Source organism: Lentzea cavernae (genome assembly GCF_014653695.1).
GTDB lineage: Bacteria > Actinomycetota > Actinomycetes > Mycobacteriales > Pseudonocardiaceae > Lentzea > Lentzea cavernae.
Genome location: NZ_BNAR01000002.1, coordinates 57,672 through 172,119, shown reverse-complemented (window position 1 = coordinate 172,119; position 114,448 = coordinate 57,672). Strand labels below are relative to the sequence as shown.

At 66.2% G+C, this 114,448-nt stretch carries 112 protein-coding genes and 3 pseudogenes (2 of these 115 only partly in view); 59 read left to right on the top strand and 56 right to left on the bottom strand.

All coding sequences use genetic code 11. The features are described from left to right. From kdpB to IE307_RS06750, 7 genes are all read left to right on the top strand, one after another. Nucleotides 1-1,390 carry the 3' portion of a potassium-transporting ATPase subunit KdpB gene (kdpB, locus tag IE307_RS06780; protein WP_191296754.1) on the top strand. It extends 668 nt beyond the left edge of the window, so only the last 1,390 of its 2,058 coding nucleotides appear in the window; its start codon lies off the left edge, out of view; it ends in the stop codon at nucleotides 1,388-1,390. A 4-nt stretch (nucleotides 1,391-1,394) separates the two neighbouring features. Next, entirely contained in the window at nucleotides 1,395-1,919 is a 525-nt protein-coding gene (locus IE307_RS06775) for a potassium-transporting ATPase subunit C (RefSeq protein WP_191296752.1), read from the top strand. Continuing rightward, nucleotides 1,900-4,470 carry a DUF4118 domain-containing protein gene (locus IE307_RS06770; protein ID WP_191296750.1) on the top strand — a complete coding sequence of 857 codons (2,571 nt, stop codon included), beginning with the start codon at nucleotides 1,900-1,902 and terminating at the stop codon, nucleotides 4,468-4,470. The genes IE307_RS06775 and IE307_RS06770 overlap by 20 nt, the downstream gene beginning before the upstream one ends. Then, on the top strand, nucleotides 4,467-5,150 hold the full coding sequence (locus tag IE307_RS06765; protein WP_191296748.1) for a response regulator: 684 nt from the start codon (nucleotides 4,467-4,469) through the stop codon (nucleotides 5,148-5,150). Before IE307_RS06770 ends, IE307_RS06765 begins: the two co-directional genes overlap by 4 nt. A 73-nt stretch (nucleotides 5,151-5,223) precedes the next feature. After that, nucleotides 5,224-5,640: a hypothetical protein gene (locus IE307_RS06760; protein WP_191296746.1), complete on the top strand. Its 417-nt coding sequence runs from the start codon at nucleotides 5,224-5,226 to the stop codon at nucleotides 5,638-5,640. 361 nt (nucleotides 5,641-6,001) lie between these two features. Next, entirely contained in the window at nucleotides 6,002-6,238 is a 237-nt protein-coding gene (locus IE307_RS06755; RefSeq protein WP_191296744.1) for a hypothetical protein, read from the top strand. A gap of 11 nt (nucleotides 6,239-6,249) precedes the next feature. Next, the gene (locus IE307_RS06750; RefSeq protein WP_191296742.1) at nucleotides 6,250-6,573 is read left to right on the top strand and encodes a hypothetical protein; all 324 of its coding nucleotides are present in this window, start codon (nucleotides 6,250-6,252) and stop codon (nucleotides 6,571-6,573) included. Nucleotides 6,574-7,002: 429 nt separating this feature from the next. Here IE307_RS06750 and IE307_RS06745 read toward each other — a convergent pair whose 3' ends face one another. From IE307_RS06745 to istA, 4 genes are all read right to left on the bottom strand, one after another. Next, nucleotides 7,003-7,473, bottom strand: a complete 471-nt coding sequence (locus IE307_RS06745) for a hypothetical protein (RefSeq protein WP_191296740.1) — start codon at nucleotides 7,471-7,473, stop codon at nucleotides 7,003-7,005. After that, nucleotides 7,464-8,531 carry a hypothetical protein gene (locus IE307_RS06740; protein ID WP_191296738.1) on the bottom strand — a complete coding sequence of 356 codons (1,068 nt, stop codon included), beginning with the start codon at nucleotides 8,529-8,531 and terminating at the stop codon, nucleotides 7,464-7,466. The genes IE307_RS06745 and IE307_RS06740 overlap by 10 nt, the downstream gene beginning before the upstream one ends. Before the next feature lie 329 nt (nucleotides 8,532-8,860). Next, nucleotides 8,861-9,652 (bottom strand): IS21-like element helper ATPase IstB, encoded by a 792-nt coding sequence (istB, locus tag IE307_RS06735; protein WP_191296736.1) that lies wholly within the window; start codon nucleotides 9,650-9,652, stop codon nucleotides 8,861-8,863. Next, nucleotides 9,649-11,280, bottom strand: a complete 1,632-nt coding sequence (istA, locus tag IE307_RS06730) for an IS21 family transposase (protein WP_191297566.1) — start codon at nucleotides 11,278-11,280, stop codon at nucleotides 9,649-9,651. The genes istB and istA overlap by 4 nt, the downstream gene beginning before the upstream one ends. Nucleotides 11,281-11,803: 523 nt before the next feature. Between istA and IE307_RS06725 the strand changes: the two genes are divergently transcribed. Beyond that, a complete protein-coding gene (locus tag IE307_RS06725) occupies nucleotides 11,804-12,217 on the top strand; it encodes an ATP-binding protein (RefSeq protein ID WP_191296734.1) in 414 nt (137 codons plus the stop codon). A gap of 177 nt (nucleotides 12,218-12,394) precedes the next feature. Here IE307_RS06725 and IE307_RS06720 read toward each other — a convergent pair whose 3' ends face one another. The 4 genes from IE307_RS06720 to IE307_RS06705 all read right to left on the bottom strand — a co-directional run bounded on the left by IE307_RS06720 (nucleotide 12,395) and on the right by IE307_RS06705 (nucleotide 13,534). Beyond that, nucleotides 12,395-12,541 (bottom strand): hypothetical protein, encoded by a 147-nt coding sequence (locus IE307_RS06720; protein WP_191296732.1) that lies wholly within the window; start codon nucleotides 12,539-12,541, stop codon nucleotides 12,395-12,397. 103 nt (nucleotides 12,542-12,644) lie between these two features. Beyond that, on the bottom strand, nucleotides 12,645-12,788 hold the full coding sequence (locus IE307_RS06715; RefSeq protein ID WP_191296730.1) for a hypothetical protein: 144 nt from the start codon (nucleotides 12,786-12,788) through the stop codon (nucleotides 12,645-12,647). Between the two features lie 47 nt (nucleotides 12,789-12,835). After that, nucleotides 12,836-12,988, bottom strand: a complete 153-nt coding sequence (locus IE307_RS06710; protein WP_191296728.1) for a hypothetical protein — start codon at nucleotides 12,986-12,988, stop codon at nucleotides 12,836-12,838. 216 nt (nucleotides 12,989-13,204) lie between these two features. After that, on the bottom strand, nucleotides 13,205-13,534 hold the full coding sequence (locus IE307_RS06705) for an ANTAR domain-containing protein (protein ID WP_229904475.1): 330 nt from the start codon (nucleotides 13,532-13,534) through the stop codon (nucleotides 13,205-13,207). A gap of 258 nt (nucleotides 13,535-13,792) precedes the next feature. Between IE307_RS06705 and IE307_RS06700 the strand changes: the two genes are divergently transcribed. From IE307_RS06700 to IE307_RS06685, 4 genes are all read left to right on the top strand, one after another. Then, on the top strand, nucleotides 13,793-15,280 hold the full coding sequence (locus tag IE307_RS06700; RefSeq protein ID WP_229904474.1) for a CHASE3 domain-containing sensor histidine kinase: 1,488 nt from the start codon (nucleotides 13,793-13,795) through the stop codon (nucleotides 15,278-15,280). Nucleotides 15,281-15,488: 208 nt separating this feature from the next. Next, nucleotides 15,489-15,872: an STAS domain-containing protein gene (locus IE307_RS06695; protein ID WP_191296721.1), complete on the top strand. Its 384-nt coding sequence runs from the start codon at nucleotides 15,489-15,491 to the stop codon at nucleotides 15,870-15,872. A gap of 211 nt (nucleotides 15,873-16,083) precedes the next feature. Then, nucleotides 16,084-16,392, top strand: a complete 309-nt coding sequence (locus IE307_RS06690) for a hypothetical protein (RefSeq protein WP_191296719.1) — start codon at nucleotides 16,084-16,086, stop codon at nucleotides 16,390-16,392. Nucleotides 16,393-16,755: 363 nt separating this feature from the next. After that, nucleotides 16,756-17,535, top strand: coding sequence for a GAF and ANTAR domain-containing protein (locus IE307_RS06685; RefSeq protein WP_191296717.1), 780 nt, complete (start codon nucleotides 16,756-16,758; stop codon nucleotides 17,533-17,535). A gap of 489 nt (nucleotides 17,536-18,024) precedes the next feature. On the opposite strand, the gene IE307_RS06680 is transcribed toward IE307_RS06685, so the two are convergent. Continuing rightward, the gene (locus tag IE307_RS06680; protein WP_191296716.1) at nucleotides 18,025-19,644 is read right to left on the bottom strand and encodes an endonuclease NucS domain-containing protein; all 1,620 of its coding nucleotides are present in this window, start codon (nucleotides 19,642-19,644) and stop codon (nucleotides 18,025-18,027) included. Between the two features lie 236 nt (nucleotides 19,645-19,880). Between IE307_RS06680 and IE307_RS06675 the strand changes: the two genes are divergently transcribed. The 10 genes from IE307_RS06675 (at nucleotide 19,881) to IE307_RS06625 (ending at nucleotide 30,073) form a co-directional block, all read left to right on the top strand. Further along, nucleotides 19,881-20,453 (top strand): hypothetical protein, encoded by a 573-nt coding sequence (locus IE307_RS06675; protein ID WP_191296714.1) that lies wholly within the window; start codon nucleotides 19,881-19,883, stop codon nucleotides 20,451-20,453. Between the two features lie 694 nt (nucleotides 20,454-21,147). After that, the gene (locus IE307_RS06670) at nucleotides 21,148-22,125 is read left to right on the top strand and encodes an FG-GAP-like repeat-containing protein (RefSeq protein ID WP_191296712.1); all 978 of its coding nucleotides are present in this window, start codon (nucleotides 21,148-21,150) and stop codon (nucleotides 22,123-22,125) included. A 32-nt stretch (nucleotides 22,126-22,157) separates the two neighbouring features. After that, the gene (locus tag IE307_RS06665) at nucleotides 22,158-23,495 is read left to right on the top strand and encodes a NucA/NucB deoxyribonuclease domain-containing protein (protein WP_191296710.1); all 1,338 of its coding nucleotides are present in this window, start codon (nucleotides 22,158-22,160) and stop codon (nucleotides 23,493-23,495) included. A gap of 110 nt (nucleotides 23,496-23,605) precedes the next feature. Then, entirely contained in the window at nucleotides 23,606-24,103 is a 498-nt protein-coding gene (locus IE307_RS06660; protein ID WP_191296708.1) for a hypothetical protein, read from the top strand. A gap of 239 nt (nucleotides 24,104-24,342) precedes the next feature. Continuing rightward, nucleotides 24,343-24,549 (top strand): hypothetical protein, encoded by a 207-nt coding sequence (locus IE307_RS06655; RefSeq protein WP_191296707.1) that lies wholly within the window; start codon nucleotides 24,343-24,345, stop codon nucleotides 24,547-24,549. A 1,280-nt stretch (nucleotides 24,550-25,829) separates the two neighbouring features. Then, nucleotides 25,830-26,150, top strand: coding sequence for a PadR family transcriptional regulator (locus IE307_RS06645; RefSeq protein WP_191296706.1), 321 nt, complete (start codon nucleotides 25,830-25,832; stop codon nucleotides 26,148-26,150). Next, nucleotides 26,147-26,728 carry an AIR synthase family protein gene (locus tag IE307_RS06640; RefSeq protein ID WP_191296705.1) on the top strand — a complete coding sequence of 194 codons (582 nt, stop codon included), beginning with the start codon at nucleotides 26,147-26,149 and terminating at the stop codon, nucleotides 26,726-26,728. Before IE307_RS06645 ends, IE307_RS06640 begins: the two co-directional genes overlap by 4 nt. Before the next feature lie 56 nt (nucleotides 26,729-26,784). Next, nucleotides 26,785-26,982 carry a hypothetical protein gene (locus IE307_RS06635; protein WP_229904473.1) on the top strand — a complete coding sequence of 66 codons (198 nt, stop codon included), beginning with the start codon at nucleotides 26,785-26,787 and terminating at the stop codon, nucleotides 26,980-26,982. A gap of 678 nt (nucleotides 26,983-27,660) precedes the next feature. Beyond that, nucleotides 27,661-29,877, top strand: a complete 2,217-nt coding sequence (locus tag IE307_RS06630) for an RHS repeat-associated core domain-containing protein (protein ID WP_191296701.1) — start codon at nucleotides 27,661-27,663, stop codon at nucleotides 29,875-29,877. A 25-nt stretch (nucleotides 29,878-29,902) separates the two neighbouring features. Then, on the top strand, nucleotides 29,903-30,073 hold the full coding sequence (locus IE307_RS06625) for a hypothetical protein (protein WP_191296700.1): 171 nt from the start codon (nucleotides 29,903-29,905) through the stop codon (nucleotides 30,071-30,073). A gap of 110 nt (nucleotides 30,074-30,183) precedes the next feature. Here IE307_RS06625 and IE307_RS06620 read toward each other — a convergent pair whose 3' ends face one another. Next, nucleotides 30,184-30,495 carry a site-specific integrase gene (locus IE307_RS06620; protein WP_191296697.1) on the bottom strand — a complete coding sequence of 104 codons (312 nt, stop codon included), beginning with the start codon at nucleotides 30,493-30,495 and terminating at the stop codon, nucleotides 30,184-30,186. Nucleotides 30,496-31,601: 1,106 nt separating this feature from the next. Between IE307_RS06620 and IE307_RS06615 the strand changes: the two genes are divergently transcribed. The 3 genes from IE307_RS06615 (at nucleotide 31,602) to IE307_RS06605 (ending at nucleotide 35,454) form a co-directional block, all read left to right on the top strand. Next, nucleotides 31,602-34,745, top strand: a complete 3,144-nt coding sequence (locus IE307_RS06615) for an RHS repeat-associated core domain-containing protein (RefSeq protein ID WP_191296695.1) — start codon at nucleotides 31,602-31,604, stop codon at nucleotides 34,743-34,745. An 18-nt stretch (nucleotides 34,746-34,763) separates the two neighbouring features. After that, entirely contained in the window at nucleotides 34,764-34,928 is a 165-nt protein-coding gene (locus tag IE307_RS06610; RefSeq protein ID WP_191296693.1) for a hypothetical protein, read from the top strand. Nucleotides 34,929-35,145: 217 nt separating this feature from the next. Beyond that, nucleotides 35,146-35,454 carry an RHS repeat-associated core domain-containing protein gene (locus IE307_RS06605; protein ID WP_191296692.1) on the top strand — a complete coding sequence of 103 codons (309 nt, stop codon included), beginning with the start codon at nucleotides 35,146-35,148 and terminating at the stop codon, nucleotides 35,452-35,454. A 68-nt stretch (nucleotides 35,455-35,522) separates the two neighbouring features. Here IE307_RS06605 and IE307_RS06600 read toward each other — a convergent pair whose 3' ends face one another. Next, a complete protein-coding gene (locus tag IE307_RS06600; RefSeq protein WP_229904565.1) occupies nucleotides 35,523-36,287 on the bottom strand; it encodes a cation diffusion facilitator family transporter in 765 nt (254 codons plus the stop codon). Continuing rightward, nucleotides 36,173-36,475 carry a hypothetical protein gene (locus tag IE307_RS46625; protein ID WP_229904582.1) on the bottom strand — a complete coding sequence of 101 codons (303 nt, stop codon included), beginning with the start codon at nucleotides 36,473-36,475 and terminating at the stop codon, nucleotides 36,173-36,175. Before IE307_RS46625 ends, IE307_RS06600 begins: the two co-directional genes overlap by 115 nt. Nucleotides 36,476-36,603: 128 nt before the next feature. On the opposite strand from IE307_RS46625, the gene IE307_RS06595 reads away from it, so the two are divergent. After that, on the top strand, nucleotides 36,604-36,864 hold the full coding sequence (locus tag IE307_RS06595) for a hypothetical protein (protein ID WP_191296690.1): 261 nt from the start codon (nucleotides 36,604-36,606) through the stop codon (nucleotides 36,862-36,864). Nucleotides 36,865-36,914: 50 nt separating this feature from the next. Then, entirely contained in the window at nucleotides 36,915-37,274 is a 360-nt protein-coding gene (locus tag IE307_RS06590) for a site-specific integrase (RefSeq protein ID WP_191296688.1), read from the top strand. 250 nt (nucleotides 37,275-37,524) lie between these two features. Here IE307_RS06590 and IE307_RS06585 read toward each other — a convergent pair whose 3' ends face one another. From IE307_RS06585 to IE307_RS06570, 4 genes are all read right to left on the bottom strand, one after another. After that, nucleotides 37,525-39,465, bottom strand: coding sequence for a carbamoyltransferase C-terminal domain-containing protein (locus IE307_RS06585; protein WP_191296686.1), 1,941 nt, complete (start codon nucleotides 39,463-39,465; stop codon nucleotides 37,525-37,527). A 29-nt stretch (nucleotides 39,466-39,494) separates the two neighbouring features. Next, nucleotides 39,495-40,541, bottom strand: coding sequence for a peptidase M16 family protein (locus tag IE307_RS06580; RefSeq protein WP_191296684.1), 1,047 nt, complete (start codon nucleotides 40,539-40,541; stop codon nucleotides 39,495-39,497). Between the two features lie 104 nt (nucleotides 40,542-40,645). Next, a complete protein-coding gene (locus tag IE307_RS06575) occupies nucleotides 40,646-41,821 on the bottom strand; it encodes a M16 family metallopeptidase (protein ID WP_191296682.1) in 1,176 nt (391 codons plus the stop codon). After that, nucleotides 41,818-43,065, bottom strand: a complete 1,248-nt coding sequence (locus tag IE307_RS06570; protein ID WP_191296680.1) for an MFS transporter — start codon at nucleotides 43,063-43,065, stop codon at nucleotides 41,818-41,820. The genes IE307_RS06575 and IE307_RS06570 overlap by 4 nt, the downstream gene beginning before the upstream one ends. A 506-nt stretch (nucleotides 43,066-43,571) precedes the next feature. On the opposite strand from IE307_RS06570, the gene IE307_RS06565 reads away from it, so the two are divergent. The 9 genes and pseudogenes from IE307_RS06565 to IE307_RS06535 all read left to right on the top strand — a co-directional run bounded on the left by IE307_RS06565 (nucleotide 43,572) and on the right by IE307_RS06535 (nucleotide 52,518). Further along, on the top strand, nucleotides 43,572-44,582 hold the full coding sequence (locus tag IE307_RS06565) for a hypothetical protein (RefSeq protein WP_191296678.1): 1,011 nt from the start codon (nucleotides 43,572-43,574) through the stop codon (nucleotides 44,580-44,582). A gap of 202 nt (nucleotides 44,583-44,784) precedes the next feature. Continuing rightward, nucleotides 44,785-46,365, top strand: coding sequence for a YcaO-like family protein (locus tag IE307_RS06560; RefSeq protein WP_191296676.1), 1,581 nt, complete (start codon nucleotides 44,785-44,787; stop codon nucleotides 46,363-46,365). A gap of 56 nt (nucleotides 46,366-46,421) precedes the next feature. After that, complete coding sequence (locus tag IE307_RS47235; RefSeq protein ID WP_268250342.1) at nucleotides 46,422-46,544, top strand: hypothetical protein; 123 nt, start codon at nucleotides 46,422-46,424, stop codon at nucleotides 46,542-46,544. An 81-nt stretch (nucleotides 46,545-46,625) separates the two neighbouring features. Then, nucleotides 46,626-47,669: a hypothetical protein gene (locus IE307_RS06555; RefSeq protein WP_191296674.1), complete on the top strand. Its 1,044-nt coding sequence runs from the start codon at nucleotides 46,626-46,628 to the stop codon at nucleotides 47,667-47,669. After that, the gene (locus IE307_RS06550; RefSeq protein WP_191296672.1) at nucleotides 47,666-48,940 is read left to right on the top strand and encodes a JmjC domain-containing protein; all 1,275 of its coding nucleotides are present in this window, start codon (nucleotides 47,666-47,668) and stop codon (nucleotides 48,938-48,940) included. Before IE307_RS06555 ends, IE307_RS06550 begins: the two co-directional genes overlap by 4 nt. A 5-nt stretch (nucleotides 48,941-48,945) precedes the next feature. Next, nucleotides 48,946-49,917 carry a TylF/MycF/NovP-related O-methyltransferase gene (locus tag IE307_RS06545; RefSeq protein ID WP_229904564.1) on the top strand — a complete coding sequence of 324 codons (972 nt, stop codon included), beginning with the start codon at nucleotides 48,946-48,948 and terminating at the stop codon, nucleotides 49,915-49,917. Nucleotides 49,918-50,038: 121 nt separating this feature from the next. Beyond that, on the top strand, nucleotides 50,039-50,857 hold the full coding sequence (locus tag IE307_RS06540; RefSeq protein WP_229904472.1) for an aldo/keto reductase: 819 nt from the start codon (nucleotides 50,039-50,041) through the stop codon (nucleotides 50,855-50,857). 141 nt (nucleotides 50,858-50,998) lie between these two features. Continuing rightward, nucleotides 50,999-51,499: pseudogene (locus IE307_RS46620) on the top strand (transposase family protein); the annotation flags it as partial. A 161-nt stretch (nucleotides 51,500-51,660) separates the two neighbouring features. After that, nucleotides 51,661-52,518 carry a phosphatidylinositol-specific phospholipase C/glycerophosphodiester phosphodiesterase family protein gene (locus tag IE307_RS06535; protein ID WP_191296666.1) on the top strand — a complete coding sequence of 286 codons (858 nt, stop codon included), beginning with the start codon at nucleotides 51,661-51,663 and terminating at the stop codon, nucleotides 52,516-52,518. Between the two features lie 210 nt (nucleotides 52,519-52,728). Here IE307_RS06535 and IE307_RS06530 read toward each other — a convergent pair whose 3' ends face one another. From IE307_RS06530 to IE307_RS06520, 3 genes are all read right to left on the bottom strand, one after another. Beyond that, nucleotides 52,729-55,005 carry a SpoIIE family protein phosphatase gene (locus IE307_RS06530; RefSeq protein ID WP_229904471.1) on the bottom strand — a complete coding sequence of 759 codons (2,277 nt, stop codon included), beginning with the start codon at nucleotides 55,003-55,005 and terminating at the stop codon, nucleotides 52,729-52,731. Next, the gene (locus tag IE307_RS06525; protein ID WP_191296664.1) at nucleotides 55,002-59,507 is read right to left on the bottom strand and encodes a hybrid sensor histidine kinase/response regulator; all 4,506 of its coding nucleotides are present in this window, start codon (nucleotides 59,505-59,507) and stop codon (nucleotides 55,002-55,004) included. Before IE307_RS06525 ends, IE307_RS06530 begins: the two co-directional genes overlap by 4 nt. A gap of 102 nt (nucleotides 59,508-59,609) precedes the next feature. Then, entirely contained in the window at nucleotides 59,610-60,389 is a 780-nt protein-coding gene (locus IE307_RS06520; RefSeq protein WP_229904470.1) for an ANTAR domain-containing response regulator, read from the bottom strand. Between the two features lie 381 nt (nucleotides 60,390-60,770). On the opposite strand from IE307_RS06520, the gene IE307_RS06515 reads away from it, so the two are divergent. Then, on the top strand, nucleotides 60,771-61,199 hold the full coding sequence (locus IE307_RS06515) for an ATP-binding protein (protein ID WP_191296662.1): 429 nt from the start codon (nucleotides 60,771-60,773) through the stop codon (nucleotides 61,197-61,199). A gap of 159 nt (nucleotides 61,200-61,358) precedes the next feature. On the opposite strand, the gene IE307_RS06510 is transcribed toward IE307_RS06515, so the two are convergent. The 3 genes from IE307_RS06510 to IE307_RS06500 form a co-directional block, all read right to left on the bottom strand. Next, a complete protein-coding gene (locus tag IE307_RS06510; RefSeq protein ID WP_191296660.1) occupies nucleotides 61,359-62,063 on the bottom strand; it encodes an ATP-binding protein in 705 nt (234 codons plus the stop codon). Nucleotides 62,064-62,098: 35 nt separating this feature from the next. Further along, nucleotides 62,099-62,794 carry a chemotaxis protein CheB gene (locus IE307_RS06505; RefSeq protein WP_268250341.1) on the bottom strand — a complete coding sequence of 232 codons (696 nt, stop codon included), beginning with the start codon at nucleotides 62,792-62,794 and terminating at the stop codon, nucleotides 62,099-62,101. A 364-nt stretch (nucleotides 62,795-63,158) separates the two neighbouring features. Beyond that, nucleotides 63,159-63,431, bottom strand: coding sequence for a hypothetical protein (locus IE307_RS06500; protein ID WP_191296656.1), 273 nt, complete (start codon nucleotides 63,429-63,431; stop codon nucleotides 63,159-63,161). A 196-nt stretch (nucleotides 63,432-63,627) separates the two neighbouring features. Here IE307_RS06500 and IE307_RS06495 point away from each other — a divergent pair, with 196 nt between their 5' ends. Both IE307_RS06495 and IE307_RS06490 read left to right on the top strand, forming a co-directional pair. Beyond that, nucleotides 63,628-63,771 (top strand): hypothetical protein, encoded by a 144-nt coding sequence (locus IE307_RS06495; RefSeq protein WP_191296654.1) that lies wholly within the window; start codon nucleotides 63,628-63,630, stop codon nucleotides 63,769-63,771. Between the two features lie 746 nt (nucleotides 63,772-64,517). After that, entirely contained in the window at nucleotides 64,518-65,027 is a 510-nt protein-coding gene (locus tag IE307_RS06490; protein WP_229904468.1) for a winged helix-turn-helix transcriptional regulator, read from the top strand. A 9-nt stretch (nucleotides 65,028-65,036) separates the two neighbouring features. Here the strand turns inward: IE307_RS06490 and IE307_RS06485 are convergent, their stop codons facing one another. The 5 genes from IE307_RS06485 to IE307_RS06465 all read right to left on the bottom strand — a co-directional run bounded on the left by IE307_RS06485 (nucleotide 65,037) and on the right by IE307_RS06465 (nucleotide 70,023). Further along, nucleotides 65,037-66,209 carry an acetyl-CoA C-acyltransferase gene (locus IE307_RS06485; RefSeq protein WP_191296652.1) on the bottom strand — a complete coding sequence of 391 codons (1,173 nt, stop codon included), beginning with the start codon at nucleotides 66,207-66,209 and terminating at the stop codon, nucleotides 65,037-65,039. Between the two features lie 388 nt (nucleotides 66,210-66,597). After that, on the bottom strand, nucleotides 66,598-67,029 hold the full coding sequence (locus IE307_RS06480; RefSeq protein WP_191296650.1) for an OsmC family peroxiredoxin: 432 nt from the start codon (nucleotides 67,027-67,029) through the stop codon (nucleotides 66,598-66,600). A 103-nt stretch (nucleotides 67,030-67,132) separates the two neighbouring features. After that, complete coding sequence (locus IE307_RS06475) at nucleotides 67,133-67,918, bottom strand: isocitrate lyase/PEP mutase family protein (protein WP_191296648.1); 786 nt, start codon at nucleotides 67,916-67,918, stop codon at nucleotides 67,133-67,135. A 117-nt stretch (nucleotides 67,919-68,035) separates the two neighbouring features. Next, a complete protein-coding gene (locus IE307_RS06470) occupies nucleotides 68,036-68,887 on the bottom strand; it encodes an enoyl-CoA hydratase/isomerase family protein (protein WP_191296646.1) in 852 nt (283 codons plus the stop codon). Between the two features lie 119 nt (nucleotides 68,888-69,006). Then, nucleotides 69,007-70,023, bottom strand: coding sequence for an NADPH:quinone reductase (locus IE307_RS06465; RefSeq protein WP_191296644.1), 1,017 nt, complete (start codon nucleotides 70,021-70,023; stop codon nucleotides 69,007-69,009). A 221-nt stretch (nucleotides 70,024-70,244) separates the two neighbouring features. Here IE307_RS06465 and IE307_RS06460 point away from each other — a divergent pair, with 221 nt between their 5' ends. Then, nucleotides 70,245-70,670 (top strand): winged helix-turn-helix transcriptional regulator, encoded by a 426-nt coding sequence (locus tag IE307_RS06460; protein WP_229904467.1) that lies wholly within the window; start codon nucleotides 70,245-70,247, stop codon nucleotides 70,668-70,670. Between the two features lie 78 nt (nucleotides 70,671-70,748). On the opposite strand, the gene IE307_RS06455 is transcribed toward IE307_RS06460, so the two are convergent. From IE307_RS06455 to IE307_RS06435, 5 genes are read right to left on the bottom strand one after another with little or no spacing between them, the layout of a single operon-like run. Next, complete coding sequence (locus tag IE307_RS06455) at nucleotides 70,749-71,186, bottom strand: TIGR03618 family F420-dependent PPOX class oxidoreductase (protein ID WP_191296641.1); 438 nt, start codon at nucleotides 71,184-71,186, stop codon at nucleotides 70,749-70,751. A gap of 16 nt (nucleotides 71,187-71,202) precedes the next feature. Continuing rightward, the gene (locus IE307_RS06450; protein WP_191296639.1) at nucleotides 71,203-71,634 is read right to left on the bottom strand and encodes an OsmC family peroxiredoxin; all 432 of its coding nucleotides are present in this window, start codon (nucleotides 71,632-71,634) and stop codon (nucleotides 71,203-71,205) included. Nucleotides 71,635-71,643: 9 nt separating this feature from the next. Next, the gene (locus tag IE307_RS06445) at nucleotides 71,644-72,138 is read right to left on the bottom strand and encodes a YbhB/YbcL family Raf kinase inhibitor-like protein (RefSeq protein WP_191296637.1); all 495 of its coding nucleotides are present in this window, start codon (nucleotides 72,136-72,138) and stop codon (nucleotides 71,644-71,646) included. Further along, the gene (locus tag IE307_RS06440; RefSeq protein WP_191296635.1) at nucleotides 72,135-73,613 is read right to left on the bottom strand and encodes an MFS transporter; all 1,479 of its coding nucleotides are present in this window, start codon (nucleotides 73,611-73,613) and stop codon (nucleotides 72,135-72,137) included. The genes IE307_RS06445 and IE307_RS06440 overlap by 4 nt, the downstream gene beginning before the upstream one ends. Next, a complete protein-coding gene (locus IE307_RS06435; RefSeq protein ID WP_229904466.1) occupies nucleotides 73,610-74,734 on the bottom strand; it encodes an MFS transporter in 1,125 nt (374 codons plus the stop codon). Before IE307_RS06435 ends, IE307_RS06440 begins: the two co-directional genes overlap by 4 nt. A 312-nt stretch (nucleotides 74,735-75,046) precedes the next feature. On the opposite strand from IE307_RS06435, the gene IE307_RS06430 reads away from it, so the two are divergent. The 6 genes from IE307_RS06430 (at nucleotide 75,047) to IE307_RS46615 (ending at nucleotide 79,554) form a co-directional block, all read left to right on the top strand. Further along, nucleotides 75,047-75,754: an alpha/beta fold hydrolase gene (locus tag IE307_RS06430; protein WP_191296631.1), complete on the top strand. Its 708-nt coding sequence runs from the start codon at nucleotides 75,047-75,049 to the stop codon at nucleotides 75,752-75,754. Then, complete coding sequence (locus IE307_RS06425) at nucleotides 75,751-76,572, top strand: oxygenase MpaB family protein (protein WP_191296629.1); 822 nt, start codon at nucleotides 75,751-75,753, stop codon at nucleotides 76,570-76,572. Before IE307_RS06430 ends, IE307_RS06425 begins: the two co-directional genes overlap by 4 nt. After that, nucleotides 76,569-77,780: a cytochrome P450 gene (locus IE307_RS06420; protein WP_191296627.1), complete on the top strand. Its 1,212-nt coding sequence runs from the start codon at nucleotides 76,569-76,571 to the stop codon at nucleotides 77,778-77,780. The genes IE307_RS06425 and IE307_RS06420 overlap by 4 nt, the downstream gene beginning before the upstream one ends. Continuing rightward, nucleotides 77,773-78,132, top strand: a complete 360-nt coding sequence (locus IE307_RS06415; RefSeq protein WP_191296625.1) for a hypothetical protein — start codon at nucleotides 77,773-77,775, stop codon at nucleotides 78,130-78,132. Before IE307_RS06420 ends, IE307_RS06415 begins: the two co-directional genes overlap by 8 nt. Continuing rightward, complete coding sequence (locus IE307_RS06410; RefSeq protein ID WP_191296623.1) at nucleotides 78,129-79,010, top strand: polyprenyl synthetase family protein; 882 nt, start codon at nucleotides 78,129-78,131, stop codon at nucleotides 79,008-79,010. The genes IE307_RS06415 and IE307_RS06410 overlap by 4 nt, the downstream gene beginning before the upstream one ends. A 298-nt stretch (nucleotides 79,011-79,308) precedes the next feature. After that, nucleotides 79,309-79,554 carry a hypothetical protein gene (locus IE307_RS46615; protein WP_229904465.1) on the top strand — a complete coding sequence of 82 codons (246 nt, stop codon included), beginning with the start codon at nucleotides 79,309-79,311 and terminating at the stop codon, nucleotides 79,552-79,554. Nucleotides 79,555-79,591: 37 nt separating this feature from the next. Here the strand turns inward: IE307_RS46615 and IE307_RS06400 are convergent, their stop codons facing one another. Genes IE307_RS06400 through IE307_RS06390 form a run of 3 tightly spaced genes read right to left on the bottom strand, consistent with a single transcriptional unit; the run spans nucleotide 79,592 to nucleotide 82,867 of the window. Next, nucleotides 79,592-81,259 carry an FAD-dependent oxidoreductase gene (locus IE307_RS06400; RefSeq protein ID WP_191296622.1) on the bottom strand — a complete coding sequence of 556 codons (1,668 nt, stop codon included), beginning with the start codon at nucleotides 81,257-81,259 and terminating at the stop codon, nucleotides 79,592-79,594. A 31-nt stretch (nucleotides 81,260-81,290) separates the two neighbouring features. Then, a complete protein-coding gene (locus IE307_RS06395; RefSeq protein ID WP_191296620.1) occupies nucleotides 81,291-81,908 on the bottom strand; it encodes a cysteine hydrolase family protein in 618 nt (205 codons plus the stop codon). Between the two features lie 17 nt (nucleotides 81,909-81,925). Beyond that, nucleotides 81,926-82,867, bottom strand: coding sequence for an alpha/beta fold hydrolase (locus IE307_RS06390; protein ID WP_191296618.1), 942 nt, complete (start codon nucleotides 82,865-82,867; stop codon nucleotides 81,926-81,928). A gap of 26 nt (nucleotides 82,868-82,893) precedes the next feature. Between IE307_RS06390 and IE307_RS06385 the strand changes: the two genes are divergently transcribed. Next, nucleotides 82,894-83,268, top strand: a complete 375-nt coding sequence (locus tag IE307_RS06385; RefSeq protein WP_308436338.1) for a UBP-type zinc finger domain-containing protein — start codon at nucleotides 82,894-82,896, stop codon at nucleotides 83,266-83,268. 4 nt (nucleotides 83,269-83,272) lie between these two features. Here IE307_RS06385 and IE307_RS06380 read toward each other — a convergent pair whose 3' ends face one another. Beyond that, the gene (locus IE307_RS06380) at nucleotides 83,273-83,734 is read right to left on the bottom strand and encodes a winged helix-turn-helix transcriptional regulator (protein WP_191296617.1); all 462 of its coding nucleotides are present in this window, start codon (nucleotides 83,732-83,734) and stop codon (nucleotides 83,273-83,275) included. Between the two features lie 280 nt (nucleotides 83,735-84,014). On the opposite strand from IE307_RS06380, the gene IE307_RS06375 reads away from it, so the two are divergent. Both IE307_RS06375 and IE307_RS06370 read left to right on the top strand, forming a co-directional pair. Then, on the top strand, nucleotides 84,015-84,452 hold the full coding sequence (locus IE307_RS06375; protein WP_191296615.1) for a winged helix-turn-helix transcriptional regulator: 438 nt from the start codon (nucleotides 84,015-84,017) through the stop codon (nucleotides 84,450-84,452). A gap of 24 nt (nucleotides 84,453-84,476) precedes the next feature. Then, nucleotides 84,477-85,310, top strand: a complete 834-nt coding sequence (locus IE307_RS06370; RefSeq protein WP_191296613.1) for an enoyl-CoA hydratase/isomerase family protein — start codon at nucleotides 84,477-84,479, stop codon at nucleotides 85,308-85,310. Between the two features lie 103 nt (nucleotides 85,311-85,413). Here IE307_RS06370 and def read toward each other — a convergent pair. Beyond that, nucleotides 85,414-85,913, bottom strand: a pseudogene (gene def, locus IE307_RS06365) (peptide deformylase). 304 nt (nucleotides 85,914-86,217) lie between these two features. Between def and IE307_RS06360 the strand changes: the two are divergent. Continuing rightward, the gene (locus tag IE307_RS06360) at nucleotides 86,218-87,132 is read left to right on the top strand and encodes an EamA family transporter (RefSeq protein ID WP_191296611.1); all 915 of its coding nucleotides are present in this window, start codon (nucleotides 86,218-86,220) and stop codon (nucleotides 87,130-87,132) included. Here the strand turns inward: IE307_RS06360 and IE307_RS06355 are convergent. From IE307_RS06355 to IE307_RS06335, 6 genes and pseudogenes are all read right to left on the bottom strand, one after another. After that, nucleotides 87,108-87,869: a class I SAM-dependent methyltransferase gene (locus IE307_RS06355; protein ID WP_191296610.1), complete on the bottom strand. Its 762-nt coding sequence runs from the start codon at nucleotides 87,867-87,869 to the stop codon at nucleotides 87,108-87,110. The genes IE307_RS06360 and IE307_RS06355 overlap by 25 nt on opposite strands. Next, nucleotides 87,862-88,071 carry a hypothetical protein gene (locus tag IE307_RS06350; RefSeq protein ID WP_191296609.1) on the bottom strand — a complete coding sequence of 70 codons (210 nt, stop codon included), beginning with the start codon at nucleotides 88,069-88,071 and terminating at the stop codon, nucleotides 87,862-87,864. The genes IE307_RS06355 and IE307_RS06350 overlap by 8 nt, the downstream gene beginning before the upstream one ends. Nucleotides 88,072-88,457: 386 nt before the next feature. Further along, nucleotides 88,458-89,312, bottom strand: a complete 855-nt coding sequence (locus IE307_RS06345) for a hypothetical protein (RefSeq protein WP_191296608.1) — start codon at nucleotides 89,310-89,312, stop codon at nucleotides 88,458-88,460. Between the two features lie 76 nt (nucleotides 89,313-89,388). Then, a complete protein-coding gene (locus tag IE307_RS46610) occupies nucleotides 89,389-89,706 on the bottom strand; it encodes a hypothetical protein (RefSeq protein WP_229904581.1) in 318 nt (105 codons plus the stop codon). A gap of 570 nt (nucleotides 89,707-90,276) precedes the next feature. After that, nucleotides 90,277-90,717: pseudogene (locus tag IE307_RS46605) on the bottom strand (DNA cytosine methyltransferase); the annotation flags it as partial. Next, the gene (locus IE307_RS06335) at nucleotides 90,714-91,757 is read right to left on the bottom strand and encodes a TRM11 family SAM-dependent methyltransferase (protein ID WP_373305975.1); all 1,044 of its coding nucleotides are present in this window, start codon (nucleotides 91,755-91,757) and stop codon (nucleotides 90,714-90,716) included. The pseudogene IE307_RS46605 and the gene IE307_RS06335, both read right to left, overlap by 4 nt. 1,001 nt (nucleotides 91,758-92,758) lie before the next feature. Here IE307_RS06335 and IE307_RS06325 point away from each other — a divergent pair. The 9 genes from IE307_RS06325 to IE307_RS06285 all read left to right on the top strand — a co-directional run bounded on the left by IE307_RS06325 (nucleotide 92,759) and on the right by IE307_RS06285 (nucleotide 103,743). Then, the gene (locus IE307_RS06325) at nucleotides 92,759-93,625 is read left to right on the top strand and encodes a hypothetical protein (protein WP_229904463.1); all 867 of its coding nucleotides are present in this window, start codon (nucleotides 92,759-92,761) and stop codon (nucleotides 93,623-93,625) included. Then, complete coding sequence (locus IE307_RS06320) at nucleotides 93,616-93,975, top strand: pilin (RefSeq protein WP_191296604.1); 360 nt, start codon at nucleotides 93,616-93,618, stop codon at nucleotides 93,973-93,975. Before IE307_RS06325 ends, IE307_RS06320 begins: the two co-directional genes overlap by 10 nt. After that, nucleotides 93,975-95,768, top strand: coding sequence for a TrbL/VirB6 family protein (locus IE307_RS06315; RefSeq protein WP_191296602.1), 1,794 nt, complete (start codon nucleotides 93,975-93,977; stop codon nucleotides 95,766-95,768). The genes IE307_RS06320 and IE307_RS06315 overlap by 1 nt, the downstream gene beginning before the upstream one ends. Next, nucleotides 95,765-96,793, top strand: coding sequence for a PrgI family protein (locus IE307_RS06310; RefSeq protein ID WP_191296600.1), 1,029 nt, complete (start codon nucleotides 95,765-95,767; stop codon nucleotides 96,791-96,793). Before IE307_RS06315 ends, IE307_RS06310 begins: the two co-directional genes overlap by 4 nt. Next, complete coding sequence (locus IE307_RS06305; protein ID WP_191296599.1) at nucleotides 96,790-98,580, top strand: VirB4 family type IV secretion system protein; 1,791 nt, start codon at nucleotides 96,790-96,792, stop codon at nucleotides 98,578-98,580. The genes IE307_RS06310 and IE307_RS06305 overlap by 4 nt, the downstream gene beginning before the upstream one ends. Further along, nucleotides 98,580-101,054: a type IV secretory system conjugative DNA transfer family protein gene (locus IE307_RS06300; protein ID WP_191296597.1), complete on the top strand. Its 2,475-nt coding sequence runs from the start codon at nucleotides 98,580-98,582 to the stop codon at nucleotides 101,052-101,054. The genes IE307_RS06305 and IE307_RS06300 overlap by 1 nt, the downstream gene beginning before the upstream one ends. A gap of 15 nt (nucleotides 101,055-101,069) precedes the next feature. Next, a complete protein-coding gene (locus IE307_RS06295; protein ID WP_191296595.1) occupies nucleotides 101,070-102,074 on the top strand; it encodes a replication-relaxation family protein in 1,005 nt (334 codons plus the stop codon). Continuing rightward, nucleotides 102,074-103,033: a C40 family peptidase gene (locus IE307_RS06290; RefSeq protein WP_191296593.1), complete on the top strand. Its 960-nt coding sequence runs from the start codon at nucleotides 102,074-102,076 to the stop codon at nucleotides 103,031-103,033. Before IE307_RS06295 ends, IE307_RS06290 begins: the two co-directional genes overlap by 1 nt. A gap of 152 nt (nucleotides 103,034-103,185) precedes the next feature. Next, nucleotides 103,186-103,743 (top strand): MarR family transcriptional regulator, encoded by a 558-nt coding sequence (locus IE307_RS06285; protein WP_191296591.1) that lies wholly within the window; start codon nucleotides 103,186-103,188, stop codon nucleotides 103,741-103,743. Between the two features lie 148 nt (nucleotides 103,744-103,891). On the opposite strand, the gene IE307_RS06280 is transcribed toward IE307_RS06285, so the two are convergent. From IE307_RS06280 to IE307_RS06220, 13 genes are all read right to left on the bottom strand, one after another. Further along, on the bottom strand, nucleotides 103,892-104,479 hold the full coding sequence (locus IE307_RS06280) for a hypothetical protein (protein WP_191296589.1): 588 nt from the start codon (nucleotides 104,477-104,479) through the stop codon (nucleotides 103,892-103,894). A 65-nt stretch (nucleotides 104,480-104,544) separates the two neighbouring features. Further along, nucleotides 104,545-104,946, bottom strand: coding sequence for a hypothetical protein (locus tag IE307_RS06275; protein WP_229904462.1), 402 nt, complete (start codon nucleotides 104,944-104,946; stop codon nucleotides 104,545-104,547). Nucleotides 104,947-105,070: 124 nt separating this feature from the next. Continuing rightward, nucleotides 105,071-105,364 carry a hypothetical protein gene (locus IE307_RS06270; RefSeq protein WP_191296587.1) on the bottom strand — a complete coding sequence of 98 codons (294 nt, stop codon included), beginning with the start codon at nucleotides 105,362-105,364 and terminating at the stop codon, nucleotides 105,071-105,073. A gap of 67 nt (nucleotides 105,365-105,431) precedes the next feature. Further along, nucleotides 105,432-106,205 carry a hypothetical protein gene (locus IE307_RS06265; protein ID WP_191296586.1) on the bottom strand — a complete coding sequence of 258 codons (774 nt, stop codon included), beginning with the start codon at nucleotides 106,203-106,205 and terminating at the stop codon, nucleotides 105,432-105,434. 48 nt (nucleotides 106,206-106,253) lie between these two features. After that, nucleotides 106,254-107,981, bottom strand: coding sequence for a vWA domain-containing protein (locus IE307_RS06260; RefSeq protein WP_191296585.1), 1,728 nt, complete (start codon nucleotides 107,979-107,981; stop codon nucleotides 106,254-106,256). A 26-nt stretch (nucleotides 107,982-108,007) separates the two neighbouring features. Continuing rightward, entirely contained in the window at nucleotides 108,008-109,177 is a 1,170-nt protein-coding gene (locus IE307_RS06255; RefSeq protein WP_191296584.1) for an AAA family ATPase, read from the bottom strand. A gap of 822 nt (nucleotides 109,178-109,999) precedes the next feature. Next, complete coding sequence (locus IE307_RS06250; RefSeq protein WP_191296583.1) at nucleotides 110,000-112,288, bottom strand: AfsR/SARP family transcriptional regulator; 2,289 nt, start codon at nucleotides 112,286-112,288, stop codon at nucleotides 110,000-110,002. Next, nucleotides 112,285-112,683, bottom strand: coding sequence for a hypothetical protein (locus IE307_RS06245; protein WP_191296582.1), 399 nt, complete (start codon nucleotides 112,681-112,683; stop codon nucleotides 112,285-112,287). The genes IE307_RS06250 and IE307_RS06245 overlap by 4 nt, the downstream gene beginning before the upstream one ends. A 20-nt stretch (nucleotides 112,684-112,703) precedes the next feature. Further along, entirely contained in the window at nucleotides 112,704-113,090 is a 387-nt protein-coding gene (locus IE307_RS06240) for a pilus assembly protein TadG-related protein (protein WP_191296581.1), read from the bottom strand. Next, entirely contained in the window at nucleotides 113,087-113,509 is a 423-nt protein-coding gene (locus tag IE307_RS06235; RefSeq protein ID WP_191296580.1) for a TadE/TadG family type IV pilus assembly protein, read from the bottom strand. Before IE307_RS06235 ends, IE307_RS06240 begins: the two co-directional genes overlap by 4 nt. 5 nt (nucleotides 113,510-113,514) lie before the next feature. Then, a complete protein-coding gene (locus IE307_RS06230) occupies nucleotides 113,515-113,907 on the bottom strand; it encodes a TadE family protein (protein WP_191296579.1) in 393 nt (130 codons plus the stop codon). 13 nt (nucleotides 113,908-113,920) lie between these two features. Continuing rightward, complete coding sequence (locus IE307_RS06225) at nucleotides 113,921-114,097, bottom strand: hypothetical protein (RefSeq protein WP_191296578.1); 177 nt, start codon at nucleotides 114,095-114,097, stop codon at nucleotides 113,921-113,923. A gap of 8 nt (nucleotides 114,098-114,105) precedes the next feature. Further along, nucleotides 114,106-114,448 carry the end of a type II secretion system F family protein gene (locus IE307_RS06220; RefSeq protein WP_191296577.1) on the bottom strand. It continues 536 nt past the right edge of the window, so the window shows 343 of its 879 coding nt (coding positions 537-879); its start codon lies off the right edge, out of view; it ends in the stop codon at nucleotides 114,106-114,108.

The window sequence follows — 114,448 nt, the reverse complement described above, 5'->3', positions numbered from 1 at the left end:
GAAGACGCCGAACGAGATCGCGCTGACGATCCTGCTGGCCACGTTGACGATCATCTTCGTGCTCGCGGTCGTGGCACTGCAGCCGTTCGCGATCTACTCCGGCGGCGAGCAGTCCGTGATCGTGCTGACCGCCCTGCTCGTCTGCCTCATCCCCACGACGATCGGCGCGCTGCTGAGCGCGATCGGCATCGCCGGCATGGACCGGCTGGTGCAGCGCAACGTGCTGGCGACGTCAGGCAAGGCCGTGGAAGCGGCGGGCGACATCGACACGTTGCTGCTGGACAAGACCGGCACGATCACGTGGGGCAACCGGCGCGCCACCGAGTTCATCGCGGCGAGCGGTGTCGACGAGCGCAGGCTGGCTGAGGTCGTGCGGCTGTCGAGCCTCGCGGACGGCACGCCCGAGGGCCGCAGCGTCGTCGAGCTGTGCGTGGAGAAGTACGGCCTGCCGCCCGAGCCGTCGGACACGGAGAAGGCGGGCGAGTTCGTGCCGTTCACCGCTCAGACCAGGATGTCCGGCATCGACCTCGGCGACCGCCGCATCCGCAAGGGCGCGGCCAGCGGGTTCAGCACCTCCGACGAGGTGCGCGGCGTCGTCGACAGGATCAGCGCTGACGGTGGCACGCCGCTCGTCGTCGCGGAGAACGACGAGGTGCTGGGAGTTATCCGGCTCTCGGACGTCGTGAAGCCGGGCATGAAGGCGCGGTTCGCCGAGCTGCGGGCGATGGGCATCCGGACGGTCATGGTCACGGGCGACAACCCGTTGACCGCCAAGGCCATCGCGGCGGAAGCAGGCGTGGACGACTTCCTCGCCGAGGCCAAGCCCGAGGACAAGATGGCCCTCATCCGCAAGGAACAGGAGGGTGGCCGCCTGGTCGCGATGACCGGTGACGGCACGAACGATGCCCCGGCGCTCGCGCAGTCCGACGTCGGTGTTGCCATGAACACGGGTACGTCCGCGGCGAAGGAAGCCGGGAACATGGTGGATCTGGACTCGGATCCCACCAAGCTCATCGAGATCGTGGAGATCGGCAAGCAGCTGCTGATCACCCGCGGTGCGCTCACGACGTTCTCCGTGGCGAACGACCTCGCCAAGTACTTCGCGATCCTGCCCGCGATGTTCGCGGCGATCTATCCCGCGCTCGACAAGCTGAACATCATGCGCCTCGCGACTCCGCAGTCGGCGATCCTGTCCGCGGTGATCTTCAACGCGCTGGTGATCGTGGCGTTGATCCCGCTGGCGCTCAAAGGTGTGCGGTACCGGCCGTCCAGCGCCAGCGCGCTGCTGCGGCGCAACCTGCTGATCTACGGCCTCGGCGGCATCGTGACACCGTTCGCCGGGATCTGGTTGATCGACCTGCTCGTACGACTCGTTCCCGGGATCGGCTGAACCAATGGACAACTTCTTCAAGCAGGCGTGGGCAGGGCTTCGCATCCTGCTGGCGCTCACCGTGATCCTCGGCGTGGCCTACCCGGCCGTGGTGTGGGGCGTGTCCCGCGTTCCTGGGCTCCACGGCAACGCGGAAGCCACCGGCACCACGCTCGTGGCGGTGGCACGCGAGGGAGACCAGTACTTCGTGCCGCGCCCGTCCGCCGCGACGCTCCCCGCGTCCGGTGGCTCCAACAAGAGCGAGATCAACGAGGACTACACGAAGGTCGTCGCCGAACGCCGCACAGAGATCGCCCAGCGCGAAGGCGTGTCGGAGGACCAGGTCCCGCAGGACGCCGTCACCGCCTCGGCCTCGGGCATGGACCCGCACATCAGCCCGGCCTACGCGGAGATCCAGATCCCTCGCGTCGTCAAGGGCAGCGGCCTGTCGGCGGAGAGGGTGAAGGAACTGGTGGCTGCCGCGACCGAGGGAACGTTCACCACGACCGTCAACGTGACGGCGCTCAACCGTGCCATCGACGCCGCCTGAGCGTCGTCGCGGCGAGCTGAGGATCTACCTCGGTGCGGCTCCCGGTGTCGGCAAGACCTTCGCCATGCTCGGCGAAGCTCACCGACGCCGGGAGCGCGGCACCGACGTGGTCGTCGGCCTCGTCGAGACGCACGGCAGGGAGAAGACCCAGAACCTGCTCGACGGCCTCGAGATCCTGCCACGCAGGGAGTTCCAGCACCGCGGCGTCGACTTCAGCGAGATGGACGTCGACGCCCTGCTCGCCCGAGCCCCTGAGGTCGCGGTCGTCGACGAGCTGGCCCACACCAACGTGCCCGGCTCGCGCAACGACAAGCGCTGGCAGGACGTCGAAGAGCTGCTCGACGCGGGCATCGACGTCCTGTCCACCGTGAACGTCCAGCACCTCGAGTCGCTCAACGACGTCGTCCAGCGCATCACCGGAGTCCAGCAACGCGAGACCGTGCCGGACGAGGTGGTGCGCCGGGCCGACCAACTCGAACTGGTCGACATCACACCGGAGGCACTGCGGCGCCGACTCGCACACGGCAACATCTACGCCGCACACAAGATCGACGCCGCGCTGGGCAACTACTTCCGGGTCGGCAACCTCACCGCACTGCGGGAGCTCGCTCTGCTGTGGGTGGCCGACCAGGTCGACGTTGCCCTGCAGCGGTACCGCACCGAGCAACGCATCACCGAGACCTGGGAGACCCGCGAACGGGTCGTCGTGTCGGTGACCGGAGGGCCGGAGAGCGAGACGCTCATCCGCCGCGCACGGCGGATCGCGTTGCGCGCGGGCGCGGAACTGCTCGTCGTGCACGTGATGCGCGGCGACGGCTTGACCGGCGCCACGCCCGAGTTGATCGCCAGGTGCCGCAAGATGGCCGAGGACCTGGGGGCGACGTTCCACCAAGTCGTCGGGGACGACGTGCCCACGGCACTGCTGGAGTTCGCGCGCGGGGTGAACGCCACCCAGCTGGTTCTCGGCACATCGAGGCGTTCCCGTCTGGCACGGGCGTTCGACGAGGGCATCGGCGCATCGGTCGTGCAGGAATCCGGCGCGATCGACGTCCACATGGTCACGCACGACGAGTCGCACCGCGGTCTGCGCTGGAAGATCGGCCGCAACGCGCTGAGCCCGTCCCGGCAGCTCACCGGGTGGGCGGCGTCCGTCCTGCTGCCGGGGCTGACCACCGTGCTCGGCCTGTACTGGCGCGACGACATCACCTACTCCACCGACCTGGTCGGGTTCCTGCTCGCCACCTGCGTGGTCGCGCTGATCGGCGGACTGGGACCGGCGCTGGTCAGTGCTTTCCTGGGCGCCGGCCTGCTCAACTACTTCTTCACCGAGCCCTACTACAGCCTCGCGGTCAACTCGCCGGAGAACGTGATCACGCTGGTGGCCATGGTGACCGTGGCCATGATCGTCGCTCTGGTGGTCGACCGCGCGGCTCGCCTGGGCGAGCAGGGCGCCCGCGCTCGCACCGAGGCTGCCCTGCTCGCCTCCTACTCCCGCACCGTGCTCACCAGCCCGTACCCGCTGGCGCGGCTGCTGGAGAAGATCAGGGAGAACTTCGGCCTGGAGTCGGTGGCGCTGTTGGAGAAGCGGGGTGGCGACTGGGAACGCGTCGCGTGCGTCGGCGCACGGCCCTGCGACGATCCGGACGAGGCCGACGCCGACATCGCGGTCACCGGTGACATCCACCTCGCGCTGAGGGGCCGGGCACTGCCGGCGAGCGACCAGCGCGTGCTGGAGGCCGCCGCAGGGCAGGCGCTGATGGCTTTGCGCCAGCAGCGCATGGCCGAGGAGACCAGGAACGCCCAGCGCAAGGTCGAGACCACAGAGCTGCGTACCGCCCTGCTCTCCGGTGTCGGGCACGACCTGCGCACTCCACTGACGTCGATCAAAGCCGCGATCGGCAGCCTGCGCGACCGCGACCTGACGTTGTCTGAAGAGGACACGAGCGAGCTTCTGGAGACGGTGGAGGAGTCCGCGGACCGCCTCAACGGCCTGGTGGACAACCTGCTCGACTCCTCGCGCCTCGCCACCGGCTCCGTCGCGCCGATCATGCGACCGGTCGGCTACTACGAGGTCGTCGCCAGAGCGATGTCCGCAGTGGACGAACGCCGTGCGGTCACAGTCGACGTCGACGAGGACCTGCCTCCTGTGGAGGCCGACATCGGCCTGCTGGAACGGGTGGTGGCCAACGTCATCGACAACGCACTGCGGCACGGCCGGATGTCGCCCCGCCGCAGCGTCGACGTGGACGGGGACGGACACATCACCCAGGACGAGCCGGAGGTCGCCGTCCGCGCCAGCACCCACGGCGACCACGTCGAACTGCGCGTCGTCGACCACGGCCCAGGCCTGCACAAGAAGGCGATCACCGGCGTCTTCACCCCGTTCCAGCGCCTCGGCGACCGCGACGCCACCCCCGGCGTCGGCCTGGGGCTGAGCGTGGCCAAGGGGTTCACCGACGCGATGGGCGGCGAGATCACCGCCGAGGACACCCCGGGCGGCGGACTGACGATCGTCATCTCGCTACCCGTGTACGAGGAGAGCAGGGCATGACATCGGTTCTGGTGGTCGACGACGAACCACAGATCGTGCGCGCGTTGAGAATCAACCTCAGCGCTCACGGCTACAACGTCATGACGGCCTACGACGGAAGAACCGCGCTGAGCATCGCGGTGGAAGGCAAGCCGGACGTCGTCGTGCTCGACCTCGGCCTGCCCGATGTAGATGGCGTGGACGTCATAGCGGGCCTGCGTGGCTGGTCGACGATGCCGATCATCGTGCTGTCGGCGCGCACCGACTCAGCGGCCAAGGTCGAGGCGCTCGACGCGGGTGCCGACGACTACGTCACCAAACCGTTCGGCATGGACGAACTCCTCGCCCGGCTGCGCGCCGCGGTCCGCAGGAAGACCACCTCGGCGCACGTGCCGGACGAACCACTTGTGACGACCTCGACCTTCACCGTCGACTTCACCGTCAAGCGCGTCCACCGCGGCGACCGCGAGGTGCACCTGACCCCCACGGAGTGGGGAATCCTCGAGGTCCTCGCCCGCAACCCCGACCGGCTGGTGACGCAGAAGCAGCTCCTGCAGGAGGTGTGGGGACCCAAGCACCTCAACGAGACCCAGTACCTGCGCGTGTACATGGCGCAGCTCCGGCGCAAGCTGGAGAAGACCCCTTCACACCCGAAGCACCTGATCACCGAACCCGGTATGGGCTACCGCTTCCAATCCTAAGGTCGCGTAAGGCACGTGTTCGAACTGCATAAGGGCCCTCGAAGTACCAGGATTTCAGGGGTGGACTGGAGTCATGCGCACACCGGTTCCTGGGGGCTTCGCGTTCTTCTTCGGGTCGGCACTCGCGGCCGTCATGACGTTGTTGCTGGTCGCGGTCGGTGTCCGGAGCGAGCCGGTGTTGTCGGTCGTCACGTTGATCGCCGTGGTCAACCTGGTAGCCGTGACCAGCAGGGCCTGGGCCGCGCTTGCCACCGCGATCGTCGCGTGGTGCCTGCACTCCGGGTTCGTGCTCGGCAGCCTCGGTGAGCTGACGTTCACCGCCAGGTCCGGTCACGACGCACTGGTGATCGTCGGCTGTGCGCTCGGCGCGATCCTATTGGTCTCGACCTTGCGGGCCGCGTCCGCGCCGGTGCACGAGCGCGAGTACGACGAGAACGTCCCGGTCATCCCGGAACAGCGGGCGCCGCGCGCACTCACCCCGGCGAGCTGACCCGGGAGGTCCACTGCGGATGGGGGAGTTTCTGTGAAGACGAAGGTTCTGGCAGAACTGGCAGCGGGCGCCGCGCTGGTTTCGGTGGCATCACCTGCTCAGGCCGGCACTCTCGGCGCGAACAGTGGTGGCACCTTCACCGTCGCGACGGGCGACGACGATGCCGTTGTCGTGCAGCGCGTTGCTCAGCATGCCGAGCAGGTTCACGCCATGACACCGGCCAACAACCTGTGCACCGGCAAGTGGAATCATGCGGTGTCCACCGTGACGTTCCAACGCGCACCCGGCGGCGCCCTCGCGTGGGGTTTTCCAACTGACCAACACGGCGAAGGCCAACCTCGGTCCTATCGCGACAGTCTCGATGCCCTACGCCTACGTGAACGGCAAGACGATCAACCCGCCGTACTCGCCGCACACGCAGGGCAGCGGCTACAACTTCTACGGCAGCGTGAACAGGTACCAGTTCATCGATGACAGCGCCGGTGCGATCGCGACCGGCAACAAGCTCACCTTCGACTGGTTCATCAAGGGCTCCAAGCCGAACACGGCAGCCGACCGCTACATCACCTGCCAGGTCCCGACGCCCGGCAGCGCCTGAGGAGATCGCGAGTGATCCAGGTCGACAAGTCCCTGTTCGTGCTGGACGGCCGGCATCGGCTCGACGTCCTGAGCCTCACCTGCGGCGAGGACGCGTTCACGCTGGAGTACACGATCACGCCATTCCTGCCCGGTGACCAGCGGGGCGGGGAGGTGGTGTACCTGTGGATCGAGGCAGCCGACGACCGGCTCCACGACTACACCGACTCCCGGGGGCGCCCGTGGCCTGAGCGAGGATGGGCTGCACACTCGGGGCACCACCTCCGCGCAGCCGGCCATCCACACGTCCGCGAAGGTGCTTTCGGTCCGTTTCGTGTTCCTGCACGGTCGGTCTGAGCGGGGTTACGGCTTGATCATCAGCCTGTGACAACCAGCGATCCTGCGAGTGTCAGGACGGCGGTAACAGGTGTCCAAGCGTTGCTTCTTCCAGCCGCACGAACCGATGAGGGAGTCACGTTCAAGTTCGATCTCTCTCAGGTTTCTCCACTTGGCCACTCGGTGTACCGTCACCAGGTCGCCGCGGACGCCGCTTCCAGGGTGCACTGCGAGGGTTGATCGGCCAATCGACGATTACAGTGACGACTTGTTCAGGAACGCCGAAGCGGTGCGTCGTGGGCGTGAAGACGCAACGGCTCGAGGCGCAGCACCATCGCGAGAGGGCAGAACCTTTCCCCGCAGGTTCGCCTGCGATAGGTACGCCGTCGCTCGGCGCAGACCATCGCTCTCCTGCATCAGCAGCTTGACTTGCTTGCACGCCCGTGGTTGTTATGAGCTCTGCGGGGTGGTGAGGTGCGTGATGCAGTCGGTGGTCCATTTCATCATCACGTCGATGGGGCGGAGATCGGTCTGACCCGCTGCGGCTTGTTCGCGAGCAGTGTGCATCTGTTCCCACAGCGTGTCCGCGCTAGTGCCAGAAGGTGCGGGAAGGGAAGAGTTCCGACAGGTCACCCGCATGCGCTCTCCCGCTGCGACGCCCTCATCCCAGTCGGCCAAGCGTTCACCGCGGGCGCCCTTGTCCACCGCGTAGCCGCCGCGGATCTGCTGTGCTGACTTGCGCATGTCGACTACAGCATCGATGCAAGAGCGGGTTCGTTCGCGTTGCTGTGCGTCCTTATCGAGTGTGACGGGCACGATGAAGCTGATCGCGAGCGCAACGAGCGCAACGAGCGCGACGAGGAGGCTGATCACCGCGACGACGACGTCATACCAAGGCGAATGTGCACGCTTCATCGGCACGGTCGCTCGACCTCAACGGTCAGATCATGAGACTTGCTGCCGTTTTGAGTCTCCACAACGGCCCGGCTCACGATCGCGTTGGTACCACAGCTCAACTCTGCATGATCGACTATGCGGATCGACGTGCGGACGTAGGATACGCCGTTGACAGCATAAGATCCGAGGTTCACACCTCGCCTTGTGACCTCGTCACCATCAATTCGCGTCCACTTGCCTTCGGTTGACGAGTTCGCCACGTGCGTGGTTCCGGTGATCGGCTCGAACCGACTCGGCAACTCAATCCTGATCACTACGTCATCCTGTTGGATTGTGCCCGTGTTCTCGTACTTGACCTTGATGTCGAGCTCATCTGCCGGCGTCACGCGCGGCGTGTACTCGTAGTTCCCGCTGCCGCGTTTCGCCACGCGCTGGGTGATGGTGAAGTTCGGGTGGTCCGCGACGAACCGGAAGCGGACTTCGGCACGACAGTCGTCTTCTCCGGTGATGTTTCCCGTCAGACCATCGCAGCCAATCAGCACTCCTCGTTTGCTGAACAGGTCTTCCGCCGACAGTGCAAGGCCCTGTGGCAGGCGACCGGTGCGCAGCACAGCGGAGTCCGGGACGATTCTGATCAGCACCGGGTGTTCGGAACTGGCCAGCACAAGCGACCGCCACACCGACGGAGGCTCCGCGCTCCCCGAGGTCAGCACGGCGCTGATCCGCTCGCGGCCGTCCACCGTCGCGGGCAATTGCGCCTGTACCCGCGTCTCAGTGCTCGCAGCTCCTGTGCCAGGTCGTGCGTCGTTATGAACACTGATCGACGCCTCGTACTGCCCACCAGGCTCCAGGACCAGCGACCCGCTTGTGGTCCAATCCTCGGCATCCTTGGTGCGCACGGAGAGGAAGCTGCGCTCATCGCCGGCTGCAGGGTCGTCGCTCACCGAGTTCAACACGGCTCCCGCAGGCCGATCGGATGCGGTGAACATCGGCCGCGGCGGACCCCAACCCTGCTCGGGCACGCTGAGATCAACGGTTGTTGGCTCAGTCGTTGAGCAACCGCAGAGCCACAGCACGGCCACGAGCGCAACGATTCGACCAAACCCCCGGCATGCAGACAGGCCCATTCCACCTCCCGTCCTGCGAGTCGGACAGAGAGGCCCGCGCGTTACCTGCTCGAGGACGGTCGCACAGCCGCTGAGCTACCGGTACTTGGCGGACTTGGACTCCGAGCCGCCGCACGCGTTAACGCGTGCGCACCGCTGACGGCGTCGCGCAGCTGATTCACCAGCGTTCTGTTGGGCCGTGACTCGCGCCACTGGTTTCGGCCGTGAAAGCTGACGTCAGTTGTCCGCGAACTCTGACGTCAGTCGGCGGCCGGAACCATGATCGTTGTTCGTGAATGTTGACGTCACTTGCCGGTGTCGTGGGTGCGGGCGCGGGTCTGGGCGAGGCGGTAGGAGTCGGTGCCGGTCTCGATGATGTTGCCGCCGAAGGTGAGCCGGTCGACGATGGCGGCGCAGAGCCTGGGGTCGGTGAAGGTCTTGGTCCAGCCGGCGAACGACTCGTTGGACGCGATCGCGACGGACGCCTTCTCCTCCCGCTCGGTCAGAACTTGGAACAACAGCTCGGCTCCGCGGCGATCCAGCTCCATATAGCCGAGTTCGTCGATGCAGAGAAGATCGACTCGGCCGTAGCGGGCGATGGTCTTGGTGAGGACCTTGTCGTCGGCGGCTTCGACGAGTTCGTTGACCAGCTTCGTGGCCAGTGTGTAGCGGACCCGGAACCCGGCCATCGCCGCCTCGGTGCCCAGCGCGATGAGCAGGTGCGACTTGCCGGTGCCGGAGTCGCCGATCAGGCAGAGCGGCAGGCCTTTCTTGACCCACTCGCAGCTGGCCAGCGTGTGGATCACCGCTGGATCGACGGTGGAATTGGCATCGAAGTCGAAGGCGCGCAACGACTTCTCGCGCGGGAACTGGGCGGCCTTGATCCGGCGTTCCGAGCGCCGCCGGGCGCGGTCATCACACTCGGCCATCAGCAACTCGGCCAGGAATCCCTTGTAGGACATCTGCTCACGGGCCGCGGCCTCGGCCAGGTCGGGAAACTCCGCGCGGATCGTAGGCAAGCGCAGCATCCGGCAGGCCTGGTCGATGGCAGCGTCAGCGGCCTGTTCGGTCAGGCCCCGATGACGTTTCGCGGTCACGGTCCGATCCCTCCTCCGCGTCGAGCGCGACGGCTGGGCAGAAGATCGTCATAGGCGGCAATACTGGGCAGCGGTCTGCTGTCGGCAGGAAGGTGGGTCAGTCGCCGTTCCGTCAGCGACGTGAACCTGCCCAGCCGATGGGAATCGCCAAGCATGGCAAGGGGTTCGGGATGGTCGGTCTCCGCGGACTTGCGGGCCTCCAACGCGACCGCGTCGGCGGTGAGCGCGCCGGCATGCAGCGCCGCGGCCATCCCAGCGACGACGTGGTCGTGGCTGAGATGCCTGTGCAGCAACAACACCTCGATCAGCGCGCGAGTGCCGTCGCGGTCGCCGTGTGCCTTGCGGGCCGCCGACCACCAGGCGTCGTGGACCGGCGTGAACTTGCCCGCCGCCCGCGCCTGCTCCAGCGCCGTCGCGCCCGGCAACGCCCCAGGCTTGCGCAGCAGACCCTCGAGGTAGTGGTCCAGGTCCAAGCGGACGGCGCCTTTGGCCAGCAGCCGTTCGTGCCGGGCGACCACGGTGCGGCCGTCGAAGACCACCAGCTCCGAGGCGTGCAGCTGGACCCGCAACCGCCGTCCGATCAACCGGACCGGAACCGAGTAACGGTTGGTGCGCACCGAGATCTGGGAGTAGCGGTCGACGCGGGGCGTGAACCAGCGGCCGGTCTCGAACGGCTCGACCGGCAACGCCTGCAGCAACGGCTTCTCCGCGGCGAACATCTCGCCGAACGTGCGCGGACGCGACCCGATCCGGCGGTCCATGTCCTGCAGATCCCAGTGGTCGATCGACTCATTGAGCTCGGCCAGCGACTCGACCTCCGGGACAGGGACCAGGTGGTTGCGGCGGAACCAGCCGATCTCGCCCTCGACTCCGCCCTTCTCATGGGCGCCGATCTCACCCGGCCGGCAGTACCACGGTTCGATGCCCCAGTGCGACCGGAACGCCGTCCATCGCTCGGTCTCCACCCGCTGCCGGGTGAACCCCAGCACCTGGGCGACCGCCGCCCGAAGATTGTCGTAACGGATCTTGCCCGCGGGCACCCCGCCCAGCACCCGGAACGCGTGCTCGTGCCCCTCGAAGAACGCCTCCTGCCCACCCGAGGCGAACACCCGGTGCACCGCCCGCCCGGAGAACGACAACCGCAGGCAGAACAAGAACAACACCACCTGCTCACCACGCAGCCGCACCGACACCTCACCGAAGTCGACCTCGGCCTCCATCCCCGGACGATGCGTCTGCGGCACGAACACGTCCTCGAACACCCTGCCTGTGCCCGCGCTGATCTGCGGTTTCCGCTCGGCCACGTAAGCACGCACGCGCCCGTAGGACACGTCGGTCATGCCGTGCTCGTCGATCAGCCGGTCGAAGATCCGCTTCACCGTGTGCCGCTGTTTGCGCGGCGCCCGCAGGTCCTCGCGCAGCATCGCGTCGATCGCTGGCTTGAACGGATCGAGCTTCGACCCACGCGGCGGATAGATCTTGCGTTCCTGCGGCCACGCCGAGGACAACGCCTGCTTCACCGTCCGCCAGCCCACCTTGTACCGGCGCTCGATCTCACGCCCCGACACCCCGGCACGAGAGTCCCGGCGGATCGCGGCGTACAGCTCCACCCTCGACGTCGACGGCACGAGCAGCTCCTCGGCACAGCGAAGCAACCATGCTCCCACCGCACGCAACCCTGCCGTCAAAATTCGTGAACATCGATCTGGACGATCAAGACCTGCCGTCCAGGTTCATGAACAACCGCCGCCACAGAAGGCGAACAAACTCAGGCAGTCCCTTCGTGAGGATGCTGGACCGATCCATGGTTACCCACCGAACCGTCGCCGCTACGGAAAGTCATTCCATCCGGGCACGGGGAACTGACCGCCAACGCGACCGATGGGCCGCCGGGGCATTCAACACACTCGCGTCGACAGCGCGACTCACCTCCGAGCCCCTGTCGGGGTCTACTGACTGATCATCACCACTACTTCGGCGCTACGACGCTCAGGAGCGTCCCTCGACCGCGAACCGGCACGCCACGATCGGTGCCCGTTGCGGTGACGCACTGGTGAGATCCAGATGAATCGATCACTCTTTGTGGGTACTCCGGGGAAAGGCGGTCGCATCCGCCGAACACGAGCCGCCGAGAACGAGGATGTGGGGCCTGTGTCGTCCGCCAGCCGTGTTGGTGACAAACCGCGCTCGCGCAGCGTTGACCTCGACGACTACGAGCACAACGTCGCCGGAATCCGCGCCCTGGCGCGTCTGGCGCTGGCAGGGCTGTCCGACGACGACCTCGACGACGTCTTGCTGGTGATCACCGAACTGGTCAGCAACGCGTTCGACCATGGCCGCAGCACACGGTGGATGCGGTTGCTCGTCACGCCAGCGCCGTGCGTGGTGCGGTGCGAGGTCGACGACACCGCACCGCAGCTGCCGGTACTGGGCAAGTCCCGCCTCGGAGAGTTCCGAGGCCGGGGAATGCTGCTGGTCGACGAGCTGGCCACTACCTGGGGCATCGCACCCGGCGACGGATTCAAGACGGTGTGGGCCGAGTTCCGCTTCTCCCAGTCCTGCTGAACACCGCTACCTGCCTCGGTCGTGTCGTTCGGTTAGGGCCGGTCACGCCCGGCAGACGCAGCGGTAGTGCCGAGCGGCTCCGAGCCGGTCGATCAAGTCATCGGCGTACAACTGCTCGGCGCCGGAGGGTGGTTCATGCGCGAAGCAGTAGTCGCCGCCGAGCACAGCGCCCTACCTCTACACGATCAGCTCGATCTCGCATCCTGGGTACTCGGCGCGCAGCCGCGCGGCGACCTCGTCGCTCACGTCGGTGGTGTGGACGCCGCCTTCGGGCGATTCGGCCGCGACGACGGCGACGAGATGAGTGTCGTCCTCACACCACACCTGCAGAGCCGTGACCCGTAATCCAGACGATCGGAGAACGTCCACTGTGGCTAGTCGCGGATCAGTGCCGCTGGCCGCCTGCCCGGTAGGACGTGGGTTCCGCTCAAGCCCGCGCGCAGCGCAACCGCGCAAGCTGCTGCAGCAGCGCCTGGCGGACGGGTTCCACCTCCGCCACGAGCGCGGCGAGCTCGACCAAGCCCGTGGCGTCGGGGTGGTTCAGGCGCCACCGTGCCAGCTGCCGCGCCATTACCACGTGCCCGGCACGAGGACGTACTCGTCTTCGAGCTGATCGCATCACGAGCTGTCAGCCTCTTCAGAAGTCAGCCCGGCCAGCTCACGGGCCAGGTGGCGAGCTTCGGCGAGCTCGGCGCGCAAGCTCGCCACCGCGACGGGCAGTACCTCGATGCCCAGCTGTGACGGCTCGCCGTCGCCTTGTCCACGTCCCACGTCTCGCACCCTACGAACCTGTCCCCGTCACCGCGTACGAAACACACCCGCCCGGCCATACAAGGTCGCGAGTCCGCGCGATTCCAGGCCGCGGTGGTGCGCTGAGCGCGACAATGGCGCGTGACCCCGGCAGGTCACGCGCATCGTGCCGCCCTCACGGGCGTCAGAACGCTGGACGATCCGCTCGCAGGTCAAGGACCGGGGCGCGACGGTCGGCTAGGACTGGTCGGACTCGAAGTTCTCAAGTTCGGCGAACGGTCCGCCGAGCCCGGCCTCTCGCGCCTGAGTCAGTACAGCCGCGGCCGCCTCGTCGTCGAGGTCGGCGGTGGTGTTGCTGCCGGTGGCCACGATCACCGCGGCGACGTCGTACAGCTTGGTGTTGGTCCGCTGAGAGATCTCGCGGAGCACGGTGAACGCCGCGTGCTCGTCGACGACGTTGCTCAGCATCACCATGCCCTTGGCCTGCTCGATCACGGGCCGGTGCACGGCGATGTCGCGCAGGGTCTGCAGCTCGGACTCCGGGGCGAGGTCGTCATGCGGCTTCACACCATCGATCTTCGCCTGTTGCACCTGCCGGACACCACTGCGGTTCCCGAAGGGGCGAACGCCTGATCGCGAAGAGACGTGTGGCGTGCATCAGAGTCGGTGCGGGCCTGCCGGGAGGGTGACCCTACGATTGCGCGGCTCATCACGTGATGGGCGCGTTGCGGGCCAGGTGCTCCCGCCTGGCCGAGGGAGGTTGCCGTGCGGGCAGGTCGCACTACCGGGGCCGGAGCGGGTATGCCGTCGTTGAGGCGGTGGGCCGTGTGGATCTCAGTGGCCCTGGTCGCGGTGCTGCTGGCGGCGACCGCGGCGGTACTGCTCGCGATCAGCGACCTCAGCCAGTCGCGCTCGCGGCTGCTCGACCAGGTCGGCCCGGCGGTGGTCAGCGCCCAGCAGCTCGGCGCCGCCCTGATCGACCAGGAAAACGGGGTGCGCGGCTACGTGCTCAGCGGCAGCGCCGACTTCCTCGAGCCCTACAACAGCGGGCGCGACCGGCAAGCCGCCGCACAGGCGAGTGTCGCCGTGCTGGACACCCCGAAGATCGCCGAGAGCATGGCCGCGCTGGACGGCGCGCTGTCGGCGTGGCGCACCCAGTACGCCGACCCCGCGATCGCCGCAGTCCGCACCGGCAGCCCGGTTCCGGACGACGCGATCGGCAAGCAGCGGTTCGACGGGGTCCGCACGGCGCTGTCGACGGTGCAGGACGAACTCGCGATCCAGCGCGCCGCCGGCCGCGACGCACTCAACAACTCGGCGACCAGGATGGCACTCACCTGCATCATCGCCTTGGCGGTGCTGTTGATCGCCGTACTGAGCTGCGTCGCCGCGGTGCGCAGGTTCGTCGTAAGCCCACTGACGGGACTAAGCGAGAACGTCGGCCTGGTCGCTAGCGGTGACTTCACGCACACGATCACCGCCACCGGTCCAGCGGAACTACGAGATCTCGGCCGCGACGTCAACACCATGCGCATCCGCATCGTCAACGAGCTCGGCCAAGCCCAGGAACACAACGCCGCCATGGCCGTCGCGACCGAGGACCTGCGCCGCTCCAACTCTGAACTCGAGCAGTTCGCCTACGTCGCCTCACACGACCTGCAGGAACCGCTACGCAAGATCGCCAGCTTCTGCCAGCTGCTGCAGCGCCGCTACGGCGGGCAGCTCGACGAGCGCGCCGACCAGTACATCGAGTTCGCCGTGGACGGCGCGAAACGCATGCAGCAACTGATCAACGACCTGCTCGCCTTCAGCCGCGTCGGCCGCCACCGCGACAAGCAGGTGATCGTCCCCGCCAGCGACCTCGTCGTCCAAGCACGACGCGATCTCGCCGAGACGCTGGAGGAGACCGGCGCCCAGATCGAAGTGGGATCGCTGCCCGAGGTCCGGGGCGAGACGCGACTGCTCACCACCGTGTTCCAGAACCTGATCGGCAACGCGGTGAAGTTTCGCACCGAACAGCCACCGCACGTGTGCATCGACGCCGAACCTGGCGAGGACGACATGTGGGTGTTCTCCGTGCGCGACAACGGAATCGGCATCGAGCCGCAGTACGCCGAGCAGATCTTCGTCATCTTCAAACGCTTGCACGGCAAAGACCAGTACGTCGGCACCGGCATCGGCCTCGCGATGTGCCGCAAGATCGTCGAATACCACGGTGGACGCATCTGGCTCGACACCGGCACCACCGGCGGCACGACCATCCGCTTCACGCTGCCTCAAGTCGGCGCCGCCGAGCCCGCACCCACCATGTGATCCTCCGCTGGAAATCACGCCGTGCACTACCGTGAGCGGCGCGTAGCATCGCAGACGCGCGCAGCAGCGCGAGGACACACCATCAGCGTCCGAGGTCGAACAGCCTGCCGCCGACGCATGGCGAAAGGCCACCACGGCGATGCACGGCGAACGCGATCACCCCGCCGACATACGACCCGCACACGCGCCAGGTGCGGCAGAGGTGGTCGTGACCCGGCAGCAGGGAACACCGATCGCGGTGGTCTCCGGCGAGATCGACCTCGACACCGTGCACGACGTGCGCGCGCACCTCCTGCGCTACCTCGACCCGCAGCCCGGCACGCTGCTCATCGACCTCAGCGCGGTGACGTTCCTCGCCGCTGCGGGAATCTCGATGCTGCTCGACGTGCACCATGCCGCCGCCGACCGCGCCATCCGCGTCGCCGTCGTCGCCGGTGGCCGGGCCACGGCACGACCCCTGTCGATCACCGGCGTCGACCAGGTGATCTCGATCCACCCGAGCAGGCCGGCGGCGATCCTGCACCTGCTGCGGCCACGATCACCACACAGCGACAGCACCGGGCACGCTTCCGCCACACCTCCGAGCCGGTGATACACACGGTTGGAGCGCGCGGCGTTCGCGATCGTGGCCGTTGCGCCTGCGGAGTCAGGAAGTAACACCATCGCGGGCCACGCGATACTCGGGGCAGGCCCGGCCCGCACCCCAGGCGCGCCGGGCCTCTTCACACGCTGGCCGTGCCCCGGCCGAAGGGCTCGATCGCCCAGCCAGGTGACACAATCCGGACAAAGGCCTTCGCTGCCGGATGCTCGTCGATGTGCAGCCCGAACAGTCCGACCACGTCTGTGACCTGTGTGCCGACACCGGCACCATCACCTGGCAGCAACCGGTGCCCGGTGAGAACGGTGCGCTCGTGCTGACCGAGATGAACCACCCGTGCACTAACGGCTGTTCAGGTTGGTACCGGCTCCCCGCCGCTGAAAGCGGCACTGTCCTCGACCCGGACGGCGACCGGCCAGCCGCCGGAAACGTCGCCGACGCCAACCACAACCACCGCACCGAGCGGTTCCGGCCCGGCTCTCCGCCCGATGATCACTCCGCTACACCACCCTGACCTCGTGATCAACACGACCGGCTCAACCCCGTGATCCGCTGACTCACGGACGACGCGCTGCGAAGGACGCTCGGGCGCACAACGTGTTACGTGTCAATCTGGTCCACACAGGATTGGATCACCGCCAGGCGGGTATCGAAGGGGCGCCGTACACGCATGCGTGCACACGGCAGGACCGCTTTCGAGCGGACCGGCCGGCCCCGGCGCGGGGAAAGTTGAAACTCTGCAGCTCCTCGCGCCGGGGCCGGCTCGTGTCAGCGGCTGGACGGCTGCTGCCGTGTCTTGATCACTGCGTACCATGCCCTGACGACGTCAAGAAAGCGGCGCCGTGGACAGTTCCTCTGACCCACGAGGTGCCGCGGCATGGCCGATGAAACGCACGAGTCCGAGACGCCTCCCGACGATGGCGACCGTCCCGACGCACTGACCAGACTCGACGACACCGCCGAGGCGCTGACAGTGCTGCGCGACTCCTTCACCGGCCAAGAGCCCCTCGACACCGCGCTGCAGAGGCTGGCCGATACCGCGAGCAGAGCAATCCCGGATGCCGACGCGGTCACGGTGTCGCTGATAGACCTGGCACAACCGCGCACCGCCGCCACCACGGACCCACGGCTGATCGACGTCGACGAGAAGCAGTACAGTGCCAACCGCGGCCCATGCCTCGAGTCCGCGCATACCCTGCGCGCGGTGCGGGCGGTGGTCGGCGAGCACCTCGACCAATGGCCGGAGTTCGAAGCGGCCGCTGCGGAGCACGGCATCCGCGCCTACCTGTCCGTGCCGGTGCTGCTGCCTTCCTCTACGTCCGCCGAGGAGGAACATCTCGGCTCGCTCAACATCTACAGCTACACCGCCTCGGCGTTCGACCCGTTCGACGAAGGGCTCATGCGGCTGTTCACCACGGCGGCGTCGGCCACTATCGCCAGCGCCCACCGATGGCAGCGCGCGGTTGAGCACATCAGCGGGCTGGAACACGCCCTCGTGTCGAGGGCCGTGATCGATCAGGCGAAGGGCATCCTGATGGCCGTGCACTCCTGCACTGCGGATGAGGCATTCGCGATGCTCGTGCAGCGATCACAGCACGAGAACATCAAACTCCGCGACGTCGCCAAGAACCTTCTCGACTCGGTGACCCGCTCCTAAGCACGTCTTGTACGCCGGGGGCGGTTCGTAAGTCTGGCTACGCCTTCAATGGCTAACAAGCGCATCCTCGCAGTGACTCTGATGATCTTGGAATGATGCTGATCATCAGCGAGTTGATCATGGTGTGTGGTTGCCCTGGTGGTGTCACGTCGTGGACACCATCCAGGAAGCAACGATCCGGCAGGGTTGTCACGAGTACGGTGTTCATGCGGATGCCGGATTTGTTGATAACCCGCCATTTCACCGGCAGCAGTTCGAGGCCGGACCTTGGGGAGGGCACCACCCTGCGCGTGATCGTTGTGCGGAGGGCCGGACCTCGGGCGGGAGTACCAAAGGATGGGAACAGGGCTGACCAGCGGTTTTATGCTGGCAGCCTGGTGGTGGAGTCATCGTTCGGCCTATCTGCACCCGAGTAGCGGCTTGGGGACGGGTTGCTCGACCCGTCCCCAAGCCCGATGGGTTTCTCCTGCCGAGCGATCCGTCGGGGCGCTAGACGACATGAGCGAAAGCGCGGTACTCCCGAGCCACTAGCTCCACCTCATGAGAATGCCTGTTGAGGTACTGCCCGATCGAGACGATCTCGCCATCAGCCGCAATGCGTGCGTACGCCTGTGCATACCCGCGTGGGTCCGTGTCCGAGGAGTAAACGCGAGCACTCTGATCTCGATGTATCCAGACGCGGTGCTCGTCGGCCACCGTTGTCTCGGACCCAACGGGCCCGATCTTCTCCAGGAGCACGTAGTGCAGTCCCAGGAGATCCAAGAGCTCTCGGTCTCGTTCCCACACAGTCCCCGCGTGCATGTTGCTCAACAGGAACAGCGGATCGCGGTACACGAGCCGCACCGCATCGGGCAATGGCATGCCTCGGCCGTTCCAGCACAGGGCGCCACGCACCGAGTGCCGTAGCCCGTGCTGAGGTGCGGCCTCACCGATAACCATGGGCAGGAGGTTATCCAGGCCGTCCGGCCACCCATGGATGATTGTCTGCAAGAGGTCGCACGGGTTGTAGACGTGCAGTGCGACGTCTCCCTCACCGACCTTCTGACCCATCTCGTCGAGCCAGCCGGCCACCAGCGACTCCCACTCGTCGTTGCCGGCCAGGCTCCGCCGAGCCTCTTGCCGGAACGCCTTCCAACGGCTGGCTACCTTCGGGCTGGCGGTGCCCGTGTACAGGATCTGGCTGTCTCCTCGTTCGTCTCCGGTAAGAAAGCGGAACAGGTCCTGCTCTTCGAAGGCGGCTGTGACGTCGTAGGCGCCGGTGCCTCGGAAGCCTTGGATGGCCCAGTTGGGGTCGTCTTGAAGATTCTTCAAGAGCCCCGGCAGTGCGGACTCCATGTTCATTCCGCGCAGCTCGCTGCGCGCGAGACGGTTGCAGATCTCGCAGAGGGCCAAGTACTCCGCTGGGTACTCATCAGCGAACGGCTCAGGCCCCTCGTAACCACTTAGCAGATCCGCCGCGGCGAGTTCCTCGTTCACCCGCCCGACCGCCAGGTACAGGCCGAAATGCGCAGGGATGTAGTGCTCCTCCGCTACCCGATCCAGATCCGCCGCTAACAGGTCAAGCGCCCCCAACTCGTCCGCGACCTTGCTGATGATCCTCCAGCCTCGCTCACGCTGGTCCTCCGTGGCAAAGAAGAACAGGTTGTGGATGGGGGTGATGCGGGGTTCGAACGCCCGAGGCAGGAGCTCCACCCGCTCGGTTCCGATGGGGATGCCGTTGCTGTCCAAGAGCAGTCGGTATCCACGAAGATCATGACTCCAGTCACGCGCGGCGTGACTGACGGCGATCAGGAGTTCCTCCCAGTCATCGGGCATGGCAACGATCACCGCGCGGATGCGGTCTGGCGAGAGGTTCTTCTCCCGGCAGAGAAGCTCGGTGTACTTGTTCACCTCGTGCAGAGCTTGCCGCGCGCTGGACCGGGACCGCTTCAGCTCGACGACTACCCACATCTGATGGCGATCACGGGCCAGGATGTCGATGCTGCCCCTGGTGCCGTGTGCGTTGGGCAGCGGGTACTCCTCGAACTGAACCGGCCGGAGCCCTGGCTCGATCAGCTCCAGGTTCTGTACGAGCGCATTGCGGAGAAGATTTTCGAAAGGCGGTCGCATGGCCAAAGGCTAGAGCGGAGCACCGACAATGACCCTGGGGTTGAGCACAGTTGGCAAGTTCCCCCGCAGCTCCGGGCGAGAAGCGCAACTCGTCAGATGGAGAAGCCGCGTCATCCGTCGGAGGCCAGTGGCGGCGGCATTCCCTGCTGTCGGTTGGTGATCTCGGCATGTGCCGCCGCCCTGGCCGGACCTCGGGGAGGGCACCAGCCTGCGCGAGATCGGTTGTGCGGAGGGCTGTGGACAACCCGACAATCGCGACGCCCAGTGAGATTGATGCCGAACTTGCACACCTGCACGCCGAGCGAGCCAAGGCTGAGGCGACGGTTCGAAACTCTGACGAAGCGCCATACGAGGTGGATGAGAGAAACGCAGTTGATCTCGCGGCAGATCTGGAGCCTCGGATCGAGCAAGCTCGTCGGAGTGCTTCCGAGTTTGAGGTGTCGATGCAGCCGTTCGAAGAGGAGTTCGACCGCCGGGGTGGATGGACGCGTGCCTGGCTTGTGCAGAACACCGGCGGTCACGTTCACCGCACGATGCTCTGCCGGACCTGCTTCCCGAGCACGAAGTTCGCCTGGTTGATCCATCTCTCCGGCCACGACGAAGCTGAGATCGTCGATCTCGCCGGCGAGGCCGCCTGCACCGAGTGCTACCCAAGTGCACCGGTCGAGGTTCGTAACCGGCCCAGCAGGATCAAGACCCCCGAGCAGCTAGCGCGAAACGAGCAGAAAGCCGAACGGGCAACGCAAAGGCCGCGAAGGCGATCACCGCGCCTGGTGGGCTTCCCTTGTGCACCAAGCACAACGGAGTGATCACGACCGAGTTCATGGCGCGACGCGAGTACTGCGAGCTGCTGAGCTACGCCCGATACCTGACCAAGCGGAACGTGGCGCACTACCGCGACTCCATCGCAGAGCATCACGAGGACGCGAACCTCATCCTGGCGGCTCGCGGCCAAACACGATCGCACCGAAGATGACCAGCGGGATGAGTTGGCGCCCAAGTCGAGGCAAGGTGGAAACGGGAGCACACTAACTGGGGATGACCTGCTGCTTGTCGGAGGGCGAGAGGTTTGGACACATCCATCCTTCTTGTCCATCCGTCTCGCTGAAGTAAGTCTCTGTCTCAGGTCTCGCATCCAGTTTATAACCGATTGTTGGAACAGTAGCACGCTTAGTCGGCCGCGCATGATATTTCAGAAGGACGGCGTTGGCGATCAGCCCTCCGGTATTAACTATTGACAAGCGCGACTTGGTTTCGGCTGCCGGGCTTCACTCTGGGTTGACTTATATCGCGTGAATGCGTCGTGCGGGTGAAGTCGATAGGAAAAGCTGATCCGGCCTGTAGGTTCGAGTTGCTTGACTTCCTGGGGGGAGGGTGCTGGCGGTCTACGCATGCGTGCTGAGTCTGCCGTGGGAGCATCGGAAACTTCGTCGAAGAATCGTTTGCTTCGCATCCTTTCCGCCACCTTGCTTGCAATCGGAAGTGGTAGATATGAGAAGAAATATGGCCGCTGCCAGGCTGCTGAAAACGTTACTGCTGGTGGCGTTGCTTGTTAGTGGTTCGGCAGGGACGGCGATCGCAGATCCGTACGAGCCTGGCTTTGACGGTAGCTTCTCCGGTGAAGTGGGTGTCCAGGCGAACGAGTACGTGCAGCTGTCGTCGGCGTACTCGAATGATCTGAACGGCGATGGTTGGCCGGATCTTCTATCAAGAAATTCTGCTACAGGAGATCTCCTGGTCTATCCGCACACTCGAACAGGAACGGGAACGGGCACCTTCTCCGGGCCGTTCCTGGTCGGCGTCGGGTGGAACATGATGAACTGGATTGGAGTCGCCGAGTTTTCAGGTGACGACTACCCGGACTTGCTGGCGCGGCGTGCATCTGACGGCGCGCTGCTCGTCTACGTGCATTCGGGTGCGCTTAATGGAATGTCGACGTTTCAAGGTCCCTTTCAGATCGGGAGCGGGTGGAACCTATTCAGGAAGATCCTGCTCTCGGACGTCAGTAATGATGGGTTCGAGGATCTCGTGGGAATCGACTCTGACGGCTATTCGTGGATCTATCCGCATTCCGGGTTTCTTAATGGTCATTCAACCGCGGGTGGGCCGGTGAAAGCTGGTCAATATCAGTTCGACGACTACATCCTCACTCCGGAGTGGACGGGCGACATCTCATCGGACCTCGTGCGCCATTCGTTTGGTAGAGGAAATTTGGTTCGTCAGGATGCGCGGGGTGATCTGAGTGGCGACAGTACTTGGACCCGCGCGGGATCTGGTGTGGTGGTGAGCGGGACTCAGTTCGCCTTCCAGTCGGTCAATCTTCTTTCCGTCTGTGACGTCAATGGCGACGGATGGGATGACGTCATCGCGCGGGATCTTGATGGAACCCTGCGATTCTATGCCTCGAATCGCGCTGGTGCAGTAGAAGGTGGATCTACGGTGATCGGCTCCGGCTGGCAAATCATGGACATCATCACGTGAGGCTGAGAAGAGCCGCGGGAGGAAAGGCGAAAATGAAGCAACGACTTATGGCGGCTGCTTCCGTCCTGGTTTTTCTGGTCTCTGCAACTGGAGGTGTGGTCCCGGCGTCGGCGCAGCCTGATGTCACACCTGAGGTAACGCAGCAGGGTCAGCCGCAGTACGGGGCGCCGGGTGCTAAAAATCAACGAATTACGTCACCTGAACAGCTCGCGCAGCTGAGGAGTGCCGACAAGTTGGCGGCCCTCACGCCGGAGCAGCGAAAGAGCAAAGCCTTGGAGAAGAGATACATATACAGGGCGGATGGTGCGAAGTACGGAGGCGAGGCGCTCGCTGCAGCTTCCATGGATGTGGTCACTTTTGATGAATGCAAAGCCAAGTATTTCTCGGGCTACAGGGAAGAGTACTGGCACAAGAATCGCTACTCACTGTGCCGAGTAGAGTCGCTTTCGGTGGTCTACTATCAGCCGCTGGGCAACCGTGTCGGGCAGACGAACTTCACCATCGTAATGATTGGGAACTCGCGCCCAGGGCAGCGTGGGATAGATTTCAAGGTCCACATGATCTACGAAGGATTTTCGGGTACGACGTTCCCGAATGAGGTTTTCCTCTCCTTCAGTGCGTACTGCTACTTCACCGAGCCTGATCGCAGGAGTACGTGTACGCAGGGTGCTGTGCGCAAAACGGTTGCTCAGTGGATGACGCCAGGGGTGAATGAAGGGACTGTCGCCCTGGACACCACAACGACAGGAGTTCCCGCCACGGACAAGTATCGATCCGAGAACCGCGGGCAGTTTGAATACGGTCCGGAGTACGTCGTGGACGGTCCATATGGCGGCAATCGTCTGGACCTGCCGCCGAACTTCTTTCGCTGCGATGAGGCAACGTACGTTTTTGGCAGCAAATGTGTTTTTGACCATGTGACCTCCAACTTGCACCTTGATAATAGTGATAACGAGATCAACCAATCGACTCAGTTGATTCGCGATGCCCAGACTGATATCAACGGAAAGACCTATCCCGGAAACTCGCCGCGAAATGCTCCTGGAACCGTGACGAACGGTCCGCTATACCGGCTTTTCAAGGATTACGACACCAATAACAAGATTGTAGGTAGCCGCAAGAAGGTTGGTCGCGCATGTAAACGCTATACCACTCGGGCGCAGTACCCTATTTCGGGTAAGCAGTGTGACGAGTATCCCTACGCGACGACCTATCAGAACTCGTCCTTCTGGCCGACCGGGCAAGGGCCGTGGGCTGTCCGGGTGATTGACGCCACGCACAACGGAAAGGCTGGGAACAAATACGGCGCTTGGTTGGGTGATGACCACATACTCGATGGTGATCCGTTCTTCGTGACGATCGTGAATTAGGGCGGGCTTCAAGTGTGGGGCGCGGCTGGGGGCGGGCAGTCTCCCAGTCGCACCCGTCGATACGATGCTTATGCTTGTTGAATGAGCTGGCGATACCAAGTGGAGCCCTGATGTCACGTTTGCTTGAGAGACTCGAAAGTCTGGTTCTTGTCGAGTACTCACAGTTCACAGTGCAGGACTACGACGGCGCTCACCGCGCGTTGACGCTGGGCTCTGACCAGGACCCGAACGTACGTCTGGCAGGGGGCCGAGGTGGCCTGTGGATCAGGAGCTTTGCCACCGATCACTACTCAAGAGTCGTCCTCGAATTGTGGGACGTGCCGCAGGCAGTCGCACCTCAGGGCTGGGAAAGCATCGGCAAGGCGGATTTTCTCACTGACGGCTCCAGACTGCGGCTGGCCTCCACCACCTCGGAGTACGGCCCCGGTGAACTCGCACTCGGGGAGCGCGGAAGTTTTGGGGCGGACGTGTCTGTCGCCGGCCGCGATCGTGTGGAAGCGTTGGACGTCGCGTCATTCGCCGAAGGGGTTGAACAGTGGCTCATCAGGATCTGGCGCAACCAGGGCGTTTCGATCCCCGCCGTGCCAGAGCTGTACTTGAGGCCGTGAGGCCAGCGAGCAGCAGGATCCTGGCGACGAGCGTCCTCCTGCTCAGCCTAGGAGTAGTCAGCTGTGGCAAGCCGCTGAACGAGAACAGCGGCGGCGCCCCAACGCTGTCGACGTCGTTGCCTCCACCTGTCTCAACTGCGTTGTCATCGTTCAGCCAATCCATGATCACGAACTGCGATCGCCCGCCAGCGGACCTTTGTGCTGAGCAGCTACGCGTTCTCACAGTTCGTGCAGAGGCCGTGGTGAAGGAGCTGCGCTCGCGGTCTGATCTGGCGAACCCGGCCGAAGGTGTGAGCCTGGGCGAGGCAGTGGTAGCGCTGCGACAGCAGGATCTCACGAACGGCAGTAACCAGATCAGTCTCAAGGAGTCAGCGCAGAAGTTGGATACTTGGCTGAAGGGGGCAGTTCCCGGCTATCCGCCCCCCGTCGCGCCGACCGGCCGTTGAACAGGACGCAGTGGCGTCATACGACCGAGGAACATCAGGTGACGATTAGCGCGCATATCGCTGGCGATGCATCTAGAACCGCATGAGTACGAGCGCGCGGTTATCCGACGACCGCACTTGCGCTACCGAGACTGCAACGTCCCTAGGTTCCGCGCGAACATGACCGATCTCGACGGTGCGAGCTGGAGTTTCCACGTGAAGTGACCGTGCGGTGAACGGCTGGTGTCCGCGCTAGCTAGCCGCTTACCTGCTGCTCGGCGCCTGTGCACCCTGCTGGAACTGGATCGCAACAGCAGCAGTTTCGACTGCTAGCGGTGATGCGCCGATCTGCCGCAACAGTCGTGATCGGTGTGGATCGTGCTGAGTCGTGCCTTCTTGGAGCAGCCGCGGTGAGAGCAGGTCGTATAGCCGGGCGCTGCACCAGTCTCCATGCCGGTAGCCGTCAACCATTGTGGGCGGCCTCGTCCTGCTCGGCCCCATACCGGATCCACTCGTCGACGGTCGGGCCGGGGGCCTCGGTCGAGGACTTGATGCTGTCTGGGCGACGTTTGGGGAATCCCAGTGCGTTCATGATCGACGTCGTGCGGCCCTCTCAGGTTAGTTGGTTCAACGACAAGGGGACACCGGAGCAGAGTTCTGAGCCTCCTTATCATTGAGATCCCCCTAGCGGTCGCGGGCCGCCACCAGGCGGTCATGCCGGAGCTGAAACCGAGCTCCCGGGGTAGGAACCCCCGCAGGATCCCGGTGTAGAGCACGAACAGGATGCCGCACAAGATTTGCGGTCATCTAGCGCTTGCGTTCCGGATGAATCCGCGCGTCGCGGCGCAACCTGGGAGCAGCGGCTCGATCCGCGCCCACTATCCGTCGGACACGATCCAGGGAAGTTGCTCACACTTTCTCACCATGATCAACGAGCCGATGATCATCAGCACGCCAAGATCATTCTGTCCTGAGCTCTTAGTTCGCGGAGTAGGCGGTGAGATGCTTGATGCAGTCAATCGTCCAGTCCAGAGTGTCGGTCGCCGAACTGAGGCCGCGAGAGTCGTGACCTGGTTCGACGTCATCGTGCCCGGTGTGAACGCAGGGGTGTTCGCGCTCAAATGCGGGGCAGGTCGGCGGAGACTTCGGCGATGGCGTCGAGGGTGTCGCGATCGATCTGGCTGGAGACGAGTTCGGTCTCGGCGATGGCGACGTTCTTGCCGTCGCGGTCGCTGCCGATTGTTCTCTACCTAGCCCCTAGGTAGAGTTAGACCATGCCTAACTCCAGACCAACGCCACGCATGACCATGCCGACCCAAGCGGTGCTGCGCGCACTGCTCGACGATCCGTCTGCGGAGCGGTACGGACTCGAGTTGTGCGCCGCCGCCCAGCTTCCCAGCGGGACCGTTCATCCGATCCTCGCGCGGCTCGAGTCGATCGGGTGGGTGGAATCACGTTGGGAGACGGTACAGCCGGAGGCTGCGGGCCGGCCGCGGCGGCGCTACTACCGGCTCAACGCGGACGGCGTCGCCCACGCGCGGGCCGCGTTGGCCCGCAGCGAGGCGAAGGCCACCAAGCTCGCCACGCGACTGCGCTTGGGCTTTGCCGGCGGTGAGGCGTGAACGGCCGTACGCTTTTCGGTCCCCTGTCGGATCTGGCTCGCCGCGCGGCCGTCGCGATGGGCATGACGGTCACACTGTTGTTGCCGCCTGAGCAACGATCCCGCTACCAGGAGGAGTTCCGGGCCGAGTTCGAGGACCTGGGCACGACTGCCGCCGTGGTGCACGCCGCCGGGCTGCTCACAGCCTCCTGGTCTCTGCGAACGGCCCTGCGCACACCCGGACGCCAGCAATGGCTCATTCCGTTCGCGGCGGTCGCGGCGGTGTTGGCGATCGGGTTCACCGGGATCTCGATCGCCGCGCGCGAGGCACAGCCCGGCGACGTGCTCTGGGGGCTGACCCGCGTCCTGTACCGCGACTACGCGTTCTCCGTCGAAGCGGCGGCGATCATCCACACCGATCTGGAATCCGCGCGACTGGCGCTGCGTGAAGGCAAGGTCGATGAGGCGCGCACCAAACTAGGGACCGCTTCCGGCGCCCTTCCGGGGGTCTCACCAGATGCCGGCAAGGAGCAGCTCGCCACCCTGCACCAGGAGCTGACCAAGCAGATGGACACCAGCGCGCCAACCGAGAGGCCCTGACGATGGCACCTCGCCGCCGCAATCCAGGTGACACGGCTGCGGAACTGGTCCGGCACGTGATCGCCGACGGTGCACGCACACGCCGCACGATTGCCCTGATCGCAGTCCTGACCGCGTCCGTCGCGCTGCTCATCGCCCCCGTGGTGGGGTTGCTCATCGCGTCCCAGTCCAGCGGTGTCGCGATCGGTACAACGGCCGCGGCTGGCCTGGGCCTGAACTGGTGGGCGAACAGGCGCCGGCGGCTTAAGCGCTGAATCCGCGCGACCAACGTATGGCCTCGCCCTGTCGACCCGACCGACACGCCCTCGACTTTCACCACCAGACCTTCACCCTGTATCGCTCCCGCAGCGCCACCTTGGCGTTGGCCTCCATCGAGGGGATGATCGCCACCACGAAGCCATCAGAGGATTTGCTGCACGAATAGCTGGCAGCGCTGGATGTCCACGCTCAGCGAGGATCGCAACACAAAACCCCAAGGGTTGCCTGCACTCGACCGAAGCTCGGCGAGGATCGCAACGAGCGGGCACTGGATTGCCAGGTGCGCCGATGACAGCGCTGGGTGTCGGCGCTCAGCGAGGACCGCAACGTCGAGTACGACCGCTGCACCAAGGTGGCCGGCCCGCCGAGCCGCGTTGCAGCGGGATCGCAACCAATGCCGTTCACTTGGCTGCTGTACGTGAAGATCCTCCCCGGCAAACGCACCTGCAGCGGCACACTCATGTGAACCATCACACGGCAACGCGATCACCTACCACTACCAGTCCGACGGCACGCTGGCCTCGCTGACCGACTCGCAGGGCAGGGTCACCACGTTTCAGTCCAGCGACGGCAACATCACGCGCATCACTGACCCGAGCGGCACCGTCGTCGGCAACTACTCCTTCGACTCCGAGGGCCGGCTCACGCAGCTGAGCGACCGCGACGGCAAGACCGTGAAGTTCGGCTACAACGCTGACGGCAGCCGGATCACGTCACTGGTCGACCAGGCCAATCGCACGTGGGGCTTCACCCACACCGATTACAGACTCACCAAGGTGAGCACGCCGACGCGAACGGGTCCGGTCGACACCCTGTTCGACTACACGAAGCTCTTCGTCGAGACGACGCAGACGGATCCGAACAAGAACAAGACCGTCTACAAGTTCGACGACAGGTTCCGGCAAATCTCGGCCACCGACGCGCTCGGCAACACCCAGTCCAAGACCTGGACCGCCAACAGCGATGTCCAGAGCACGTCGGACGGGCGGAGCAACTCCACCACGGCGGCGTACGACACCTTGAACAACCTGATCTCCACCACGCTGCCCACTGGTGCCGCCACCGTCGCGGGCTACACCAGCACCGCCCATCCGAATCTGCCGACGTCGGTCAAGGACCCGGCGGGCAACGAGGTGACGAGGGAGTACGACGCGGCGGGCAACCTCACCAAGGTCCGCTCCACGCCGCTGGCCGCCGACCTGGAGGTCCGCACCTACACCGGCGCGAAGGCGTTGCTGGACACTGTGCGCAACGCCAACAACCAGGTGACCAGGTTCGGCTACGACCAGGCCGGAAACCCGACCAGCGTGACGCCGCCCGCGCCGATGGGTGCGACCCGCTACACCTACGACTCGTTGTCGCGCATCACCAGCGTGACCGACGGCAACAACAAGCGCATCGACTACGCCTACGACAAGCTTGACCGCGTCGTGTCGGTGAGCCACAACGGCACTGTCATGCAGGCGAACTCCTACGACGCGCTGGGCAACCTCAGCACATGTTCGCACGGCGGTGTGACGACCCGTTTCGACTACGACGCGCGTCCCACCGGCAGTCAGGTCATCTCGGCGGTGCGCACGCAGGGCGCGTCGACCGAGACGGTGTCCTACGGCTACGACAAGGCGGGCAACCTCACGTCGTTGAAGGATCCTGCGGGCACGGCGACCTACGGCTATGACGCTGCGAACCGCCTGACATCGCTGGTGGATCCGTTCGGGCAGACCACGACGTTCGGCTACGACGCCGCGGACAACCGCACCTCGACGACGTTTCCCGGCGCGGGAACGCAGACCAACACCTACGACAACGCCAACAGGCTGACCGGCCTGACGGTGAAGAACACCGCGGGCGCCGAGCTGCTCAAGGCCGCGTACAGCTTCACCACCCCCGCCGGTGCCGACAGCGACAAGATGCAGTCGAAGACGATCGCCGGCACGACCACGGCGTACACCTACGACTCGTTGCGACACCTGACCAAGGCCGGCGCCACAACGTTCACGGTGGACAAGGCCGACAACATCACCAACCTCGGCGGCACCGCGCACACGGTTAACGGCGCGGACCAGCTCACCTCGATCGGCGCGACGAACCTCAGCTACGACGCCGCGGGCAACATCACCGGCGCTGCCAACCCGTCGACGTCCTTCGAGTACTCGCCGACCAACCAGATGCTCCGCGGTGTCACCGACGGCGCACAGACCTTCTCCGCCTCCTACGACACCATCGACCAGACCCAGCCGCGCAGCATCACCGAGAAGGTCGGCGGCGTCTCGACCACGCACACGTTCACGCACACCGCACTGGGCACGAGCACGGTCAACGTGGACAACATGCGGATCAGCGTCGCCCGTGACCCGGACGGCAGGCTGGTGACCGAGAAGGCGGGCACGACCCGCTACAACTTGATCACCGACCACCAGGGCAGCGTCCTGGCCCTGCTCGACACTGCGGGCGTACTGGCCGGCACCTACACCTACACCCCGTGCGGCGGTGCGACCGGCACCGGCGCGGCAGCGGGCACTAACCCGTTCCGCTACGTCGGCGGCTACACCCTCAAGGGCGGGCTGACGCTGTTCGGTTATCGCTACTACAACTCCTCATGGGGCCGCTTCATCGCACCGGACCCGACCCACCAGGAACGCAACCCCTACGCATACGGCAAATCCGACCCGATCAACAACATCGACCCGACCGGCGCCTACAGCTGGACCGACTTCAAGTCCGACGCGGGCACGGTCGCGGACACCATGGCTGTCACCGCCGCGGTCGGTGGCGTCGCTGGATGCGCCCTGGCCGCCGCGGCCGGGTGCCTGGCGGGAGCCGCGGCAGGCGCCTTCTACGGCACCGCGTTCGGTCTTGGGTTCGGCATCGGAATCGCGATCCTCGATTGATCTGGCAAACGAAAGGGCGATCTTCGTGTTGCGAAACAAGCCGCAGGCAGCGGCGGTACTAGGTCTGGTGGTAACAGGAATAGTCCTGGGTGCCATCGTCGGGCTTCTTGACGTGCCGAAGGCATGGACCTACGTCGTGGTGGCGATCTTTGCGGCCATCGCCGTGGCGTTGATGATGCGGCGTTTCCACCGCTGAACGCGTCCGGGGTCTGGTCAATGATCAGGCCCCGGACATCATCTTGCAGGGCACTTTCTACTTGGGTCCTGCGGTTGCCCGCCAACTTCGCGTCGTCCAGCCGTGCCTCTCTACAGGCCGATGCCGGCGAGGACGTTGTCGGACCAGGCGTCGACGATCTGCATGTACCTATACAGCTCGGCGCAGTTGGGTCGCCATCCTCGTTGCGCGGCAATGGTTTTCGCGTCGTGCCTGGCGCGTCGTGCCTCGGTGGCGAGCCCAGAGCGCACCGAGTGCCCGGTCAGCCGCACCGGCAGGCCCGCAGTCGTCGCGGCGCGGGCGATGATCTCGCTGATGGCCTTGCCGAGCATGTGCGTGGTGCCGAGCGCGTCGCGCTTGCTGATCGAGTGGAACAGCGCGCCGTCGACGCCCGGCGAGTTCATCGCGGACATCTCCGAAAACACCGTCGCCGGCATGACGAGCGCTGTCGAGGACGTGATGGTCGTGCCGAATTCTCGACGCCGGGCGTCCCGATGCTCGCGTCCGGCTTCACGATGTCCTGCTTCATTGTCGACGTCGTCTCGATCGTCGAGACGTTGTCCGAGTTGTGCATCGAGAAGTTCGTCATCGAGTTCGCCGACGTGATGAAGGGCGCGACGGCGGACTCGTGGATGACCGACTTTTCGGCGGACTTGTCGCCGGCGGCTCGGAGACGGTCGTCGAGTCCTCGGTCATCACCCTCATCCTAGAGCCGCTCTAACGACCGACAATCGAGGTTTATCGGAGGCCAGTGGCGGCGGCATTGCCTGCTGTCGGCTGGTGATCTCGGTTCGTGCCGCCGCCCTGGCCGGATCTCGGGGAGGGCACCACCCTGCGCGTGATCGTTGTGCGGAGGGCCGGACCTCGGGCGGGAGTGCCAAAGGATGGGAACAGGGCTGACCAGCGATTTTGTGTCGGCAGTCTAGTGGTGGAGTCATCGTTCGGCCTATCCGCGCCCGAGTAGTAGTACCTGGGGACGGGTCGTCGGACCCGTCCCCGCGGCAGGCGATCCACTCCATCTGAGCGACCGTCGTTCCTTGGCATCAGCCTGGTGGCGTTCCTGGTCCTCGACGGGATCATCGGCTTCGCGCGGGCCCGCCCGGCCAGCTCCGGTTCGAGCGACGCTCGGTGAACTGAGAACTCGCGCAGCCTGCGCCACGACTACTCCACGTGCTCGGTGTCTCCAACCGCTATTTCTCAGACGGGATGGCCAAGCTGACGATCGTGCCGCCAGTGCGAACCAGAATCCGTTTCCTTTTGTGGACTTCAGTAATATTTCAGTCTGCAGACGGTCGATTTTGGTCGCCAAATTTCGCGCGGTCGTTGAGGGTGACGAGGAATGTCTATTTGAAGCCGAATTCGATGTTTCAATCTGGAAAAATTGGGTATGTGATCCACTTGGTGGAATCGATCACTGCTCCTGGCGGTATGGGCAGTATTGATCTGCCGCTAGCTTGGAGATTCGTGCTGGCTGGGGGCTGGCACGTTTCGATTGGGGGATGAGATCAAGATGAAGCGCAGATTGCTGCGCGGCCTCGTGCTGCGCGCGTTCAGCTGTGCCGTGATCACGAGTCTGGTGGCAAGTGGAGCGTCTGCTCCTGCCGCCGCGGAACCGGTGAAGGCGCCGGTCGAGGTGAACCGCACGCCCGTGGGCGGCGCGCCGCCGGATCGGGCGTGGCGGGCGTCGGGTGAGGTTTCGGCGCTGCGGTCGACCTGTGTGAGCTCCAACCTCGGTGTCTTGCCGTGGTACCCCATGGAACGGCACCAGATTAGTGACCGGCTGGAACTGTTGGTCAACCTGGACACGCGGAACGTCGTGTTGTCCTATCGAGAACTGACCATCAAGGGCACCGGCCTCAACATGTCGGCCGATCGGTTCTACAACGCGAAGGCCGCGTACAACTGGGTCCACAGCGGCACCGAAATCGGACTGGAAGACCCGGGCTTCACGGTCGGGAACTCACGGATCCTGCACGGCCCCAACGGGTACTGCGTGGAGTTCCCGGAGAACGCGGACGGCACCTTCGCTCCTGCCGAGCACTTCCGCGCGTCGCTGACAAAGTCGCCTGAGGGTGGCTACGTCGTCACGTTCAACGACTCCGGCGAGCGGTGGCTGTTCACCGGCAAGGGCTGGTTCGTCTCACAGACCGACCGCAACGGCAACGCCAACACCAACCGCTACCGGCCGGACGGGTCCCTGGCGTCGATCACCGACTCCCAGGGCCGTGTCACCACGTTCAACCGCGACGCCCAGGGCCGGGACTCCTCGCTGACCGACCCGACCGGGCAGACGTACGGCAACTACGTCTACGAGGACGATCTGATCAGCGAACTCACCGACCGGGCTGGGAACAAGGTCAAGTTCGGCTACGACACTGAACGGAATCTGCTGACCTCCGTCACCGACGGCCGCGGCAACACGTGGAAGATCGAGTACGACCCGGATTACTCGCAGATCAGCAAGCTCACCGAACCGACCCGCGACGGCGCCGGCGCGTCCACGACCTTCGCCGAGGACGGCTTCGACAAGACGAAGGTCACCGACCCGAACCTGCACAGCTCGGTGCACGAGTTCGAGTCGCCGGGGCGGCAAAAGAAGGCCACCGATGCCCTCGGCCACGCGCAGTCGCGCACCTGGACGGCCAACAGCGACGTCAACGTCACGACCAACGGCTTGCAGCACTCCACGACCTACGACTACGACCCGCAGCAGAACCTGATCGGGACGAAACTGGCGACCGGCGCGAAGAACGTCGTCGGCTACGCCGACTCGGCGCATCCGCACCTGCCGACGCAGATCACCGACGCGTCGGGCAACCAGGTGACCCGGACTTACGACGATAACGGCAACGTGACCAGCGTCCGCTCGACGGGGTTGAACGCGGACCTCGAAGTGTTGCGCTACACCGAGCGCATGGGCCTGGTCGAGTCCAAGAAGGACGGCAAGCAGGCCGAGACGACCTACGAGTACGACGACTACGGCAATCTGACGAAGGTCGTCCCGCCGGCACCGGCCAAGCCGACGTCCTTCACCTACGACGCGCTCTCGCGCGTTGACAGCGTGACCGACGGCAACGGCAAGAAGATCGTCTACGGCTACGACAGGCTTGACCGCGTCACAACGATCACGCACAACGGCGCCGTGTTGCAGTCCAACGGCTTCGACGCGAACGGCAACCTCACCAGGACACAGACACCCGATGCCACAAGGGTCTTCGACTACGACCCGCGCAACCTGCTCGAGAAGGTCACGCGCGGCAGCGAGGTCGTCTCCTACACCTACGACAAGGCCGGCAACGCCAAGACGCTGACCACGCCGACCGGTGTGGCGAAGTACGACTACGACGAGGCGAACCGCCTCAAGACGTTGCAGGACTCCTACAGCGGCACAACGACTTTCGACTACGACAACGCTGATCGGCGCACCACGACGACGTTCCCCGGCGGTGCCGTGCAGACCACGGGCTACGACAACTCCGGGCGCCAGACCTCGGTGACCGTCACCCGGCCCGGTGGCGGTGAACTGCTGAAGACCACCAACCGTTACACCAAGCCGGACGGCACCGACACCGACAAGATCCAGCTCAAGACCAGGGGCAACAGCGCCCGCGCGTTCACCTACGACGCCATCGGCAGGCTCAAGACCGCGCCGGGCACCACCTACAGCTACGACAACGCCACGAACCTGCTCGCCGGTGAAGGCCGCACCTTCACCGTCAACGCCGCCGACCAGGCCACCAAGGCGAATGACACGACCGTGGCGTTCGACGGCGCCGGCAACTACGCATCGACGACCAACCCGGAGTCGCGGTTCACGTTCAGCCCCACTAACCAGGTCCTCACCGGCCACGCTGGCACGGCCCAGGTGCTCGACGTCCGCTACGACACCAGTCAGCAGACCCAGCCCAGGACGATCACCGAGACTGCCGGCGGCAACCAGGTTACGCACGTCCTGACGCACACCGCCCTGGGCGTCACGGAAACCGTCGACAACGGCAAGCGCTCCAGCTACACCCGCGACCCGCAAGGACTGCTCATCGGCCTGAAGGACGGCGCCGGCGCCCGGTACGGGGCGGTTACCGACCACCAGGGCAGCGTGATCGGCCTGGTCGACACCTCCGGCAACCTGGTCGCCGAGTACGACTACACCCCGTACGGCACGGTCACGGCGACCGGAGCCGCCGCAGGCGCAAACCCGTTCCGCTACATCGGGGTCTACCAGCTCCAGCAAGGTCAGTACCTGATGGGCCACCGCATGTACGACAGCGCGATGGCACGGTTCCGCTCACCGGACCCGACGGGCCAGGAGACCAACCCGTACAACTACGCCAAGGGCGACCCGGTCAACCAGAGCGATCCGACCGGCGGCTACAGCTGGGCGGACTTCGGTCAGGACGTCGGCACGGGCATCGGGGGCATCGGTTCCGGCATCGTCATCGGCGTAGCCTGTGGCGCCACTGGCGGAGTGGGCTGCCTTGTTGGTGGAGCGGTCGTCGGTGCGATGTTCGGCGCGGCCGGCGGAGGATTGGGCGCCGCGATCGGCGGCGGCGACAAGGCCAAGATTACCGACGCCACGATCAGCGGCGCCGTCGGTGGCACGATCGGCGGTGTCGGCGGCGTCTTCGGCGGGAAAGCGATCAGCAAGCTTATTTAACCGACAGCGAGGAGCAAGATGGATTCGAGAAGTCGCAACGGCATTGTGGGCATGTTCCTGGCTGCTGCCGCCACGGTGGCAACCCTACTGCTCGAACTGCCGCTGATCGTGCCGATCCTGCTGTTTCTCGGCGGAAGCCTGCTGGGGGTCTACGTGGTGAGACAGTCCCTGCGTCGCCGTTGACGCGAGATCGGCGGTACCGACCGGCAATCGCCGGTCGGTACCCCTTTCCATGTTCTCACTCAGGAGAAACCGAGACTCGATAGAGCTAAAGCTCCCGCAAGCAAGTTTTTCCTGAGGCCAGCGGCGGCGGCATTGCCTGCTGTCGGTTGGTGATCTCGGTACGTGCCGCCGCCCTGGCCGGACCTCGGGGAGGGCACCACCCTGCGGCAACGGCAATGTGACCAGCATCCGCTCGACGGGGTTGAACGCGGACCTCGAAGTGTTGCGCTACACCGAGCGCATGGGCCTGGTCGAGTACAAGAAGGACGGCAAGCAGGCCGAGACGACCTACGAGTACGACGACTACAGTGCGTACGCCCGTTTCCGGTCACCGGACCCCACGGGCCAAGAGCCGAACCAATACAACTACGCCCAGGGAGACCCGATCAACAACAGCGATCCCACGGGAGCAAGGACGGGCTCGACGTGGGGCTCGGCTCCTCGCTGGGCGGCGGCACCCGGCAGGAAGTCCGCGACGACGGCTTGAGCGCCATGGCGATCAGCGGCTTCACCGGTGGAGCAAAGTTCGTCTCAGGACTGAAGGGACTATGGCGGTCATCGGTGGATCTCGAGTACGGGCATCACGGCGATGTCGTGCATGCGCCAGTCCGCGTCGCGCAGCTGGTGGCTGAGCCGGTCGAGTTTTTCGACGAGGTCGTCGGTGCCGGGCTTGGGCACGATGAGCATCTCGCCGACGAAGACGTGCCCTTCCTCGCGTAGCCGGATCCAGGCGTCGGTGACCCAGGGTTGGTCGAGGGCGAGCGCGGTGAGCTGGGCGGGCAGGGGGTGAGGTTGGTTGTCGGTGACGGTGCGGGGCCGCCGGTCCATGAGGTCGGCGACGGCGGTTCGGGTGGTGCGCAGGCCGTCGCGGACGATATCGGCGGAGATGATGATCGCGGCGACGGCGTCGGCCCACCACAGTCCGGCGCCGATGCCGAGGATCCCGAGGACGGCTGCGCCGGCGGTGAGCCAGTCGGCGCGGTTCATCTCGGCGTCGGCGTAGAGGACCTTGTCGTGCAGTTGTGCGGCCAGTTTCGTCTTGGCGCGGCCGAGCAGGATCGCGGGGACCATGGTGGCCAGCAGGACGGCGATCATCGGCCAGCCCAGCCACAGGGTGTGGCCGAAGACTTCGATCAGCCCGATCGGCGGGCGCTCGCCCTGCACGAGCCGCAGCACGGACTCGATGAGGATGTAGCCGCCCAGCGTCAGCAGCGCCAGAGCGGAGGCCAGGAACGCGATGGCCACCGAGCGGTGATGCCCGTAGGGGTGTTCGTCGTTGACAGGCCGGTAGCGGAAGCGATCAGCGACGAGGAACGCGATGGGCGGTGCGAGGCGAGGATGTCCTCCACCCAGGCCGCCTTCATGGCTTGGGATTGGCCGAGCACGACGGCCAGCGCGGTGATGGCCACGACGAAGAACGCGACCGTCCACCACTCCAGGCGCACAGCACGGCGGTGCAGCGCCGCTTTGTCGGGCGGCAACTCGAAGGTGTCGTGGATCGCGGCCATGTCATGCCCCCGCGCGGTGGATGTCGAGCAGCAAGCGGTGCACCTCGTCGGGATCCAGCTCCAGCAGGAACCGCTCGACTGTGCTTTGCCAGGCGTTCTCGCCTGGCGGCACGGCCATGACGTGGTCGATGCTGGACAGGTGGGTGCCGGAGTCGGTCAGCCCGGCGGCATCGACCAGCCAGTCGGGGAGAACCGTCGGGACGTTCGGGGACGTCGGTGACAGGCACGGCGGTTGCGTCGTGGTCGGACAGCAGCGCGGCTTCGGCGCTGCCGTCTCGCACCAGCACCCGTTGCCCGGCGATGTCGGCCGGTGCTCCCGCGGGTACGGCGATGACCATGTCGGTGGTGAGGTAGTCGGTGGTCAGGGCGACCTCCTGCTCCCAGGGTGACTCGGCGTCCAGACCGGCAGCGGGCGTGGTTACCGGCGAAGGCCGGCAACGTGAAGCTGGGGTGGAGGCCACTGAACCCGGAGCTGCACTTCCACGATCTGCGGCACATGCACGAGACGTGGTTGATCGAGGATCAGGTTCCTCGGGTGGTGCGGTTGGCCCGGTTGAGTCACAAGCGCAAGGACGTCGATGACAACTACTCGCACGTGACGGACGTCATGATCACCCGGATGCTGGCGGGGTTGCAGCGCCGCTGGGAAGAAGACGGGGATGGACGTGGGAGCGAGGAAACGGGCCGTCAGCGGCATGAACGCTTAGGTATCGCGAATGTGTTCATCAGGCCGTGCTCCCCATTTGCTCCCCGCAACGACAAACGGCCCGCCGATGGAATCCATCGACAGGCCGCCTGATCAGGTAAAACACACTGTGGGCGATACTGGGATCGAACCAGTGACCTCTTCGGTGTGAACTATGGTGCCGGTACCGCGCTTACCTGCGGAACAAGACTCTTGCAGGTCGGCACGGGTCCGTTCAAGTCCATTGAGGACCGTTCGCGCAGTTCAACGCACGGATTTGCTCCCACTCCGTGCTCCCAGAGGCATCGGCAAACGCGGATCACCGGAGCATGTGCGCTGGCTACCCGAACGATGATCGCTCGATCTACATGGCCCTGTCTGCGCTTCGCAGTTCGAACAACTTGGTTTCGGCTGCTCGGCGCAGATCGGGGTTGGTGCGCATCATCTCCTCCATGCCGTCGCGCACTGCCGCTGCCCCTTCCGCTGTCCGTAGATCGTGAGCGCTGATGGTCGTCGGGTTGTGGAGTGCGATGTAGAGGTGCAGGTCCGGTACGCCGTGTGGGTTCAGGGTGGTGCGCACCTCGGCGCGCTGCGAAGGGTTCATCGGCTGGAACGGTTCGAGACGTCGGGGCCGCGGGCCGGTTTCCGGGAACTCGTCGGCGCGCGTGAAGGTCACCCGTCGTCCGTTGAGGTGGGCGACCGGAATGTGTTTGCGGAGACAGAAGTTCAGCGCTTCGGCGAGCGTGTCGACGATGGGTTCGCCCTTGTCGTTCAAGGATGTGTTGCACACCATCGGCACTCCTGTCCGGCGGCGGAAGGCCGTGATCAGCTCGTGCAGGCGGGGGTTCTGTTCCGCATGCAGCGTCTGGACGCGCGACGAGTGGTCGAGGTGAGCGACTGCGGGAACGCGGTCGACGACATCACCGCGAACGGTGAAGGTCTCCAACATGTACGGCGACCGTCGGCAATCCTCGAACCAGTCGGCGGCGAACTCCTCGAGCACGACAGGCGCGACGGGCCGCCACCACTCCCGCTGTTTGATCGCGTTGAGCCGGTCTTTGGTCTCGGCTGAGGTCGGATCACCCAGCAGGCTTCGGTTTCCCAGGGCTCGCGGTCCGATCTCCGATCTGCCGTCGAACCAGACAACGGGGTGCCTCAGCAGGTCGTCCACGGCGGTGTCCAGGTCGAGGTCGTCGACGGTGTCCACGAACCCGGCGATCTCGGTCAACGCCGCGTCGAGGTCGTCGTCCGATCGGCCGAGGTAAGCGCCGGGGAAGCGGAAGTCGAATCGGCCGGCGAACTTCTTGTGGAACGCGCCCAGCGCGATGCCGATCGACTGGCCTCCGTCGCTGACGTGCGGCGGCGCGAGAAGCCCTGCGAATTCGTACTTGCGCATGAGGTGGCTGTTGGTCGGGCAGTTGAGTGCGAACCCACCTGACAGCGCCAGGTGACTTCGTCTTGCGTCGATGCCGAATTCGTCGAGCACGCGGTCGAGGTTGCGTTCAACGATCGTCATCGAGATCGCCTGCACCTCCTTCATCACGGCACTGATCAAGCTCTCCTGCTCGGTGAAGCGGGGATCAGGCGCGAGGGTGCTCTGAACCGACTCGATGATCAGGTCGAGCGCAGCCGGCATGTCCTTCATGGACCGGACGCCGGAGAAGTCGAACTCTCCGATCACACGCTGCCGATCGGAGAGACCCGAAGCCTTGGTAGAGGTCGCCAACGCCATGAGAGTGCCCTCGCGCATCCCGAGGCGATCCTTGGCGGTGCCGTACAGCGGACCAGGTGACTCGATCGGGAAGAACTGGACGTCTCCGCGCTCGACGACGCAACCGGCGAACCAACTGGGTTTGACACGTCCATCGAGAACCCGGTCCGGACCGCGGTCCATCGCGAGGCCGATGATAGTACCTTCGAAGAACAGTGCGCTGTCCAAGAGAACCGAGCTGTAAAGGTGCGTCAGGGCGTGGTACGCCAAGTCCGGATGTTCCTCGACGAGGTGGTAGTCGTTCGTGGTCGCGATTCCGGGAGTGCCCCAGACCTCGACCACGTCGTCGAGACTCAGGCCGCAGTCACCCAACAGCGAGGCCAGAAAGTCGCGGAGATCGGCCTCGGTGCGGAAGGGAGTGCGGTGCTGCTTCTCCCCGCTGATGCGTTCCAGTTCCCACACGCGTTCCAGGCGCACCTGTGATCCGGATTTGTGCCACAACGACACGTTCCCGTCGTGCCGGAAGATCATGTCGAAGAGGCTGTGCAGACCTACCGGGTTCAGGTAGGTCGACAGGTAGTACCCGTCCTGCATCCGATCTCTCCTTGTCGCTCCGCAGTTCGTCAGTTCAGGACGACCCCGAAAAGCAGGTCGGGGTGAAAGAGCGCTCTGGCGGCAGGTGCTTCGGCTGGACCCAAGCCACGGAGTAGTTCTGCCTGTCGCCACGCCCCGGGAAACGTGTGGTGCTCCACGAGGTCTGCGAGCAGTGCGTCCGCGGCTTTGGCTTGTGACGACGATGCGCGCAGGATCGAAGCCGCGCCGCGCTCGGCCGTTGAACGCAGTTCGGCCGGGGGTTCGTCATGGATCTCGTTCAACGCAGTCATGACAGCGTCGGCCAGCATCTGTCCCGAGCCGGTCGTGCCACTGGCGACGATCATGAGAGCGGTGCTGCCACCTCGGCGGAACACCACGCTGTCGGCCTGGTAGCTCAGTCCGGTGTCACGCAGGACTCGGGTCAGTCGAGAGCGCACCGGATTCCCGAAGCCAACGTTGACCGCGAGCGCACCCCAGTGTGCGGGGACATGGGAGTCAGGGATGAGCAGTCCCAGCCGGACCGTCGCGGTGTGGTCGCCGGGCAGCTTTCTCGGTTCACCGTTGGGGGAAGCAGCAAGCCTGTTGGCGTGAGGGGCATCCCGCCCTGGCAGGTCGAACTCGGCGTGCGGGTCGATGTCGCCCACCAGGGCAACTGCCAGCTCGCCCTGCGACAGCAATGTGTCCAGGCGGTCGCTGACCGCGCCATCCGCCACAGAACGGCAGGCTGCTGCCAGATTCGTTGGTGGCCACGCGGCCGCAGAACCGGGTAGGAACTCGGCAGTGAAGGCGGCATCCAGGATTTCTCGCGAGTTCTTCGCACGCCGCGTGTGCTCGTGGATCGCATGATCTTGGGCGTCGCCCAACTCCGCTGTCGGCCGAACGCAGGCCAGCGCCTTCACCGCGCTGGTGACGTCGGCGGCGAACAAGCGCAGAGCGAGATGCAGACCGCTGTACCGCCACGGTGCTGACAGCTGGTAGGCATCGACTCCTGCCTCGGACAGTGCTTGCCGTGCCTGGGACAACAGGACGTGCTGGGCGACGGAACGCTCTGCCACGGCGCGGAGTTCATGGTCCACGTCAGCCCAGTGCAGTCGGGCTTCGACCAGCGGAACCGTGGGCCTGTGCACCGTGAGCAGAACAGCGCCACGTGCCGTTGGCCACCGAGTTGGGGGGCCGGTCATCAGACGAACACCAGACGCGCAGGGCGGTCCTCTGCCGATCGCCGCCATTGTCCCTCCACTGTGGATGGTGACATCATGGTGGCGAGGCGCGCTGGGTCGAGCGCCAATTCGGCGTCCCCTCCCCGCAACAGCGCCACGCCGATTCGGCGAGCTCGTGCGAACGGGTCGTCCATCAGTGCGAGTTCGTCGAGCAGCAGGTTCGCAGAGGCCGCAGACACGACGTCTGCGTCTCGAACGAGGTCGGGGACCGCGCGCGAGGCCGTGTTGAGCAGCTTGACGAGCGCTTGTGGCGATACCGGCTGCGGACTGAGAAATCCGACGCACAGCGCTGTTGGTGAAGGTGCTTCCCAGGACACGCCCACAAGGCCCAATGAGACGACGGCGCGGCCCGGCATGCGGCGCTCGGCGGCCAACTCGAGAAGCAAGGGTCGTGGACCACCGACCAATGAACGCGCCGCCAGCCACATCCCCCACGCACTATGGGGATCGACGGTGAGGCCATCGATCGACAGCACCAGTGCTGCGCCACGAGCCAGGTCAGCCGAAGTCAGCTTCACGACAGGCTGCGCCTTGCACGAGTGCAAGGCCGTCGGGGTCTTTCCGGACCGATCAGGGAGATCGGAGAACGCCTTTTCGGCAACCGACAGTGCGAACTGCGGATCCACCTGCCCGGACACGACCACCGCGGTCGTGTTCGGACGGAGATGATCATCGAGGAAGGACCGCACCCGCGACGGCTCGGCCCTCGCGAGCGCGTCGGGGTCACCCAGCGGGTCGATGCCGAACATCGTTCTCGCGACAGGCAACCACGGAAAACCGAGCTCAGGCAGCTGGCGCAGCGAAGCCGTCTCCTCCCGGATCAACGCTGAGTGCGTTCGCACTGCCTGCTCGTTCACGACCTGATGACGCAGGCGACCGGCGTGAGCCGAGAGCGAGTCCGCCAGGTCGTCCGGCAGGGAAAACGCTTGGAGCACGAGGTGGTCCTCCCTCGTGGCACCCTGAACGTTCTCACCGCGGCACAACAGATGCTCTGCCAGGTGTGCGAGGCCCTGCAGGCCCGGAGGGTCGTTCCGGTATCCCATGCCGTGGACGGAGGTCACGCAGGCAATCGCCTCGCCGGGATCGGGTACGACCACCACAACGATCCCGTTGCGCAACCTCCGCACGTACATCATGTGGACGGCCTGCTCATCGGTTCCTCACGCTGCACCTCGGCGAGCGTGGTCAACCTGCGGATCGGTGAGAGGAGCAGGGACAGGATCGCCAGGGTCATCCCCGCGGCGGCGAGCACGAGCACGCCCCGGACCGGAAGCCAGGTCGTCAACCACGCCGCAGTGGCTGCACCCACCGGCAGCGCACCGCGGGTAAGGACCCGGATCGAACCACCGACTCGGCCGAGCATGTCCTGCGGAGTCAGGGCCTGGATGAACGACGCGACCGACACGTTGAACGCCACCCCGCCGACTGCGGGCACGAAAGCACCGACCACGAAGAACGCCAGGCCCCAGCCCGGATAGGTGATCGGCACCAGCAGGATCGCGGGCATGGTGACGAGAGGCACCGCCCAGATCAGCCGCGCGTCACCGAGCCGGCGGCTGAGCGGTCCCACGAGCAAGGCGCCGACGGCACCACCCACACTTCCCGCCGCCAGCAGCAGACCCGTCGACGCCGTCGACTGGCCCACCTCCCGGACCAGGAACACGATGATCAGGGCCTGATAACCCGCGAACGAGAAGTTGAACACCGCGGACGAACGCGCGATCGCCCTGATGATCGGCTGCCGCCAAGCGAACCTCAAACCCTCCGAGATCTCGCGACCCAGGTGCCTTTCAGGCTTCGGAGGTACCGCCGGCTCCTGCTTGGAGATGCGGTTCAGACAGACCGCCGAGACCAGGTAGCTCGCCGCGTCCAGCAAGAGAGTGATAGGAGCGGTCAGCACCTGCACGAGAACACCGCCAATACCGGGCCCCGCGATGTACGCGACTGACGCGTTCAACTGAAGCCTGGCGTTGGCGGTGACGAGGTGGTCCCGCTGGACCAGGTGCGGCAGATAGGCCGGGTAGGCCACGTCGAAGACGGTGGTCAGCACGCTCGTGCCCAGAGCGACGAAGTACAGCTGCCACAACGTGAGCACGTCCGTGGCGGCAGCGAGTGGCACCGACAGCAGTAGCGCGGCGCGCCCGAGGTCCGCGCCCACCAGCACAGGACGCCGCCGTCTGCGGTCGACCCACGCACCCGCGGGCAGACCGATCACCAGCCAGGCGAGATAGCCTGCCGCGGTCAGCAACCCGATCTGCAGCGTCGACGACTGCAGCGTTGTGATCGCCACCAGCGGCAGCGCGATCACGGTGAGCTGGTTCCCCAGCTGGCTCACGGCGTCCCCCGCCCAGAGCAACCGGAACTCGGGGTTGCTCCTCATGCGAAGTTCGCGAGACGTTCCGGTTTTCTCTTGCGGCATTCGCACCCGTTCGTCGAGTTGTTCGAAACAGGAGCAGCGCGATACCCCCAAGGCTGACACTAGCGGTCACCGCAAGCGGGACGAGCAAGAACGCGCAGCTGTCCGATGTGCCGATCAGGTGATGCGCTGTCCGTTCCGCAGGTGCCGCGAATTTCCGGTAATGGCGGCAGTTGGCAGGCGTCACTGTAGATGAGCTCGTGCTTACCTGCGGTTCTCTTCCGGTATATCCGTCCGCCTGGAATTTATTCCATGATCGGCCACGGGTGACGGAGAGTGGTGGGTCCATGGGACGTAATTCGATCGTGGACAAGGCGCGCTCGCCGAGTCTAGAGTCACTGGCATTCCGAGGTTGTCTCGAACACCTCGGCATTTTAATGAACACCAGCGCAAGGCTAGGGGGAGCGTTGACTGGTCTATTCGGCGATGATTCAATTGAGGGTGGCGTACGCACTCTCGTGCACACCCCCGTGCTGAAGTCGACCGCGAAAGCGGTGCTGCGCAACGGCGACCTGATGATCATCGACGGCGCGAGCGAGTATCGCTGTGTCGTCGCGAATCCGGTGAATGACGCCGTGGAAGCGCTCAACGGCAGGGAGTTCCGCCGCTCCGCGATGGCGGAGGCACTGGCAACGCTGCGCGACTCCGATCTTGGTGCGGGCGAGGAAGCGGTGTCAGCGCTCGTCAAGGCCGGACTGGTGGTGGAGCACCCCGAAGGCGGGCGCGCGTACTTCAACGCCGAATACATCGGATACCGGTTGATCGACGCCCACCGTCGATGGGCACCCAGACTGTGGAACGACAACCCGCTGATTCGCGCCTTGCGTTCAGGTGGGCGCCGTGACCTCGGAATCGGTCTGATGGTGGAGACCTTCTTCGTGGTGAGGGCCGCGCACTGGACAGCTCCTTCGGTACTGGCCCACGACCTGACCGCCCGTCAGCGCTCTGCGCTCCGGGAGTTCTTCGACGAAGAGGCCGACCACTCTGACCTGATGGCCCGGGACTTCGTCCACGTGGGAATCGAACCGGCTAAGCTGAAGGCAGCGCAGGCCACTCCTGAAAGCACGTTGTTCAACAACTACTTCTTCGCCATGGGACATCAGTCCGTAGCGCATTTCGCGGCATCTCTCATCATTCCGGAAGTCCCTGAGTACGTGCTGGACTCAAGTGGGGTAAAAGAGGACTCGGATGGCAAGCCGCGAGACGTTCTCGACCTGCTGGAGTTCTACAACGACATTCCGGCTGCCGCCCTGGCCGGTTTTCGAGCGCACGGAGCGATCGACGAAGGCGCTGAACACGCCATGATGCCCGTGCTGGTGCTCGCCGAGGAAGGCGTGATCAGCGCCGAGAGGACTCGCGTCCTGGCATCGGTGGTGGCGCAGGGAATCATGGCCTACGACCACTTCCTGCACGGCATCAACCGGCGGTACGACGGCTGGGACGGCCACCTCGTGCTCGGTCCGGTGCTGGGTGAGTTCTGATCAGTCCTGCCGGTTCGCTTCCTGGACAGTCCGGCTGGACCGTCCGGACGGGACCCTGATGCTCGGCCCGCGGCTCCAGCTGTTGCGGTTGACCGGCCAGGTCACTCCCGTCCGTCTGCGGGATCACGGCTACCCAGACTTCGTCACCAGCACCGCACCGTCGTCAGGGGCTGCGCGAACCAGAGAGGAGAACGCGACCTTGGTGCTGCTCGACACGACCGAACGCCGAGCGGCCGAAGGCCTCGTCGCTCCGCTGGCCGCACTCGGTTGGACTCCAGCCATCGCCGAGAAACCGGCAGCTGTGCCGGAGACCGCGGCCGCAGGAACACCGGTTGTCGTCGTAGCCGATCGGGAAGACCTGGACGAACCGGACTGGCTCGTGCCACTGACCGAACGACATCCTGTGCTGTGGGCGGGAGAAACCACTGACGGCACCCACGTCGGTCCGCTGCTGAACTCGCCCGACGACGTGCGCCGCTACTTCGAGGCGACGACGACGTGGTGGTCCGACCGTGCCGTCCGTGAGCTTGGGTTCACCTCGCGACCGCTGCCGCTGATGACCGGTCCGGTACGAGCCACCGCCGTCGCGTCCGCCGTCGACTCACTGCTCAAGCGCCCAGAATCCGACCGGGTCTTCCTACTGGACGGCGACCGCACCGCACGGCTGTGGACCGCGGCACGGCACGAACCTGTGCCTGTGGACCACCTACGTGGAGAACAGTCGTGGGCCAAGGGACTGATCAGGGACCTGCGGGTGTTCGACGCGGACTCCCCTCGACGCAGGGTGCGGCTCGCCACGTGTCGCACACTCGCAGGGGGAGTGGTGGCGGAACTGGAGTCCGCCAGCGGCAAAGGAGTCGACGACGAGGAAGCCGTCACCAGAGCGGTCGGTGAGGCGATCGAGCGGTTCGCGGCCTGGAGCGCGAACGATCTCCCCAGAGCCCCCGCCGACGGCACACGAAGACGGCGCCTGCAGGACTTCCACCCCTATGGCGGACCGTACGAGGCACACCTCGTGGACGGTAGCCCGCCACCCGACTACGTCCGTGGACTGTCCCTGGTGGACGGCGGGCCGGTCGACGTACCACTGGCGCTGGTGGCATTTCCCCACATCCCCGGATCGAATGATCGACCACGCCCCACGCTGGGAACGACCACCGGGCTCGCTGTCCACCCAGAGCGCGACGAAGCCGTGGCCCGGGCCCTTCGAGAGGTTCTCGAACGCGCGTCGCTCTACCCGAACTTCCTGTGGCAGCGCCCCGCGATTCGCTTGCCCTGCACCGATCCGGCCACCCGGCTTCTCGTTTACCCGGACACCTCCGTGCCCGTCGTGCACGCGTTCATCATTGCGGATGACAGATCGGTCTCCATGGCTTCGCGGGGTTCCGGCAGCGGGCTCACCTGGGATCAGGCGGCAGCAGCCGCTGTCGAGGAAGCCGAGCAGATCATGTCGCAGATGAGGCGCGAGCCTCCAGAACACATGGGTGTCGCGTTCCGCGAGTGGGCTGACCCCACCGTGGTGGAACGCGTGCGGGCTTACGTCGACGCGCACCCCGAACGGGTGCCGCCGGACATCGAGCACGAGAGCGTGTCGGCGCAGATCCGGGCCGTCGTTGCCAGATCCGCAGAGATCGTGGTCGTCGAACTGCCGTGCCCAGTGCGGGGATGGACCGCCGTGCGCGTACTCGTGCCGGGGACGACTGTGCACAGGTTCACCTCGCGCAGCGTGGCGGGTCGGCAGTTGGCGGGCGCCCCTTGGAGCGCCGGCCTGCCGGGTGGCTGACCAGACGTCCCACGGAGTCGTGGGAGTACTTCGAGTGCCGGAGGGAGGTGTGACGCATGGCAGAGAAGGACGAGTCGACGACCTCGGTGCCCGAGGTGGTCGAGACGGCCGAGCCGTTCAAGGTCGAGGCGGTGAAGGTGGACACGGACACCGTGCTGCTCCAGCCGACGTCGTACTGAGCATCGTCTCCGTGGTGGGCCTCGGACCCACCACGGAGACGTTCCCGTGGATGTGAAGCGATCGGAGCCGTGGGGGACGCCATGCTGGACACGTTCGAACTGATCGAGAAAGAAATCTTCGCGCTGCACGAGCAGGACGACCCTCTGCACTTCGCGAGTGCCGCGGCCGAGGCGCTGCGCGTGCACCGTGACCGGCTGCGCAGGCTGGATCCGGCTCGGTTGCTGGTCTGGGCGCTGGACGCGCCGCTGCCGCCGCAGCCCTGGGCGAACCCTTTCGGAGACCCCGCGCTGACGGTCGTGCACAACGAGCACTTCCGAATCGACCTTCTGTACTGGAACCACAACTCGACGCCGACGCACAAACACGTGTCGTGCGGAGCGTTCGCGGCCCTGCACGGCCGACGGCTCCACCAGGTCTTCGACTTCACCGAACAGCAAGAGATCACGCCGTTCGTGGCCGGCGGGCGCATGGTGCTGAACGAACGGCAGCTCATGGCGGAGGGCGACGTCCACGAGATCCACCCGAACCTCGTCCACGACCTGTTCTGGCTCACCCGGCCGAGCGTCACGATCAGCGTGCGGTGCAACAACCATCCCGGACAGACCGAACACCCGTGGGAGTTCTGGGAGCCCGGGTTGACCTTCTTGAACGCGCGCCAGCATCCGGACGCCGACGTCCAGCGCAGGACCGCGGCGATGACGACACTTCGCCGCGCCAGCGAGAAACTCTTCACCACGGCGGTGACCGATCTGGTGCGCGAAGGCGACCCCAGCCTGGTCTACCACGTCGTCATGGACACTTTGGCGTCCGGGCACCGCGATCGGTGGGAGTCCGTGATCTGCGAGGCACTGTCGGAGCGCACCGACATCTTCGGACCTGTGCTGCTCGAGACCGTTCCACATCTGCTGCGCAAGATCCGCCTGTACCCCGTCTACACCGGCGACGAGCACGCGCAGCTCGTGGTCTCCCTGCTGTGGGGCGGAGCGTCGATCGACGACACCGCTGCGTTCCTGGAAGGCAACGTGCCGGACGCGGACGTCGACGAGGTGCTCGAGAGTGCCGCCCAGAGGATCTCTGGCACGGGTGCATCGGCGCCGGAACTCGAACGGTGGGCCGTCCGATGACCGAGGTGTTCGAGTTCGACAACTGGTCGCAGTTCACCGAGACCCACTGGCAGCGCCGTCCGGGTGTGCTGCGAACGCCTCTCACAGCGCCGATGCTGGAGCCCGACTACTTCTCGGCGCTGGTGACAGCGGCCGATGACTGGCTCGGGGGCAAGCTGGTGCGGCCTCGCGACGTGCGCATGCTCATGGGAGACGGAGAGGTCAAGAGCAACTCCATGGCGCCGCTGCTGCCGCGTGCTGAGGACGGCGACATGTCCCAGTACATCAGGCGCGTGGGTCAGTACGCTCACGGCGATTGGCACATCGTCGTCAACAGCCTCCAGCAGTTTTCGTGGCCGTTGTTCCGCGCTGCGAAGGAGATCTTGGACGGAATCTACCGTGCCGCGGGATCGGTACCCGCCGGCCTGACGGACTGTCACCTCATCGCAGGGGCATACGGCGAGGCGCCGACCCGCATCCACAAGGACACCGCCACGGTCATGACCTTCGTGCTGTCCGGTAAGAAGCGCTTCTACACCTGGCCGTTCGAGGCATTGGTCCAGTACTCCCGCACGCCAGACCCGCTGCACCACCAGGTCAACCTGGACATCGACTTCCGTGAAGTCGCGGACCAGGCGACGGTCGTCGAGGGTCAAGCCGGGGACGTTCTGTACTGGCCGTCGGACTACTGGCACTGCGGTGAGTCAGACGGCTCGCCGCACGTCTCCGTGCACCTGGCGACTTACACCGACAACAACGTTGCTCGCACGCTGGACTCCCTGGTGTCCACGGCTCTGAGCGAGCTCAAGTCGGACCACTGGCTCGACGGCTTTGCCTACCCGCCACAGGTCGGTGGTGGTCCGGATGTCGCTGCTGACAAGGCGATGGCCTCAATCCTGATGGACGTCGCCGAGGGCTTGCCCACACGATCACAAGCGAAGCGGCTGCGCCGCGCCAGCGCTGTCAACTTCGAGTTCGTTCCAGGACAACGGGGCTCGGCCTTCTCCGGCGAGCGGGCCGTGGTGGACGAACGATTCCCGGTGATGTTCGAACGCGGAGTGGATGACGACAAGACCTTGCTGCTGGCCGTGAACGGACACGTGTCACGGGTGCCGTGCCTGCCCTGGCTGGAGGACTTCCTGACGGCCCTCAACACCGCTGGGCCGTCAGGCGTGGACTACCGCGCCCATTTCGGCCGAACGCTGCGGCAGTCAGAAGTGGCTCAGGCGGTGGCCGCAGTGGCCCAGTTGCTCAGGTTCATCGACTCGGCGGGCGGGCTGGTTCATCCGTGACCGAGATGCTCTGCCTGGTCGAGGGCGCTTTTGTCACGTGGACCGGTCGCCATGCCAGGCTGGGAGCAGTAGCGCAGCCAATGCACCTGTGGGACCTCTCACCTGAGGTGGCCCAGTGCGTGCTGCGCTTCGCCCAGCCGTCCACAGCGGACTCCGTGCTGGCGCACGTGCCCGAATCCGCGCACACGGCGATGCGCGCTTTCCTGGCACAACTGCGTGAGCACGGAATCCTGGTGGACAGCTCCGCACCCGCCGAGGTTCCGAGGACGGCCGAGTTCGAACTGACCCGGCATGTGAACGTGTTCCGCGACATCGATGCGGTGCGACCAGGTTTCAGCGAGCTCTACGCAAGCATCGCCGAGGACACGTTCACCTCACCGCCGCTGGCCTACGCCATGGTCGGCGCGATGGAACACATCGAGCGCAACGACATCGCCGGCGCAATCGTGGAATGCGGCGTGTGGCGCGGCGGAACCATGCTGCTCGTTGCCCGCACGTTGACCGACCCGCGAGATCTCTGGCTGTACGACACCTTCGAAGCTCGCTGGGAACCGCGCAGCCCACAGGACGGCTACCTCTTCATGCGAGAACAGCCCGCTCGAGACGCCGAACCCGAGAACGCCGCAGAGTCCGTGACGGCGGACACCGCTGAGGACGTGGTCCTCGGCAAGCTGCTCGCGACCGGCTATCCGGAGAAGCGGATCACCATGGTGAAAGGGCTGGTGCAGGACACCATCCCCGGCCGGATGCCCGAGAGCATCGCGGTCCTGCGCCTCGACACCGACTTCTACGACTCGACGAGGCACGAACTCGTCCACCTGTATCCGAGGCTGTCCTCCGGCGGCGTTTTGATCATCGATGACTATGGGAAGCACTCCGGTGCCACCGCCGCCACCGACGACTACCTCCGCGGACTGCCGAACCCACCCCTGCTCGTCCGCGTCGACGTTCAAGGGCGCGTTGCCGTGAAACCGTGAGCAGTGGCGTTCTCGAGAAGGGTTCAGGGTTGACCAGTCGTCGCGCTCGTGTTCGCGTAGCCAACAGACGTAACGAGAGGCGATCACGATGCACAGCGTCACCTTGAACAACGGTGTCCCCATGCCGGTTCTCGGGTTCGGCGTTTATCAGATCCCACCAGGGCAGACCGACAAAGCTGTGGCCGACGCCCTGGCAGCGGGCTACCGCTCGTTCGACACAGCGGCCGCCTACGGCAACGAGGAGGCCGTGGGGCGAGCGATCAGAACCAGCGGAATTCCGCGCGATGACCTGTTCATCACCACCAAGCTCTGGGCTCAAGACCACCCTGCGGAGAGCAACACCAGACGCGCCTTCGACAGCTCATTGCGCAAACTCGGCCTTGCGCACGTTGACCTCTACCTCATGCACCAGCCATTTCGCGACGTCCACGGTCAGTGGCGCGCCATGCAGGACATCTATCGCGAAGGCAAGGCCAAAGCAATCGGAGTGTCCAACTTCCACACCGATCGGCTCGTGGATCTCATCGAGCACAACGAAGTCGTCCCTGCCGTGAACCAGATCGAGATGCACCCGTTCCACCAACGCTCGGCCGACCAGCGGGTCATGGCTGAACACCGCGTCCAGATCGAGTCGTGGGCACCTTTGGCGGAAGGCAGGAACGGCCTCTTCACGCACCCAATCTTGAAGGGCGTCTCCAAGGCCCACGGCAAATCTGTTGCGCAGGTGGTGCTGCGCTGGCTCATCCAGCGCGGAGCCGTGGTGATCCCGAAGTCCGTGCGGGCAGAGCGGATGGCCGAGAACCTCGACGTCTTCGACTTCGAGCTCACCGATGACCAGCTAGCGCAGCTCGCGGCCCTCGACACCGGCTCCTCGCTGTTCCTGAACCACCGCGATCCAGTGGTGACGAGTCGGTTGGGCAGCTATCGCGTACCCGAATGACCGCACGCCGACCGGTTCGGCGACTAGGTGTAGTGATCACGGACGTTGTCGACCGCGTGTCCGCCATGGCGCCGTGATCATGGCGAAGACCTCTGTGTGTGGTGGAGGTGTCTAGGTCTGCACCGCACAACGGTGGTCTTCGTGTACCACCGTCTCGCCCGGCTGACCGTGCACCCACGGCGGCGGCTCGTCGCGCGTTTCGCCGCCGGACGCCCGGTCGCCCACGTCGCAACGGAGATGGGCATCTCCCGCGCCATCGGCCACAATGGGTCCGTCGCCACCGCCTCGAAGGCGACGCCGGTCCAGCCGGCCACAGCACGCAACCCGGCGCACTCCTGCCGTGGTCGAGGCGCAGATCCTCGAGTTGCGCCGGAGCAGACGGCTTGGGCCCGCACGGATTGCCGGCGTCCTCGGCCTGAACGCTTCGACCGCCCGACCGACCCGCCGCTACGAACGAGCCCGGCCCGGCGAACTGGTTCATGTCGACGTCAAGAAACTCGGCCGCCTTCGTGACGGCAGAGGCTGGCGGGCCGACGGCCGCGCCAACGCTCACCACGCCACCGCCCGCCGCGCACCACGGTCGGGTTACTAGTTCGTGCACTCGCCATCGACGACCACACCCGCCTGGCCTACGCCGAGATCCATCCCGACGAGACCGCCACCACGCGTGCGAGCTGGTTACCGCCGCGTCGAGTGGCGTTCGCCCTGAAGAAGCATTCTTTCCACCAGCGGCGGCTAGACACTGGCGTGCCCACCGCTCGCGCCGGTGTGGGTGCGCGTGTGAGCACAGAGAAAGGGATCCAATGAAGAGATCGACGTTCTCCGTTCTGGTGGCATTGCTCCTGACTGTCGTGACGTGCCCTCTGCCGGGTGCCGCTGCGGCGCCAGGCCGAGTGCAGCCGCTCGAACGTGCCCACGCGCACAATGACTACGAGCACGATCGCCCGCTGGCCGACGCCCGCGACCGCGGGTTCACCTCGGTGGAGGCCGACGTGTGGCTGGTGGACGGCGAACTTCGCGTGGCGCACGATCTGGTCGACGCGCGGCCGGGCCGCACGCTGCGCAGCCTCTACCTCCAGCCGCTCGCTCAGATCGTGCGTGCGAACGAGGGTCGCGTCTACCCGCACTGGCGCGGTTCCTTCCAGCTGCTCGTCGACATCAAGAGCGACGGTCCGGCGACCTACAAGGCCGTGGACGAGGCGCTGCGCGAGTTCCGTCCTATGTTTACCCAGTGGGTCGGCGGCCATGAACGACGTGGCGCGGTCGAGGTGGTCGTCAGCGGGAACCGGCCGCGTGAGGACATGCTCGCCCAGCGGATCCGGCGTGCCGGGTACGACGGGCGGCTGAGCGATCTCGGCAGTGGTGTCCCCGCCACGTTCATGCCGCTCGTCAGCGATAACTGGACGAAGAACTTCACGTGGCAAGGAGTGGGCGCCATGCCCGTCGCCGAGCGGGAGAAGCTCCACCGCATCGTGTCGGAGGCACACGCCGCTGGCTATCGGGTGCGGTTCTGGGCAACCCCGGACGTGGCGGGTGAGGCACGGAACGCGGTGTGGCGTGAGCTGCTCACCGCTGGCGTCGATCACATCAACACCGACGACCTCGCAGGGTTGCGGGCGTTCCTCCTGGCGAATGACCCGGCTGAGCGGAGCAGAGGCTGATGAACCGAGGGCAGGGCTCCGCCGGATCGGTGGAACCCTGCCCACTGCGCAGTTGGTAGGAACACCAGACCACCTACGGCCTCGCGTGATGACTCCCCTTATCCACACGCCTTGCAACCCCGTCCGATCCTTGACGACCATGTTCGCCGTGATCGCGGATGTTGACGCTGGATGACCAGCACGCAGAGTCCTACCGACTCAGCGGTCCGATCATGGTAGTTGGATGCCAACGATGCAGGTGTCGTCGTCGGTATTCGATTCGCTGTTCGCAAGCAGGTCGTCCAACAGGTTCTCGAGATCCTTCTCGCCACCCCGCACTGCCATTCGGAAGCGATCCAGGCACTCGTCCAACGGCATGTCGCGGCGTTCGACGAGCCCGTCGGTGTAGAGCAGCAGGGTGTCGCCGGGATCGAGCTGCAGCTCACCCTCCTCATAGGACACTTCTGCCATCGCGCCGAGCAGGAGACCTCGCAGCTCGGGCAGGAATTCGCTGTCGCCGCCGCGGATCAGCACGGGCGGCAGATGGCCGGCCCGGGCCCAGCGCAGGACTCGGGTGGCCGGGTCGTAGATCCCGCAGATCGCTGTCGCGATGATGTGGTCGGCCAGGTGGCGGGCCACGAGGTTGAGCCACTGCAGCAGCTGCGAAGGGCGGGCGCCGGTGGCGGCGAGTCCGCGCAGGGCGTTGCGGAGGGCCACCATGCCGGTCGCGCCCTTGATGCCGTGCCCGGTGATGTCGCCGACCGAGATGAGGATCTCTTTGGTCGGCAGCACGACGGCGTCGTACCAGTCACCGCCTACCAGTTCCTCTTGCGCAGCGGGCCGGTAGCGGACGGCGACGCGCAGCCCGAGGGCGTCGATCGTGGGATGGGTGGGCGGCATGATGACCTGCTGGAGCTGCAACGTGAGCTTGTTGCGCTCCGCCATTTCCTGCGCGGTGATGGCGAGCTGGTCCTTGACCGCGGACAGCGCGACTTCCGTCCAGTGCTGAGACGACACGTCCTGATAAGCGCCGCGTACGGCGACCAGCGAGCCCTGGGAGTCGAGGACGGGTTCGGCGATGACGCGGACGTGCCGGATGACGCCTTCGGCGCGCTGCAACCGGAAGGCCGTGGAGGCGGGACGGTGGTGATGCAGGACGTTGCGCAGGAACCCGTTGAGCGAGCCTCGGTCGTCTGGATGGGCGTGTTCGGTGATGTCCGCCAGCGGCACCGGCTCTTCACCGGGGTTCATGCCGTAGAGCGCGTACAACTGGCTGTTCCAGATGACCTTGCCCTGAAGCGGTTCCTCCTCGAACCCTCCGATGCGGCCGAGGCGCTGTGCGTGCTGCAGGAGGTTCGCCAGGCGGGCGGCCTCGTCCTGCACTCGCCACACGAGCAGGACCAGCACCCCGTGCCTGGTGATGCTCACGCTGGTGGTGACGGTGATCGGCACCTCGTCGATGAGGGTGGACAGCGTCATGCGCTCGGCGCGGAACGGCTCACCGGTGGCGTGGACGCGCTCGATCTTGTCGAACAGGTTGCCTTCGGCCGCGATGAGGGGATAGGCCTCCAGCAGCAGCTTTCCCGCCACCGCGTCCCGTGTTCGGCCTGCGAGGTCGGAGAAGCGGTTGTTCACGTGGTGCACCCGGAAGTCGGAGAGTGTCCCGTCCGCCGCGATCTCCGGACCCAGCACGAGTGCGGGGTCGAGCAGTCCGTCCGCGAGATCGGCGAGTTCGGACGGTGCCGACACGACATGCCCCACCGGCCCGGTGATGTCGAGCGTCGCGGCGCTCAGTTCGGCCAGCGCTTCCACCTGCTTGCGCACGCTCAGCGGTTGCGGTTCGACCGGGTGGGGCCAGCAGATTTCCAGGACCCCTGTGATCCGGCCGCCGGTGCCCGCGGGGACGGCGACGCGACCAGGAAGGCCGGAGCCGATCGACGGCACTTCCGAGGGGCTGAGATCGGAGATCCAGACGGCGTCGCGCTCGCTGAGCGCCCGCCGGGCGAGCGTCACCACACCAGGCGGGACATAACGCCACCGTTCCGCCTCGCCGACGCCGAAACCCGCGTGGCCGACCAGGGTCAGCGAGGAGTCCGCGCCCGCCGACCAGATCGCCACCGCGGTCGCGCCCAGCGGGGCGAGGGCGTGGTCGAACAGCGACCGCGCGACGGCCTGGGTGTCGTCGGCGTGCAGCGCGCCGCTCTCCGCCTTCCGCAACCGGACCACAGCGCCCCGATCCGGCGCGTCCGCTGCCGTTGCGATCGCGCCGAACTGGTCGCCAGAGGCCTCGTTGATGATGTCGACCGCGAGTTCGAGCTGCGTGATGCCCGCGTTCTCGGCCAGCCGGGCGAGCTGCTCGGCGGCCTGAGCGGGACCGCAGCGCAGCCGTTCGACGAGTACGCCCTTGGCGAGCTCGACGAGGGCCCGGTCGTCGCTGGCGGCCCGGCTTTCGGCCAGCTCCTGGCGCAGGCGCTCGACCACGGTGGCCAACCGCTCGACGCCGGTCACCGCTGCTGCCGGATCCAGCGCCGGACGCAGTCGATGAGCTGGTCGGCGTCGACCGGCTTGGTGACGTAGTCGTTGGCGCCGGAGGCGATGCTCTTGTCCCGGTCGCCGGGCATGGCCTTGGCGGTCACCGCGATGATCGGCAGTTGCTCGTGGTCGGGCATGGCGCGGATCGCGGTCGTGGCCGCGTAGCCGTCCATCTCGGGCATCATCACGTCCATCAGGATCAGGTCGATCTCCGGATGGCCGACCAGCGCCTCGATTCCCTCCCTGCCGTTCTCCGCGTGCAGCACGTGGATGCCGTGCAGTTCCAGGATGCTGCTGAGCGCGAACAGGTTGCGGGCGTCGTCGTCCACGATGAGCACGGTCCGCCCGGCGAGCTGACCGTGGGCCTGCTCGGGCATCGCCGGTTTCGGCTGTTCCGGCCTCACCAGAGGCAGAACGTCCTGCGGGCCCTTCGCGTTGAGGTGCAACGCGATCCGCTCCCGCAGTTCGTCCAGACTGGACAGCAGCTCCAGCGGGCGCGATCCGCCTCGTTCGAGCAGCCGTTGCTCGTAGGAGGACGAGAGCCTGCGGTTGTGGTGTGCCAGCACGGGAACGCTGCTCGCGGCGGCGTCGCCGTTGAGGGCTTCCAGGAATCGCAGGGCTGATTCCTCGGGCATGTCGAGTTCGAGCACGACGCAGTGGCACGGTTCGGTGGCCAGCGCGGCCGCGGCCTCTTCCCAGCCGACCGCGGTGACGACGTCGACCGGGCCGCGTGGGTCGTCGCTCGCCGACAGGTCGTTCACCGAGCTCTGCGCGACCAGCGACAGCAGACCCTGGGGCCGTTCCTCGATCACCAGCAGCCTGCGACGGTGTCCGGGCACAGGCGCCGGAGCCGCGATCACCGGCAACGCGGCCCGGTCAGGTACTCCGGAGGTGAGTTCGAGGAAGTCCGCGCGGTGCACCGGCAGGTAGAGCGTGAACGCGCTGCCCGCGCCGAGCGTGCTCTCCGCGGCGATCGAGCCACCGAGCAGGTAGGCGATCTCGCGGCTGATCGACAGGCCCAGTCCGGTGCCGCCGTACTTGCGGCTGGTGGTGCCGTCGGCCTGCTGGAACGCGCCGAAGATCGATTCGAGCTGGTGCTCGGCGATGCCGATGCCGGTGTCGCTGACCCGGAACATGATCGCCGGTCCGTGCTCGCGCACCCCGATCGGCAACTGGTCGGGTTCCGCGAGCTCGATGCGCAGCTCGACGCCACCGGTCTCGGTGAACTTCACCGCGTTGGACAGCAGGTTGCGCAGCACCTGCTGCAACCGGGTGTCGTCGGTGACCAGCTCCGGAGGAGTGCCGGGAGCGGTGGTGATCTGGAAGCTCAGGCCCTTCTGGGAGGTGAGCGGCCGGAACGACCCTTCGACGTAGTCCAGCAGCCGGCGCAACGCGACGCGTTCGGGCGTGATGTCCATCTTGCCCGCCTCGATCTTGGACAGGTCGAGGATGTCGTTGATCAGCTGCAACAGGTCCGAGCCGGCGGAGTGGATGATGCCCGCGTACTCGACCTGTTTCGGGGTGAGGTTGCGGCTGGGGTTCTGGGCGAGCAGCTGCGCGAGGATCAGCAGGCTGTTGAGCGGGGTGCGCAGCTCGTGGCTCATGTTGGCCAGGAACTCCGACTTGTACTTCGAGGCGAGCGAGAGTTCCCGGGCTCGGGTCTCCAGCTCCTGGCGGGCCTGCTCGATCTCGAGGTTCTTGGCCTCGATGTCGCGGTTCTGCGTCGCGAGCAGCGCCGCCTTCTCCTCCAGTTCGGCGTTGGAGCTCTGCAGCTCTTCCTGCCGCACCTGCAGTTCACCCGATCGTGACTGCAGCTCGGAGGCCAGGCGCTGCGACTCGGCGAGCAGTTCGTCGGTGCGTGCGTTGGCGATGATGGTGTTGACGTTGACGCCGATGGTCTCCATCAGCTGTTCGAGGAAGTCGCGGTGGATGTCGGTGAAGTGGTGCACCGAGGCCAGCTCGATCACACCGAGCACCTGGTCCTCGACCACGATCGGCAGCACCACCAGGTTCACCGGAGAGGTGTGCCCGAGCCCGGAGGTGATGGCGATGTAGTCCGCGGGCATCTCGTCCACGGCGATGGTGCGGCGGCCGCGGGCCGCCTGGCCGACCAGCGACTGTCCGAACTGGAACCGGGTCGAGCGGAACTCGTCCTCGGGGTGGCCGTAGGAGCTGATCAACCGCAGCTCCTGGCGGTCGTCACCGTCCTCGGCCAGGTAGAACGCACCGAACTGCGCCGAGGTCAACGGCGTCAGCTCGTCCATGATCAGCTCGGCGACCACGGCGAGGTCCCGGCGGCCCTGCATCAAGCTCGAGATGCGGGCCAGGTTGGACTTCAGCCAGTCCTGGTCCTCGTTGGCCTTGGTGGAGTCGCGCAGCGACCCCACCATCGAGTTGATGTTGTCCTTGAGCTCGGCGACCTCACCGGAGGCCTCGACGGTGATCGACCGGGTCAGGTCGCCCTCGGCCACGGCGCTGGTCACCTCGGCGATGGCACGCACCTGGCGGGTCAGGTTGCCGGCGAGCTCGTTGACGTTCTCCGTGAGCCGCTTCCACGTGCCGGACACGCCTTCGACCTCGGCCTGGCCGCCCAGCCGTCCTTCACTGCCGACCTCGCGGGCCACGCGGGTCACCTCGGCGGCGAACGACGACAGCTGGTCGACCATCGTGTTGATCGTGGTCTTCAGTTCGAGGATCTCGCCGCGGGCGTCGACGTCGATCTTCTTCGTCAGGTCGCCCTGCGCCACCGCAGTGGTGACCTGGGCGATGTTGCGCACCTGGTTGGTCAGGTTGTTCGCCATGAAGTTGACGTTGTCGGTGAGGTCCTTCCACGTGCCGGCGACGTTCGGCACACGCGCCTGACCGCCGAGCATGCCCTCGGTGCCGACCTCACGGGCGACGCGGGTGACCTCGTCGGCGAACGCGGACAGCGTGTCGACCATCGTGTTGATCACACCCGCCAGTGCCGCGACCTCACCTTTGGCCTCGACGGTGATCTTCTGGGACAGGTCGCCGCGGGCGACCGCGGTGGCGACCTGCGCGATCGACCGCACTTGGTTGGTCAGGTTCGACGCCATGACGTTCACGTTGTCCGTCAAGTGCTTCCACGTGCCGGAGACCCCGCGCACCGTCGCCTGGCCGCCCAGGTTGCCCTCGGTGCCGACCTCACGGGACACGCGGGTGACCTCGTCGGCGAACCCGGAGAGCTGGTCGACCATCGTGTTGATGGTCTCCTTCAGCTCGAGGATCTCGCCGCGGGCGTCGACCCGGATCTTCTGCGACAGGTCGCCCTTCGCCACCGCTGTCGTCACCTGGGCGATGGACCGCACCTGCGCGGTGAGGTTGTCCGCCATGACGTTGACCGACTCCGTGAGGTCCTTCCACGTGCCGGACACGCCCTTCACGTCCGCCTGACCGCCGAGACGGCCGTCCGTGCCGACCTCACGCGAGACTCGGGTGACCTCGTCGGCGAACGAGGAGAGCTGGTCGACCATCGTGTTGATGGTGTTCTTCAGTTCGAGGATCTCGCCGCGGGCGTCGACCCGGATCTTCTGCGACAGGTCGCCGCCCGCGACGGCCGTGGCGACCTGGGCGATGGACCGCACCTGCGCTGTCAGGTTGCCGGCCATGAAGTTCACCGAGTCGGTGAGGTCGCGCCACGTGCCGGAGACGCCCTTCACGTCGGCCTGGCCGCCGAGCGCGCCCTCGGTGCCGACCTCGCGGGACACGCGGGTGACCTCGTCGGCGAACGAGCTGAGCTGGTCGACCATCGTGTTGATGGTGTTCTTGAGCTCCAGGATCTCGCCGCGGGCGGTGACCGTGATCTTCTGGGACAGGTCGCCGCGCGCCACGGCGGTGGTCACCTGGGCGATGTTGCGGACCTGGTCGGTCAGGTTGCCCGCCATGAAGTTCACCGAGTTGGTGAGGTCCAGCCACACGCCACCGACGCCCGGCACTTCGGCCTGCCCGCCGAGCCGGCCCTCGCTGCCGACCTCGCGCGCGACGCGCGTCACCTCGTCGGCGAAGGAGGAGAGCTGGTCGACCATCGTGTTCACGGTGTTCTTCAGCTCGAGGATCTCGCCGCGCGCGTCGACGTCGATCTTCTGGCTGAGGTCGCCCCGCGCGACCGCGGTGGCGACCTGGGCGATGTCGCGGACCTGACTGGTCAGGTTGCCCGCCATCGCGTTCACCGAGTCGGTGAGGTCCTTCCAGGTACCGGAGACGCCCTTGACGTCCGCCTGACCACCCAGGTTGCCCTCGGTGCCGACCTCGCGGGAGACACGGGTGACCTCGGAGGTGAACTGCGAGAGCTGGTCGACCATGCCGTTGAACACGGTGGCGATCTCGCCCAGCAAGCCGTCGGAGTCATCCGGAAGCCGGATGCCGAAGTCGCCGTCGCGGACGGCGGTGAGACCGGCGAGCAGCTGCCGCAGCTCGGGCAGGTCGACGGATCTCTGGGCGGTGGCGGAACCACTCATTCCTGCTGCCTCCACGGCATGGCGGAACCAGGGCGAGGAACACCTGCTGGTTCAAGCGCGCCTCTGTGAACTTGACGAACAGTACTGGAACAAACGACCTGTTCAGGAACGCTGGACCGACTCGAGCAGGGCCCTCGCCACGTCTCGCAGCTTCACGTTCTTGTGCTGCGATTCCTCGACCAGCTTCGCAAAGGCTTCGTCGGCATCGCACGAGTGCACGGCCATCAGCACGCCCTTCGCCTGTTCGATCACCGCCCGCGACTCGAGCGCGCGCTCCAGGTGTTGCACCTTCTCCCGCGAGCGCTGCCACCGCTGGGCGCTGGTGATCGTCGCCGACGCGGCTGTGGTGAACAGCAGCATCAGCCCTTCGTCGAACGGATCGAAGGCGGACGCCGTGCGGCTGTAGACGTTGAGAGTTCCCACGTGCCGCGCCTCCGCAGACTCCGAAGCCGGGAGAAGGACAGGCACTGAGAGATATGCGCAGATTCCTGCTTCTGAAGCCGCAGCGTCGAACTCCGGCCACAGATCGCGGTGCTCTCCCACGACCGCCCGCACCGGCTTGAGCGTGCGCGCCGACTCGAAGCATGGTCCGCGGCCGGCGCTGTACTGCTTCTCGTCGACGTCGACGACGCGCGGATCGGTGGTCGCGGCGGTGCGTGGCCGGTCCGAGTCCACGACGGAAACCGATACGGCGTCGGCGTCTGGAATTGCCCTGGTCGCGGTGTCTGCGAGCCGCTGCAACGCGTTGTCGAGCGGCTCTTCACCGGTGAACGCGTCACGCAGAACCGTCAATGCGTCGTTGGCTTCGTCGAGGCGCTTCAGCGCGTCTGGACGATCGTCAACGGAAGACCGCACAGGTCCAGGTAGCAAGTAGTCGTCCAAGCCGCGGCGCTCCTAAGCTCACAGTGGAGTCCACGCCGCCAGCTGCTTGACGCACGTTGAGCGCATCGTACGGCCAACCGATCACCGTGTGCCGGGCCGCCGCATCGAGAGGGCGTTCCGGAACCGGGCCGGCGACGGGGCGCTAGCGTGTTCAACGCCCCGTGCCGGTCCTGGCCGGTCCATCCGAAGATGGGCCTTCCGTGCAGACGCGCGCACAGCGATCCTTCAATACCCAACGGATTCCGAACTCAAGCCTGCGATCTGGCTGAAATGTCGAGCGAAGTGCCCTTGACCCGGTCCGGTACGTTTGTGTCGGGTGTGCGCCTGTAACGTCGAGGCTTCAGCCCAGCAGATCACCGCATGCACCACGCGGAGGCGCCCGTGAGCACCGTCAGCGAAGATTCCACTTCGCTGGTGATCGACATGACCATCGACGCGAGCATTGTGCTGTCGGCGCTGCGCGGTCGACTCACCACATCGCTGCCCGATCTCGACGAGGACCACCAGTACGACCTGCAACTCGTGGTGACCGAACTCGTGAGCAACGTGCTGGACCACACTGCCGGTATCGGCAGGCTTCGCGTGTACCGCAGCACGGTTCGGTGTGAGATCACGGTCGAGGTCGACGACACCTCAACGGTGCGGCCGGTCTACGGACGTTCCCGATTGGGGGATACGCGTGGGCGCGGCATCGTCGTGGTCGACAACGTGTCGAACGGCTGGGGTACAAGAGAACTACCCCATGGCGGCAAGACGGTGTACGCGATGCTGCGCTGCAGCGCGGATGTCTCGGCGCAATTCGGGACTTGAGTCCTGGAGATGGTGTAGTGATTTCTGCATCCTGAGCGCAAATCGCGCATTGACACGGCGGCCGGTTCCACGCGCCAAGTTTCTCTCTGCACGACACGTATGACGGCATCTTCAAAGGCTTGGTCATGCGTTGTCGGAGGGTCCTTCACTCGTAAGAAATCACCGTGTCGGTCGTAGCGCTAGGACGGCCCACACGACCTTGCCTCCGTCGAACGTCGGCGCAAAGCCCCATGTGCGGCAGAGCCTGTCAACCAGCTCCAATCCGCGGTGAACGGGCACACTGCGCGGAGAGGCGGTCAAGGTGGGCGGCAGAGGGCTGCCGTCGCGGAGTGCGAGGGACAGCCCGCTGCGGCGGAGTTCGATGCGCAGCACGCTCGGGGCGCGTGAGTGTTTGACCGCGTTCTCGACGAGTTCGCTCGCCACGAGTAAAGCGTCGTGCGTCAGATGGGTGAGATCCCATGCTTCGCACACCTCCCGCGCTGCCTCGCGGGCCAGGAGCGCCGCGACGATCGAGCCCGGTAGCTCCAGTCTGCGGAATCGGCGCAGGGGTTGTTCCTGGGCGAGCTCGACCGCCGCGATGAGGTCGGGTGCCGTCGCGATGGTCTTCGCCAGTCCGGCCTTGTTGATGTCGTGCCTGTGCTGGTCGGTTTCCGCGACGAGTACGACAGGGACGTCAGTCCATTCGGAGATCTTCATCCAGACCGTGGTGAAGACGGACAGCATCGCCACACTGGCCGTCTCGAACTCAGGCCCCAATCGCACCAGCAGAGCTGCCGGTTCGCGTGCGGCCTGCTTGAGCAGGCTGTCGCGCAGCACGGGGTACGACGACAGATCCAACCGCCCGGCCGGCGTGGCGACCACCATTCCGGCCAGGTCCGTTGTCCGGACGCTGATGTCCGTCACGAACTGTTCCTCTCCCGCAGGTAGGACTGCAGCAGCTGCATGCGCAACACGCCCGCGGCCGCGAGTGCTTCTTCTCCCTTCCTCGTGTACCTGTCGGCGATGATGCTGTGGCTGGACGCTCTTGCATCGGTGGCCATCCGCCTGGCGAGAGTGATCTTCTGCTCAAGCGCTCGCACCGCCGCCCACATCGCTCTCTCCAAGCCACCGCTGTACGAGTCGAGGAGCGCGTTCGGGGTCCCCGCGTGGCCGACCGGACCACGATGGTCGCCGATGCCAACGGAGATCTCCGGCAGCGAACCCGAGCAACCCGGGCAAGTCAGTGTCGTCTCTCGACCAAGTTCCGGTATGACCGCGAACGCGGCACCGCCATCGTCGCCAAACACCTCGACCTCCACGCTCAAGGATTCGGGTGCCACAGTCACCACCACGTCGACATCATCGAGGACGTCTTCGGCGATCAGCGCTCCCAGCTGCGACACCGGCGCGATTTGGTCGACGGCAACGTGCTCCAGCACGTTCTGGGGGATCCCTGGATGGAGCGCGTCATCCCGCGACTGCGCCAAGCTTGTCCCCGCCCTGTTCTTGATGGCCACCATACCCGTGGTCCCGTCGTCCAACGACCTTGAGAGCACCACTACCGGCTCCCGTAGAGGGCGCGGCACGACGTAGGTCCGGCCGCGCGGCAATGCCATGACGTTTTCGGCTGCGCACACCGGCAGTGTGCGCCGCTGCGACTGAGAATCGCGGGCAGTGCGGTCGCGCTTCCGGAAGGAACGGCCTTCTGCTGCACAGCGCCGCGACCGACCACTGTCCACAGGTGCGACTTGAGTTCTAGGACGGTTCCCTTCCGCCGAGCCCGGCAGTTGGGCCATGTGCTGGAGCTGAACTGCGAAGTGCAGTCTCCAGTCCGCCTTCAGTCAGTCACCGCGGACCACTCTGATCACACCCTGCCGATCCCGCACCCAGGCGACCACCACGCCTGCGTCCACGTCGGCCACCAGAACAAAGCAGCCGAACTCGACGAAGGAACCCTCGAGTCCAGAATCGAACGCTGGCTCATTCAGTTGTGGCAGGACTAGTCCAGCGGCGAAGCACTACCTCCACCAGAACCGCTGCCATCAGTGCCACCCCCACTCCGGCCAGGATCACGACCAGCGTCACGGTCTGACCAGAGATCACCTGGGGAACACAGCTCTGGTCACCAAGACATTGCGACATGCCGCCTTCGGACGACCACTGCACCTCCGGCGCCGACGACACGGCTTGCTCAGCGCTCCACCACATCAACCAGGCAACACCGATCAAGACAGCGCCCACCGCCGTCGCCACCGCGCGTACCCACTGCCGCCTCATGCCTGTTCCCCCAGTCGCTCACGACAGTATCCATCCGCCGCTCATGAACCCGACTCGTGCTACCTTGCGGCGACGTCGTACAACTTCGTGTTGTTGCGCTGGGATATCTGCCGAAGCGGTGTGAACGCCGCTGCGTCGCCGCAGTCTGGGTCACCATGATCATCCCCTTGGCGTGTTCGATCGCTGGCCGGTGCACGGCGATGTCGCGCAAGGTCTGCAACTCGAGGTCCGGATCGATCTCGTCGTGCGGCTTCACACCACCGATTTTCGACGCATCCCGCACCTCGACGCCACTGTTGGAACGCCGTCCCGGTAGGTGAACGGCATGATCAGGACAAGGACGTGAGCGGGGCGCGCAGCGCGGCTAGCTCGATCGCGGAGCAGATCGGACCTGATGCGAGACAGTGCTTCTCGTGGGTCCTCGACGCTGCGCCGCCGTCAGTGATCACGTCGGCGCTCTCGAAACTTCCGCCTTCGGCGGGCAGCGCGCGGTCTTGCGGCCTGCTGCGTCGTGCAGGTCGACGCAGTCGAAGTAGAACCACGTCGGTCCAACTTGGAACTCTGGCCGCCGAACGTGAGGGGCGTGCTTTCCGTTTGCATCCTGAGGCTGGTGTCGCGAAATGACGTTGATGCCGAGGGCTCCAGGTGCTGGCTGATGGGGTATCGGTCGCGTTCGTCAGGGGATCGTGGACTGCTCGTCGCGGAGGAGTTGGGCAGCGCACCGGCTCACAGGTCGATCCGGTGCGGTCCAGATCTCCAGCATCAACACCAGCGAAGAAACGCGTAGGGCCTGAGTATTGCCGCTGGATCGCACATCGCGAGCGAGATGTCAGGTTCGCTGCGGTCCGTCAGGTTCAGCTGGAGGTCGATCCGTACAGGACCAGTGCCACGGTGCATCGTCGAACAGTTCGGCGGCCGAGTCGGACCGGCCGCGGTCGGTCTCCGCGCGTGCGTCCCTGGGCATGGCGAGGCAGCGGCAGTGGTCTAGAAGGTTGGGATCGATGTCGAGCTTCGCCAACGAAGCTGAGTATGTTCTGTGCTAGCCAGGGTTATGCTGTCGTCATGCCCATGGAGATGCAGGGTCCACTGTTCGCATTGGATGAGTGGCAGCCGGAACGGTGCTCCCTCGCATTGGCTCTCGATGTCATCGGCACCAGGTCCGCGATGCTCCTGCTGCGCGAAGCCTTCTACGGAACAACCAGGTTCGACGGCTTCGTGCGGCGCGTCGGCATCACCGAGGCGGTCGCCGCCAAGCGGCTGAAGGAGCTCGTCGCCAGCGGTGTTCTCGAGAGGCGGCCGTATCAGGAGCCCGGGACTCGGACGCGGTACGAGTACGTCCTCACTGAGATGGGCAACGAGCTGCTGCCGGTGATCGTGGCCCTCATGCAATGGGGAGACGCGCACCTGCGCGATGACGGTGGACCGTTGCGGATCGTGTCGACGGACACAGGTAAGCCTGTCAGGGTGCGGGTGGTCAAGGCCGGTACTGACTCGCTCGAGCCGGAGGACCTGGCCGTCCGGATCAACAAGGGACGAACTCCGGATCGGAGTTCGCGCGGTCGGCAGGCCTGAAGCTGTGTGTCACAGCCTTTCGATGATGGTGGCGTTGGCGAGTCCGCCCGCCTCGCACATGACCTGGAGCCCGTAGCGGCCACCGTTCTGCTCGAGGTTGCCGAGCAGGGTGGTCATGAGGCGCGCGCCCGAGCCGCCGAGCGGGTGCCCGATGGCGATGGCGCCGCCGCTGATGTTCACCTTAATGAGGTCGGCACCGGTTTCGGCCTGCCACGCCAGGACGACGGACGCGAAGGCCTCGTTGACCTCGAAGGCGTCGATGTCGTGGAGGGAGAGCCCGGCGCGGGCCAGCACGTTCTGCGTGGCGGGGATGATGCCGGTGAGCATGAGCACCGGGTCGTCGCCGACGACGGCGAACGAGTGCAGGCGGGCGCGCGGGCGCAGTCCGAGGCGTGCGGCTGCCTCCTCGCTGGTCACGAGAACGGCCGCGGCGCCGTCGTTGACGGGGGAGCTGTTGCCGGCGGTGACGCGCCAGTCCAGGTCTGGGTAGCGTGCGGCCCAGTGGTCGTTGCGGAACGCGGGCTTCAGCCCGGACAGGACCTCGGTGGTCGTGTCCGGGCGGATCGTCTCGTCGGTGCGCAGGTCGTTGACGAAGATCACCTGCCCGTCGAAGACCCCGTTCTTCCACGCCATGGCGGCGCTGTGGTGAGATGCGGCGGAGAACTCGTCGAGCTGGGCGCGGGAGAGGTTCCAGCGCTGGGCGATGAGCTCCGCACTGATGCCCTGGGGTACAAGGCCGTTCGCGTAGCGTGCGCCGACCTTCGGACCGAGGAAGTCCTTGCCCAGGGTCTGGGAGCCGATCGGAATCCGGCTCATGGACTCGACACCGGAGGCGATGACGACGTCGTACGCGCCAGCGAGCACTCCCTGAGCGGCGAAGTGCAACGCCTGCTGACTGGAACCGCACTGACGGTCGACGGTCACCCCCGGCACCGACTCGGGAAACCCGGCCGCGAGCGCGGACCAGCGCGCGATGTTGCCGGACTGCTCGCCGACCTGGCCGACGGCCCCGCTGATGACGTCGTCGACCACTGCCGGGTCGATCCCGGTGCGCTCGACGAGCGCGGCGAGGACCGTGCTGTGGAGGTCGACCGGATGGACGTCCGAGTAGGCACCGCCGGGCTTTCCTTTGGCGAGCGGCGTGCGCACGGCGTCGACGATGACAGCACTGGTGGTGCCCATGACGGATTCCCTTCACGGTTGCCGAGCTGACTTTGCTTGACACTAGTTAGGACGGTAGTCGCTGGCTTGAGCGAAGCCAAGCCAGCTGCGGGCGTCCGGTGCTGTGTCACTGCCCACTGGAGGAGTGGGCACCAAGCCACGGGATGCCGATCAGTTCCATTTCTTTCTTCGAGGCCAGGACGTGCGAGATGCGCCCGTCGCACGGTGTCCTCGCAGACCGGGGTTGTCAGCCGTTGCTCAGACTCCGGCCCTGTTCCCGGCGGCTTGATCAGCCTGTACGAATCTGTTTCATCTGGCCGCACGGTCGGCCCGACGTCGAGACCGATCGACGCGGCATCATCAAGCCCCGCTGATCAGTGCACGACGCCGGCGACGGGAGCCGATGGAGCTACCGGGTAAGCGTTGCCTGCATCGTGATGTCCACTGCGGAGAGTGCCTTCGAGAAGGCACACCACGCTCGCGCGCCTTCGGCGATTTCCTGGAACTTCTCGTCGGACGCACCAGGAAGCGTGGCGTCCACGGTGAAGTGGATGGCAGCGATCGATGGTCCGTGGTCATCTGTGCTCATGGTGAGCCGAACGGTGGTGTGCACCGAGTCGAGAACCAGGTCGTTCTGTCCGGAGATGTTGGCAAGCGCATGGTTGAAGCATCCCGCGTGGCCTGCGGCGAGAAGCTCTTCCGGGATTGCTCCCGGTGCTCCCTCGAAACGACTCGCGAAGGTGTAGGGAGCGTCCGGCAGGGTAGCCGTGGTGGCCGTGGAGACAATCCCCGTTCCCTCCCTGAAGGATCCGCTCCAGTCGGAATAGGCTTCGACGAACATTCTCTCTCCTGGATCAAATCGAAGTTGATGCGAAACTCGTGCGTGGACAAGACAAGCGCGCAGAGCGTGCCGTGACCTGGGGTGAATCACCCATGCGAACGGGTCAGTTCAGCGGACGGGTCGTGTCGGGAACGCGGCCGCCGTCACGGATCGACTCCGTCAGCTCGGCGAGCGCGGTCAGAGCGACTCGTTGGGTGAGCGGGCCGTAGGAGATCCGCGCGACGCCGAGTTCGGTGAGTCGAGCTTGTGAAGGCAGGCCGGGCAGTCCGATCACAGACAGGCGTTGAGGGCCGAAGGCATCTGCCAGGGTGGCGACCTGTTCGTCCGAAAGGTTGCCGGGTACGAAGACGACGGGAGCTCCGGCGTCGAGGTAGGCCTTGCCGCGTCGTACCGCGTCGGCGAGGACGTCCGCAGGATCACGGTCACCAGCCTTGGCGAAAGCATCAGTGCGAGCATTGAGGACGAAGTCGGGCACACCTTCCGCGGCGGCGGCCTTCATGATCGCTTCGACCTGAGCCACCACCTCGGCGAGCGGCTTCATCTGGTCTTCGACGTTCGCTCCGGCCACGCCGACGGCGATCGCGCGGCGCACGGTCTCCGGCGCGTTGCCATATCCTCCTTCGAGGTCCGCGGTGAGTGGAAGTGTGGTGGCGGCGGCGATCCTCGCGATCTCGTCGATCATCTCGGCTACCGGTATGCGTTCCCCGTCCTCGTATCCGCGAGATGCCGCGATCGAGTGGCTCGCGGTCGCGAGTGCGGTGATGCCCGGTGTGTCGCCGACGACCTTCGCGCTGATGACGTCCCATACGTTCACCACCCTGAGCAGTGCGTGATCGCGGTGCAACCGCAGAAGTTCTGTCGCTTGAACCGACACGTCCGCGCGGGCCACGGGGACCTCCTCTATTGGGGTATGGACTTGCGAAGAACCTGGTGGAGCCAGCAGAGGCGCGGCTCCACCAGGAGCGCACACGAAGTCATCGCCGTCAGCCCGCGAAGGACTTGCGGCTTACTTGTTGCGCGCGGCGATCTCGACGATGTCCTCGCCGAGGTTGTACTCGATCGGACTGCGCGTCTGGAGGCCGGCTTCGAACAGCTGCCTGGAGATCGCCTGGAACCCTGGAAGACCGGCGGCACCCCAGAACTTGTCCGAGTGCAGGGGGTACTCGTCGTCGGCCAGACGTGTGTACTTGTTGATGAAGTCCTTGATCTCACCGAGAACCCGGTGATCCCATTTGGACACGCGCGTGGCGTAGGCGTCGACGAACTCGACGAACTGGTCGTCGCGGATCGCACGGTTGACGTACCCGTACTCGGCCGCCTGCTCGCCGTCGAAGTCGCCGCCTCCGAGCAGGATCTCGAACGCCCGGCCTCGACCGACCAGGGCCGGGAGCCTGCCGGCCGCGCCGCCGCCGGGCAGCGCCGTGAAGCCGACCTCCATCTGTCCCAGCACCGCCTTCTCCCGGCTGGCGAAGCGGATGTCCGTGGCCAGGACGAACTCACTGCCCGCGCCGCGAGCGATGCCTCGGATGGCGCTGATCGTCACCGCGGCGAGCTTGCTGATGCGGACGGTGATGTCCACCCAGGCGGCGTAACCGGTCGGGCTGGGCAGGGCCTCGGCGATCGCGGGATCCGCCGCCAAGTCGTAGTGCGCCAGGTAGAAGTCCGGGTCGGCGCTGTCGAAGACGACGACGTTGACCGTGTCGTTGCCCTCCAGTTCGGTGAGCAGGTCCTTGAGGTCCTTCATCATCTCGGGGCCGATGACGTTGACCGGCGGGTTGTCGAACGTGACTCGCCAGAAGGTGTCGGACTCGGCGGTCAACCGGAAGTGCTGCGGCTTGAAGTCGTCAACGAAGGTCATGGCGCCAGCGTACAAGGCTGAGTTGTAAACAGCTATTCTGCCTTGCCTGTACTGCTGAGAAAACCTGTGATTTCAGTGGCGCTGAGACCTGTATGACAACTCTGACGCTTGGGACTGGGTCACTCGGCGCGGACGTCGACGAGAACCTTCCCCACTGTCTTCGTGTCCGCGACGGCTTGATGCGCCTCGGCGACGCGGTCGAGTGAGAAGCGGTGCAGCGGTAGCCCTGCCTCGGTTCCGACCCTCAGGGCGCCGTCGGCGACGGCCGCGCTGATCGCACTGACGGCACTGTCCTTCGCGGACTGTGGCACGGTGTAGACGAAGATCCCGTGCCATGCCTGATTGTCGAGGAACATGTCCGTTGCCGGGAGTTGGAACTCGGCGCCGCCTTCGGTCGAATAGAACCCGACCACGCCGCCTGTCCCGAGGATCTGCCGGTTCACCTTCGCGTTGGCACCGGGCGCCACCTCGACGATCAACTCGACTCCGCGCGGGGCGATCTCGCGAACCGCCTCTGCCACGTCGACGGCGCGGTAATTGAGGACGTGATGGGCGCCCGCGGACGTTGCGAGCAGGCCCTTGTCGGTGCTGCTGACCGTCGAGATCACCTGGGCGCCTGACCACCGGGCCAGTTGGATCGCCGAGTTTCCGACGACACCAGCGCCGCCGGCGACCAGAACCGTCTTTCCAGACAGTGCGCCGGGCCCGAGTCGGCGAGGCCCGTCCGGTGCGAGGGTGAGCGCCCGATGGGCGGTCAGGGCGGGGATGCCCAGTGAGGCGCCGACGTCGAACGAGACGTGTTCGGGGAATGGCACTGCCTGCCGGGCGGGCAGGCAGACGTACTCCTGGGCTGAGCCTTCGAGTCTCTTCCAGGCCGCTTCCCAGAGCCACACCCGCTGGCCCACGAGTTCGGGGTCCACCCCCTCACCCACGGCGTCGACGACACCCGAGCCGTCCTGGTTCGGTACGCGCGCGAGGCCTTCCGGGCTGTTCGCCCTGGCTTTCACGTCGGTGGGATTCACCCCGGAGACGTGCACTTCGACCCGGACCTCGCCTGCGGCCGGTGTCGGAGTCGGACGTTCGGCGACGTGGATCGTGCCCAGATTCATGCCGGGTGTGTGCAGCGCTGCCTTCATGGGGCCATTAGTACCCCTGCTGGGTTGCGAGAAGCAACTCAGCAGGGGACACGAGGGGCGCATGTGCTGTTTTTTCAGGCAGAGGTCCTCTGGTCAGGTTTGCGGGTATAGCATCTGAGTTGTCAGGAGCTACGCAGATGGCAGGCTGGGTGCTGGCAAACCCTCTTCAAAGGCAGGCACGAGTGGCGCGTGGTGACACAGCGAGGTGCGAGAGCTGTGCGGTGGCCAGAAGCCTTGGTGTGCTGGGTGATCGCTGGACTTTGCTGATCCTGCGGGAGTCGTTCTACGGCCGCAGCCGCTTCGCCGAGTTCAGGGCCGCGCTGGACATCTCGTCGGACGTCCTCAGCCGGAGACTGAGTTTGCTCGTCGATGGAGGAGTGCTCGCCAAAGTGCCGTACCGGGTGCCCGGACAACGAGTGCGCTTCGCTTACCTCCTCACCCACGCGGGCCATGAGTTGCACCACGTGCTCGGTGCGCTGCAGCAGTGGGGAGACCACTACCTGCCCCGGCCCGGCGGCCCGACGACGCAACGTCGGTCCGGCCGGACTGGCAGGCCTTTACGCGTCGCGTTCCTCGACGATCTGGGACGAGAGGTGGAGCCCGAGAACGTGGTCGCGCATCGGACCGTGCACTGGGTTTTGCCGTAGAAGATCGCCTGCGCCGGGATTCCGTGCGCGATGATGCGGCACGCGGGCGACCGATTGGTCGCCCGCGAGTGAACCGCGTCAGGGCCCGTAGACCCGTGTGGGTCTGATGAACACGATCGTCCGGCGTTGTTCGGCCATCACCCGGTCGTACTCGTTCCAGCCGTCGTGCTGCCCGCCCGCGGCGGTGAACACCTCGCGTAACAGGACGCGCAGCCGCTCTTCGCCGAGCCAGGGTCGTGGGTCGTCGGGTCCAGCGAGTTCGGCCGTGCCCTCCACGGTCGCCCACTTCCACCCTGAGCGGAAGGTGATCGTGATCTGTGGCCGTTGCCGCAGGTTGGCCAGCTTCACCCGGCCGTAGGTGACCAGCGCGACCACGGTCTCGCCTGTCTCGGGGTGGGTGAACAGGGCGGAGTTCACCACCGAGGATTGGACCGTCGAGTCGGCGCGTAGCGTCGCCACCACCGCCAGTCCGTTCTCGCCTCTGGCGATTCCCACCGCTTCCTGAACAGTGACCACGGATTCCTCCCTCGTTCTACGACACGGTGTCCAGCACGGCATCGACCCGCACCTGGACCGACAGGGCCTTCGAGATCGCACAGGTGCGGCCCGCTCGTGCGGCGAACTCTTGGAACTGCTCGTCGGTGACGTCGGGCATACGAGCCAGAACGCTCAGCCGCACTCCGGCGATTCCCGGGGTGACGTCGTCATCTCCCATGTCCACCTCGGCGGTCGTCCGGATCGTGCCGACCTCCAGCCCGTGCTTGAAGAAGATGTTCGCGAGCGCGTGGTTGTAGCAGCCCGCGTGCGCTGCGGCCAGCAGTTCCTCCGGGCTGGCGCCGGCGGCCCCGCGGAAGCGGCTCGCGAAGGTGTACGGCTCCGCGTCCAGTGTTCCCGACGCGGTGGTGAGGGTGCCGGTGCCCTCGTGGAACGAGCCGGCCCAGTCAGCTGATCCGACAGCGATCATCGTTCCTCCTCAACGGCTGTAGGTGCCAACGACGCGGTCCTGTTCGATGATGTGGCCGTGAATGGCGGCGAGCAGCTCGTCGCGGTTGAGCCCAGGTCGGAGGTCGACGTCGCCGTCCAGTGCGTAGAGGTCGAAGTAGTAGTGGTGGTGGGTGCGTCCCACCGGCGGCAGCGGTGCGAGGTAGCCGGGCTGGCCCAGGGAGTTGGAGCCTGCGGTGTAGGACGCTCCATGGTCGGTCAGGGAGTCCACCGACGCGGGGATTCCGTACAGCACCCAGTGGGTGAAGCCGTAGGTCAGGGGAGCGTCGGGGTCGTGCATCACGAGCGCGAACGACGCGGTGCCGGCTGGGGGAGTGGACCAGGCCAGGGGTGGTGCCACCGGATGGTCGAAATCGGCGAACTCGTCGGGGATGCGGCCACCGTGGGTGAACGCGGTGCTGGTGATCTCCAACTTGCCGAGGTTGAGCTTGGGCGCTTCCACGTCTTCCTTCCACAAAGGACTCATGCTGGCGGAACTGCGTGCAGGTTGCTGGACCGGATCGTCTGGCACGGGTGGTCGGGAACGACCTGGGTCCGTCCGTCGGCCGGTCGGCCGCGGCGGATGGTGAGCAGGGCGATGATCACGCTCGCGGCGCACGCGGCGGCGGCGATGCGCATCGCCGCCGCGAACCCGGTGGCCGAGGGTTCCGCGGCGCGCAGATCGATTCCTGCGGCAGCGGGCAGTACGGCGATCGCCAGCAGGCCGGCCACGCGCGAGATGGCGTTGTTCGCGCCGGAAGCGGCGCCCACGTGATCGTCCGGAACGGCCGCGAGCACGGCGGAGGTCAGCGGCGCGATGGTCGTCGCCAGGCCGAGGCCGAACACGGCCACGCCAGGAAGGACATCACCGGCGTATGAGCTGTCCGTCGTGATGCCCGAGAGCAGAACGAATCCGATGGCCGCCAGGGCCGGCCCGGCCGTCATGGGCAGCAGCGGGCCGAAGCGTTGCGCGACAGCACCGATCCGGCTCGACAGCAGGAGGATCGCCAGGGTGATCGGTGCGGTGGCCAGCCCTGCCTCCAGCGCCGAGTAGTGCAGGCCGAGCTGAAGTTGCAGGGTGAGCAGGAACAGCCCGCCGCCGAGCGCCCCGTAGATCGTGAACGTCAGCAGGTTCGCACCGGTGAACTGCGCTGACCGGAACATCGACATCGGCAGCAACGGCGACGGATGACGGCGTTCGATCACCACGAAGACCACGAGCAGCGCCGTGCCGAGGACCGCCGCCACGGCTGTACCGGTGTTCCAGCCGTGCGAGGGCACATCGATGAGCGCGACGGTCACACCACCCAGACCCAGGGTGACCGCGACAGCACCGCCGATGTCCAGCCGGGAGCGTGCATGCGCCGAGCTCTCGGGCACATGCCGCACGGTCGCGACGAACGTGAGCAATGCCAGTGGCAGGTTCAGGAGAAACACCCATCGCCACGAAGCCGTGTCCACGAGCCAGCCGCCGAGCAGCGGGCCGACGGCGGTGGAAACGCCGGACAGTCCTGCCCATGCACCGATCGCCCGACCCCGGTCCTGCGGGCGCACCACCGCGTCGATCAACGCGAGACTGCCGGGAACCAGCATGGCACCGCCGACACCCTGCCCGAGACGAGCCGCCACCAGCACCTCGGCGGAGGGGGCCAGGCCGCAGCCCAAAGACGCGACGGTGAACACCGCCAGCCCGGAAAGGAACAACAGCTTCCGGCCGTAGCGGTCCCCGAGTGCCCCGCCCAGCAGCAGCAATGCGCTGAGCGTCAGCAGATACCCGTCGAGCACCCATTGCAGTGTGGTGAAGCCGCCGCCGAGTTCGGCGCCGATGGCGGGCAGTGCCACGTTCACGACGGAGCCGTCGAGGAAGACGACCCCCGAACCGAGCGAGGTCACCGCGATCAGCCATCGCCCCGCCGGCGACGCCAGCGCCAGTTGGCCCGTGCTTCGCGGTTTCGAGGTCATGAGGTCCTCCGAGAACGTGCCGGCAGCCGGGACAGAGCCCACACCAGCGCAGAGAGCAGCATCAGAACGGCTCCCAGGGCGCCGACCACGGGCATCCCGCCAAACTCGAACGCTGTGATGCCGAGGAAGGATCCGGTGGCTCCGCCCAGGAACACCCCGACCATGAACATCGCGTTGGCCGGAGCCGGATGACCGGCGTTGTCCTCGAGGACGCGCTGCTGATTGGCGGTCTGAATGAACTGGTTGGCCGCGCTGACCAGGAAAACGGCCACCGCGAAAGCAGCCGTGACACCGGCTGTGAACGCGATCGCCGCCAGTGCGATCAATGAGATCAGTGAAAAGACACCCGCGATCGTCGAGGTGCCCCAGCGTTCCAGCCGACGGTAGACCGCTGGACTCAGCGGGGCCGCCGCGAGTCCGACGCCGCCGAACAACCCGGCCGCACCAGCCGACCAGCCAAGGCCCGAGAGGTGCAGGACCACCACTGCCCAGACCGAGTTGAAGGCGGCGAAGGCGAAGAACTGCATGATCACGGACTGCGCGGTGACGCGGCTGCGGCGCACCGAGCGCAGCGCCGACAGCAACAAGCGGCCGTACCGGGCGTTCGGTGCCGGAACCGTCGCCGGTCGCAACGCGGCCCGAGCAGGGAAAACCATGCTGAGCACCAGCACGGCGAAGACGACGAGCACGCCCCGCCAGCCCAGGCTCGTCACAAGTAGGCCCGCGATGATCCGGCCGCCGAAGATTCCCACTCCGAGCGAGCCCACGATCACCGCGACCGTCGCCGGGACCTTGCCGGGAGGCGCGAGTGAGCCGGAGGCGGAGATGATCACCTGTGCGATGTTGGCGACGAGCCCGACCGCGGCGAAGCCGGCAGCGACCGTCATCGGTCCCGGCATGGCCGCGGTGAGCAACAAGGCGCCTGCCAGAAGCAGTGCCTGGACGGTTACCTGCCGGCTCGGGTGTACCCGGTCCGCCAGCGGCACGAGAAGGAAGATGCCCACGGCGTAGCCGACCTGCACCGCGGCCGGGATCCAGCCGGCGGTGGCCGTCGGAACCCGAAGATCCGTCTGCATGTCGGCGAGCAGCGCCTGTGGCAGGTAGATCACGGCCACGGCCACGGCCACGGCGACCGCCGACGCACCGGCGAGCGACAGGAGTCGCAGCGGCCATCCTGCCGACGGAGCCGGGGCGTGGACTGCTCGAACTTGCGCGGAACGCACGATCCGTCGCCTTTCTGGATCAGCGGGCACCAGGAGTCACCTCTAGATAGGAGACTACTACTCAGATTGTCGATGGATCTGTCTCGTGGGCGCGAATGTTCTATGTGACAAGGCTCGCTTGTCAGGCATGGATAGGAATCTACAACTCAGGTACCGTAGCACTTGGTTGGTCCACTCCGGACACAGCCGTCACCTGAGAGGGATGCGCAGATGTCCGTCACAGTTCTGTTGGTTCACGGCGCTTTCGCTGACTCGTCGGCGTGGTCGAAGGTCATCACCCGGTTGAGTGAAGCGGAGGTCGAGGTACGAGCGGTGGCCAATCCGCTGCGTGGGCTGACCGCAGACGGCGAGTACGTGGCCTCGCAGGCCGCGCAGGTCGACGGCGACGTCCTCCTGGTCGGGCACAGCTACGGCGGTCCGGTCATCACCTACGCGGGCGGTGCCGCGGGCAACGTCAAGGGCTTGGTGTTCGTCGCGGCGTTCGCGCTCGACAAGGGCGAGAACGCGCTCAACGCGACGCAGGGATACCCGGACACCGGCCTCGGCGAAGCGCTCCGTCCGTGGACCTATCCCGGCAGCGAACTGCCCGAGTTCACGTTGGCGGAGGACAAGTACCGGGAGATTTTTGCCGCCGACGTCACCGACGAGGAAGCGGCCATCGGGGCGGTCAGTCAGCGCCCTGCCGCCGCGGTCGCCTTCGGGGAGCCGCTCTCGGTCGAACCTTCCTGGAAGTCGCTGCCCACTTGGTGGGTGCTGCCGACCGCGGACCACACGATCCCCACGGAGTACCAGGTGGACGCGGCCAAGCGCGTCGACGCCGTGGTCACCGTGGTCGAGGGCGGCTCGCACTCCATCGCGGTGTCACGCCCGGACGAGGTGGCCGACGCCATCATCAACGCGGCCGGTTCTCTGTCTTGAGCGAGCGGATGCTCGGCCCGGAAAGCCTGCACTGGCGCTTCGCCGGGGACAACCGGGTCATGCTCCTGCAGGTCAAAGCCGCCGTACTGCAGTTGATGCACCCTGGCCTCGGCGCCGGGGTGCAGTTCCACTCCCGGTTCTACGGCCAGTCGTTCGAGGGCATCACGGCATCGGTGCCGGCGATCCAGGGCATGACCTACGACTGGCCGCACCTCGGCAGGACGGCTGCCGCCATCAAGTCGCGTCACAGCGCGATCCGAGGCGTCGACGAAGTCGGCCGGCGCTACAGCGCGCTGGCACCCGAGACCTATTTCTGGGGCCACGCGACGATGTTCGACATGATGGTCGACGCCATCGACTTGTTCGCCGCGCCTCTCAGTCGCGGCGACAAGGACCGGCTGTACCTGGAAAGTCTCGCCACCTACGAGCTCTACGACGTCAGCACGCGGGACGTGCCGAAGAACTGGTCAGACTTTCGTGAGTACTTCGACCACGGCTGCGCGGACCGGTTGGAGGTGACACCCGCGGCGGCGGCGTTGCTGAAAGCACGCAACTCACCGCCAGCCGAGGTCCCTGGCGTTCCCGCACCGATCTACCGGCTCGTCCGGAAGTCGCTGGGGACGACGATGTGGTGGCTCGGTCTCGGCCGGCTGCACCCAGTTGTGCGGGACCGCATCGGGTTCGAGTGGACACGACGGGACGACGCGAGGCTGCGGGCACTCTCGGGAGTGATCAGATCGACCTGGCCGTTGCTGCCGGAACGCGCCCGGTACTCACGGGAGTACCGCGAAGCCCAGACGCGACTGAGCCGACGATGATCGACGTCCTGACCCACCTCGCGAACAACCACGACAACCCTTACCCGCGCCTGGACGAGTTGCGGCGGGAGGATCCCGTGCACCTGACCGCGGCGGGCTTCTACCTCGTCACCAGGCACGCAGACGTGGAGAAGCTTCTACGGGAGACCGGAACCGCGTTCCTCAGCCCGGACCGGAACGAGATCGAGAGGTCGTTCCCGGCCGCCGTCGGCCACCCGACGCTGGAACTGCACCTGCGGAGCCTGCTCAGCCGCAATCCGCCGGAACATCGGCAACTGCGCCGCATGGTCGCCAGGGCACTGGCCGCACGACAGGACTTCGCCACTGAAGTGAGCCTGCTCTGCGACGAACTCCTCGATGCGATCACCGACGAACTCCGGTCCGGCGAAGCGGTCGACCTCAACCACCGCTTCTCGCTACCGCTCAGCCTTCGTGTGCTGGCGAAGCTGATGGGCGTGCAAGACCGCGATCGCGACTGGCTGGCCGAAGCGGTGAACGCCATCATCCCCGCCTTCGACGGGGTTTCAGAACAGCGGCTCGCGGCCGCCGACCGCGACACCGTGCGCCTGATGGACTACTTCGGACAGTCCCTTGTGGAACGAGGCGTTACCGGGCGAGCCGATCTCATCGGCGAACTCGTCTCCAGCCGCGGAGAGTTCGAGGACATCGACCTCGTGGCGGTGCTGTGGGGTCTGTGGACCGGTGGTTTTCTCCCCGTCTCCGCGGCGCTCAACCACGCCGTCCGCGCGATGGTCGCGTATCCGGACAGGACCACATGGCTGGGTGGCGACGAGCACCGCGCGCTCGCGTTCACCGACGAGGTACTCCGCCACGACGGCATCGTCATGTTCACGGCACCACCACGAATCGCCGTGCACGACGTCACCTTCGGAGACAGAACCGTGCCGGCTGGTGCCGAGGTGCGTGGTGTGCTTGCGGCGGCCAACCGCGACCCCGCCGCGTTCAGTGACCCGGACACGTTCCGGCCCGGCCGGGACAACCACCACTCGCTCGCGTTCTCGGCAGGACCACATCATTGTCCCGCTTCGGGAATCGCGCGCCTGGAAGTGTCAACGGCTCTTTCCGAGCTGCACCAGCGGTTCCCGACCCTGACCATCGCTGAGCCGCCGACGTGGGTGGCGAGTTCGAGAGTGTCCACCATCGACAGCCTCCGCGTCCGACTGAAAGCACACCCGAGCCATGACTGAATTCGCCTACTTCTGCGCCAAGTGCAAGAACGAGCAGACAGACCCGGCTGATGCCGAACGACTGGCGGCCAAGCTGGGACTGTCCCTGTGGAAACCCAAGGACGAGGTCACGTTCGACTTCCCCGACGGTGCCGAGGCGTGCCGGGCGGCCATCGACGCGGCGGCCTGTGTCATCTGTCAGCCCCCGATCGGCAACGACTGCTCGTGGGAACTCGGCTACGCGATCGGCAGCGGCAAAACCGTCTACGTGATCGGGCAGCTCGACGGAGACGACTGGATGACCAGGATCGGCGTGCGTCACATCAACCCCGTCTCCCTCGCGGAGTTTCCAGGGGCAGGAGCTGCGGCATGAGCAGTGACACGGCGCCGAACGATGACGACCTGCTCCACCCGTATGACAAGTCTCTGGCCCGCTACGTCCGCATCGGATACCTGTTCGCCGCTGGGGAAACCCTTCCCGCTGAAGCCGATGACGAGGTTTCGGCCGTGTCTCAGTCCGACACCTCGATGCTCGTGATCGACGACATCCTTGACGACTCCGCCAGCAGGGCGGGAAAGCCCGCACTGCACGTGTCCCAAGGGATCAAGGCAGCGATCGTCGAAGCGATGCTGCTGCACGCCGCCGCGGTGGACGGCATCCGGCGGGCAGCCGAACGTCTGGGCACGCCGGACTGGGCGCGGGCCAGGATCTATCTGCGGTTCAACGACTACCTGAGCGAGATGTACCACGCTCAGTCGCTGGATCTCGCCGCCCGCGATGATCACGGCTTTGAACCCTGGATGCTCGAGCGGTACGAGAAGATCATCGCTGGTGTCACGGCTTCACACGTGACGACCGGCCTGGAATGTGGTCAGTTGCTCGCCGGTGCCGAACCGAACCCGGACCTGACCCGGGCCGGCAGCGCGATCGGGATGGTGCGCCAGGTCCGCGACGATGTCGACGACTACTTCGACGATCACCACGAGCCGTTCGGCGACTTCACCGGAGGGCTGAACCGCCTGCCCGAACTGGTGTTCAAACGTCACCACGGCGACCGGGAGAAGGTGCTGGAACTGCTGGCCGCGGGAATGACCAGGGAGGCCAGGGATCTGGTGCTGACCTACGAGGCTCGGCAGGAGATCTACGGCTACTGCCAGTCCATCAGGACCGCCGTACCGGTCGGCGAGGCCGCGTCGTTCCTGCAGCCCCTTGAGTCCGACCTGACCGGCATCCTCACCCGAACGCGATGAGCGGCCGGCCACGAATCGGCGTGATCCTGCCGCATGCGGATCTCAGCGGTGACCCGGACGAGCTGACGACCTACGGCCAGGAGGTGGAACGCCTCGGGTTCTCGCACATAGCCGCCTTCGACCACGTGGTCGGAGCTGATCCTGTTGTGCACCAACCCTGGCACGCCCCGTACGACATCGACACCGTCATCCACGAACCGTTCGTGACCTTCGGTTTCCTGGCCGCAGTCCGGCCGCGTACAAGAGGATCGGCAGGCTCGGGGATGGATGGTTCCCGACCCTGCCTCCGGGGCCGGCATTGGACGCAGCCATCAAGGTCGTCGAGTCGGCCGCCGCAAGCACTGGCCGCGATCCGTCCGGCATCGGCATGGAGGGCCGCGTGCGGCTGACCGAGGAAGTGAGCCGCGCAGTGGACGACATCGACCGGTGGACGGACGCCGACGCCACCCACATCTCGCTGGACACGCTGACCCAGTCCTGTGAGCCGGTTGCCGAGCACTTGCGACGTCTCGCCGAGATCGCGTCGGATCTTCGCCTGACATGAACGTGCCCGGCACCCGAAGAGGTGCCGGGCACGCTGCTCATACGGCTGCGACTCCCAGGGCCGAATGCACCGAACTGATGGCGCTGGCACCCTCGCCGACAGCCGCGGCGACCCGTTTCATCGACCCTGCACGGACGTCGCCCGCCGCGAACACCCTAGGCTGACTCGTTTCGAACGGCAGAGGCTTGCGGCCGAGATCCTCCCACGGTCCCGTCAACGTGGCGTCGTCCAGACGGGAATCGGTCAGGATGAAGCCGTGGTCGTCCACCGCGATGCCGGACATCCACTCGGTGGCCGGGCTGGCGCCGATGAAGCAGAACAGCCCGGTGCATGGTTGCTGGACCTCGAACTCGCCCGTCTCGTTCTTGCCCTTGAGGGTCACCGCTTCCAGCGCCTCACCGCCGTGCAGAGCGGTCACCTGAGTACCGGTGCGCACCACGATGTTCGGGTGGGCCAGGATCCGATCGGCGAGGTAGGACGACATTCTCGCGCCGAGATCCTCACCCCTCACCGCAAGTGTGACCTCGCTGCCTCGTCCGGCCAGGTACAGGGCCGCCTGCCCCGCCGAGTTGGCACCTCCCACGACCACCACCGGATTCGGCCCGCACGCACGTGCCTCGATCTCGGTGGCGGCGTAGTAGATCCCCGCCCCTTCGAAGTCGGTCCACCTGTCCAGCGGAAGCGAGGTGTACCGCGCGCCGCTGGCGATGACCACACTGCGTGCGGCGATCTCCACACCGCCGGTGAGCACGATCCTGATGTTGCCCGCACTCCACGGATCGAGCCGGGCCACCTCACACGGACTGGCGATGCGCGCACCGAACTTCTGAGCCTGCACCGACGCCCGTGCGGTGAGCTCAGCGCCGCTGATGCCCGAGGTGAAGCCCAGGTAGTTCTCGATCCGCGAACTCGCGGCCGCCTGACCGCCGGCGGCCACCGAGTCGAGCAGCAGGGTCTTGAGGCCTTCGGACGCTCCGTAGACCGCGGCGGCGAGCCCGGCAGGCCCGCCTCCGATCACCACCACGTCGTGCACCGCCCCCGGTACCGGCTGATAGGACAGGCCCAGGTTCTGAGCCAGCTCGCCGGGGGTGGCCCGGCGCAGCACCGCGGTGGAAGTCACCACGATCGGCAGATCCGCGGTCGCGGCGTGGAAGGCCTCCGCGAGAGTCCTGCCCTCGGGCGTGTCGATGTCGGTCCACACGTGTGGCAGCTGCTGACGTGCCGCGTAAGTGCGCAGCGCCAGCGCTGCCGCTGACACCGAACTGCCCAGGATCTCGACGCTGTGGGAGGCCGCACCGAACCGCAGGTTTTGCCTGCGAGCGAGCAGCGTCTGCAGAACGAGGTCGGACAGTTCGGTGTCCTCGCTCATCATCGCGCGGAATGCGGCGGGTCCGATCCGGTAGATGACGCCGGGCAGGGAGGCACGCGCGTCCAGGTACGTGGCTTGCTCCGTGATCAGGTTGAGCTCTCCGGTGAACTGACCGGCCTGGTAGTCGGCGACCACCGCGTCGTCGAGGTTCGCCGCACCCGGCCGCAGCACCTGAACACCGCCCGACTCCACCATGATCAGGTCGCAGGACTCCTCGCCCGCGCGGAAGAGCCAGGTGCCCGCCCGCACCTCCTGTACGGTGCCGTACTTCTTCAGCCGCGCCCACTGAGCCTCGGTGAGCACCGGCTTGGCGGGATCCGATTGTGGCGTGGTCATCGGGGACTCCTCGGGGAGAGCGAACAGGCAGTCAGTGCGATGTGGACTGTGATTCGTTCTTGTCCACGGCGATCAGGAACTCGTCGACTGTCAGCACCGCGTGCCCGAAGGCGGGATACGCGATGTCCACCGCCGCGCGATGACTGGCTTCGTCGAAATCGGCGACGCCGTCGCTGAGGAACGTGACGTGGTAGCCGTCCTCCAGCGCGTGCCGGCCGGTTCCCTCGACACATGTTCCCGAGGTGAAACCGGCCAGGACGATCCTCTCGGCACCGGCCAGCTTCAGTTGCTGCTCAAGGTCGGTGCCCTTGAAGGAGTCGTACATGCGGTGACGACTCACGACCACGTCACCAGGTTCAGGTCGTAACGCGGGGTAGAAGTCCGCACCGTGGGTGCCCTTCCAGAACACCTGGTTCTTCAGCGCGTTCCGGAAGGTGGGGTGCACCTGCCGCACGTCGTCGAAGCTGTGCTCGTCCAGCCCGTGCGGACCGTAGAAGACCTTGATCCCGGCGGCCCTGGCGCCCGCGATCAGTCGTCGAAGCCGTGCGACGAACTCCCCGTCTTCGAGAGCGGCGGCCACCGCGGGGTACAACTTGCCGTCCTCGGCGATGAAGTCGTTGAGCAGGTCGATCAGTACCAAGCCGGTCATGGCCGGGTCGTAGTGCGTTACTTGATCCATTGGGGTTGTCGCTCCGTACGTTCAGAGGTGAGCAGGAAATCGGCAACGGAGGCGGCGAACTCCGTTGCTTGTTCGAGATGCGCGAAGTGAGCGCTGGCGGCCAGGCGGTGCAGGGAAGCTTGCGGAACCTCGTCGGCGATCAGCTCAGCCCAGTCGGGGCCGCAGATGAAGTCGTGTTCGCCCACCAGTACGAGTGTGGGACTGTCAATTGAGGACAGGCGGTCTCGCACGTCGAAGGAGCTGGGACGGCGATGTGGGTCGTGTGTCGCACCGATCGCGCGTTCGAAGGCTGCCGTGTCCGCCGTTGAGTTCCAGAAGTCCGCGAAGTAGGCAGGCAGCATGCGACGCAGTACGTCCACATAGGTCTTGTCGTCGACTATCGGCTGCGCGCCCGAGATCATCCCGTGCCACGCGTCGTGCGCTTCGCGAGCACGTGGTCGTCCGGGGAAGCGGTTCAGGAACCGTTCCATTCCCGCCGTCGCGGCGGAGACGTAGTCCGGTCCGTTCGTCGGAACTCCGTCGTACACAACGAGTTTGTCCAGGCGGACTGCATGGTCCAGGGCGAACTGGAGCCCGACCGAGCCGCCGTGGGAGTGCCCGAGGAAGTGAGCCTTCGGCAAACCGAGGTGATCCACCAGGTCCCGGACGAAGCCGGCGTAGCGGGGCATGCTGTAGTCGCCGCCGGGCACCAAGGCGGACCCGCCACTACCCGCGGGTTCCAGGTAGACCATGGTCAGACCGGTCTCCAGGAGTGGGGTTCGCAGGTAGCCGGGATCGATCCCTGGGCCACCGGAGTGCGCGACGCACACCGGTCCCTGGCCAGCCACGTGGTAGACGTGCCGAACCCCGTCCAGTTCCGCCGTGTGCCTGCCTGGAGCCAATCGATCGCCGACCGACTCCGCGGCACCATCTGAGTTGTCTGAGACCACTCAGGTAGCCTACATTGTGAAAACCAATGCAGCCAACATCGAGAGACGTGGTCATGGCGACTGTCGGCATCAACCCCGCTGTTCCGCCTTCGGGCGCCGGGTGCGTGGAGTGTGAGGAGAACGGCGGCTGGTGGTTCCACCTGCGCCGATGTGCCCAGTGTGGACATGTCGGCTGCTGTGACAACTCACCGTCGCAACATGCCCGGCGGCACTGGGAAACAGCCGGTCATGAGGTCATCCAGAGCTTCGAGCCGGGGGAACGGTGGTTCTGGAACTACCGGACCGAGCGACCTCTCGCGGGACCTGAGCTCGCGCCACCTGTCGCACATCCGACGGACCAGCCGGTTCCCGGTCCGGCGGGTCGCGTGCCAGCGGACTGGCGCGCGCGGCTGCATCCGTGAAGAACTACTCAGCCGGGTAGACATCCGTCTGGATGGTCTCGACATCCGCGTGCGGTACCTCGTAGCCGAGGTCGTCGATGAAGGCGACGTGCACGGGACGGCCGGTGCGGCCCGCGCGACGCTCGATGGTCGGCCCCGCGGCATAGGGCAGATGTTTGTCACCCCACTGCTGAAGGGCGCCCACGACGATCTCCAGTTCCCGGCCGGCGTCAGTCAGGCGGTACTCGAAACGGGTGCGGCTGCCCGGTTCCTGGTAGGCGTCCTTGCTCATGACGCCGTAATCGACCAGCGTGTTCAGTCGACGGCTCAGCACGTCGGCCGCCAAGCCCAGTGCGTCGCGGAAGTCGGCGAACCTGGTGGTGCCGGTCAGTGCCTCGCGGATGATCAGGATCGTCCACGTTTCCCCCAGTACGCCGAGACTCCTGGTCACCGCGCAGCTCGACGTGTGCATCCACTTGAGGGTCATTCACGTAGGATACTGGATCTGCTGACGCAATCCAGCCCTTTGTGCTGGTTGCGCGCTTTGTGTTGCTCCCATTGCGGATTCTGCTGCATGTGTTGCGTTGTCGTCGACTGCGACTCGATCTAAGTCTCAGTTTCAAACTCAGCCTGGTAGTCTGTGCGGGAGTTGCGTCAGCACGGCGGAAGCAGGCAGACATGAGCACGTCGTTCGCATCGCTCCTCGGTGGCCGGATGGGGTCTCGATGCTTCGCGGTGATGCCGGTCCTTCCGAAGGCGGGCGTCCGATGACCGACTCACAGGCCGGCGGCCGGGACTGGTCCGCGTCGCGCGCGATCGCTCTCCTGGACCAGCCGTGGACGTTGCCGATCCTGCGACAGGCGTTTCAGGGGGTGAAGTGCTTCGATGCGTTCCGCGAAGCTCTCGAGCTCATCCCCGAAGTTCTGATTGAAGGCCTCGACACGATGGTGCGTGCTGGGCTTCTGTCTCGGGTGGACTGTTGCCGGGAAGCCGTCAAGTACGACCTCACCGAGGCGGGAAGAGAACTGAACCTCCTGGTCGGCGCGCTCGAGCAATGGGGTGAGGCCCATCTGCCATGGCCGTACGGTTCGAAGGCGGTTCGGCGATCGCGAGCTTCAGGCGACCTGGTGCACGTGGGCTACGTCGGCGAGGACGGTCGCGAAGTATCCCTGGGTGAGATGCGAGGCCGGCGCACCGGTGAATGACAGTGCCGCCTGAGAGAGGAAGCCATGTTCGAGTTCCAGACAGTGCGAACCGCGCTGTCGGGCGGAGTGCTCGACGTGCGGTTCGACGCGCCCCCGCTCAACCTGATCGGCCCGGAGCTGGTCAAGGACCTGGTCGATCTGGTGCTGGCGCTTCCGGCCAGTCCGGAAGTGCGCGTGGTGGTCTTCAGCTCCGCTGACCCGGAGTACTTCCTTCCGCACGTGGATCTCACCAAGGTGCCGCAGTACGTAGCCGAAGCTGGACGTGCCGGAGGGCCGGATGATGCTTCGCTGGGCATGCTGTGGCGCAAGTTCAGCCAGGCCGACGTCGTGACGATCGCCAAGATCCGCGGCCGCGTCGGTGGCGCCGGCAGCGAGTTCGTCCTCGCCTGCGACATGCAGTTCGCTTCGCGGGAGACAGCGACCTTCGGCCAGCCGGAAGTCGGGATGGGCGCACCTCCCGGAGCTGGTGCGCTACAGCACCTCACTCGCAAGCTCGGCCGGAATCGAGCACTCGAGGTCCTGTTGGGCTCCGCGGACTTCACCGCCGACGAAGCAGCCGCTTACGGCTGGATCAACAAGGCCGTCCCCGACGCGGAGCTCGACGCTCTCGTCGCCACCAATGCCCGCCGGATCGCTTCGTTCCCGGCTGCTGCCGTGCACGAAACCAAACGAGTGGTCAACGGGTTGACGCTTCCGCACGTCGAGGACGTCCGCGCAGATGCCCGCCGCTTCCAGGAGTTCGTCCAGACCAATGTCCTGCAGTCGCGGGTGGCCCTGCTGTTCGAGAAGGGACTGCAGGACCGAGGTCCCGTCGAACTCGCCCTAGGTGCACATATGGTAGACCTGCCGGTTGAGTGAGCACGCTGTGGCACGGGCTCTTCGACAGTCCGAGTGAAGGCCCGCCATGGCCTCCGGCGAAGGCGCGTGCAGGCGCCGCTCGACCTCAGCACCGGCCGCTTGGTCACCAGCCGAGGCTCTTCGCGCGTGTGACTCGGTCGGCCAGGACGGCGTCCCGCTTCACCTCCATCTCGGCCAGTGCGTCCTCGCGCTGGGTGGGGGAGAGGTGGTCGATGTAAAGCGTGCCGTTGAGGTGGTCGGTCTCGTGCAGGACGCAGCGGGCGAAGTAGCCGGTTGCCTCGATCACCAGCGGTCGGCCGTTCTTGTCCTGGCCGCGGACGGTGGCGCGACTCGCGCGGACGAGGTCGCGGTACGGCCCAGGTACGGACAGGCAGCCCTCGTTCGCCCCGATCGATGTGCGGAAGACGGCGGGGAGGGCGTTGACGACGGGATTGGCGATGTGGCCGACGTGGCGGATGCCCTGGTCGTCGTGGATGTCCCAGATGAACAGGCGCTGGTCCACGTCGATCTGGTGGCGGCGAGCCCGACGCCCTTGGCGACGTACATCGTGGCGAACATGTCGTCGATCAGGCTGGAGAGCTCGTCGGAGCCGAAGGCCTGCACCGGCGCGCACGGCCGGTGCAAGATCTCCTCGCCCGCGACCGTGATGCACCTGACCGATCCGCGCTCACCCTCGGGCGTGATCTCCGGGTAGGAGTCCACCGGGAACCCCTGCACGCGAACCCGGTGATCATCCGAGGTGCCGTGGCCGAAAGCGTGGACATCGTAGCGCGTCCTCTTGGTCGAGTCATTATCGCCAAAAATATGCAACAGCCTAATTATGGCAAAAAGAGGCCGCCGCTCGACCACTGCCTGCTGAAGTGGGCGTCGCCTTCAACACCTGGCATCAAGAAGCGGCGGGGGAACTGTGCAGAACAACCGACTGCTGGCCGACTCCGCTGCGACGGCGTTCGCACCGCTGATCTGGGGCAGCACGTACATCGTCACGACCGAGCTGCTGCCACCCGATCGGCCGCTGCTGGCGGCGGTCGTCCGTGCGATGCCTGCGGGCTTGCTCCTGTTGCTGTTCGGGCGGATTCTGCCGAAGGGCATCTGGTGGTGGCGCGCACTGGTGCTGGGCACGCTCAACATCGGTACCTTCTTCTTCCTGCTGTTCGTCTCCGCGTACCACCTGCCGGGCGGCGTTGCGGCACTCGTCGGCTCCGTCCAGCCGGTGATCATGCTGGTGCTGGCCGCGCTGGTGCTCGGCGACAAGATCCGGCTCCCGCACGTGCTCGCCTGCTTCGCCGCGACGACGGGTGTCGCGTTGCTGGTCCTGAAGGCGACGGCGCAGCTGGACCTGGTCGGCGTCCTCGCCGCGATCGGGGGTGCGGCCAGCATGGCGTCGGGTGTGGTGTTGACGAAGCGGTGGCGGCGTCCTTACGGGGTCGACGTCCTGCTGTTCACGGGCTGGCAGCTCACCGCAGGCGGCCTGGTGCTGCTGCCAGCGCTGTTCCTGGTCGAAGGCCTGCCGGGCACGATCACCGGCACCAACGCACTGGGCTTCGGCTACCTGATCGTGTTCGGGTCGCTCCTCGGGTACTCGATCTGGTTCTGCGGCACCGACCGGGTGCCGGCGATCGCGTTGTCGTTCCTCGGCTTCTGCAGCCCGATCGTCGCCACGATCCTGGGGTTCGTGCTTCTCGACGAGCCCCTGTCTCCGCAGCAACTGCTCGGCGCGGCGATTCTCATCGGCGCGATCGTGCTGGTGCAGCTCACGCCAACGAGGAAGCCGTTGCCCGGCCCGGTGCGCGAGCGTCAGCGCACGGCGACCATGACGTAGTCGTCGCCGTACTGCCAGAGCACACCGACATCGCTGAAACCGGCCTCCCGCAGGGCTTCCTCGTGCCAACGGGCGCTGAGGTCGTTGCCGTACCCGCCGGCCTTGGTGGTGAGTTCGCCCTCGGTGAACATCTCCCGCAGCAGGGGATTCGATCGAGCATCGGTCCACCACGTCGACCAGTCCTCGTTCTCGAGAACGCCCGCCCTCTCCGCCCGCCGGTCGCGCACGAACTCGGCCAGCTCCCGCAACACCGGGCGTTCGTAGTGCAGGTGGTCGCCGTTGACCAGCACCCCACCAGGACGGATGAGGCCGGCGACGTCCGCGTAGACGCTCTGCAACCGATCGGGTTCGAGCCAGTGCAACGCGGTGGTCGAGACTGCGGCGTCCCACTCGCGGCCGGCGCCCACCTGCTCGACCCAGCCCGGCGTGCCGAGTTCGGTCAGCACGTAGTCGATCGGTGCGCGCTCGGGACGGGCGTGGCGCGCGAGGCTGAGCAGGAACGGGTTCACGTCGACGCCGACGATCCTGGCGTGCGGAACTCGCTCGTGCAGCCTCGTCGAGAGCGAGCCGGGGCCACATCCGAGGTCGACGACCACGGGTGCGTCGACCGCTGCGCACACCCGCTCGACCACGTCGCCGATGACCTGGAAGCGCTCCGCGCGCCCGGCGATGTAGTGCTCCTGCTGACGGTCCCACCGCTCGATCCACTCCGCCGCGACCGCTGCGTGATCAGCCATGACTGGTCTCCTCTGCTTGGTGTGACGTGCCGAGCTCGGCGGCTTCGACGAGTGCTGTGGTCGTGGGAGAGCCCGGTGAGGCGAGCAGTTCGGCGGGGTGTCCGCTGTCGGCCACTCGTCCGGAGTCGAGCACGAGGACGTGGTCGCGTTCTTGTGGTGGGCGCACCCCGAGCCGCAGGGCTACGCGCTCGTGAGTCGTCAAGAGTACGAGGCAATGCGCGGATCCCTGCTAGCCAGCAACGGAATCCTCGCCGGTGCCTTGCTCATGGCAGCTGGCGCGGTCAGCACTCTGGTTCGTCGGATCACAAAGAGGTAGGCGTCGAACGATCGGCAGACATTCAGCCAAGCTCGCTCGAGCGTCAGCCGGTCTCACAGTCGATCGCCGAGCGTCTTCTCCGGATGAGGGATTCGGGACCATCAAGGCTGCGGGATCGTCCCAGAGATGGGACATGAACGTCATGCGACTTCGTCCTCGATTTGCGTGCTGATGGCAGTGCTGTGAAGCCACGCAATCATCAGTTCCCAGAGGCCACTGTGGAGCGGACACGAGCCGACCCCGTGCCGGCGGGATGTGCGTCCTTCAAGGCGTCACGCGCGACCGGGACTGTCATGCCGCGCTCTGCGGTAATAGCGGATCCTGACCGACACGACCACGGCGAGCATCCGTCGGGATCGGGGTCGTCGTCCGGATTGGTCGTGACGATCTGCAGCGGCCTCGACGTTGCTGGTGCATCGAGGTCGACTTCGCATAGGGGCTTGCAGGACCGGTGGAGGAAGTAGTGTCCACGAAGTTCCTGTCCTTGTGAGCTGGCGCGGGGGGTATCCGTTGCGGATCGCTTTGTCGAACTCGACGGCGTTCGACCATGCGTCAGGGTCGTGGTCGCGGATCCATCGCCAGCCCGCGTTGCCGTGGAACGGGCACCCGACGCACGCGAACTTCACGGGCGCCCCGAATCCCTGCTCGGTGAGGCAGTCGACGCATCGTGCGCGGTCCCAGCCGAGGTTGATCAGCGGAAAGACGTTGCACAGGTAGCGCACGCCCGAGTCCTTCGCGCGGGTGAACTCATCGGTGCTGATGCCGATGGCCTGCTCGATGTAGGTTCCGCGCGGGACACGTCTGGGATGCGGGTAGCCGAGGAGTTCGCGGGCGGCCTTCTTCAGCGGTGAGATCTTGTATTCGTTGGTGCACTGCCGACGAGCCATGCCTTTGGTGCCGTCCGGGTTGCGCACGTGCAACGGCATTGACACGAAGCGGTGGGCAGGGTCGAGTGAGTCGTCGCGGATGTTGCCGGCGGACACGGTGCGCACAGGGATGTCGAACTTCTCGGCGTAGGAACGAAGCCGGTCGACGTTCTTGTACACCGCTGCTGGTTCCCGGCCGGTGTCGGCGAACAGGGCGACGTCGAATTTGGGGATCTCACCGTGGCAGGCGAGCAGCAGCACGGTGGTGCTCTGAACGCCCGCGCCGAGTGAGAGACATCGGAGCGTGGGGGAGTGTCGTGTGCGGACGATGGACTGGTCATGTTGTCTCCCTGCTGTTCGCCGACCCGTCGGTGTGGTGGTCGTCGGCGAGAAGTGCTGCGAGGTCTGCTTGCAGCAGCCGGATGGCGTGGACGGCCTGTTGTGGGACGACGCCGTTGCCGAGTGCACGGAGTTGCGCGGTCCGGGGCAGAGGGAGCGCGGTGACCCAACCGCGGGGGAGTCCCATGAGGTGTTCGACGAAGGGAGGGGCGAGTACGGGCCTGCCGTGCTGCCCGGGTTGGGTGGGGTGTGGCGCGGGCTCGCCGAGCAGGTGTTCCCACTGCTCGATGGCCGGGGCGTAGTCGCCCCAGTTCATCGGGGCGCGTTCAGTTGCTACCCGGCGTTGCGAGAGAGGAGTTGGAGAATCGCTGAAGGCAGCATGAGGTCGCCCTTCGAGCCGCGTTGTGCTGGGCAGCCCTTGGTCCCGTCGGTCGCGCGAGGGGTTGGCAGGAGGGGCGGAGGAGGCTGCTCCAAGAGGCGGCATTGGTCGGTCAAACTTGGCCCGCCGTCCTGCTTGAGGTGAGTGGAGGCGTTCGCGTCCGATGCTGTCGGCGTCGGTAGCAACCGCACCGCGATGGATAACGGCGTGCCCATCCCGTTGCCGTTGGTCCCGCGTGCTCGATGAGTCTCGCGTCGAGCGAGCCAGTGGTCGGGGTCCTCGGCGTCGTTCGGGTTGATCGCGGTCGGTGTGGGCAGGAGCTTCACGACGGCGTTGACCGCGTCGTGCAAGCTGACCTGGTGTCCAAGGGCTCGGCGGCGTGCCGGGTCGGCGGCGCCTCGGTTGTCGCCGTCGCGTGCTTGCGGGGTGGGCAGCATCAGCGGCTCGTGGCCAGGCGAGCAGGAACACGCGCTCTCGGCGGTGTGGCGCGCCGATGTCGGAGGCGCGGACGCTACGCCAGAGCGCGTCATACCCCGCTTCGGCCAGGTCGCCGAGTACGCGGTGGAGTCCGCCGTTGCGCCAGCGAAGCGCGGCGACGTTCTCCACGATGAGGAACGCTGGTCGTAGTACGCGAAGGCCCGCCACGATGTCGGTCCACAAGCCACTGCGCTCGCCCTTCTCGATGCCGGCGCGTCGGCCGGCGGCGGAGATGTCCTGGCAGGGGAACCCGGCGACGAGGACGTCGACGGGTTCCACGTCGGACCAGTTGATGGCGCGCAGGTCGCCGAGGTTCGGCACGCCGGGCATACGCACGGCGAGGATTTGCCGCACATGTGGATCGGGGTCGGCGCACCACACGATGCGGCCGCCGCCGAGTGCGGCGAGCACTCCCAGATCGAGCCCTCCGTATCCGGTGCAGAGGGATCCGAGCGTCGGCTCGGTGTTCATGCGGCCCAGCCCGTGGAGGCATCGGCATCGAACGTGGTCGCGGCTCGGCGCTGCGATCGGCGCTCGGCGGTGAGGGGCGTGCGGAAGACGAGCACGTCCTCGTGCGCGATGAGGTGGAGGGGCAGTCCGGCCTCGCGCTGCTTGCGGAGGAAGTCGCGTTGGAAGAACGAACCGCGTGCGACGAAGTCGTGTTCGGCCACGCGCGCGAGCAGCGCGACGCACCGTTCGACGGGTACCAGGCCAGCGTTGCGCCCGCAGGCGAGGATTTGTGAGGGCAGGTCGATGAGTTCGGCGTGCTCGCGCCACGGCCGGACGGTGATGGCGATGTGACCGCCGGGACGCATGAACTCGGTGAGCGCGGCGAGGATGCGGGTGAAGCCGCTGAGCAGGCGGTGGTGCCCGATGTTGGCGAGGTTGCCGCGGTCGAGAGTGCTGCCGTACTGGTGGAAGTATTTCTGGATGCCTTCGCCCGGTGCCACCGCGACCCGGCCGTGGGTGGACGGTCCGTAGGGCGGTGACGTCATGACGAGCGCGGCTTGGCCGCGCAGTTCGGCGGGGAGCAACGTGGACAGCTGGCGGGCGTCGCCGTGGAAGATCTGTCCGTCGTGGTCCACCCCGTGTTCGGTCGCGAGAGCGAGGTTGCTCCTGGCGACGGTGACCCAGTGAGGCTCGTATTCGGCACCCGCCGCGCGGCGTCCGAGGTGGACGGCCTCGACGAGCGTCGTGCCGATGCCGCACATCGGGTCCAGTACGAGGTCGCCCGGTGTCGTGTAGTGCAGGATGGCGTAGCGCGCGACCTCGGGCAGCATCTTCGCGGGATGGGCGATCGATTCACGGGTGTAGCGGTTCTTGCGTTGGGCGGTGGGCGAGTGCTGAGCCGTCGACCACACGGACACCGGGAGTTCGCTGTTCATCGGATGACCCCCGCTTCGAGAACCGCGTGCGCTTGGGCATGGGCGACGTGGTTGTGCGGTTGGGCGAACACCAGCACGTCCGAGTGAATGCGGTGATGCGGCGCGGGAAGGCCGCGCACCGCGGATCGATGTCGAGCTCGACGGAGTTCCTCCGCGCCGTGGTCGCCCACGTCCACCTGGAACGTGCCGCCGCGAATCGGAACGTGTACCGCGACGATGTGCTGGAGGTAGAGCAGATCCGCGTACTGGGCGCTGGTGACGAGCTGACCGCTGCGATCGGTGAGCTCACCGCTGGACGAGGTGCTGTGAGTCAATGCGACGAAGATGCCGCCGACTCGAAGAAGGCGTGCAGCCGTCAGCACGACTTGGTCGGCGACGGCGGCGGTGATCTGTTGAGGAGGCGCGCTGGTGATGACCAGGTCCGCGGTCGCAGCCGATTCTGATTCCACATCGGACTCCGTGCTCGCGTGACGACCGAGGTTGTTCACGACTTCGCGCGCTGACGCGGCGGAGCTGGAGCTGGTCGGCCACGGCAGGGCGACGACTCGTTCGCGAGGACGGCTGAACGCGCGGACCACCTGCTGGACGAGGCGGACCGGCCAGGCTTCGTCGAGCGGGATCGGTGCGGGTCCGCAAGCCCACACGGTCGCCGGTGTCGGACTTGTCGTTGGCGAGGGCGAGCGCCTCGCCGGCCGGGCCGGGCTGACCCTGCTGACGTTGGGTGCGGTCGGGTACGGCCGTCGATTGCCGGGGGCGGAAGGCGGTCGAACTCCAGGACGCCGAGTCGTTCCGTCGGCGCCTTCGGAATCACGGGTTCGCGTCACGGATCCTCCAGGTGGTGATTGACACCCCTGAACTCCGAATGCGGATCCTGTTCGGGACGCGCGAATTTCCGGGCGTCTCCTGACGGTTCGGGCAGCGGTGACCGATCGAGTACCGAACAGGTACCGCCACGCAGAACCGCTGGTAGCGAAGGCGAGGCCTTCGAACTGCGTGCCGCCCATTCGCAGCTGCTGCGGCTCGCATGAATGTGCTTGGTAAGAGCTGTGTCATTGCCTGGTCAGAGTTTGGTCATGGTCGGCATGGCGCCCTGGTGGAGCTGGATTTCCGCTTCGTCAGGAGTTCCGATGCTTTCCACAACCTGCCCAGGTATCACTGCCGACTCGATGCCGCTCGACGTCCTGCGTTCCGCTTTCGCGTGGCTCGTCACCGGTCCTCATCCGGTATCCGTCGACGGACGCCTGTTCGCCGGCCTGCCCGATCGGTGGCTGCGGCTGGACGAGGTCCGCGACCTCTTGTTGCGCCGTACATGTCCGCAGAGCGTCCGCGACGCCGTGTGGACTCACCTCGTCCAGCTCGCCAGGACCGAGGGTTCCACGTGGACGGTCGCGTGCACCGGGATCGCCTTGCCGGCGCTCCTCAACGTCGCATCGAAGCTGACTGCGCGGTTCGCCGACGATCCGCGTGACGTCCACAGCGCGGTCCTCACCGGGTTCCTCGCCGAACTCACCACGGTCGACCTCGATCGTCCGCGCGTGATGGTGCGGTTGCGTTGGGCCGCCTACCGTTCTGGGCACGCGGCTCTTCGCGAAGCACTCGACACACCGACTCCGTCTGTCAGTGCGATCGCTTCGGCATCTCCAGTTGTGCCGTGTGGCCATCCGGATTTCGTCCTCGCCCGTGCCGTCGAGGACGGTGCGATCTCGTCGACTGAAGCCGCGCTCATCGGGTTGACCAGGCTGGAAAAAGTACCGCTGGCCGTGGTCGCCGAACAGCGCGGCGCGAGCTACGAGGCCACGAAGAAGGCCCGCCAACGCGCTGAACGCCGCCTCGCCCTGTACCTGCGCGGCGACACCGGCGCGGTGTCCCCGAACACGTCCGGATCTGGAGTTCAGGGGTGCGAGAGGCGACCGATTGCCTCCGCGCACACCAGTTCGCCCGACGTGCCCGCGGCGCCGTCGAGCTCGACTCCGGAGGTGCCGCGATGCGCCTGATTCGTTCGTTCCGCAACAGCAGCCGAGTTCTGCTCCTCACCGAGTTGGCCGTCATCGTGCTGCTGCTCGCCACGTCAACCGCGTCCGCGCAACCAGTACACGTGGTCGCGCTCGCGTCCACCTTGGACGAAGTACTCAACAACATCCGCAACTGGATCATCGGCATCGCCGCCGCCATCGCCACCGTGTGCTTCTCGATCGGCGGACTGCGGCTCCTCGTCAACGGGTCGGAACCCGGCGAGGTCGACAAGGCGAAAGCGTCGTTCAAGGCAGGCGGTGTCGGGTTCGCCATCGCCATGCTCGCGCCGTTGCTCGTCGCGATCCTGAAGACCTTGGTCGGAGACCGGTGATGAACGCCGCCACAACCAAGCGGCGGATGGCCTGGGCGGTGTTCGGCGCGCTGGCCGCGGTGCTCAGCCTCGGAATGACCCCGGCGGCCGCGGAACCGCAACCGCCCAGTCCGACCACGACGACAACGAGTCCGCCGACGACCTCCGCGCCACGTCCGTCGACACCACCCGCTCCTAAGCCTGACGAGTGCGGGATCACCGATGTCGGCGCGTGCGTATCGGAAGGCATCACGAGCTTCTTCTCGACGCTGGTGGTGGGCGCGCTCAACCCGCTGCTGCAGACGGTCGGCGAGACGCTGCTCGCCACACCTCGGCTGGACCAGGTCCCGCGCATCGCCGAGTTGTGGGAGTCGTCCCGCGGCATCGCCGTCGCGGGCTACGCCCTGCTCATCACGGTGGCCGGGTTGGTGCTCATGACGTACGAGACCCTGCAGACCCGCACGACGGTCCGCGAGATCGCGCCGCGCATCGTCGTCGGCTTCCTCGCCGCGAACCTGTCGCTGCTTCTCGCGGGACGAGCTGTCGAGTTCGCCAACGCGTTGTCGTACGCACTCGTCGCCGGCGGAGTCGACCCGGCCGCAGCCGGTCAGCAACTCGCCGGGATGTTGGCGAACACCGTGACGAGCGCGGCGACCGGCGGCAGCATCTTCAACCTGCTCGTCAGCCTCGGCATCATCGTCCTGCTCGTGGCGCTGCTCGGGACCTACGCGGTGAGGGTCGCGGTGACCGCGTTGCTTCTCGCCGGTGCACCTCTCTGTCTTGTATTGCACGGCCTGCCACAGACCGACGGGATCGCGCGCTGGTGGTGGCGTGCGTTCGGCGGCGTGCTCGCAATCCAGGTCGGCCAGTCGCTGGTCCTCATCGTCGGTTTGCGCGTTCTGCTTTCCGACGGGGGCTTCACCATCCTCGGTCCCGGTCAGGACAGCACGCTGAACCTCATCGTCACCGGCGCACTGGTCTGGATCCTGGTCAAGATCCCGAGTTGGGTCATGCAGCACGTCCAGCTCGGCGGGGGCCGCAGCTTCCTCGGTTCGTTGGTCCGCGGCTTCATCGCCTACAAGACCTTCGGCCTGATCCGTGGCGGCTCGTCGGGGTCCGCGTCGGGCGCCGGGGCTCGCGCGAGCCGTGCACCTGCGGGACCGCCAGACCCGTACTCGAACGTCAAGGCGACAGCGTCCGGTCAGTACATGTTGCCGTTGCCGGGCTTGAGACGACGACCCAAGCCCACGCTTGTGCCGTCGTCTCCTCAGACAGCAGGCGCGCGGAAACCTCAGGGCCGACAACTCGCACTTCCGTTGGACAAAGGATGGCCTTCGGATCGGCCTGTGCTGACCCACAGTGGCCAGTACCGCCTTCCGATCGATGTTCCTCGTGAGGCGTCGAGCGATCCGGTGACGCCGAAGCCGGTACCCGCGCCTCGACGTGATCAGGGCAAGCAGCTCGAGATCCCGTTCGATCCATACCGAGGAGTTCGTCCACAACGGAGCGATCAGCACGTGCTTCCGCTTGATGTCACGCGTGTCCCGAGGCCGGCGGCACTTCCTGTGCCCAAGCAACCTCGGCGGACCGCTGGGCGCGTGTACCAACCGGAACTCCCGTTCGATCCGTTCGCCGGGGCTCGGCCACAACGTGATGGTCAGTACGCGTTGCCGCTGGAAGGTTTGACCCGAGTCGAACCTCCGGCGGCGCCGAAGCCGTCGCCATCTCCACGCAGGGCACGCTCGCGTCAGCTGAAGCTTCCGCTTGACCTGCCTGCACGTGCCACCGGGCCGACCAAGGGAGGTGCGTCGTGACACGACCCGTGCGGATCCCGGCTGACGTCGACCGGCCCGACCGCGTCCTGTTCGGCCTGACCGGACGTCAGCTCACCATCGTCACGACGACCGGTTTGACCCTCTACGTCGTGTGGGCGCTCACCCAGCGGTTCGTTCCGTTGCCGGCCTTCCTGGTTCTGGCGCTGCCGGTCGCGACGTGTTCGATCGTGCTCGCCCTCGGACAGCGCGACGGAGTCTCGTTGGACCGCCTGCTCTGGGCCGCACTGCGCCAGCGCCTGACACCGCGAAGGCACGTCGCGACAGAAGGGGACGGAATGGCGGCACCGGACTGGATCACCGCCAACGTGGAGCCTGGTGCCGACCGAGGGCACGCATCGTCTCCGCTGCGACTGCCGGTGGAGGACGTCATGCCCACCGGAGTGGTGGACCTCGGCGCGGACGGCCTGGCGCTCGTCGCCGTGGCCAGCACCGTCAACTTCGCCCTCCGGACCCCGATGGAACAACAGGCCGTCGTGGCGAGCTTCGGCAGGTACCTGCACTCGCTCACCGGGTCCGTGCAGGTGCTGATTCGCGCGCATCGGCTCGACCTCACCGACCAGATCGCCGAACTGCGGGACACCGCCGGCGCACTGCCGCACCCCGCACTCGAGCAGGCAGCTCGCGAGCACGCGGACTTCCTCGAACACCTGGGCGCCGGATCAGAGCTGCTGCGCCGCCAGGTCCTGCTGGTGCTGCGCGAGCCGTTCGGAATCGCCCAGCAGACCAGAGGCGCGCTGCCGATGCTCGGCCGTCGCCGAGGACGACAGGTGGGGGAGGGGACGCGACGTGCCGCCGAAGCGCGGTTGGTCCGGCGGCTGAGCGACGCGATCGAACTCCTCACGAGTGCCGGCGTCGTGATCACTCCGCTCGACGCCGGGCAGGCGACCTCGGTGCTCGCGGCGGCGTGCAACCCCGACACCCTCCTGCCGCCCTCGACCGGGCTCGCCAACGCCAGCGAGGTCATCACCACCGCGTCCGACTACGACTGGGAGCAGGCGCCATGATCAACGCGATTGTTCCGGACTCCATCTCGGTGAGTGCGAGGCACCTGGAACTCGGCGACGAACGGGTGGCGAGCTTCGCCGTCACGGGCTTCCCTCGTGAGGTCTATCCGGGCTGGCTTTCCCCGTTGCTGAACTACCCCGGCCGGTTGGACGTCTCGCTGCACATCGACCCAGTCGATCCGGCGACGTCGGCTGCCCGGCTCAAGAAGCAACTCGCCCGGCTGGAGTCCGGGCGCCGGCACGACGCCGAGCACGGACGGCTTCCCGACCCACAAGCTGACATCGCGACCGCCGACGCGCACGACCTGTCCGATCGCGTGGCCCGAGGAGAGGGCAAGCTCTACCGAGTCGGCCTCTACCTCACCATTCACGCCGGCAGCGAACGCGAACTGGCCGACGAGGTCGCCGCGCTCCGGTCGTTGTGCGCGAGCCTGCTGCTCGACGCCAAGCACACGACCTACCGAAGCCTGCAGGGCTGGGTCTCCACGCTGCCGTTGGGCATGGACCTGATCAGGATGCGCCGGACCTTCGACACCAGCGCGTTGAGCGCAGCCTTCCCGTTCACGTCACCGGACCTCCCCGCGCCCGACCCGACGAGCGTCGCTGCTCCGTCGGGCGTGCTCTACGGCTACAACATCGGCTCGCAGGGCCTGGTGCACTGGGACCGCTTCGGCGCTGGGATGCACAACCACAACTCCGTGATCCTCGGCCGTTCCGGGGCGGGGAAGTCCTACCTGGTCAAGCTCGAACTGCTGAGGTCGCTCTACCGCGGTGTCGAGGTCGCGGTGATCGACCCCGAGGACGAGTACGTCCGGCTCGCTGCCGCGGTCGGCGGCGTGCAGGTGCGGCTCGGCGCCGACAACGTGCGCCTCAACCCGTTCGACCTGCCTGTCCACACCCGTGCCGATGGCCGCCGAGCCGCACCACGCGACGCGCTCCAGCGGCGCGCGCTTTTCCTCCACACCGTGATCGCAGTCCTCATAGGACGTGAACTCGACGCTGCCGAACGAGCGGTTCTCGACCAGGCGATCGCCGCAGCATACGAGTCAGTCGGCATCACCACGGACTCGCGGACGTGGTCGAGGCCGGTTCCCACCTTGCGCACGCTGCGCGGCGTTCTCGACGGCTACGGCGACAAGGCGGCGACGGATCTGGCCGCGCAGCTCGGGCCCTACGTCGACGGCGCGTTCAGCAAGCTCTTCGACGGCCAGACCACCACGCATCCGGATGGCCATCTGATCGTCTTCAGCCTTCGCGATCTGCCGGACGAGCTGAAGAGCGTCGGCACCGTGCTCACGCTGGACGCGGTGTGGCGGCGCATCACCAACCCGGCGATCCGCCGTCCACGGCTCGTCGTCGTGGACGAGGCGTGGTGGCTGATCAAGGAGCCAGCGGGCGCGGCCTTCCTCTTCAAGACCTCGAAGGTGGGACGGAAGAACAACGCCGGCCTGACCGTGATCACTCAGGACGCGCTCGACGTCCTGGGGAACGAGATCGGTCAGGCCGTGGTGGCGAACGCCGAGACGCAGATCCTGCTGAGGCAGGCTCCGCAAGCGATCGAGAAGCTCGCCCGCCTCTTCCACCTCTCGGAAGGCGAGCAGGAGTTCCTGCTGTCCGCCGATCAAGGTCAAGGACTTCTCTCCACCGGAACGCAGCGCGTCGCGTTCCAGAGCATCGCGTCTCCTGTCGAGCACGAGCTGATCACCACGAACCCGGCGGAGCTCACCGACGAACTCGGCGACGCGGAGACGGCGTACGTCGACATCGACGACAACGAGGCGGTGTGATGACGAACAGCTGGATCGACGACTACCTGATCGACCCGGGGTCGGGAATCGGTGACTTCATCTCGGCCGCTCAGGACTGGGTCGTTACCTCCGGACCCGCAGTCGCGCCTGCGGTGGCGATCAGCGCCGGAGTTGCATTGGCCGCTCGCCGAGCCTGGCGCCGCCGCTGTCACACGCGCCTCACCGCCGATGCGCGGATGGTCACCGTTCTGGTGCCACCACAGCCGAATGCTTCCGGCGGCGCGGCGCTCTGGTCGCACCTGGTCGGGCTTCTCCGCCCGGCTTGGCACCGTTCCCTCACCGGGCAGCCGCATCTTGCCTTCGAGTTCACGTTCTCCCAGGCAGGAGTCGGGATTCGGTTGTGGGTGCCCGGTGCGATCCCGCCAGGCCTCGTGGAACGCGCCGTTGAGGCGGCCTGGCCGGGCGCCCACACGAAAACGACGGTGGCCGCACCACCTCTTCCCCTTGCTGAATCCGGCGAGCGGCTGCTGGCTGCGGGAGGGGAGTTGCGGCTCGCGCGTGAAGAGGCTCTGCCCCTGCGCGTCGAGTTCGCCGCGGACCCCCTTCGGGGACTGCTCGGCGCCCCGGTCGGCTTGGGGCACAACGAGCACGCGTGTGTGCAGGTCTTGGCTCGCCCGGCCACAGGGCGTCGTCTGGCCCGGGGACGGCGTGCGAGCCGCAGCAGCACGAACCTCGCCGGGCACCTGCTCGACCTGCTCACGCCGTCGTTGAGGACTCCGAGGCGAGGATCCGGCAGCCGGACGAACCACGTCGCCCCGGAATACCGGCTCGAGATGTCGAGCCAGCACCGCGCATCCGTGAACAAGAAGAGCAGCGGCCAGTTCGAGGTCGTCGTGAGGTACGGAGTCTCGACGCTGCTCGACGCCGATTCGCCGGAGGCGGACGTGCGTCGCGCGAGAGCTGCGATCAGGGGACGAGCCCACGCGCTGGCGACGACGTTCGCCACCTACACCGAGCACAACCACTTCACCCGCAAGCGGCTTCGTCGGCCGGTCGGCGCCCTCGCCGAACGCCGACTCGGTCGTGGCGACCTGCTGTCTGTTCCCGAACTGGCGGCCATCGCGCACCTGCCGACCGACGACACCCTGCCGGGCATTCAACGGGCCGGTGCCCGAGCGATCGCTCCACCACCAGGGATCCCGGCGGTCGGCCAGGACATCAAACCGCTCGGGCTCACCGACAGCGGACACAGCAGGCCGGTAGGGCTCCGGGTGGCCGACGCCCGCCACCACATGCACGTCATCGGCGCCACCGGCTCCGGCAAGTCCACCTTGCTGGCTCAACTCGTGCTCGCCGACGCGGAAGCAGGCCGTGCGGCGGTCGTGATCGATCCCAAGGGCGACCTCGTCACCGATCTCCTGTCACGGTTGCCGGCTTCGGCCACGGACAGGGTGATCGTCTTCGATGCGGACTCGCGGACACGGCCGCCCTGCCTCAACCCGCTCGACGGAGGCGACCCGGATCTCGCCGTCGACAACCTCGTCTCGGTCTTCCGCCGCGTGTACTCGGCGTTCTGGGGACCGCGCACTGACGACGTCATGCGCGCCGCCTGCCTCACTCTCCGGCTGACGGACGGTGTCGCGACGCTCGCCGACGTCCCGAAACTGCTCGCCGACCCCGCCTACCGAGCCAGGACCACCGCCGGCGTGACCGATCCGGTGCTGCGTGGGTTCTGGACCTGGTACGACGATCTCAGCGACGCGAGCCGTTCGCAGGTCATCGCCCCGCTGATGAACAAACTCCGTGCTTTCCTGCTGCGCAGGTTCGTGCGCGACACCGTCGCCGCCGGCCGGTCCACCGTGGACATGAAGGAAGTGCTCGACAACGGGGGAATCTGCCTCGTCCGCATCCCGAAGGGCTCGCTCGGCGACGAGACCGCAAGGCTCGTCGGCTCGATCGTGGTGGCGAACGTGTGGCAGGTCGTTACCGCCCGCGCTCGAACGCCCCAACGCGACCGAAAGGACGCGTGCCTGATCCTCGACGAGTTCCACAACTTCCTGAACCTGCCGTACTCGGTCGACGACATGCTCCCGGAAGCGAGAGCGCTCCGGCTGTCACTGGTGCTGGCACACCAGAACGACTCGCAACTCCCGCGTGAGATGCAGGAAAGCATCTCGGCGAACGCCCGCAACAAGTTCTTCTTCAACGTCAGTCCCGAAGACGCGCACCACCTCTCCCGGCACACCGCCCCGAGGATCTCCGCTCACGACCTGTCGCACTACGACGCCTTTCACGCGGCGGTGCGCCTTGTCGTGCACGGCGCTGAGACCGAGCCTTTCACCGTGGTGACCGAGCCACTTCCTCCTGCGGTGCCAGGACGAAGCCGCCTTCTTCGAGCGGCCGCGCGCAACAACCAGCGAATCCAGCCCAGGACGGTCCACACGCGACCTGGCGGAGACCAGACCGCGGCCAACCGGGCCGCTGACCCACGACGTGGCAACACGACCAGCTGAGCAGGGGAGTACCGCATGCTCGCCGCACCCACTCCACAACGGCACCACCGCACACCCAAGTCGGCTCGACCATCACCTCGCGTCGCGAACTCCGCCGCGCACCAGGCCCTGTTGTCGACCAGGCTCACTCCTCGGGACCGCTGGATCATCAGCATGCTCTGGGAGCACCGCGTGCTCACCTCCGAACAGATCACCTCGGTGGCCTTCCCGTCCTACCGCTCCGGACGGCAGCGCCTGCGGGAGCTGTACCTCTGGGGCGTGATCGACCGGTTCCAGCCGTTCACCCCGGTGGGGAGCGCACCCATGCACTACGTCCTCGCACCCGCCGGCGCCGCGGCGTTGGCCTCGCAGCACGGTCTCGAGGTGAAGGACCTCGGGTACCGGCACGACCGCGCCGTCGGTATCGCCCACAGCCTGCGACTCGCTCACACCGTCGGGGTCAACGAGTGGTTCGTCGGGCTCATTGGCGACGCCCTGCGCTCTGGAGATTTCGCGGTCGACACGTGGTGGTCCGAGGTCCGTTGCACGAGGCTGTTTGGAGACCTCACCCGCCCAGACGGCTACGGCCGGCTCGGTCGTGGCGCCGCGCACGCCGAGTTCTTCCTCGAGTTCGACCTCGGAACCGAACCGCTGACCAAGGTCGTCGCCAAGCTCGTGGGCTACAACGCACTCGTTGAGAGCACCGGCATCTCGACCCCGCTGCTCTTCTGGTTCCCGACCTCGCGCCGCGAAGCCAACGCGCGCAAGCAACTCCTGGCTGCCTGGCAAGGCCTGGACAACCCAGACGCAGTACCGGTCAGCACCGCGGCCGCCAACCTTCTCGATCCCAGCGAAGAACCGAGTCCCGCGAACGCGGTCTGGCTTTCGCTCGACAACCGCTCGGCGAGGCGCTCGGCTCTTCACGAGGTACTCCCGACGTGCCCACGGCCCGCCTCGTCCTCGTCCGATTCGCCGACCGTGTTGCCTCCGCCGGACCCGATGCCACCTGCCGCATCGCGACCTGGCGGTGGTTCGCGGTGATGACGAAGCTCGGAGCTGCAGTCGGCGCGGTCCTTCTCGTCGCAGTGCTTGCCGCAGCTGGTGTCGTGAACGCGGTGTCCTCCTTGTTCGGCTCCTCACCGTCTGGGCATGTGAACTGCGCGAAACCGATAGAGGACGTGCCTCCGGTGTTCTGCGCGCTGTACGTGGCTGCCGCCCAGGTCTGTCCTGGGTTGGACTGGAGCGTCCTCGCGGCCATCGGCAAGATCGAGACTGATCACGGCCGACTCGACGCTCCGGGCGTTACCAGCGGCGAGAACTTCGCCGGCGCGGGCGGGCCGATGCAGTTCCTTCAGCCGACCTTCGAAGGAGTGCTCGGCCGTCACACGTTCCCGCCTGGCGGTGCTACGCCTCCTTCGCGTTACAACCCACACGACGCGGTTCACGCTGCAGCCTTCTACCTGTGCGATTCAGGTGCGCCACAGGATCTCTACAAGGCGGTCTTCGCATACAACCACGCTGATTGGTACGTCCGTGACGTGCTGGCTCAGGCTCGGAGGTACAGCGAGGCAGCCTCCCGTGGGACCGGGAACTGCTCCGAGGTTCGTGCGCCCACGCCGGCAGCGCGCGTGGCCATCGAGTTCGCGTGCGCGCAGCTGGGCTCCGCGTATGTGTGGGGCGGAGATGGGGCGGCAGAGGGTGGGTTCGACTGCAGCGGGCTCACCAAGGAGGCGTATCGCGCTGCTGGCGTTGAGTTGCCCCGCACGGCGCACACGCAGCACGATGCCGGACCGCTTGTGGCAGCCGGGGAACCACTCCTGCCGGGCGATCTGGTGTTCTACGGGACACCGAGGGACATCCATCACGTGGGTCTGTACATCGGGGCAGGGCAGATGGTCCACGCGCCCACCTTCGGGCAGGTCGTGCAGATCGGACCCTATCGCTGGGCCGGTGACGACTACTACGGGGCGACGCGGCCGCACCGCGCAGTGTCTACATGAGACAGAGATTCTTCAAGTGCCCGCTTGACTTCTCGTGTTGAAGGAAGCGTTCATAGTCCTGTAGCCGATTCAAGCGGTAGCGCGCCGCAGGCGAACTGCAAGCCCTGGCCAGGGCATGACCACGAATCCAGCGTCGAGAAGTGGAGACCGTCATGCCCAGCAAGACCCGAACCAAGTCGACAACCAAGATCGAGAAGAACGATGCTGCCGCAGCTCCTGAAACGGCCGCCAACAAGCTGGAGGCGGTGCTGGTCGCCGCGCCCGGTTCCACGGCCGCTGATCTGGCCGTCAGCGTCGGGATCAACAAATCCACCGCCGGGAAGATTCTGGCGCGCTGGGAGGCAGCTGGGACCGCAGTTCGCACGGCAGGCGAGGTGATCGACGGCCGTCGCGCTGGTGATCTGTGGTCGGCTGTCGTTCCGGAGGTGGTCACGGAGCAGGAGCCCGTCGAAGCCGTTGTTCCTGTGCGCAAGCCGTCCGACTCGCTGCTGGAAGGGCGGCTGAAGCCCGGTGCGCTGAGGGGGTTGACGGAGGACTACCTCCGCATGCATCCCGGCGAAGCGTTCGGGCCGACGCACATCGGTAGGGTCCTCGGGCGCTCTCAGGGCGCTGTGAACAACGCGCTTGAAGCGTTGACATCGTCCGGAACCGTGGTGAAGACGCAGGAGGCGCCGAAGCGGTTCGCGATCGCGCCCACCGCTACCAGGTAGTTAGATCGATCTGAGCTGATGTCGTTGCCGGACCTACGGGTTCGGCAACGGCTTGCTCTGGTTGAACGGCAATTCAGCAAATCCCAGGAGAAGAAGGCCGACCGGCGACTCCGCGTCGTCGGTCGGGTGGAGCTAGGGGCTGGCAGGCTTAGTTCCTGGACGGATCACCACCTGCAGCCTGAGCTGCTGCCTGGCACTTGCCGTCGCACGGGTCGTCGCCCTCGCTGGCGAGTAGCGGGCAGTCGCACCGGTGTGCCTTGGTGAGCAGCACGCTGCCGTCCCGACGGTCGATCGCGCGGAACGGGCCGCCGTTGGCCTTCGCCCACTTCACGTCGTCGGGGGTGATCACGTGCTCGCCCGTGCTGCCGTACGCCATGGCGAGCATCGCGCCGACTACGTCAAGGACGTGCTCGGGAATGGCGATCGCTTTGACGAGGATGTCCTGAACGCGCTGCATCAGGCCGTCCGCGAGTTGTTCGAGTTCGGACTTGACGTTGATGTGCTTGAACGGCGTGGCCGTGCGATCGAACCAGCACTCCGGGTGATGTGTGACGAGAAGCGTCCATGCCATGTCGGCGCTGAGGACCTCGGCCGCGGCGAAGCACGGCTCCAGCTCGACCTCTCGGTGGACTCGAACTCGGACGGTGTGCGGACCCAGGTGCAGGATCCGCATCAGCGTGTAGTAGCCCTCGGTCGCGTTGACGTATTCGTCGACCACGGTTGGAGAGAACTGCATGTTCATATCTACCTTCGTTTGTTGGTGAATGTGTACCGATGAAAGTCCACAGAAGACGGTGTGGGTCAGTCGCTTGCCCGCGCCTCCTTCGGTTTCACGCGCAGCACTTCGGCGGCTGCCTCGGACAGCTCCCGGGTAGGGACATCTGGGTCGCAACCCACCTTCGAAAGGCGTGCCCTGATGGCGCTGGGGGATCGGTGCAACCGCTCGGCGAGATCGTTGATGCGCCGAACCGCGCCTCGTGCACCGGGCCGCAGCCAGGCTTCCCGCAGTTCGTTGTCGAGGGCTGTCGTCCACGGCAGGGTGGCGTTCGCGTGTCGGGTCGCCGGTCGGACCTGCAGCCGCGTGTGAGCGTGAAGCACGCGGGTCAAGAGCTTTCCGACCGTGGCCCCACCGACGACAGGCAGCCGAAGGCGTCCGTCGGCGACAACCTGGCCTGACCCGGTCGTACCGATCAGGTCCAGCACCAGGGACTCCTCGGAGTCCACGGTCGCGGAGAGTCTGTAGTAGACGTTGTCGAGCTGGATCTCGTTGTGAAAGGTGGACGTCATGTCACGCCTCCTGCATGTCGGTTCTTTCCCGTTTGAGGGGTCACGCCGGCGAGTCCGCGTTCTTCATGAGCAGGAAGACCGCGTCACCATCACAGGTGAGCTCGACCGGCTCGTCGCCGAAGACCAGATGCGTGCCGTCAGGCCCCAGAACTCGCCAACCTGACTGGCGGAACTGATCGGTGCAGTAGTAACTCCCGACGAGGACGCCGTCGCGGGTGACGGTTCCGTAGAGGACCTGTTGGGCGTCGGCCGGATCGACAACGACAGAGATCACCTCGAAGTCGTTCTCGCGAAAGCGACGCACAACGGTCTCAACATGCGTGTTGGCAGGCATTGCAAGGTGTCCTTCCAGTTGATGCGTTCCTGATTCAGCGGCCCGTCTGCGATGAACCTGCGACGGGTCAAGGTCGGGTTGCGGGGTACGTTTTCGTGTCCTCGCCCCAGAAGTAGTCGCTCGCGTCAGCAAGCGCGAAGACCCACAGCGCGGCGTCGCGTGGGCTGCTGTGAAGGCCGACAGGGCGCAGAAAGCCGAGTTCCCGCATGCCGCACCACCAGTCCAGCCGCTGTTCGGGATCGTCGGTGGGGTAGGCCGTCAAGATGTACGAGACGGTGTTGATGGTCGCCTGGTAGGTGAACTGAGACAGGTGGCCGGGGCCGACCAGGTCCTGACCGCCACCTGCGGTCCAGTCGACACCAACTGAGTTGAAGATGGCGGTCTGCGCCGAGATCGCGCCGTTCTCGCAGGTGCAATCAACGTGATGGGTGAACGGATCGAGGTCGACCTTCTCCGGCCAGTACCTGCCTGCTGGAACGACCCAATCTGCAATGTCAGCCAGCGCGTCGACGCGAAAGGTGACTTTGCCGCTACGTCGTCGTTCGATCATCAACCAGCCCTGGCCACGGTCGAGATCCGGGATGAACCGCCACGGGCCAGTTCCTGGCCCCGGTTCCTTCACGATGACGTAATCCTTGGCGGGGCGTCCGCGTCCTGTGCGGAAGCGTCCGGGCGGGTCGGTGACGAACACCCAGCACAGCGGTACTTCGAGCACGAATGCGATCGAATGGGCGATCCGGTCCCGGTGCGACAACGCTGCCCACTCGGGTGGCTCGGTGGTGATCGTGGTGCGCCTGCCTGCTCGTGCTGCGGCCATGGCACGGTCAACGAGGATGGTCATCGTTCTCTCCTGATCGACATGATCGGTTTCAGACGGTGTTGATCTCGGTCAGCGAACGGCGGCCTTCAGCGCGTTGGTCGCGGCGTGGCCGATCGCTGCAGCCGTCGCGGTTGGACTGGTGAGCTGATGCACGGTCACGCCCGTGAACGGGTCGTCGAAGTAGCTGGTGGTCAGCCACAGCACCGCGCATCCGGCCGCGCGTAGCCGATCAACGCGTTTCTGCCCGGCGGGGCGTTCGTCCCCCTGGAAGTGTCCGTCGGACAAGATCACGAGCAGCCGGGCGGCACCAGGACGGGAGAGGCCGAGCGCCCCGTCGAGAGAATCGACAGCGCGGCCAACGCATTCCCAGTCGTCATCGGCCGCGAACTCGGTGACTTCGGCGGGAACTCTGCCGGGGTGGGTGATGGGTCGGACGTGCACGCCGAAGATCACGGCGGCGCTTTCGACGGACACGCTGGAGTGCCGTCCGGCGTGAGCGAGAATCCACGCGGTCGACGCCACCGCGCCGCGAAGGTGGCGCATGGATGAGGACACATCGCACGCGATTCCCAGCCTCAGTGGTGGTGTGGGCGCGGTGAGGCGCGCGGTGCGGGTGAACGGTTCGGCTGTGGGCATGGCGCCTGCGGCCCGTTGGGCATCGGCGGCGAGAGCACCGCGCATCCGGAGACGTCCGGGCGGAATCGGTGAGGTCGACTTCACCGTGACTCGTTCGCGTGTGGCAGCGGTCGACAACGCCCGTGCCAGCGTGCGGGCAGCGGTGCGTTCGGCGGTGGTCGGTTTGCGGGTACCCGTGATCGTGGTCGCCCCGTAGCCGGACCGGGGATGACTGCTGGAGAAAACGGTCCGCGCAATTGCCTCGGCTGCATCGGAGGCTGCCTCTTCTTCCGCCGTCGCTGCAGCGGCCATGGTGGCCGGATCCTTGGGCGGGGCTTCGTCCGCGATGGCAAGTGCGACCTCGACCAGCGTGCGGCCGATCGCCTCGGCCAGGGGCGACGGCGACGAGTCGCCCGGTTCACCGGGTTCACCGGGTTCGGGTGCGTCGCTGTCGGGGTCGATGCCAATGGCTTCACACCAGCGCCTCGCGAGATCGATCATCGTCTCGGCGTCGTCGTCTGCTGTCGCGAGAGCTTCCTGCCACAGCGCGCGAAGTTCGGTGAGCGTGTCGGTTCCGAGGACTTCCTCGACGACGTCGGCAACCGGTGCGGCTTCAACCGCAGTGAGGACACCGCCGTCGACTCGTGCCAGTACCAGGGCAGCGGCTTGGGCGGCCGACGCTTTGGTCATCTTCGGACTACCTGCGAAGTCGGCTAGGACGAGGTTGGTCGTCGACGCTCGCAACCAGTGCCGGTCGTCCGGACGGCGGCGAATGTGCGCCGATTCCATTCGCGACTCTTCCAACTGCATCGCGGCGTCCGCCACGGCGGGTGAGACGTCGTCGGGCAGTTCCCACACGCTGTGTTTCGCGTGTGCGCACTCGTGGGTCAACAGCCCCCACATGACGGGGTAGCGCGCACGGTCGGAAACGTTCGACGGATCAACGGTGGCAGGGTCGACGTCCAGGTAATTGCCGTCGACTTCGATCAGTGCGCGGGTCGTGTGGAAACACGCCGGGGCTCCGCTGCCCGCACCGGGTGCGATGGTGACCAACAGGTCTTCCCTGTCAGCGATCACCGGTACTTCGTCCGCCAGTGCGGCGGACAGCGTGAGCCATTCCGGGCGAGCGGGGAAGATGGCGGCACCCGTCGCGTCCGGGTCAGCTACCAGGTGTGTGGTCATGGCGGTGTCCTTTCCGGATGGTCGCGCTAGATGCGGGTACCGAGTGCCAGGGGCTGAACCGTGGTGCCGAACGCGTCCCGGACGGCGCTGGCAACGGTGATGCGGTCTTCCTCGGGCGCGATGCCGACCAGGTTCCCGGCGGCGGCTTCGGGACCGAGCACACCCGCGATCTTCTGGAACGCGATCAGCTCACGCAGCTGCGGTGCCCAACCGATCTCGCCCTTCGCCTGACGGGTGGCCAGGTTGCGCGCGACCTTGACGGCCCGTTTGTCGATCTTGAGTTGCGTGGCGAGGTCGTAGTCGGTGGACACGTGGATCTGAGCGGAGAACCGGGACGACAGGGCGTCGGTGAGGATCGCGCCGTGTACCCCGGGGTTGTGTCCGGCGACCACGTAGAACCCGTCAGCGGCGTCAACGATCTCACCGCCGTTCGCTTTGACCACGATCTGACGGCGACCGTCCATCGCGGGGTAGACCACGGCCAGTACGGTGGGCGGAATCAGCGTGGCGTCGTCGATGAACAGCGGCACACCTGCGCGCATCGCCCGCACCAATGGGCCGTGCACGAACACGTAGCGGCCATCAGCGGTCTGCGTGTACTCGCCCACGAAGTCGGCGACCGTGGTGTCGCCATCGCCCTGAACCGTGATCAGGTCAGGAAATGCGGCTTCGACCACCGACGTCTTCCCGGTTCCGGGTGGCCCGTACATCAGTGCGGCGACCCCGGCTTCGCGCAACCGGTGCAGCGCGGTCACATCGGGCATGCCGGACAACAACCGGGGGTGGTACGTCAAGCCGTTGGGACGCGTCACCGGTCCGGTCACCACGGCCGTCGCCGCAGGTTTCGGCGTGGGGGATCCGGGAACTGCGGCGGGTGCGGGTGACTTCGTTCGTCGGGTGGGTGTCGGGGCAGGGGTGATGGCGGTCGCTGCTACAACGGCGGTGGTGGCGGTGGCGCGGTAGTTCAGGGGCGCGGTCATGACGACTTCGGCGGCACCGCATTCGGCAAGTACTTTCAACGCGTTGCCGACCGCGCCGGATGATCGTCCACCGAGTTTGGCGGCCACTACGCGCGGGGTCATGCCTGTACCGGGGTCGTCTGCCAGCACGCGCGCGACCATCGCGCGCAGTTCGCCGCTGCGCAGACGGGTTGCCGTTCCTGTCGTGGGGGTGCTGGTCGTGGCAGGCGTGGTCATCGCGGTTCCCTTTCAGGCCGATTGCAGGTGGTCAGGCGGCCGCGATGGGCGACACGACGTCGTGCGGGTTCTGGTGCGTTTCTGCCGCGATGTCAGCTGATTCCGGGGTGTGTCCGTGTTCGACCCATCCGCAGTAGCAGTAAGCGGTAACCGTGTCGTCGATTTCGGTGATGGTGTCGGCGTAACACATGATTGGCCCCGTTCTGCAGACATGGCTCGCGCCAGGTGTGGTATTCGGTGCGGTTACCGGTTTTCCGGCGTGATTTAAATATAACTCCGCAGCACGCGAATTGCCAGTGCATTCGGGGATTTTTCAAGACTCTTTTCGGGAAAATGCTGATTGTGACTAGTGGCGACAATTGAATTGAAATCGCATTTGCTGCTTTGTTCGGGTTGGCGGCGTTGGGGTGGGGGCTTGGGTTGGCCGGCGGGCGGCCAGATCTGGCTATGGGTAGTTATACGATCTGGGGAAGGGTGGATGGAGCGAAGGCGAGGGTGTTGACCAGGTCTGCGCCAGTTGATGGTGGGACGCGGGGACGCCAGCGCGCCGTTTCGATCTCCCGCTTGGGGTCAAGCGAGTCTGGGACACCAGGTGATCCCGCTGTGGTCGGTCTGCCCCGCCTGGGGTGTGCGCGTGGCGGATCAGGTCTGGAGGTGCCCTGCGTGTGAACCTCCAGTTGAACCACGGAGTGATTCCCCTCTTTCGGTTGGTTCTGGGTGATCATGGCAAAATGCACGGTAACATCGACCTGGATGATTGATGAAGCTCAATGAAAAGGTTCTTTGATGGAATTTGAGAATCTTTTCGATTTCCTTCGGCTCTTATGGCGGGGGAGGTTGGTCTTTGGCGTGATGCCGCGGAAGGCTGGCTGCCAGCCATCTCACCTCTGGTGATGGCTTGTCGTCGATCTCCGCGAGCTTCTTGGTGAGCAGAGCGAGGGTGCGCGGGATGGCCTCGAGCCGGCCGAGACGACCCTGGAGCCGCATGATGTCCCGGTACAGCAGCTCGTTGTGCGGATCGAAGGCGCGTGCGAGCTCCAGCAGTTCTAGGGTCTGTTCGGGATCGTCGTCGCGTAGCGCGTGTGCGAGCGCGGCCGCCGCGTCGATGACGTCGCGTCGGACTGCTTCGCGCACCGGTTCGACCCACTCGCTCTCAACTCCCTCAGCGAGCGGACCTGTGTAGAGATCGACGACTTCGCGGTACGCGTCTGTCCGCTCCTGAGCGGTGCTTGCCGCGCGACGTGCCGCGATCGCACGGTCCAGACGCCAGTAGTCGACCTCGACGAGGTCCGGGTTGAGGCGGTAGCGACCGCCTCCGGCGATCGTGATGTCGGTGATCGTCCCTCCGGTGGCTTTGGCGATGGCGTTCCGCAGTCGTGACAGCGCGGTGTTGAGGGCGTTGTTCATCTTGTCCGTCGTGTTCGCCGGCCAGAGGGCGTTGACGAGCGCCTCGCGGGTTGCGCCCTCGGGATGGACGGCGAGAAACGCGACGAGTTCGCGCAGCCGCGGCTGAACGACGTCGGTGAGGTCGTGTTCGGAGTCAGGCCAACGCAGGGCGAGCGGGCCGAGCAGCCGGAGCTGCAGCGGCAGACGGTCGGTCGGTGCGAGGTTCGCGCTGATCTCGAGCGCAGTGCCCGCCGCTTCGGGCTGGGAGAGGGGTTCGGCTTGCCGGAACAACGCGAGGAGGTCGCGCGCATCGTTGTCGCTGAGGTGGAAGAGCCTGACACCGGCGAGGTCTTGGCCAACTCCAGGACTTCCCGACGAAACGGTGCCATCAGCCCGGACGTAGACCGTGACGCCGCGCGTCCACTGCCCGAGGAAGACGCCGGCGAGCCGATGCGAGGACTCGGGATCAAGGGCGGCTTCGAGCTGTCGCTGCGTCCCGTTGCCGAGGTGAGCCACAAGGACGGTCGGAGGAGCTTGCTCGGCAAGCTCTTGGCTGCTGGAAACGATCTGCAACGAGGACGGGGGTTCGCCTACCGCGACTTCTCCGAGAAGTAACGCCAGATCTCCAGCCGTGATCGCAACGGTTCGGCGGGTCAACGCCGTCAGGAGCAGTGCGCGTGCTGCTGCAGCCGCGCCGGGACCGACCAGGCCCAGGCCGCCGCACGCTGCGAGGTCGAGTGCGACCTCGTGACCGTCTCTAGCGCCGAGCGGCGTCGCCTCCTCGTTCTCAGCCGGCTGGCGCTCGACGTGCTCGGGCCGGTGGGCAAGCTGCAACTCGTAGACCACGGGCGCGACAGGGAGGTCGTCGCGCAGTCCGCTGCCGGGTTTGTACCTGCCACGGTGCCTCCGTCGTGCCGCCACGAGAGCCCCGCTGACGGCTGCGGCCAATGCGATGCCGACGAACGCCGTGGTCTTCGCGGACGGTTCGGATTCGAGCCGCGGGAGCTGTTCTTCCTGCTGGGGCACTTCACTCGTGGGCGTCGCAGGCGGCGGCGCGGGTTCGACTGGGGGAGTTGGCACGGGAGACGACACTGTTGCCGGAACCTGCAGTGTTTCTCCGGGGAATACCCGATGCGGGTCGGTGAGGAACGAGCCGTCGGGCTGTGGCTTGCCGCGGTTGAGCTCGAAGATCTCCGGCCAGCGGGCGCCGTCTCCGAGCGTGCGTTCGGCAACCGCCCACATCGAGTCGCAGTTGCCGGTGACCGGATCGGGCGCGCGCACGGTCTCGACCGTGGTCACCGGGCTGGACGAGACCGGCTGGAGGCCATCCGCAGCGGCACCTGCCGCGCGGTTGCCGAGCGCCGACAAGACGATGGTGCCGACTAGTACGGCGGCTGGTGACCGCATGGCGGACAGGTCCGGCCATCTCACTCCGCGCAGGACGTCCAAGGTTCGTAGCCCGGTATCCAGGACGAACGCGGCCCAGGACAACCAGCAGAAGCAGGCGAGTCCGTTCAACAGCATGGAGGTGGACATCGGCTGGGTCAGCACTGCGGCCAGCACGGCCCAGCTAGGGATCTCGTCGGGTAATGGCCATCCGACGTAGTGAGTCAGACCGAGCGGCAGCCCGATCAGCACGGTGAGCAGTAACGCTGACGCCACTACGGCGCGCACCAGGTTGCCGAAGAACCCGACCACGTGGCCGGAGACGGACGCCGAGCTCATTGGACTGAATCAGGCCGAAGCGCCTGCGGGCCGATGCCTACGACCGAGGGAACCTCCTGCGGATCGGGCTTGCGCTGGTCGCTGGAGTTTCCGGACCTGGGTTGCCGCATGTTCGGCCGCTTCTTCCTTCCCCGCCTCGGCTTGCGGGCGGCGGCCCACTCCGCGAGTTCGTCTACGGGGAGGTCGGTGAACGACGCGAGTTCGGGGAGGCTCATCACGTCCTCGGTTTCCGTGATCAGGTCGCCGAGTTTGGCGTCGACCTCCTGCAGCTCGGCTGCCAGGTTGATGCGTCGCTGTGCGAGCTCACCGACGAGCTCGGCGGTGGCCAGTCGTCGTGTGCTCCTCTCGGCATCAGCGAGTTCGACCCGCCTGCGGATCTCGTCCTTCGTTGCCATGGCGTTCCCCTTTCGAGCGTTCACGGGCTTGGTGTGACACCGCGGTGGGGACTCGCGTGCCCTGTCGCCTGGACGGTGATGCTCGAGATTCCGACCAGCCCGAGCAGTTGCGTGCGTTGAGAGGTGGTGGCGACGACCGTGACGGTGTTGCCCGAGACGGTGACCTTGCCGGTGAGACCCGCAGCGGAGAGATGCGCTTGGGCCTTGCTCACTGCCTCAACAGGTGTGAGCTCGAGCCGGCCGTCCAGGCGGTAGGCGTTTAGGTCGATGGCTTGAGCTCCTGCACGTGCGGCTGCCTCGGCGGCTCCTGAGGCCTGAACCTTCGTGGACAGCGCGAGACCGCCGTCGAGGACCAGGCCGGCGAGCGCGAGGATGGTGGTGGTGAGGGCGACCAGGAACGCGGTCATGTTCCGCTCCCTTCGGAGCGCCAGGCGTCGACGACCTCCGAGGCGGTGGAAGACAGCCGTTTCGCTGCCGGCACGCCGAGCAGCGCCCCGCCGCTGAGATCGACCGTGCACGAGACCGTCACGGTCACCATCGCTCCCGGCCGTAGCCCACCGACTTCGACGTTCAGGCCCCGACAGCTGATCCCGGCACCGGCGAGCGCCTGGGTTGCGACCGCGGTGGCTTCTGCGACAGCGCGTGCGTTCGTGTGCTCGATGCTCGCGGCGCGCGCCGCCTGGTGCGCGACGTCGTTGAGCCTTAGCCGTGCGTCGACACCGCGGTGCACGACGACCGCCACGAACACCAACGCCATCACCATGATGGGAGCCCACAGCGCGACCTCTGCCGCTGCTGAGCCACGTTGATCGCGCCACCAGGACATACCGGTCACCGCCCTAGATCGACGAAGCGCTCGACGGGGCCCGCGGCCTCGGCGTGGACTCGAAGGCTCAGGAACGGCACGACTTGCTTCGCAGTCCCCGAGATCTGCACGAGTGCGGTTTCGCTACCTCGCTCGCAGTGCACGTCCGCATCGCGCAAGGGCCCGCTACCGAGATCAGCGAGCACGCTCCGCGCACTCGCGGTGCCGGCGGTCGGCGATCCGTTGTGCGCCCGGACGGCTGAGAGTCCGTGCGACGCCGCGGCTTGCGCGATGTGCGTGGCGTGGGACCACATGGCGAACTGCACGATGAGGAAGAAGGCGAGGAACGCCACCGGCAGGACGATCACGATCTGGGCGGAGGCGCTTCCGCGGTCGTGGGGAAGGTGGAGCTGGTGCATCGGACGCCTCCGATCACAACGAGATCTTGGATGCGGCGCCGACGAACAACTGGGTGAGCAGCGCGGCGACCGCCAGTGCGGCGGCGACGAGCGCGGCGATGGTCACCACCGTCTCGCCCACGTACCCGCGATCGTCTCGGCGCAGGCTCTCGATCGTGGCGCGGACGTGGCAGAACACGAGGTAGATCATGATCACTCCTAGAGTCCGTTGAGGACGGAGATCAGGGCCGGGTAGCCGATGAACACGAGGAAGCCGAGCATCAGCAGGACGAGAGGCAGGCTCATCCGCTCGGTTGCCGCGCGTGCTTCACCTTCGGAATCGGTGAGCTCTCTGGTACGCAACGCGGCGGCTTTGGAAGCAAGGCTTGAGCGGATCTTGGCGCCGTCAGTGCCGGCGAGGCCGACTGCGGCCGCGAGATCGGCCAGCTGAGGTAGCGCGAGGTCTTCGCCAAGCCGTTCGAGTGCTTCCCATGGTGTTGTTCGCATGACCTGAGCGGCTACGAGTGCCTGCCGCAGCTGGTGAAACGCCCAGCCGGTTCCG

Coding starts and splice junctions, on each gene's coding strand:
- IE307_RS06490 (WP_229904468.1), top strand. CDS start 64,518: ATGCCCATGGAGATGCAGGGTCCACTGTTCGCATTGGATGAGTGGCAG.
- IE307_RS06235 (WP_191296580.1), bottom strand. CDS start 113,509: ATGTCCTGGTGGCGCGATCAACGTGGCTCAGCAGCGGCAGAGGTCGCG.
- IE307_RS06260 (WP_191296585.1), bottom strand. CDS start 107,981: ATGACCACACACCTGGTAGCTGACCCGGACGCGACGGGTGCCGCCATC.
- IE307_RS06445 (WP_191296637.1), bottom strand. CDS start 72,138: ATGAGTCCTTTGTGGAAGGAAGACGTGGAAGCGCCCAAGCTCAACCTC.
- IE307_RS06230 (WP_191296579.1), bottom strand. CDS start 113,907: ATGCACCAGCTCCACCTTCCCCACGACCGCGGAAGCGCCTCCGCCCAG.
- IE307_RS06380 (WP_191296617.1), bottom strand. CDS start 83,734: ATGACCCTCAAGTGGATGCACACGTCGAGCTGCGCGGTGACCAGGAGT.
- IE307_RS06615 (WP_191296695.1), top strand. CDS start 31,602: ATGAAGCGCAGATTGCTGCGCGGCCTCGTGCTGCGCGCGTTCAGCTGT.
- IE307_RS06575 (WP_191296682.1), bottom strand. CDS start 41,821: ATGATGTACGTGCGGAGGTTGCGCAACGGGATCGTTGTGGTGGTCGTA.
- IE307_RS06540 (WP_229904472.1), top strand. CDS start 50,039: ATGCCGGTTCTCGGGTTCGGCGTTTATCAGATCCCACCAGGGCAGACC.
- IE307_RS46610 (WP_229904581.1), bottom strand. CDS start 89,706: ATGAACTGGGGCGACTACGCCCCGGCCATCGAGCAGTGGGAACACCTG.
- IE307_RS06255 (WP_191296584.1), bottom strand. CDS start 109,177: ATGACCACGCCTGCCACGACCAGCACCCCCACGACAGGAACGGCAACC.
- IE307_RS06690 (WP_191296719.1), top strand. CDS start 16,084: ATGCTCGTCGATGTGCAGCCCGAACAGTCCGACCACGTCTGTGACCTG.
- IE307_RS06505 (WP_268250341.1), bottom strand. CDS start 62,794: ATGGCATTGCCGCGCGGCCGGACCTACGTCGTGCCGCGCCCTCTACGG.
- IE307_RS06400 (WP_191296622.1), bottom strand. CDS start 81,259: ATGACCACGCCACAATCGGATCCCGCCAAGCCGGTGCTCACCGAGGCT.
- IE307_RS06415 (WP_191296625.1), top strand. CDS start 77,773: ATGACTGAATTCGCCTACTTCTGCGCCAAGTGCAAGAACGAGCAGACA.
- IE307_RS06570 (WP_191296680.1), bottom strand. CDS start 43,065: ATGAGGAGCAACCCCGAGTTCCGGTTGCTCTGGGCGGGGGACGCCGTG.
- IE307_RS06620 (WP_191296697.1), bottom strand. CDS start 30,495: ATGAACTCGCCGGGCGTCGACGGCGCGCTGTTCCACTCGATCAGCAAG.
- IE307_RS06270 (WP_191296587.1), bottom strand. CDS start 105,364: ATGCCTGCCAACACGCATGTTGAGACCGTTGTGCGTCGCTTTCGCGAG.
- IE307_RS06480 (WP_191296650.1), bottom strand. CDS start 67,029: ATGTTCGTCGAAGCCTATTCCGACTGGAGCGGATCCTTCAGGGAGGGA.
- IE307_RS06660 (WP_191296708.1), top strand. CDS start 23,606: ATGTCACGTTTGCTTGAGAGACTCGAAAGTCTGGTTCTTGTCGAGTAC.
- IE307_RS46625 (WP_229904582.1), bottom strand. CDS start 36,475: ATGGCCGCGATCCACGACACCTTCGAGTTGCCGCCCGACAAAGCGGCG.
- IE307_RS06440 (WP_191296635.1), bottom strand. CDS start 73,613: ATGACCTCGAAACCGCGAAGCACGGGCCAACTGGCGCTGGCGTCGCCG.
- IE307_RS06585 (WP_191296686.1), bottom strand. CDS start 39,465: ATGCAGGACGGGTACTACCTGTCGACCTACCTGAACCCGGTAGGTCTG.
- IE307_RS06305 (WP_191296599.1), top strand. CDS start 96,790: ATGATCAACGCGATTGTTCCGGACTCCATCTCGGTGAGTGCGAGGCAC.
- IE307_RS06395 (WP_191296620.1), bottom strand. CDS start 81,908: ATGACCGGCTTGGTACTGATCGACCTGCTCAACGACTTCATCGCCGAG.
- IE307_RS06290 (WP_191296593.1), top strand. CDS start 102,074: ATGACGAAGCTCGGAGCTGCAGTCGGCGCGGTCCTTCTCGTCGCAGTG.
- IE307_RS06370 (WP_191296613.1), top strand. CDS start 84,477: ATGTTCGAGTTCCAGACAGTGCGAACCGCGCTGTCGGGCGGAGTGCTC.
- IE307_RS06320 (WP_191296604.1), top strand. CDS start 93,616: ATGCGCCTGATTCGTTCGTTCCGCAACAGCAGCCGAGTTCTGCTCCTC.
- IE307_RS06645 (WP_191296706.1), top strand. CDS start 25,830: ATGACCATGCCGACCCAAGCGGTGCTGCGCGCACTGCTCGACGATCCG.
- IE307_RS06250 (WP_191296583.1), bottom strand. CDS start 112,288: ATGAGCTCGGCGTCCGTCTCCGGCCACGTGGTCGGGTTCTTCGGCAAC.
- IE307_RS06240 (WP_191296581.1), bottom strand. CDS start 113,090: ATGACCGCGTTCCTGGTCGCCCTCACCACCACCATCCTCGCGCTCGCC.
- IE307_RS06665 (WP_191296710.1), top strand. CDS start 22,158: ATGAAGCAACGACTTATGGCGGCTGCTTCCGTCCTGGTTTTTCTGGTC.
- IE307_RS06325 (WP_229904463.1), top strand. CDS start 92,759: ATGCTTTCCACAACCTGCCCAGGTATCACTGCCGACTCGATGCCGCTC.
- IE307_RS06775 (WP_191296752.1), top strand. CDS start 1,395: ATGGACAACTTCTTCAAGCAGGCGTGGGCAGGGCTTCGCATCCTGCTG.
- IE307_RS06355 (WP_191296610.1), bottom strand. CDS start 87,869: ATGGCTGATCACGCAGCGGTCGCGGCGGAGTGGATCGAGCGGTGGGAC.
- IE307_RS06550 (WP_191296672.1), top strand. CDS start 47,666: ATGACCGAGGTGTTCGAGTTCGACAACTGGTCGCAGTTCACCGAGACC.
- IE307_RS06295 (WP_191296595.1), top strand. CDS start 101,070: ATGCTCGCCGCACCCACTCCACAACGGCACCACCGCACACCCAAGTCG.
- IE307_RS06680 (WP_191296716.1), bottom strand. CDS start 19,644: ATGCGACCGCCTTTCGAAAATCTTCTCCGCAATGCGCTCGTACAGAAC.
- IE307_RS06545 (WP_229904564.1), top strand. CDS start 48,946: ATGCTCTGCCTGGTCGAGGGCGCTTTTGTCACGTGGACCGGTCGCCAT.
- IE307_RS06685 (WP_191296717.1), top strand. CDS start 16,756: ATGGCCGATGAAACGCACGAGTCCGAGACGCCTCCCGACGATGGCGAC.
- IE307_RS06555 (WP_191296674.1), top strand. CDS start 46,626: ATGCTGGACACGTTCGAACTGATCGAGAAAGAAATCTTCGCGCTGCAC.
- IE307_RS06525 (WP_191296664.1), bottom strand. CDS start 59,507: ATGAGTGGTTCCGCCACCGCCCAGAGATCCGTCGACCTGCCCGAGCTG.
- IE307_RS06300 (WP_191296597.1), top strand. CDS start 98,580: ATGACGAACAGCTGGATCGACGACTACCTGATCGACCCGGGGTCGGGA.
- IE307_RS06760 (WP_191296746.1), top strand. CDS start 5,224: ATGCGCACACCGGTTCCTGGGGGCTTCGCGTTCTTCTTCGGGTCGGCA.
- IE307_RS06610 (WP_191296693.1), top strand. CDS start 34,764: ATGGATTCGAGAAGTCGCAACGGCATTGTGGGCATGTTCCTGGCTGCT.
- IE307_RS06450 (WP_191296639.1), bottom strand. CDS start 71,634: ATGATCGCTGTCGGATCAGCTGACTGGGCCGGCTCGTTCCACGAGGGC.
- IE307_RS06755 (WP_191296744.1), top strand. CDS start 6,002: ATGCCCTACGCCTACGTGAACGGCAAGACGATCAACCCGCCGTACTCG.
- IE307_RS06485 (WP_191296652.1), bottom strand. CDS start 66,209: ATGGGCACCACCAGTGCTGTCATCGTCGACGCCGTGCGCACGCCGCTC.
- IE307_RS06315 (WP_191296602.1), top strand. CDS start 93,975: ATGAACGCCGCCACAACCAAGCGGCGGATGGCCTGGGCGGTGTTCGGC.
- IE307_RS06285 (WP_191296591.1), top strand. CDS start 103,186: ATGCCCAGCAAGACCCGAACCAAGTCGACAACCAAGATCGAGAAGAAC.
- IE307_RS06225 (WP_191296578.1), bottom strand. CDS start 114,097: ATGATCTACCTCGTGTTCTGCCACGTCCGCGCCACGATCGAGAGCCTG.
- IE307_RS06765 (WP_191296748.1), top strand. CDS start 4,467: ATGACATCGGTTCTGGTGGTCGACGACGAACCACAGATCGTGCGCGCG.
- IE307_RS06510 (WP_191296660.1), bottom strand. CDS start 62,063: ATGGTGGTCGCCACGCCGGCCGGGCGGTTGGATCTGTCGTCGTACCCC.
- IE307_RS06375 (WP_191296615.1), top strand. CDS start 84,015: ATGACCGACTCACAGGCCGGCGGCCGGGACTGGTCCGCGTCGCGCGCG.
- IE307_RS06280 (WP_191296589.1), bottom strand. CDS start 104,479: ATGCAGTTCTCTCCAACCGTGGTCGACGAATACGTCAACGCGACCGAG.
- IE307_RS06715 (WP_191296730.1), bottom strand. CDS start 12,788: ATGGCGCGGCAGCTGGCACGGTGGCGCCTGAACCACCCCGACGCCACG.
- IE307_RS06465 (WP_191296644.1), bottom strand. CDS start 70,023: ATGAAGGCAGCGCTGCACACACCCGGCATGAATCTGGGCACGATCCAC.
- IE307_RS06430 (WP_191296631.1), top strand. CDS start 75,047: ATGTCCGTCACAGTTCTGTTGGTTCACGGCGCTTTCGCTGACTCGTCG.
- IE307_RS06595 (WP_191296690.1), top strand. CDS start 36,604: ATGCTGGACAGGTGGGTGCCGGAGTCGGTCAGCCCGGCGGCATCGACC.
- IE307_RS06470 (WP_191296646.1), bottom strand. CDS start 68,887: ATGACCTTCGTTGACGACTTCAAGCCGCAGCACTTCCGGTTGACCGCC.
- IE307_RS06245 (WP_191296582.1), bottom strand. CDS start 112,683: ATGGCAACGAAGGACGAGATCCGCAGGCGGGTCGAACTCGCTGATGCC.
- IE307_RS47235 (WP_268250342.1), top strand. CDS start 46,422: ATGGCAGAGAAGGACGAGTCGACGACCTCGGTGCCCGAGGTGGTCGAG.
- IE307_RS06265 (WP_191296586.1), bottom strand. CDS start 106,205: ATGACCATCCTCGTTGACCGTGCCATGGCCGCAGCACGAGCAGGCAGG.
- IE307_RS06535 (WP_191296666.1), top strand. CDS start 51,661: ATGAAGAGATCGACGTTCTCCGTTCTGGTGGCATTGCTCCTGACTGTC.
- IE307_RS06670 (WP_191296712.1), top strand. CDS start 21,148: ATGGCCGCTGCCAGGCTGCTGAAAACGTTACTGCTGGTGGCGTTGCTT.
- IE307_RS06410 (WP_191296623.1), top strand. CDS start 78,129: ATGAGCAGTGACACGGCGCCGAACGATGACGACCTGCTCCACCCGTAT.
- IE307_RS06385 (WP_308436338.1), top strand. CDS start 82,894: ATGCAGCCAACATCGAGAGACGTGGTCATGGCGACTGTCGGCATCAAC.
- IE307_RS06420 (WP_191296627.1), top strand. CDS start 76,569: ATGATCGACGTCCTGACCCACCTCGCGAACAACCACGACAACCCTTAC.